This is a genomic window from Reyranella sp. (assembly GCF_004296935.1).
Lineage (GTDB): Bacteria > Pseudomonadota > Alphaproteobacteria > Reyranellales > Reyranellaceae > Reyranella.
The window spans coordinates 1-91,814 of record NZ_SCVH01000106.1 but is presented as its reverse complement, the minus strand read 5'-3'; the positions used below and the strand labels follow the sequence as shown (position 1 = coordinate 91,814).

The window sequence follows — 91,814 nt, the reverse complement described above, 5'->3', positions numbered from 1 at the left end:
GGCAGACCATTCGTGGACCATGAAAAACGCCCGGCGGATTTCTCCGCCGGGCGCTGATCAGGACTTTCCCAACCTAGCAAGAATAATGGCATAATCCTGCTGAACTTGCAACTCTCTGGAAGGGCGCCCTTCAGACGCCCGTCGTCGGCTGCAGCCGTTCGCGGATGGCGCGATCGCACTGGGCCAGGCTTTCAAACGGACCAAGCACGACCTTGCCGCCGTCGTCGACGGCGTACCAGCCGGTTTGGGTGAGATTGTAGTCACCCAGATCCTCGGTCGGAACGTGGACGGCGATCAGGTCCTCGGGAATGTGCATGGAAAGCACGATAGGGGCCCCTCGCGACTTTTCAACCGTGCGGGCCCGGAAACTACGTAACGTGGGGCCGTGTGGCTGATGAAGCGGGCGGTGCCACGAGGGCGGTCCGGTCGTGGATGGCCCGGTCGCATTCGCCGAGGCTCTCGAACGGACCCAGGACGGCTTTGTCCTCGTGATCGATGGCGTACCAGCCGCCTTCGGTGACGTTGTACAGGTCGACCTCGTCGTCCGGGATGCGAACGGCGACTAAGCCGGGCGAGTTGTCGATGGACTTGTCCATTGTTCGCCTCCTTCCTTGAGTACGCACGGATAACGCACGCAACATCGGAAGGTTTCGAAGGTCTGGCCAACTAAGGACGGCGCGTCCAGCGATCGAGATTGGCGGCACCCGGCGGCACCTCGCCCTTCACCAGCGCCTCGACCTGGCGGACAGTGTCCATTGCCTGGCTTTCGCTGGCGGGCGGCGTCAGGCCGCCGACATGCGGCGTGGCGATGACGTTGGGCAGCCGCGCCAGTTCGGGCGACGGCATCTGGTCCGGCGCACGGCCGACATCCATCGCGGCGCCGGCAATGCGGCCTTCCGTCAACACCTTGGCCAACGCCGCTTCGTCGACAAGGTTGCCGCGCGACATGTTGATGAAGAAGGCGTCCGGCTTCATACGGGCAAAGGCCGCCTCATCCAGCAGGTTCTCGGTCTCCTCGTTGGCGATGGCGAGGCAGATCACGTAATCGGCACGCGCCAGCAGGTCGTCCATCGGCAGCTTCGTGAAGCGGCGATCATCGATCTGGGCATAGGGATCCGACACCAGCACCGACATGCCGAGGCCGGCCAGCAGCGGCGCCAACGTCCGCGAGATGCGGCCATAGCCAATGATACCGACCGTGCTGCCGCCAAGTTGCCGGCCGACCCGGATTTCGGGCATCCGGCCGGCATGATAGTCGGCCGAGGCGCGCGAGACGCCGCGCGAAAGATCGACCAGGAGGCCCAGGGTCAATTCCACCACCGACTGCACGAAGCCTGCTTCGGCATGTGTTACCAGAACCCCTGCCGTCGACGCCGCCTCGACGTCGATGTTGCGGATGTCGATGGCGCTGCGCATCACCACCTTGAGCTTCGGCAATCCGGCAAAAATCTCACCCGGCACGGCGGTGGAGCGGTCGGCGATGATGAAATCGACGTCGCGCGCCGCTGCGACCACGCCTGCCGGATCGAGCGGCGCATCGCCCTCGTGCAGCGTGACCTCGACCAGCTCCTGCAGGCGGGCAAGCGCCCGCGCGCCATAGTACTGCCGCCTGGCCCGCGGCACGTGAGTGAGAAGTAACTTCAATTGGTCTCCTCCGACGCGGTGGAGACTACAGCATAGACCTCATCCTGGGGAGCGCGACGAAGGCGGACGTCTCGAAGGATGGGAAGCAACGATGCGTTGCCCACCCTTCGAGACGCATCGCTACGCGATGCTCCTCAGGGTGAGGTGATACTGTATTATGACGTCTTCATGGGCGTCGCCTCGCCGAGAAGCGAGACGTGGGCAGCAACGATGCGCCAGCCGTCGGCCGTGCGCATCCAGGTGTGACTCTGCCGGCCGGTCCTGGTCGCGCCATGGCGGCGGAACTCGCAATTGGCGGTGCCGAAGTCACGACCGTAGGTGACGATCCAGAGCTTGAGGAGATCCCGGTTCAGCACGAAGCCCGGATCGCGGCCGGCGCGGAAGGCGGCGATCTGGTCGTGGCCGTAAAGCTGCTCGCCGATGCCGTAGCGCAGCGTATGCGGGCTCTTCCAGAACAAGCCGTCGAGCGTGACGACATCGTTGGTGTTGAGCGCTTTTTCGTAGCGGTTGAAGGCAGCGGTGACCTCGCCCACGACCTCGGGGATGTTGATTTCCATTTTTGCTCCTTACGCGGGCGGTGCAGCGGCGATGCCCTGCTTCTCCAGGAAGGCGGCCACGCGCAGCGCGGCCTGTTCGTTGTAGGGCTTGGCGATCAGCTGGACGCCGATCGGCAGGCCGCCAGGCCGCTGCAGCGGCGCCACCACCACGGGCAGGCCGATGAACGAGATCGGCTGGGTGAAGAGGCCGAGATTGGCGCGCACCGGCAGATCGACGCCGCCCAGCTTCATCATGACCTGGCCGAGTTTTGGCGCGGTGCAGGGTGTGGCCGGCGCCAGCACGATGTCGGCCTCGTCGAAGATCTTCAGCACATTGGCGCGATAGTGCCGGCGGAAGCGCTGGGCCTTCACGTACCAGGCGCCGGGCAGCAGTGCGCCCGCCATGAAGCGCTCGCGCGTATCGGGATCGAAATCCTGCGGCCGGGCCCTGAGTCGCGGCAAATGGAGCTGCCCGCCCTCGATGGCGGTGATGACATAGGCCGCCGCCCGCGCCGCCGCGGCCTGCGGCAGCACGACGGTCTTCGAGGCGCCCAGCGCCTTGGCGACGGTGGCCACGGCCTCGAACGCCTCGGGTTCGCCACCCCTGGCGAAGTAGTCGCCGGCAATGGCGATGCGCAGTCCGTCGATGCCCTCGATCAGGCGCGGCAGGGTCGGATCGGACGGGCGATCGGTGCAGACCGGATCGTCGGGATCCCAGCCCTGCATGGCATCGAACGACAGCGCCAGGTCCTCGGCCGAGCGTGCGATCGGCCCCAAGTGGTCGAAGGCATCGACGAAGGGAAACGAACCAGCGCGGCTCAGACGGCCATAGGTCGGTTTGAGGCCAAACAGACCACAGAGCGAGGACGGCACGCGGATCGAGCCGTTCGTGTCGGAGCCCAGCGCCAGCGGCACCTCGCCGGAGGCGACCGCGGCGCCCGACCCGCCCGACGAGCCGCCGGACATGCGTGTCGTGTCGCGCGGGTTGCGTGAGGGGCCGTAGTGCGCGTTCTCGCCGGTGAAATCGTAGGCGTACTCACCCATATTGAGGCCGCCCACCAGAATCGCACCGGCAGCCTCCAGCTTGCGCACCAGCGCGCCGTCGCGAGCTGCCTTGGGGCCATCGACATTGATCTTGGAGCCCGCACGCGTCGGCAGGCCGGCGATATCGAACAGGTTCTTCACCGCGAACGGCACGCCCATCAAGGGGCCACGATGATTGCCGGCGTCGATCTCGGCGGCGCGTTTGCGGGCGCGCTCGGCCACGATGTCGGTGAACGCGTTCACCGTGGGTTCAGCCGCCGCGATCCGCTTCAGCGTGGCGTCGATCACGGCAGAAGCCTTGACCTTCTTGCTCATCACTGCGCCCGCGATCTCGGTGGCGGTCGCAAATTTCGACAGTGGATCGGTCATGGCCGGAACACCGGCCCGGGAATCAGCTCGTCGTCGAGTTCGACCTCGAGCAACGGCCGCGCGATCATCAGGGACCGCTCATAGTTCAGAATCACGTTGGCGCGGTACTCGGGCGCGATCGGCAGGCCAAGAGCCTTCGCCGCCTCGTCGACCAGGCGCGCAACATCGGGCTTGTCGTCGGCCACGTCTTTCCTCCCCTCAAGCGAAGTGACAGGCAACCTGCCGCGCCGCACCCGCTGGATGCAAGAGCGGCATTTCCTCGGCACAGCGCGGCGTGCCCTTGGGGCAGCGGCCGTAGAAGCGGCAGACCCGCGGATCGGGATCGATCGGGCTGCGCGGCTCGCCATCGAGGCGCAGGCGGCCGGCGCGCTGTTCGGGCACGGCCTGCGGGATCGCCGAGATCAGCGCCCTGGTATAGGGGTGCCGGGGATCGGCGAAGACCTCGGCGGCCGGCCCCTGCTCCACGACCTTGCCGAGATACATCACCAGCACGCGGTCGCAGAGCAACCGCACGACGTTGAGATCGTGGCTCACGAACAGGTAGCTCATGCCGAGTTCGCGCTTGAGCTGTTGCAGGAGCTGCAGGATCACGACCTGCACCGAGACGTCGAGCGCTGCCGTCGGCTCGTCGAGGATCAGCAGCTCGGGCTCGACCGCGATCGCGCGTGCGATGCCGACGCGCGCCTTCTGGCCGCCGGAAAGTTGGTGCGGGAAACGCGAGAGGAGTTCACGCGGCAGGCCGGTCATGTCGGCCAGCGCCTCGACGCGGGCCGTGAGCTCGGCGCCCGACGTCTTCTTCAGGCGCCGCACCGGATCGGCGATGGCATCGGCCGCCGTGTAGCGCGGATTGAGCGAGTCGCCGGCATCCTGGAACACCATCTGGATGCGCGCGCGATGGGGATTGGCGGCGAAGTCCCGCGCCTTGAAGTCGGCCAGCTCGGTGCCGCCCAGGCGAATGCTGCCCGAGGTCGGATCGAGCAGGCGGTTGATCAGCCGCACCAGGGTGGACTTGCCGCAGCCCGATTCGCCCACGAGACCCACCGTCTCGCCGCGGCCGATGGTGAAGCTCACCTCGTCGACGGCATGGAGCTGCGGCAGCGGCGCCACCGGTTTGCGGAACGAAGTGGCGCGCGCCAGCAGGCCCTGCTTGGCGCCGACGGTGAAGCGCTTGGCCAGTTCGGCAACGTCGAGCAGCGGACCCGGTGGAACAGTGCTCACAGCGGATTCCAACAAGCGACGACGCGGCGCTCGCCCACGGTCCGCTGTGGCAGCGGCTGGGCGCATTGACCGAGGCGGCGCTCGCAGCGGTCGCTGTAGCGGCAGGCCGGCAGGTCGGACCGGCGCAGGTCGGGCAGACCGCCGGGGATCGAGGCCATGTTCTCGAGCGAGACGGTCTCGCCCGGCGTCGCGGCCAACAGCTTGGCCGAATAGGGATGGCGCGGGTGGGTAAAGAGATCTCGGCCGGGCGCGGCCTCGACGATGTGGCCCGCATGCATGACCACGATGCGGTCGCAATATTCGGCGGCCAGCGCCAGGTCATGGGTAATGAAGATGGTGGCCATCCCCGCCTCGCCCGCCAACTCGCCGATCAGGTCCATGATCACGGCCTGCGTGGTGACGTCGAGGCCGGTGGTCGGCTCGTCGGCGATCAGCAGCGCCGGCCGGCAGGCGAGCGCGATGGCGATCATGATGCGCTGGCACATGCCGCCCGAGAGCTCGAAGGGATAGGCCTCGGCGCGTCGCTCGGGATCGGGGATGCGCACCTTCTTCAGCATCTCGATCGCCGCCTGCGGGGCGTCGTTGCGGGTGGCGCCGCCATGGCGCACCAGCACGTCGGCGATCTGCAACCCGACACGGCGGATCGGGTTCAGCGCCGTACGCGGATTCTGGAAGATCATGGAGAGTTCGCGCCCGCGCTGCTCGGCAAGATCGCGTTCGCCGAGCGCCAGCAGGTCGGCGCCGCCGAACATGGCCCGGCCCGACGTCACCTTGCCGGCGGCATCGAGGATGCCCATGACGGCGAAGGCCGTCACCGACTTGCCCGAGCCGCTCTCGCCCACCAGCGCCACGGTCTCGCCCTTGTCGACGCTGAAGCCGACATGCTCCAGCACCTTGACGATGCCGGAGCGGGTGCGGAACTCGACCGACAGGTCTTCGACGGCAAGAGCTGGAACGGTGCTCACCCGATCACCTCACGCTGAGGAGCGAGCGCAGCGAGAGTCTCGAAGCATGGGCAGCAGATATGGTGCTCGCGCCCACCAAAGGGCGGGGAATACCCCGCCCGGATCGAGACGGCCCTGCGGGCCTCCTCAGGGTGAGGTTTGCACCTGTCGGACGGGCCAGAACTCATGTCCGCATCCTGGGATCGATGATGTCGCGCAGCCCGTCGCCCAGCAGATTGAAGCAGAAGACGGCCAGCATCAGCGTGGCGCCGGGAAAGAGCGCAATCCACCACTCTCCGGACTGGATGAAGTTGGCCCCCTCGGCGACCATAATGCCCCATTCCGCGTCCGGCGGGCGCACACCGAGGCCGATGAAGGAGAGGCCCGCCGCATTCAGGATGGCGTAGCCCATGGTGAGCGACATCTGCACCATCATGATCGGCATGATGTTGGGCAGGACATGGCCCAGCACCACCCGCGCCTCGCCGTTGCCCGAGAGGCGCGCCGCCTCGACGAAGCCTGCGTCACGCCGCACGTTGGCCTCGGCACGCGCCACGCGGGCATAGAGCGGGAAGTTGATGATGGCCGTGGCGATCACGATGTTGATCACCTCGTTGCCCAGCGCCGCCACGATGCCCATGGCCAACACGAACAGCGGGAAGGCCATGATGGTGTCGGCGAGGCGGCCCACGATGCGGTCGGTCCAGCCACCGAAATAGCCCGCCGCGACGCCCGACAGCGCGCCCAGCATGAAGGCCAGGATCACCGAGGCGAAGGCGATGGTGAGGTCGAGCCGCGTCGCCACCAGAACGCGGCTGAAGATGTCGCGGCCAAGCTGGTCGGTGCCGAACCAGTGCGCCGCCGAGGGCGGCTTCAGCGCCATGGCGGCGTTGCTCTGCAGCGGATTGTACGGGGCCAGCACCGGACCGAAGAGGGCCGCGATCAGGAACAGCGCGAACAGGCCAAACGCCAGCCCGGTGACCGGATTCTCCGACAGCACGTAGCGAGCGTGGCGCAGCAGCGGCAGCATCGTCAGGAATCCAGCCGGACGCGCGGGTCGACCAGGCCATAGACGAAGTCGATGGTGAGATTGAGCGCCACGTAGAGGATCGCCATGGTGAGCACGAAGCCCTGGACCGGCGCATAGTCCGAGGTGATCAGCGCGTTCACGGCGTAGAGGCCGATGCCCGGCCAGGCAAACACCGTCTCGACCAGCACGTTGGCGCCCAGCAGGAAGGAGAACACCATGCCCAGGGTCGTGATGACCGGCAGCACGGCATTGCGGAAGGCATAGGTGAAGATGACGGTACGCGGCGAAAGTCCGCTCGCCCGCGCGGTGCGGATGAAGTCGCTGCCCAGCACCGCCAGCATCGAGCCGCGTGTCATACGGGCGAGCGGCGCCAGCGAGAAGATCGCCATCGAGATGGCAGGCAGCGCCAGTTGGCGCAGGGCACCCCACAGCGTCTCGAGATTGCCGGTCAGCGCCGAGTCGATCAGGTAGAAGCCGGTGATGTGCGTCGGCGGCGAGAGGAAGACGTCGAGCCGCCCGGTAGGCGCCGGCGCCCACTGCAGCAGGTAATAGAAGACGTAGGCGAACAGCAGGCCGGTGAAGAACACCGGCAGTGATACGCCCGCCGTCGTCACGATCCGGCAGGTGTGGTCGATCCAGGTTCCCTGCTTCACCGCCGCCAGGACACCCAGCGGAATGGCGATGGCGACGGCCACGATCAAGGCAAACAGGGTGAGTTCGGCCGAGGCCGGCAGGCGGGTGGCGATCTCCACCACCACCGGCTGGCCGGTGCTGAGCGAATTGCCGAGATTGCCGTGCAGCAGATCGCCGATGTAGCCGACGAACTGCTCGGGCAACGACTTGTCGAGGCCGAGCTTTGCCCTGATCTCGGCAATCGCCTGCGGGCTCGCGGCCAGCCCGGCGAAATAGGCCGCCGGGTCGCCCGGCAGGAGGCGGGTCAGCATGAAGGTGACGACGACGACCCCCACGATGCTGGGGATCGCCGTCGCCAGCCGCGACAGCAGCAGGTTCAGCATCGCCGCCTCCGGCGTCCGCGCCTAGCCCTTCACGAGCTGGCGATAGTCGAGTTGGCGGTGGAACCAGTAGCGGTAGCCGGTGACGTTCTTCTGCATCGCCACGTTGAGCAGCGGCTGGAAGATCGGCACGCGCGGCACCTCCTCGAAGGCGATGTCGATGAAGCCCTTCACCGCCGCCTCGTACTCCGGGCCCGTCGTGAACCGCGCCTTGTCGATCAGCGCGTCCATGGTCGGGTTCTTGTAGCCCATCGTGTTGAAGACGGCGTTCTGGCCGTGATAGCACCAGTAGAAGAAATACTCCGGATAGTTCAGCCAGCCGCCGAAGGCGTTGGTGATCATCGGCATGTTTTTCTTGAGCAGCTCGCCGCGCCAGTTGGCGCCGGGGATCTTGTTGATCGAGGCCTTGATGCCGATCTGCCCCAGGCTCTCCTGGATCAGGATGGTGAGCGGCTCATTGGTGCTGGCAAGGCCGAGATCGAACGACAGCGTGGTCTCGAAGCCGGCAGGATAGCCAGCCTCCGCCATCAGTGCCTTGGCCTTGGCGATGTCGGTCTTGTAGCCGTCCTTCTGCGGCCAGTAGGCGCCCTTGAACTTGTTGTCGGCGCCGCCGAACAGCGGGAGCGCCTGGCCGAACATCACCGAGTCCATGATCTGCTGGTACGGAATGGCCCAGGCCACGGCCTGGCGCACCTTGACGTTGTCGAACGGCTTCTGGTTCACGTTCATGCCGAGATACATCATGGCATTTTCGATCGGCGTGCCGATCACCGTGAGCTTGGGTGAGGTTTTCAGCTCGGCGAAATCCTTGGACGGCAAGTCGAACGAGATGTCGGCGTCGCCGCGCTCGAGGAGCGCACGGCGGTTGCCGGCCGACGGAATGATGCGCTGGATGACGCGGCGAACCTTGGGCAGCGGCCCGTTCTTCCAGTCGTCGTTGCGCGCGAAGACCACTTCCTGGCCGGGCTGCCAGCGCTCGACCTTGTAGGCGCCGCCGGCAGCCAGGTTGTTTTTGCACCATTCCATCGCCCACGGATCGGTGGCGGTCGCGTTCTTCTTGCAGAGCCCGGAGTTCATGATCACCGGCACCGGCACGCCGATGTCAGGCATGGTGAGCTTGTCGGCGCGCACGAAGTCGACGCGGAAGGTGTTGTCGTCGACGGCGACGAACTGCTCCGGCTTCTCCAGCGAGCCCGCCTTCATCTGGAAGGTCGGGAAGCCACCCACCGTGACCGCGCGGTCGAACGACCACTTCACGTCCTTGGCGGTGATCGGCGTGCCATCGTGGAACTTGGCGTCCTTGCGCAACTTGAAGGTCACCGAGTTGGGCTTCAGATCCCACTCGGTCGCGAGCTCGGGCTGGAGCTTGGTGTAGTCGTAATGATCGTTGCCGTTGGCGTCCTTCTTGACACCGTAGGTGATCAGCCGGTCGTAGCAGTTCCACGATACCTCGTAGGCCGGCCGGTTGGTGCCGACGCCGTGGATATCCATCGAATTGGGCGGGCTCTCGGTGACCAGCAGAAGCGTCTCGTTGCGCGCCTGTGCCTTGGCCTCCGACCAGATGGCCGGAGCGGTCGTGGCCGCGGCGCCGGCGGCAGCCGTCGTCTTGATGAATGAGCGACGCTTCATTGTAGTCCCCCTGTTTTTTCGGACCCACACGATCCCGCCGCCTTGAATGCAAGGGTCGTGCCAATCTCCGCGCGAATCTGTCGGCTGCATTCGCGGTGGCCCTTGTCTACAACCGGGACATGACAGCCCCGCTCGATCTCGGCGTTCACGCGCTGCGCAATGCCTATCGGTCCGGCAAACTCGACGTCCGACAGGTGGTCGAGGAGGTCCTGAAGCGCATCGCCGCCGCAGGCGACGACAAGGTGTGGATTTCCCGCGCCTCCGATGCCGCCCTGCGCACCCAGGCCGACAGCCTCACGGCGCGGCGCGGCGAGATCGAGAAGCTGCCGCTCTATGGCGTCCCGTTCGCCGTGAAGGACAATATCGACGTCGCCGGCATGACGACGACGGCGGCCTGTCCCGGCTTCGCCTACGAGGCCAGGACTTCAGCCGAGATCGTGCTGCGCCTGGTGGCAGCGGGTGCCATCGTTGTGGGCAAGACCAATCTCGACCAGTTCGCGACCGGCCTGGTGGGCGTGCGCTCGCCCTACGGCGTGCCGCGCAATCCGTTCAATGCCGACTACATTCCCGGCGGCTCGAGCTCGGGCTCGGCCGTCGCTGTTTCATCGGGCCTGGTGAGTTTCTCGCTCGGCACAGACACGGCGGGCTCGGGGCGCGTGCCCGCCGGCTTCAACAACATCGTCGGCCTGAAGCCGACGCCGGGCCTTTTCAGCAACGAAGGCGTCGTGCCGGCCTGCCGCTCGCTCGATTGCGTGTCGGTGTTTGCGCTCTGCTGCGCCGATGCCGATGCCGTGCTGGGCGTCGCCTGCACGCCTCGCGCGACGCCGGCCATCGGCGAGACGTTCCGCTTCGGCGTGCCGAGACCGCTCGAGTTCTTCGGCGACGATGCCTATGCCGCCCTTTACGCCGAGGCCGTCGGGAAGCTGAAGGCGCTGGGCGGCACGGCGGTCGACTTCGACTACGCGCCCTTTCGCGACGCCGCCCAGCTTCTCTACAGCGGGCCGTGGGTGGCGGAACGAACGGCGGCGGTCGGCGCCTTCATCGAAGGCGCCGCTGACAACGCCGGCGTCTGGCCGACGACGCAGCAGATCGTGCTGGGCGGACGCAAGTACAGCGCCGTCGACGCCTTCGAGGGCCAGTACAAGCTCGCCGAGTTGAAGGCGCGCGCGGCGGCCGAGATGCACGGCCTCGATTTCCTCGCCCTGCCGACGGCGGGCACGATCTATCGTCTGGCCGATCTCGAGCGTGAGCCGGTGCTCTACAATTCGCATCTCGGCCACTACACCAACTTCGTGAATTTCTTCGGCCTCGCCGGCCTCGCCCTCCCCTTCGGCTTCCGTCCCGATGGCCTGCCCTTCGGCATCACCCTGATCGCCCGTGCTTACGCCGAACGCACCCTGCTGGCCTTTGGCGCGCGCTGGCAGCGCGCCGTGCCACTGTCGCTCGGCAAGACCGCGAGCCGGCTGCCGGCGCCGGCGCACGATCCCGTGGTCGTCGAGGATCGCGTTTCCATCGCCGTGGTCGGCGCCCATATGAGCGGCCTGCCGCTGAACGGCCAACTCACCGAGCTGGGCGGTCGCCTGGAAAGCGCCGGCAAGACCGCGCCGGTCTATCGCTTCTATGCCTTGCCCGGCGGTCCACCGCAGCGGCCCGGCATGGTGCGCATGGCCGAAGGCGGCGGCGCCATCGAGTTGGAGGTTTGGAGCTTACCGGCCGACAAGGTCGGCGCCTTCGTCACCAGGATCCCCGCGCCGCTCGGCCTCGGCACTGTCGCGCTCGCCGACGGCTCCGGTGTGCTGGGCTTCCTCTGCGAGAGCCACGCCATCGCCGGGGCGCGCGACATCACTTCGCTCGGCGGCTGGCGGGCCTATATCAAGAGCCTTGCCGTCTGATAGGGTCCGCTCCCGAGGAGGAACGAACCCATGGCGAAAATCGCAATCATCACCGGCTCCGGCAGCGGCATCGGCCGCGCCGCCGCGCTGGCGCTGCTCAAGAACGGCTACAAGGTGGTGCTGGCCGGCCGGCGCAAGGAAGCGCTCGAGGAGACCGCGAGCATGGCCGGCAACAACGCCCCCAATGCGCTGGCGGTGCCGACCGACGTTACCAAGAGGGAATCGATCCAGGCGCTGTTCGCCCGGACCAAGGAGGCCTTCGGCCGCCTCGACCTGGTGTTCAACAATGCCGGCGGCGGCGCGCCGCCCGTGCCGCTCGAGGACCTGCCGTTCGAGACCTGGCAAAGCGTGGTCGCGGCCAACCTGACCGGGCCGTTCCTGTGCACCCAGGAAGCCATCAAGATCATGAAGGCGCAGAAGCCGATGGGCGGGCGCATCATCAACAACGGCTCGATCTCGGCGCATGCGCCCCGGCCGTTCTCGGTCGCCTATACTTCGACCAAGCACGCCATCACCGGCCTCACCAAGTCGACTTCGCTCGACGGCCGCGCCTACGACATCGCCTGCGGCCAGATCGACATCGGCAATGCCGTGACACCGATGACCGAGCGCATGACCAAGGGCGTGCTGCAACCCAACGGCACGACCATCCCCGAGCCACGCATGGACGTCGAGGCGGTGGCGCAGGCCATCGTCTACATGGACAGCCTGCCGCTCGACGCCAATGTCCAGTTCATGACGGTGATGGCGACCAAGATGCCGTTCGTCGGACGAGGGTGAGGGGCCGTGGCTAGGCCTTCAGCCCGGCACGCCTAAGCTCGGCGAGCATGTTGGTGAGCATCCCATGGGCCTGCACGGTCCCGTCGGCCAGCTTGCGGTGCTCGCTGGCCGGCACGATCACGCCCTGTCGACCGACGCGATGGCAGACGCCGGCCTTCTCAAGCTCGATGGCATGTCGGCGCACCGTCTCATAGGGCAGTCGCAGTGAGTTGGAGATCGCCAGGATGCTGACCGGCCGGCGCTGATCGTCGGGCAGCACGGCCTGGTTGGCGGCGACCGCGGTGTTGATGACGTGCTTGACGTTGGCCGTCCAGATCGCGCTGAACACCAAGCCTCTCAACAGATCCCCGTTCCAGAGATCGCCGAGCATCCGGATGCCGGCGAGGAGCTGGCGGGTGGACGCGGTCGCGATCACCATCTGCTCCCGCGTGAGCTTGCCCTGCCGCACGATGGATCTGGACGGCGCTTCGTATTTCGCCAGCCGCGCTCGGGTGAGGTCGATCAGCATGCGCTCGGCATTGAGATAGATCTTGCGCATCCAGTCGACGGTCGATCGGCTTTTCAGGGCGGCCGGCACGACGGCGATCCCCTCGCGCGTGGCCGTGCACTGGCCCGCGCGCACGAGCCCCGCGGCATGGCGGCGTACCGTCTCGTAGGGCAGGTTGAGACGGCGCGCGAGTTCGCGCACGCCGACCCTCCCGCCATCGGGGTCGCGCATGTGATTGTGCCAGACCGCCATGAAGACGAGGCCCGAGATCAGCCTGTCGCCCTGGAGCTGCGTGAGCAGATCGACACTGCGCAGAAAGAACTCCGACGAAATACGCACCATCGGATAGGCATTGCGTGGAACTTCCAGCGGCTCATTTTGGGGAACAACTTGGCTCATTCTGGGGACCCTACGACTTCGGGAATTGGCCCGGAAGCGCATAGTTCCCGGCACTAGGGAGGGCATGCCGAAGTCCGGCGTTGGTCATTCCGCCGTGTGGGCGGAAGGGCGATTGCGCTGGCCTGCTGCACGGCTCTTGCCAATCGGGCCTTCTCCCAGGTCGGTGACCCACCGCCGGACTGGAAAGGCGGTCCATATGATCGGCACGTTCGCGCCGGCCGTCGGTGAATTTTCTGAATTTTCCATCAATCACCGCGGCCGGCGTGAATGCCTGCCGGCCTGACCAAACACCCGTCAGCGGCCCCCGTCCCAGTAGCTCTCGCCTCAGTAACCCTCGTCCGCGAGGTTGAGCAACGGGAAGGCGCTGTGCACGCCGGGCATGTTGGTCGGCATGCTGCGGCTGATGTAGCTCTTGTCGAGCTCGGCGAGGCTGGTGACGCCCAATAGGCCCATCACCTCCTTCATTTCCTCTTCAAGCAGTTCGATCACGCGCTCGATGCCGGCAGCGCCTGCTGCTGCGAGGCCGTAGCAATAGAGCCGGCCAAGGCCGACCCAGTCGGCGCCCAAGCAGATAGCCTTGACGATGTCGCTGCCGCGGCTGAACGAGCCGTCGACCGCGATCTTCGCTCGGCCCGCAACGGTATCGATGATTTCCGGCAGCACCTCGGCCGAGCCGCGGCCGTGGTCGAGCTGGCGGCCGCCATGATTGGAGCAGTAGACTGCCCAGACCCCATGCTGGCAGGCGATCTCGGCGTCCTCACCCGTGCCGATGCCCTTCAGCATGAACTTCACATCGGGGAACTTGTCCTTCACGCGCTTGAAATTCTCCCACGAGAAGGCGGCCTGGTGATCCTGCCCGACGGCTGCCGTGCGCCACGACTTCACGAAGCGCTTGGCAATGTCGCGTTCGCGCCTCGAGTAGACCTGGGTGTCGACGGTGATGCAGAAGGCGTCGTAACCTGCGTCCATCGCCTGCTTCACGCGGTCGGCCACCCACTTGTCGTCACCGCGCACATAGAGTTGGTAGATCTTGGGTGCCGCGCCACCCTTGACGATGTCCTCGAGCCTGAGCGTCGTCACCGAGCTGATCAGCATCGCCACATTGCCCGCCCCCGCGCCCCTGGCCACGGTGATGCCGCCACCCGGCTCGAAGGACTCGAGCGAGCCGACTGGAGCCAGCATCACCGGCAGGCGGATCCTGCGGCCGAAAATCTCCGACGACGGATCGATCTTCGACACGTCGCGCAACACGCGCGGCTTGAAGGCGATCGAATCGAGCGCCAGCCGGTTACGCCGAAGCGTGGTTTCGGTCTCGGTGCCGCCGATCAGATAGTCCCAGATGTTGGGACTGAGCCGGATCTTCGCCGCCTTGACGATCTCGTGAAGGGTCGCAAATTCACTCTCGAGGCCGCTCGCCATTCTTCCCCCGGCAATTCCAGTCGTTGGCCGTTTCTTGCGCGTCCGTCGACGCACGTCAACGCGCCGACACAATTTCGCCATATCGCCAAGTGTCATAGAGGAGCCTAAGTCGCCCGCCGGCATTGACGGTGGACGTATTCGGCGATTTGATCGCCAGCAGGGACGATCGCCCGGCGGAACCGGCGGTGACGACTGTGCCGGCGTGCGGGCAAACGGTGAGGCTATTCATGAAAAGACGTGTTCTGACCCAGGCGCTCATGGTCGGGCTGATGTGGACGCCGGCATTCGCCGCCGATCCCCTGCCGACGCTGCAGGAAACGCCCATGCTCGCCGACAAGGTCAAGTCAGGCGCGCTGCCACCGGTCGCCCAGCGCATTCCCGAGCAGCCCTGGATCGTCAAGCGATTCGCGGGCGGCGAAGGCCCGGGCAAGCAAGGCGGCCAACTCAACATACTGGTCGCCGGCGTGCGCGATTCACGCCTGATGACGGTCTACAGCTACACTCGCCTGATCGTGTATGACGACAAGTTCAAGCTGCATCCCGACATTCTGGAAAGCTACGAGATCAAGGAAGGCCGCGAATTCACGCTGAAGCTGCGGGCCGGGCACAAATGGTCGGACGGCCATCCCTTCACCACCGACGATTTCCGCTTCTTCTGGGAAGACATTGCCAACAACCCCGAGCTGTCGCCTTCCGGCCCGTCGGTCGAACTTATCGTCGACGGCAAGCCGCCCAAGGTCGAGATCATCGACAAGCTGACGATCAAGTACACTTGGGACAAGCCCAACCCCTACTTCATCGAGAGCCAGGCGCGCGCCGCGCCGCTCTTCCTCTTCCGGCCGGCGCACTACCTCAAAAAGCTCCATGGCAAGTACACCCCCGAAGAGGAGATCCTGAAGCTTTACAAAGGTAGCCGCTGGGTCAACATCTACCGGCGCCAGGACGTCATGTACGGCAACAGCAATATCGACATGCCGACGCTGAACCCGTGGGTCCTCGCGACACCGTACCCCGCCCAGCGCTACGTCTTCACTCGCAACCCCTACTATCACCGCATCGACGAGAAGGGACAGCAACTGCCCTATATCGACGACGTGATCATGACCGTGGCGGCGACCAACCTGATACCGGCCAAGGCGGGCCTCGGCGAGGCCGACCTGCAACCGCGCTATCTCAACATGCGCGACTACACCTTCCTGCAGAAGAGCGCCAAGACGTCGGGTGTCAATGTTCGCTTGTGGGAGTCCGGCTCGGGTTCGCAGATCGCACTCTATCCCAACCTGACGGCGACCGATGAGGAGTGGCGCAAGCTGATGCGCGACGTCCGCTTCCGCCGCGCCCTGTCGGTGGCCATCGACCGCGATGAGCTGAACCAGGTCGTCTATCTCGGCCTCGCCAAGCCCTCCAACAACACGGTCATGGAGCGTTCCGAACTGTTCAAGCCGGAATATGCGACCAAGTGGGCGAAGTTCGATCCCAAGCTCGCCAACAAGCTCCTCGACGAGGTCGGCCTCGCCAAGCGCGGTCCCGACGGCATCCGCCTGCTGCCCAGCGGCAAGCCGGCGACGATCGTGATCGAGCATGCGAGCGAGGAGACCGAAGACGCCGATGCCTTGCAGCTGATCTCCGAATTCTGGAAGAAGGTCGGCATCAAGATGCTGACCAAGCCTCAGACACGCGAGAATTTCCGGCTCAGGGCCTTCTCGGGCGAGGCGATCATGACTGCCTTCGCCGGCAATGTGACCGCCGTGCCGACGGTCAACACCAGTCCAAAGGAATTTGCGCCGACCATGCAGGGCGGGCTTCAGTGGTCGCGCTGGGGCATGTTCATCGAATCCAAGGGCACCAAGGGTGAGAAATGCGACCTCGACTCGGCCTGTAAGCTGCTCGACTACCTGAAGGAATGGGAGACGTCGGGCGACACAGCGGGACGCCGCAAGGCCTGGGACAAGATGCTCGAGGCCAGTGCCGACGAGGTGTTCTCGATCGGGACGGTGAACGGCATCCGCCAACCCATCGTGGTCGGCCCCAAGGTTCGCAACGTGCCCAAGGAAGGCTATTCCGCCTGGGATCCGGGCGGGTACATCGGGCTCTACCAGCCCGACACGTTCTGGATCGCCCAGTAATCCTCGCAATGAGAAAAGATCCCTCGCTCCCCTCGGGATGACAAGGACCCCGTCATCCCGAGGGGAGCGAGGGATCTTTCATTTCATCACCATGTGTCGATGTTCGACCGCTTCTTGTGCGCGTTACGCGGCCTTGGCGCAGCATCGAGCAGCGCGGTCGCGATCCAGCGTCGCGAATCGGCGGGGTCGATGACCTCGTCGACCTCGAAGTAGGTAGCGGTGCTGAGCGCCCTGCCGCGCGCGTAGGCCGCCGCCACCATCCTGTCGAACAGCTGGCGCCGCTCCGCCGGATCGGTGATTGCTTCGAGTTCCTTGCGATACCCGAGCTTGACCGCGCCCTCCAGCCCCATGCCGCCGAATTCGCCGGTCGGCCAGCTCAGCGCGAAGGTGGGGGCGTGGAACGAACCGCCGGCCATCGCCTGGGCCCCCAGCCCATAGGCCTTGCGCAGCACGATGGTGCCGAACGGGACGGTGAGGTTGGCGCCGGTCACGAACAACCTGGAGCAATGGCGGACCAGGGCGGTCTTCTCGACCTCCGGTCCCACCATCATGCCGGGTGTGTCGCACAGAAACAGGATCGGGATGTCGAAGGCGTCGCAGAGCTGCAGGAAGCGCGCCGCCTTGTCCGAGCCGTCCGAGTCGATGGCGCCCGCGAGGTGCGTCGGGTTGTTGGCGACGATGCCCAGCGGTCTGCCCTCGATGCGGCCGAACGCCGTCACCATGCCCGGCCCGAAGGCGCGGCGCAGCTCGAGCACCGAGTCGTGGTCGCAGAGTGTCGTGATCACATCGCGGACGTCATAGACGCGCAGCCGGTTCTCGGGGATCACGCGGCGCAACAGCCGCTGGTCGGCGGCCCGCCATTCCGGCAGCGTGCCCTGGAAGAAGGAGAGATACTTCTTGGCGACCGCGACCGCTTCGGCCTCGTCCTCGACGGCGATATCGACGACACCGTTGGGCACCTGCACGCTCATCGGGCCCACTTCCTCGGGCGAGAACACGCCGAGATTGCCGCCCTCGATCATCGCCGGACCGCCCATGCCGATCGACGAATTCTTCGTGGCGATCACCACGTCGCAGCAGCCGAGGATCGCGGCATTGCCGGCAAAGCAGCGGCCGGAATTGATGCCGACCAGCGGCGCCACGCCACTCAGCCGCCCGAAGATATGGAAGGCCATGGTGTTGAGACCGGCCACCGACTGCACGTCGATGTCGCCCGGCCGGCCGCCGCCGCCCTCGGTGAAGAACACCAGCGGGATTCTCTGCTTCTCCACGATCTCGAACAGCCGGTCCTTCTTGTGATGGTTGTTCTTGCCCTGGGTGCCCGCCAGCACGGTGTAGTCGTAGTGTGCCACCGCCACGCGGCTGTGTTCCGGCCCGAACAGCGAGCCATTGACCCGGCCGATGCCGGTGATCAGCCCGTCGGCAGGCGTCCTCTCGATCAGGTCGTCAATGGTGCGGCGGGTGCGCTGGCTGGCGATGGCGAAGGCGCCGTACTCGACGAAGCTGCCGGGGTCGACCAGGTCGTCGAGATTCTCCCGCGCGGTGCGCTGGTTGGTCTTGCGCCGGCGCGCCACCGAGTCCGGCCGCTTCTCGTCGAGTGTCATCGCGCGGCGTTCGAAGTACTCCGCGAGATCAGGCCGGACATGATCGAGGTCGATCTTGTCCTCGGCCACTGCCCCCTTCACCTCGACGTCGGCCTCCTCGACGAATAGCAGCGCATGTCCCTCGTAGATCGTCTCGCCGGCCTCGACCGCGATCCGCCGCACATAGCCGCGTGCCGGACTCTTGATCTCGTGTTGCATCTTCATCGCGTCCATGACCAGCAGCGCCTGACCCGCCGCGACGGCGTCGCCCTCGGCCACGGCGATGCTGACGATCGTGCCCTGCATCGGCGCCTGTACCGGCACGGTGCCCTCGGGCGCGTCGACCGCGGCTTCCGGCGCGGCCTGCTGCGCAGCCTTGCCGAAGCTCAATACCGCCAGCGGATCCACGGCATCGACGCGTGCACCGGCCTGTCGTCCGCCCGGCTGGGCCGCGGCCACCGTCTGGAAATACAGTCCCGACTGCAGCCTCGCCGCCGTCTCGACCAGCTCCCTGGCCTGGTCGTCGACGAAGCGCGTATGCACGCGGTCGGCACGGAAATCGGGATGGGCAAGCAAGGCGCGCAGGAAGGCGATGTTCGAGGGCGCGCCCTCCAGCCGGAACGCCGCCAGCGCCCGCTCGGTGCGCGCCAGCGCGTCGCCGAAATCCGGCGACGGAGCATGCACGATCACCTTGGCCAGCAGCGAATCGAAATTGGGATTGGTGCGATAGCCGGCGTAACCGTAAGTATCGACGCGCACACCGGGTCCCGACGGTGGCTCGAATACGGTGAGCGTGCCGCCGCCCGGTTTCGCCGAGCCGTCAGCCGTCATCGTCTCCATGTTGATGCGAAGCTGGATGGCATGGCCACGTGGCGTAAGCCCCTTGATCCCGACGTCGTCGAGCGACTCGCCGCCCGCCATGCGCAACTGCGCCTTGACCAGATCGACACCCCACACCTCCTCGGTGACGGTGTGCTCGACCTGCAGGCGCGGATTGGCTTCGATGAAGCAGAAGAAATCCTTTACGACATCGTCGATCAGGAACTCGAAAGTACCGAGACTGCGGTAGTTCACCGCCTTGGCCATGGTCACCGCCGACTCGACGATCTTCCGGCGCATGTCCTCAGCGAGGTTGGGACTGGGCGCCAGTTCGACGATCTTCTGGCTGCGGCGCTGGATCGTGCATTCGCGCTCGCCGAGCGCCACGATTCCACCGGCGCCGTCGCCCACGATCTGCACCTCGATGTGGCGGGCCCGCGCGATCAGCCGCTCGGCATAAAGATCGCCGTTGCCGAATGCGGCCTTGGCCTCGGCCGAGGCGCGCGCGAAGGCGTCGGGTATCTCGCTCTCCGCCGTCACGATGCGCATGCCGCGCCCGCCGCCGCCTGCGATGGCCTTGATGACGATGCCCGACTTGCCATGCTTGGCAAAGAACGCCTTCACGCCCGCGACGTCAGTCGCACCGTCGGTACCCGACAGCACGGGTGCCTTGTTCTTGCCCGCATGCGCCCGCGCCCGGGCCTTGTCGCCGAAGAGGTCGAGCTGCTCTGGCGTCGGGCCGACGAAGACCAGGCCGGCCTCGGCACAGGCGCGCGCGAATGCCGCGTTCTCGGACAGGAAGCCATAGCCGGGGTGGATGCCGTCGCAGCCTGTCGCGCGCGCCACGTCGATCACGCCCGCAATGTCGAGATAGGCCGCGGCACCGCGACCCTTCAGAGGCTGCACCTTGTCGACGCGCTTGATGTGCAGCGCGTTGGCGTCGTCCTCGGAATGCACACCGACCGTGGCGATGCCGAGTTCGGCGGCGGCCTGGGCGATGCGGATGGCGATTTCGCCGCGATTGGCAATCAAGAGTTTCTTAAGCATGGCACCGAGTATCGAGGTAAAAACTGCATATGTCGAAACGACTGCTGATTGTGGCCCACGCCCCCTCGGAGAACACCCTCTCGCTGCGCACCGCTGTGGAACGCGGCGCGCGGAGCGAAACGGGTCTCGATGTCCGGGTCGTGGCACCGCTGCAGGCCGGGCCTGAAGACGTGCTGGCCGCCCAGGCGATCATCCTGGGGACGACCGAGAACCTGGGCTACATGAGCGGCGCCCTGAAGGACTTCTTCGACCGCAGCTACAACCCCTGCCTGGAGAAGACCCAGGGCCTGCCCTACGCCCTCTACATCCGTGCCGGCAGCGACGGCACCGGCACGCGACGCGGCGTCGAGACGATCGCCACCGGCCTACGCTGGCGCGCCGTGCAGGAGCCGCTGATCTGCAAGGGCGCGTGGCAGCCCGGCTTCGTCGGGCAATGCGAGGAGCTTGGCGCCGCCATGGCCGCGGGCCTCGCCGCCGGCATCTTCTGACTAGTGAGCGGTCCAGCCGCCGTCGACCACCAGGCCGGCGCCGGTCATGAAACCCGCATCGTCCGACGCCAGAAACACGATCCCCTTGGCAATGTCCTGAGCGACGCCGAGCCGGCCGATCGGATGGAGGCCGAGCGTGGTCTTGCGCGCCTGCTCGGTGTCGTTGGTGCCGGTCTGGGCGGCGCGCATGACGAAGGTCTTCTCGCCCATGTCCGTCTCGATCAGGCCGGGATGGATCGAGTTGACGCGGATGCCGTAGCCCTTGCGACCGAATTCCAGGGCCGTCGACTTGGTGAAGAGCGTTACGCCGCCCTTGGTCAGTGAATAGAGCGGGTCGAGCTGCGAACCCACCAGACCGGCGATAGAAGCCAGGTTGACGATGTTGCCCTTGGACTTCTTGAGGTGCGGCAGCGCTGCGCGCGTGCCCAGCACCACGCCGGTCAGGTTGACGGCCACGAGCCTGTGCCAGTCATCGAGGCTTGCCTCCTCGACGCCCTTGCCGTTGAAGATGCCGGCATTGTTCACCAGCACGTCGAGCTTGCCGAACTTTGCGATCGTGGCGTCCATCGCCTCGGCCCAACTCGCCTCGCTGGTGACGTCGAGGTGCGCGTAGATCGCCGCGTCCCCGAGCTCCTTTACGGTCTGTCGGCCGCGCTCGTCGAGCACGTCGCCGATCGCCACCTTGGCGCCCGCCTCGACCATGAGCTTCGCCGTCGCCGCGCCGATGCCGCGCGCGGCACCCGACAGAAATGCGATCTTACCATCCAGCCTGTTCATCCGCTTCCTCCCGATATTCTCTCGATTTGCGCCCGTCCTGTTTGCAGCTATGCTCCGGGCAGAACAAGAAAAGATAAAAGGGAGGCCGCCAGGCATGCGCCAGGGTCGGTTGATCGCGACGGGTGTGATGCTGGCGTTCTGCCTGTTCGCACTCTGGCAGGCTTTGCTACTGTCGTTGACGGATCGCCTGGGCCCCGGCCCGGGCTTCTTTCCGTTCTGGCTAGCGCTGATCGGAGCGGTGCTCGCGGTCGCACTCCTCTTCACGACGTTTCGCGAGCCGGTCGATCCCGCTGACGCCGAGGTTCGCATACTGCCGCACGGGCCTGGCGCCAAGCGCTGGCTCGCCATCGTCGTGCTGCTGGCCGCCACTGCCGCGGCGATGGAGATCGTGGGCTTCCGCCTCGCCATGCTCGTCTTCAACGCCGCCCTGGTGATCGCACTGGGCGAGCGGCGCTGGTGGTTGATCGCCGTGTTTGCCGTGCTCGGCAGCTTCGGCGTGCACTACATCTTCACCACCTGGCTGGACGTGCTCCTGCCGGCCGGCTGGATCTGGAGCTAGGCGATGGAGGCCTTTCACCATCTGCTCGCAGGGTTCGCCGCTGCCCTCACAGTCAAGTATCTGCTGTTCGCGCTCGCAGGTTGCGTACTCGGCACGCTGATCGGCGTGCTGCCGGGCCTCGGCCCGGCAGCCGGCACGGCTATCCTGATTCCGCTGACCTTCAGCCTCGATCCCACGGGCGCCATCATCATGCTGAGCGCCATCTACTATGGCGCGATGTATGGCGGGACCATCACCTCGGTGCTGATCAACGTGCCCGGTGAAGCGGCCTCGGTCGTGACCTGCATCGACGGCTACCAGATGGCGTTGCAGGGGCGCGCAGGCTCGGCGCTTGCCATCGCTGCCATCGGCTCCTTCGTCGGCGGCACGCTCGCCACCGTGGCGCTGGTCCTGGTCGCCACGCCGCTCGCCACGCTGGCGCTCAAATTCGGACCCGTCGAGTTCTTCGCCCTGATGGTGGCGGGCCTCTGCCTCGTCGTCGGGCTGGCCGGCAAGAACATGCTGGCGGCACTGCTCATGACGGTGATCGGCCTGCTGTTCGCCATGATCGGCCTCGATCCGGTGCGTGGCGCACCGCGCTTCACCTTCGGCATCGAGGAACTCTACGACGGTATCGGCTTCGTGCCGGTGGTCATGGGTCTGTTCGGTGTCGCGGAACTGCTGATCGCGGCCGAAAAGCGGCAGGCTCGCATGATCCAGGCCGACCTCAAGAACTGGATGCCGACCAAGGAGGAGCGCCGCGCCTCGGCGGGCGCCATCGGCCGCGGCACGGTGATCGGCTTCATCCTCGGCCTGATCCCCGGCGTCGGCGCCATCGTGCCGACCTTCATGGCCTACGTGATCGAAAAGCGGGTCTCCAAGACGCCGGAGCGTTTCGGCAAGGGCGCCATCGAGGGCGTCGCCTCGGCCGAGACCGCCAACAATGCCTATGCAAATGCCGCCATGGTGCCGCTGCTGGCGCTCGGCATTCCGAGTTCACCCACCATCGCCGTCCTGATGGGCGCCTTCATCATCAACGGCCTGACGCCTGGCCCGTTCCTGTTCCAGGAACGGCCCGAACTCGTATGGACGGTGATCGCCAGCTTCTTCGTCGGCAACGCGCTTCTGCTGATTCTCAACCTGCCGCTGGTCGGATTGTGGGCCAAGTTGCTCAAGATTCCGTTCAGTTACCTGTGTACCGGCGTGCTGATCTTCTGTGTGATCGGCGCCTATGGGCTGAAGCAGAGCCTGTTCGACGTCTGGGTGATGCTGGGCTTCGGCATCATCGGCTATTTGCTGCGCAAGCTCGATTTCCCCATCGCGCCGGCCATCCTGGCTTTGATTCTGGGGCCGATGATGGAGCGCTCGCTGCGCACGACTCTGGAGATGTCCGGCGGGAGTTACGCGATCTTCCTCGACCGGCCGGTGGCGCTCGTCCTGCTCACCGTGCCGGTGATCGTGCTGGGCGCCCTCTTGCTCCGCCCCGGCACGTTCTCCAAGCTCAGGGAAACCGATACGGATTAACCAAAAAACACGCCGTTACAGGAGGAAACCATGATTCTTCGTCGTCGTACCCTGCTCGCCGCCTCGGCGGCTACCGCCACCACCATCGCAAGCCCCGCTATTGCCCAAAACTATCCGCGCCGCCCCGTGCAGCTCATCGTCGCCTTCGCGGCCGGCGGCAGCACCGACGTCGGCGCGCGCATCCTCGCGGCAGCGGCCGAGAAGGACCTCGGTCAGACGATCACCGTGGTCAACAAGGGTGGCGCCGGCGGCCAGATCGGCTTCACCGAAATCGCCCGCGCCCGGCCCGACGGCTACACGCTGGGCTTCCTCAACCTGCCGGCGGTCAACACCATCATCCTCGATCCCGAGCGCAAGGCGGCGTTCAACGTCGACAGCTTCATCCCCATCGTGAACCAGGTGCTCGACCCCGGTCTGATCTGGGTCAAGGGCGACAGCCCCTACAAGTCGGTGGCCGATCTGATCGACGCGGCCAAGAAGGAGCCGGGCAAGATTCGCGCCTGCACTACCGGTATCCTGAGCGACGACCATCTCGCCATCCTGATGATGCAGGAAGCCGCCAAGTGTGAGTTCCGCATCGTCCATTTCGACAGCGGCACGCAACAGCTCGCCGGCGTCATGGGCGGCCATGTCGACGTGGCATTCGACAACGTCGGCAGTATCGTGAAGCGTATCGAATCGGGCGAAGCGCGCGGGCTTGCGGTCACCGATGTCGTACGGTCGAAGTTCCTGCCCAACGTGCCCTGCACCAAGGAACTGGGCTACACGACGGTGATCTCCTCCTCGACCCGCGGTGTCGGCGCGCCCAAGGGCACGCCGGCCGACATCGTGAAGGTGATCGAGACCGCCTTCCTGAAGGCGATCAACAGCGCGGACATGAAGCAGAAGATGGACGTCGCCGGCCTCGCGCTGAAGCCAATGGTCGGCGCGGAGTATGCGAAGTACTACGCCGACACGCAGGCGCAGGCGAAGAAGTATACCGAATGGGCATTGAAGATGCGGTAAGCGCTTTCGCAGAAAGCGCCGGCGGGCGGCAGCGCTTGTAATCAAGCGCGAGAGCCCGCGCCGCGCAGAACGGATGAGGCTCGCCGTTCTTGCCTCTTCTGAACCGAGCGGGCTTCCGCGCTTGATTACAAGCGCTGCCGCCCGCCCAAGCTGACGCGCTAGGTGCGCGTCAGCTTGTTAAACGGCACGTCCTTGTCGACACGGATGTCGGCGGGGAGCCCGAGCACACGCTCGGCCACGATGTTGCGCAGGATCTCGTCGGTGCCGCCGGCGATGCGGAAGCCGGCGCCGCCGATCCATTGAGCCTGGAAGCCGGCGGCGTGCGGCACGTCTTCCTTCATGATGCCAGCGTGGCCCATCAGCTCCATGGCGAAGGCGCCCATGTCCTGCATCTTGGGAGCGGCCACGATCTTGATGATCGAGGATTCCGGCCCCGGCGTCTGGCCCTTGGAGAGCGCCGTCAGCGTGCGGTAACGGGTGAGCTTCAGGCCCTGCTGCTGGACATACCATTCGGCGATCCTGCCGCGGACCTGCTGGTTGCGGATCGCCGGGCCATCCTCGAGATCGGTATCGCGGGCGAGTTCCATCAGCTCGTCGATGTCGAGGCCGCCCGACGGCAGGCCGACGGCGAGGCGTTCGTTCATCAGCGTGGTCAGCGCCGCCTTCCAGCCCTCACCGACCTTGCCCAGCCGCTGGCTGTCGGGGATGCGCACGTCGGTGAAGAACACCTCGTTGAAATTGGCGCCGCCCGAGATCTGCTTGATCGGCCGCACTTCCACCCCAGGCGTCTTCATGTCGAGGAAGAACATGGTGAGGCCCGCGTGCTTCGGGACATTGGGATCGGTGCGGGTGATGACGATGCCGTAGTCGCAATAGTGCGCGCCCGAGGTCCAGACCTTCTGGCCGTTGATGACCCAGCTATCACCGACTCGCTCGGCCTTGGTGCGGATGCCCGCCACGTCCGATCCGGCGGCGGGTTCGGAGAAAAGCTGGCACCAGACTTCCTGACCGTGCAGCGCGGGCTTTACGTAGCGGGCGAGCTGCTCCGGCTTGGCATAGGCCATCATGGTGGGGATACACATGCCCAGGCCGATGTCGAAGAAGCCCAGGGGCACCAGATAATTGGCCTCCTCCTGCTGGTAGATCACCTGCAGGATCGGCGAGGCGCCGCGGCCGCCGAACTCCTTGGGCCAGGTGATGCGGGCGTAACCCGCCTTGGCCTTCTTGTCCTGCCACTCCTTGGCCTTCTTCAGGAGCTCGGGGTCGTCGTTGCGCGCGCGAAAGCTCTGCTTGTCGTCGCTCTTGCGCGTGGCATTGGCCTCGAGCCAGGTCCGGACTTCCTTGCGGAAAGCGGCTTCTTCTGCGGTGTCGTTGAAATCCATCGTGGTTTCCTCCTACGCCGCGTTCTTCTGTTCGAGACGCGTCACCAGCTTGTCCTTCCACGCCATCGGCCCGCCGATCGACAACGCCATCAGGCGCGAGCGGCGATAGTGGAACTGCGTGTCGGCCTCCCAGGTGAAGCCGATGCCGCCGTGGGTTTGGATGTTCTCCTTGGCGGCGAAATCGTAGGCCTCGGTGGCGGCAATCCGCGCCGCCGCCGCCGCGACCGCGAGATCGGCACCGCCCTCGGTCAACATCATGGCGCCGTAGTAGGCGTTGGAGCGGGCGAGCTCGAGCTTGACGTAGCAATCCGCAAGCTTGTGCTTGATCGCCTGGTAGGAGCCGATTGCGCGGCCGAAGGCCTGACGCTGCAGCGCGTAGTCGCGCGCCATCCACATCGCGGCCTCGGCGCCGCCCACCTGGGCAAAGGCGAAATAGACCGCCGCCGCATCGTAGAGCCGTTCGAGCAGCCGCCAGCCCTCGCCTTCGCCGCCCAGCAGTTCGGCCGAGGTGTCCTTGAAGGTGAGTTCGGCGTGCTTGCGCGCCGGATCGATGGTCTCGACGCGCTTTTTCGCGACCGCCGTCTGCTTGAGGTCGACCAGCACCAGCGAGAGCGCGCGATCGCCCGCACCGCCGGTGTTGGCAAGAACGATTGCGAAGGTCGCGGCTTCGCCATCGGTCACCGGAACCTTTTTGCCGTTGAGGCGTCCGCCGCCGAACAAAGTGCGGATATTGCGCGGCTTGGGCGGCTGCGGCCCCTCGGCGATGGCGAGCGTGCCGATCGCCTGGCCCGACGCGAGGTCGGTCAGAAATTTCTTCTTCTGTGCGTCCGAGCCCGCAAGCTTCAGCGCCTCGGTCGCCAGCACCACGGAAGTATCGAACGGTACCGGCGCGGCGGCGCGGCCGATCTCCTCGGCCACGACGCAGACTTCAAGCGGTGACAAGCCCGAACCGCCGTATTCCTCGGGGATGCCGATGCCCGGTACGCCGAGATCGACCAGGCCCTTCCAGACGTCGTCGGCATGGGTTTCGTTGCCGTCGAGCACGCGCCGCACGACCTTGGTCGGGCACTTGTCGGCGAGGAATTTGCGAACCTGCTCCTTGAGCAGCTTCTGGTCGTCGGAAAAATCGAAGTTCATGATGACCCGACCCTAGCAAGGCCGGCCGGTTCGGGGAACGGTTCTAGGTTCCGTCAGGCGGGTCGTCGGATGTGCTAGGCTGGAGGCCATGAACACACCCCAAATCACCGACTGGCATGCCCACGTCTACTTTGACACTGCCTCGCGCGACGCCGCCTGGGCGCTGCGCGAGCGCATCGAAAAAGCCTTCCCCATCGAGATGGGACGCTTCCACGAAAAACCCGTCGGTCCGCATCCGCGCTTCAGTTATCAGGTGGCATTCAGGAACGAGCAGTTCGCGCCGCTGCTGTCCTGGCTGACGCTCAACCGCGGTGACCTCACGGTGTTCATCCATCCCAACACCGGGCATGATCTCGAGGACCATCGCGACCGCGCAATCTGGATGGGCCTGCAGGTACCGCTGGTCCTGGATATCTTCACGAAGAAGGGCTGACCGAATGGACTCGCTGCTTCCCCTCGCCAAAAAAGTCGGCGAGAAACTCAAGACCCGAAAGGAAACCGTCGGCGTCTCGGAATCCTCGGCTGGCGGACTCGTTTCCGCCCTGCTGCTCTCGGTCCCCGGCGCCTCGGCCTATTTCATAGGCGGCGCCGTGGTCTATACGCGCCCGGCGGGTGACGCCTTCCTCGCGGTGCCGCGTGAGAAACGCGCCGGCGTGCGCTCGTCGAGCGAGCCGTGGGCGCTGTTGGCGGCCGAGCATGTGCGCGAGCGGCTGAAGACGACCTGGGGCCTGGCAGAGACCGGTGCCTCGGGCCCAACCGGCAATTCCTACGGCGATCCGGCGGGTCATACCTGCGTGGCGGTGATCGGCCCCAAGGGCAGCATTGCGCGCACCTTGCGCACCGGCTCGGCCGACCGTGTCGCCAACATGCGCGCTTTCGCCGCCGAAGCGCTCAAGCTGATGGACGAGCAGCTTTCTTAAGGCCTCTGCGACCGGCCGCCGGCAGTCATGCCGCCGTCGATGACCAACTCCTGGCCGGTCATGTAGTTGGCCGCCTCGGTGCAGAGGAACAGCACGCCGTTGGCGATGTCCTGCGCCTCGCCGACGCGCGGCAGCGGCACGGACTGTGCGGCGCGTTCGTGCGGATCGATCGGCGCGTTGCGGCGATTGCCTTCGGCGCCGGTCGGGATCTTGCCCCAGATCGGCGTGGCGATGATGCCGGGGTGGACGGAATTGCAACGGATATTGTCGGCGGCATGTTCCAGCGCCACTGACTTGGCCAAGAGCCGCACACCGCCCTTGGTCGCCGAATAGGCGGCAAGGCCCGGCGCCCCGCGCAGGCCCGCGATCGACGACATCAGCACCAGCGAGCCGCCGCCGGCGCGCTTCAGCGCCGGGATGGCATGCTTGATGGAGAGGAACACGCCGTCGAGGTTGATCGCCTGCTGGCGCTGCCAGTCGGCCAGGGTCATCTCGGCGATCGGCGCCATCACGCCGATGCCGGCATTGGCCACCATGATGTCGAGCCGGCCGAAGCGCTTCTCCGCCTCGGCGATCACACCGGACCAGCCTGCCTCGTCGCGCACATCATGGTGCAGATAGTGCGCCTTGCCGCCGGCCTTCGCGATGCGCAGGACGACTTCCTTGCCGAGCGCATCGTCGATGTCGGTGATGAGGACTGCAGCGCCCTCGCGGGCCAGCGTCTCGGAGCAGGCCTCGCCGATTCCCGAGGCACCGCCGGTAACGACGGCGACCTTGCCCGAAACCTGACCCATCTGGCTCAGCGACCCTTCCAGTTGCCCGGCCGCTTCTCGGCATAGGACTTGATGCCTTCCTTGAAGTCCTCGGTCTTGCGCGTCCAGTCCTGCTCGGTGAGCTCGCGTTCGGTCGCGATTTCGGCGGCGTCGGCGAAGCCGCGGCGCATGGTCTCGCGCGTCGACTGCACGGCGAGTGGTGCGCCTTCGGCGATCTCGGTGGCGAGCGCGATGGCGGCCTTGCGTACGTCGGCGAGCGGCACCAGCACGTCGGCCAGGCCCATGGCGACGGCTTCCTCACCGCCGACCCGGCGGCCGGTATAGAATAGCAAGTTTGCCTTCTGCTGACCGATCAGGCGCGGCAGCGTGTAGGTCAGCGAAAAGCCGGGATGGAACCCGAGGCGCGTGAAGTTGGCGGCGAAGCGGCCCTCGGCGCAGGTAACTCGGAAGTCGGGCATCACGGCGAGGCCAAGGCCACCGCCGATTGCCGGGCCCTGTACTGCGGCCACACTCGGCTTCTTGGCGCGGAACAGGCGGGTCGCCTCCTTGTAGAGATGCTTTCCGCTCTCGGCCGCACCGGTCTGCGGCCGGTTGGCGAAATCAGCGCCGGCGCAGAACGACTTGCCCTGCGCGCACAGCACATAGGCGCGGATGTTCATGTCCTTGTCGAAGGCCTCGAATGCGTCGGCGATCTGGTTGATCAGCGAATTGTCGAAGAAATTGTGCGGCGGCCGCTGGATCTCGACGATGCCGACATGGCCTTCGGTGCTGATGCCGATGTCTTTGTAGGTGGCGCTCATGCGTTTCCCCCGGGTTGAAGCCGATGAATTGGTCGCGGATATTGCCCCGCCCCCGGGGGCTCGTCGATATGGGAGGACAAAGAATGTCGCAAAGCGAACAACGCGCGCTCGTGCTGGGCGGCGGCACCATGGGCGTGGGCATCATCGCCATGTTCCTGGGCGGCGGCTGGAGGGTCGACGTGGTGTCGCGCTCGGCTTCCACACGCGACGGCCTGGCCGTTGCAGCTGGCAAAGCGCTGACGTCGATGGGCAAGCCCGCCGACACCTCGGGCCTCGCCACCTACGCGACCCTGGCCGAGGCGCCGTGGCCCAAGATCAACATGGTGGTCGAGACGGTGACCGAGGACCTGGTGCTGAAGCAGCAGATCTTCGCCGACATGGAGAAGCTGGCCCGGCCCGACTGCGCCCTCACCTCGAATTCATCGAGCTTCCCCATCAGCGAGATCGCCAAGGGCCTGAAGACGCAGGCGCGCATGATGGGGCTGCATTTCTTCATGCCCGCCCATCTGATCCCGCTGGTCGAGGTAGTCCGCTCCGTCCACACCGACATCCCGACTGCCGAGAAGGTCGGCGCAATCATGAGTTCGCTGGGCAAACGGCCGGTGCAGGTGAAGAAGGACGTGATCGGCTTTCTTGGCAACCGCATCCAGGGCGCCCTGATGCGCGAGGCGCTATGGCTGATCGAGCAGGGTGTCGCCTCGCCTGAAGATGTCGACGCCACGGTGCGTCTCTCCTTCGGTTTCCGCTACGCCGCTGCCGGCCCGATCATGCAGAAGGAGCATTCGGGTTGGGACACGACTTGCGCAGTCGCGAAGATCATCTGGCCCGACCTCACCAATGCCGACGGCCCGCCGCCCGTGCTCCAGCGCAACGTTGACGAGGGCCGCATCGGCTTCAAGACCAAGGCCGGGTTCTTTCCGTGGAACGATGAGTCCATAGCGAAAGAGCGCGCCCGATATGAGCGCGCTCTTCGCAAGTGTCTCGAAATCTTCCGTGAGGAAGGAATTGTCTAACCGTCGCTTGGGTACAAGCGACTAGGCTGCGCGACCCCGGCCACCGAAGCGGCGGGCGCCGCCGTTCGAACGCGGACGGTCGCCATGCGGGCGGTCGCCTTGCGGACGATCGCCACGCGGCGGGCCATTCGGACGATCGCCGAAAGAGCGCGGGCGGTCGCCTTGCGGACGATCACCGTGGGGACGGTCACCTTGGGGGCGGTCGCCTTGCGGGCGATCGAAGCGGGGACGATCGTCGTGCGGGCGATCACCATGAGAACGGTCGCCGCGCGGCGGGCCATTCGGACGATCGCCGAAGGAACGCGGACGGTCGCCTTGAGGGCGATCACCCTGCGGACGATCACGGAAATCACCCCGCGACCACTGGCGCTCACCTTGCGGGCGATCACCCTGAGGACGATCACCATGCGGTCGATCGCCCTGCGGGCGTGGTCCACGCGGCGGACCGTTGGGACGATCGCCACCATGGCCGCCGCCGAACGACCGCGGACGGTCGCCGAAGGAACGTGAACGGCCGGGACCACCCGGACCGCGACCGCGCGGACGCTCATCGCGACCGCGCTCGTCACGGGGGTCGCGCTCCTCGCGGGTGCGTGCCACCACCGGCATTACCGGCATGTCCTCGTTGGCCGGCGTCGCCACGACGGCGATCGGCTGACGGGTGAGCTTCTCGATGCTGCGTAGCTGGCCGCGCTCGCTCGAATCACAGAACGACACGGCAATGCCCGAGGCACCGGCGCGCGCGGTGCGGCCGATGCGATGGACGTAACTCTCGGCGTCGGCCGGCAGCTCGTAATTGATGACGTGGGTCACGCCCTGCACATCGATGCCGCGCGAGGCGAGATCGGTGGCGACCAGCACGCGGGCCTTGCCGCGGCTGAAGTTGTCGAGCGCCTTCTGACGGGCGTTCTGGCTCTTGTTGCCGTGGATCGCCTCGGAACGCACGCCGCGGTCCTCGAGCGCCTCGGCAACCCGGTTGGCGCCGCGCTTGGTGCGGGTGAACACGATCACGCGCTCGAGCGCCGCGTCGGACAGCAGATGGCTCAGCAACTGGCGCTTGCTGGAGGCGTTCACGTAATAGACGCGCTGCTCGATCTTCTCGATCGGCTTGCCCTGGGCCGCGATCTCGACCTTCTCCGGGTTCTTAAGGATCTCCGAGGAGAGCTTGGCGATGTCGCTCGGCATGGTGGCCGAGAACAGCAGCGTCTGGCGGTTCTTCGAGACAGAGCCGGCGATGCGGCGGACGTCACGGATGAAGCCCATGTCGAACATGCGATCGGCTTCGTCGAGCACGAAGAAGGTGACGTTGCCGAGCTTCACGTTGCCGCGCTCGACGAGGTCGAGCAGACGGCCGGGTGTGGCGATCAGGATGTCGACGCCGCGCGCCAGCGTTTCGATCTGACGACCGTAGCCGAGACCACCGACGACGGTGCACAGGCGCAGGCCGAGGCCGCGGCCGTAGGTGTCGAAGCTGCGCGCGATCTGCACGGCAAGCTCACGGGTCGGCGCCAGCACGAGCGCCCGCGGGCTCTTCGGCTGGGCGCGTTCGCCGGAAGCGGCAAGCAGCTGCAGGACGGGCAGCGCGAAAGCCGCCGTCTTGCCGGTGCCGGTCTGGGCGATGCCCAGCACGTCGCGGCCCTTGAGCAGCGCCGGAATGGTACGCGCCTGGATCGGCGTGGGGGTGGTGTACTTCGCTCCGTGCAGGGCACGCAGCAGCGGCTCGGACAGGCCGAGATCCGCAAACGAAACTTCACTCACTTGAAAATAGTCCTTCTCGCCGCCCACCGTGCCTTTCGGGCACGCGTATGTAGGGCGGCTTTTGGCCCGTTCCCGCGCGCGGCTGGGACGGCTCTTGCTTTGGGGATTGTCTCGGGATGAAGCGCCGTCACAAGAAATGGGGCGCGTCGCGCGATCGCGAGAAACCTTGATCAGCCCACGAAGCAGCGGGCTGGCGGGGTTATGATGGTGCGGCGCAGCGAAGTCAAGTGGCGAAACTGTGGCATGGCCAGCACCCAGAGGCAGCCATAGGATCGGTTCGACCAAGACGCAGAGGAAAGTGGCCAGATGGAATTCGGCGTTCTTTTCACCTCGCATCCCAACCCGACGGAAGAGCCTTACCCGCATCGCGACGTGCATGCCCGCACGACCGACGAGATCCTCGAAGCCGAACGGCTGGGCTACGATACCGCTTGGATCGCCGAACATCATTTCGCGACCGGCTACGGCATCATGCCGGACTGCTTCGCCTACATGGCTTATCTGTCGGCCAAAACCAACCGCATTAACATCGGCGCCGCGGTCATCACGCTCCCCCTCTACGACCCGATCCGTGTCGTCGAGAACACGTCCTTCGTCGACATCCTGTCCAATGGTCGGGTTCGGCTCGGCCTGGGTTCCGGCTATCGGCCCTACGAGTTCGAAGGGCTGGGCAAGGATTTCGAGGGACGCCGCGACATGGTCGAGGAAGCGATCGGGTTGATGTTCGACGCTTGGCACCGCCGTCGCTGGGATCACAAGGGCAAGTATTTCAGCGGCACTGTCGCGGAGCCCTACGAGATGCTGCCGCATCCCATCCAGATGCCGCATCCGCCGCTCTACATGGCGGGCGGCACCGATCGTTCCATCGGCTACAGCGGCCGCAACGGATTCGGCCTGATGCTGTCGACCTTGCCCGGCATCGAGACGCTGGCAGCGCAAACCGCGCTCTACAAGCGTGAGCTCAGCCTTGCCTCGGTCGAGCGCGCCAAGAATCCGGCGGCCGGCAACATCGACATCGCGCGCTGGGTCTATATCGCCGATACCGATGCCCAGGCGCGCGCCGACACCGAAGAAGCGATCGTGCGCCACATCGCCCATTTCGGCGGCACCGGCACCAGCGGCTATCTCGGCTCGGTGTCGGAGAAGGGCAACCAGCTCAGCTACGACGACCTGCGGGCCACCACGCTGTTGCATGGCTCGGCCGAGACGGTGATTGCCCGTTTGCGTGAGATGCAGTCACGCACCGGCATGACCTCGCTGCTGCTGCACTATCCGCCCTACTATGGGCGCGAGAAGACGATGAAGAGCCTAAAACTCTTCGCCGAACGCGTGATCCCCGCCTTCCGTCCCCCGACGCGCCGCGTCGCCGCCGCGGAATGAGATCGGCAGCGGCGCGCAGCAATACTTCGCTCGGCGCCCTCTACACCATGCTCGCCATGCTAGGTTTCGCCAGCATGGACGCCATCTCCAAGTGGCTGGTGGCCGACTATGCCATCGGCCAGATGATGTGGATTCGCTACGCCGTCTTCTGCGTCTTTGCTTGGCTTGTCGTCCGCCGCCGCGGCCTGCTGACGGCGGCGCGCACGCAACGTCCCTGGCTGCAGGCGGGCCGGGCGCTGCTGGCGGTGGTGGAAAGCGCCGTCTTCGTGCTGGCCTTCAACTACCTGCCGCTGGCCGACACCCATGCCGTTGCGGCCACTTCGCCGCTGATCGTGATCGCGCTGGGAGCACTCTTCCTCGGCGAGCGCGCCGGCCTCGCGCGCTGGCTGGCCGTGGCCGTCGCCTTCGTCGGCATGCTGATGATCGTGCGCCCTGGCCTCAGGGCGCTCGACTGGTCGCTGCTGCTGCCGCTGCTCGGCGCCCTTCTATGGGCAGGCTATCAAGTCCTGGTCCGGCTCTGCTCGCGCACCGATTCGCCCGACACGACGCTCGTGTGGTCGGCCTTCGTGGCCTTCGGTGCCACCACCCTGGTCGGCCCGTGGCAGTGGCGCTGGCCGGATGCGACGGCCTGGGGCCTGTTGATCGCCATCGCTCTGCTGGGCGCGCTCGCCCACTACGCACTGATCAAGGCGCTCGACCATGCCGACGCCGGCGCCGTGCAGCCCTACAGCTACACCTTGCTGGTCTGGGCCGCGGTGCTGGGCGCGCTGGTGTTCGGCGACATTCCCGATCATTGGACCCTGGCGGGTGCAGCCATCATTGTGGCGAGCGGCCTTTATACTTGGCACCACGACCGCCGCGCGGCGGAGCGCGCGAAGGCGATTTCCGATTAACCTCAGTAGGTTATGGGAGACGACTCGAACCACACTGACGGTAGGGCTATTCCGCATTGGCGATGCGATTAGCATATTGACATGGTTGCTCCCGAGTACCATTTGCTCGGGACGCCCTACAAAGGGTGCTCGAGATTGCCGCCGCACCCTGTTTTCGCCGGCTTGAATAGCTGATCGCCAACACCGGTACGTCTTCACCTGCGCCAGCTTCGCCTGAGCGCGACACGTCGATTGGACCGGTAAGTTTATGGACGGCGACCTCAGCGCACTACGCGGCAGCCAGCCCACGCTGGCGCCGACGCCGACGCGCAATTCCAGCCTGCCGTTCCGTCGTGGCGGCTTCGCCAGCCTGTGCGAAGCGCTCGACTATGCGGCCGGAGGCGATACGGGCCTCAATTTTTTCGACGCGCGCGGCGGACTGCTCGGCAGCCTGCCCTACCGCGATCTCCGCACCCAGGCCCAGACCTTCGCGCGCCGCCTGATCGGCGCCGGCATCGCACGCGGCGAGCGCCTGCTGATCGTCGCCGACACCTGGCCGGGGTTCTGCGTCGCCTTCTTCGGGGCGCAGTATGCTGGCGTGCTGCCCGTGCCGGTATCCGTCCCGGTCGGCCTCGGCGCCAAGGCGAGCTACATCGAACAGCTCGGCCGGCAGATCGCCGCGGCGGGCGCCGTCGGCGTCGTCGCTCCCGACGAACTCGCCTCCTATGCGGTGACCGCAGCGCAGGGAACCACCGCCCGTCTCGCCGGATCGATGGCGACGTTCGAGGCCCTGCCCGACGGCGCGGTCGAATTGCAGCCACTGTCGGCCGCCGAACAGTGCTACGTCCAGTTCTCGTCGGGCAGCACACGCGCCCCGATGGGGATCGACATCCGCCAGGATCGGCTGATGGCCAACATCGACGGCTCGATCGCCCGTCAGGAGCTGAAAGAGGGCGATTCCGGCGTGAGCTGGCTGCCGCTCTATCACGACATGGGGCTGATCGGCTTCATCCTGGCGCCGATGTGTGCGCAACGCAGCGTCGATCTCCTGGCGCCGCGCGACTTCGCCCGCCGGCCGACGCAGTGGCTGTCGCTGATCTCACGCCGGCGCGCCACCATCACTTACAGCCCGAGCTTCGGCTACGACCTCGTCGCGCGGCGTGCGGCAACACAAATGCCAACCGGCCTCGACCTGTCGTGCCTGAAGCTGGCCGGAATCGGCGCCGACCTGATCCAGGCGCCGGTGCTGCAGCGCTTCGCCGACACGTTCGCCGCGGCGGGCTTCGACGCTCGCGCCTTCCTGCCGAGCTACGGCATGGCCGAGCTTTGTGTTGGCCTGAGTTTCAGCCGCCGTTTCGGCGGCTACAAAATCGACAAGCTCGGCAAGCGCGATTTCGTGGTGTGCGGACGACCCATGGCCGGCCATCACGTCGAGATCCGCGACGAGACCGGCGCGGTGGTGTCGGAGCGACAGGTCGGCCGGCTCTTCGTCCAGGGACCGAGCGTCATGCCGGGCTATTTCGGCGAGCCTGAAGCGACCGCCCGTGTCCTCAAGAACGGCTGGCTCGATACCGGTGATCTCGGCTACTGGAGCGACGGCGAGATCGTGGTGACCGGTCGCGCCAAGGACCTGATCATCGTCAACGGCCGCAACATCTGGCCGCAGGACATCGAATGGGCGATCGAGGCCCTGCCGCGGCTGCGCCAGGGCGATGCCTGCGCCTTCTCCGTCGAGTCGGGGGCGGGCGAGGAAGTGGTCGTCCTCGTGCAGAGCTACGTGGGCGACGCCGAGGAACTCGAGGCGCTGACCGGCAGCATCCGCCAGACGGTCAAGGAAACCGCCGGTGTCGACTGCCGGATCGAACTGATCTCGCGCAAGTTCGGACTTCCGCTCACCTCGTCAGGCAAGCTCTCCCGCACCCACGCCAAGGCGAAGTTCATCGCCGGCGACTATACGATGCCGGCGGCGGCCGAATGAGCTAGCGCGGCCACTGCCGGAGCGCCACCAAGCCGCCGTCGATCGGCAGCAGGACGCCGGTCACCCAACGCGATTCATCCGAGGCGAGATAGACGGCGCCATGGGCGATGTCCCAGGCCGTGCCTTCGGTCTTCATCGGCACCAGATTCCTGCGCCGCTCGCGTGCCTCGGCACCGAGATGCGCCACCATCGGCGTATGCACCGAGCCCACGACGATACAGTTGGCGCGAATGTTCTCTGTCGCATAGTCGGCCGCGACCGAGAGCGTGAAACCATGCAGGCCGGCCTTGGCCGTGGCATAGGCCACTGCACCCGGACTGCCCATCAGGCCGAGGGCGCCCGCGATCGACGACACCATGATGATCGAGCCGCCACCACCTTCCTTCATCTTCGGAAGGCAATACTTGCTGCACAGCATGGTGGTGGTGAGATTGGCCTCCAGGACCTTGTTCCAGGTTTCCAGCGTCACCGTCTCGGGCGTGCCCGGCCCGCCGATGCCGACATTGTTGTGCAGGATGTCGAGGCGGCCGTATTTTTTGGCAGTGAACTCGGCCATTGCCTCGGCGACATCGGCCTGGGCGACGTCGCCCGCGAACACGGAAGCCTCGCCGCCCTCGTCCTTGATCTGCCTGGCAAGCTTCTCGGCGCGCTCGGCGCTACGATTGACCAGCACGACCTTGGCGCCTTCCCGCGCAAACAAAATCGCCGTCGCCATGCCGTTGCCCACACCCTCGCCGCGCGGCGCCGCGCCGGTCACCACCGCTACCTTGTCTTTTAGACGTCCGGCCATGACTTCTCTCCCGCCCCAATGCTATTTCAGGGGCGGACCTTAGCCGGGAGACTCGCGCCATGGCCAGCAAGACGGAAACTCATGAGGGTGGCTGCACCTGCCGCCGGGTACGCTATCGCCTGACATCGAAGCCGATGTTCGTGCACTGCTGCCACTGCCGCTGGTGCCAGCGCGAGACGGGCACTGCATTCGCGCTCAACGCCATGATCGAGGCCGACCGGGTCGAGCTCCTGAACGGCGAGCCGGAGCTGGTGGTGACGCCGTCGGAAAGCGGCAAGGGCCAGAAGATCTGGCGCTGCCCCAGCTGCCGCATCGCGGTGTGGAGCAACTATCCGGGCGCGGGCGATGCCGTGCGTTTCGTGCGCGTCGGCACGCTCGACAACCCCGACGCCATGCCGCCCGACATCCACATCTTCACCATGTCCAAGCAGCCCTGGGTCGAGCTGCCCGAAGGCACACCTTCGGTGCGTGAGTTCTACGACATCAAGAAGATGTGGCCGAAGGAAAGCCTGGAGCGGCGCGCCGCCTTGCGCACCGCCAAAGGCTAGAGGCTGCTGAGATCGGCCACGGCACCCGCGATCAGACGTGTGCCAATCGCCATCATCAGGATGTCATTGGCGACCCGCACATACTGATAGCCAGCGGGCGCGGGTGAGAGCTGCGCAAGCAGAACGCCCGGTAGCGGATAAAAGACGATGCCGGCCGCCAGAGGCTGGCCGATCACCCAGAGTTTCTTGGCTTGGCCCGGCGGCAGGCAGCCGTTGTTCTTCTTGGCGAGACCCGGCGGGCAGTGACCGGCAGCGTACTGCGTGCGGTAGTAAGAGTAGACCGAGTTGCGGTCGCGGTCGTTGATGACGACGTTGACCTGCGGTGCGGCGGCCTGTGGTCCGCCCTGGCCCTGACCTTGTGCCTGCCCCTGGCCTTGACCCTTGCCGGGTGCCGTCGTGGCCTTGTCGGGCGGGCCGCCGCGGCCGGGCCTGTCGTCCTTGTCCTTCTGGGCGAAGGCAGGTGAGGCGAGCGCAGCGCAAAGAAGGACGAAGAAGGCAATCGGGGCTGTTCGCATGGGAGATCCTCCTGGAAGGCTCACCAGCAAGCTCCCGCTTTATGGCCGGGCGATGGCTGGGCGAAGGCAACAACGCGGAGCCCCGGCCGAGGTTCCCAGCGCCTGCTAAATCTTCCAGTAGTCCGGCAGCTTGGCCGCCAGCCATTTTGCCAGCGCCGCATTCACCGCGACGGGCTGCTCCTGCGCCATCCAGTGCCCAGAGTTCACCACGACTTCGGTGAGATCGGCGCAATCGCGACGCATCGGGTCGGCGAGTCGGGAATGCATCGTCTCGCAGGTTGTGTCGTAGGCTCCGTGCAGGAAAAGCACCGGCATCGCAAGCTTGCCGCCGTTCTTCGATGTCGCCGAATAGGTGCCGTTGGCCTTGTGGTTCATGTACCAAGAATCCGGCCCGAAGAAGCCGTTGCGCGTCAGCGCAGCGGTATAGGCTTCCATGTCGGCTTCGGTGATGACGTCGCCATCGCGCGGCACGTCAGGGCAGGCGCCGCCGCCGAACCAGCCGCCGGTCTTGCGGATCGAGGCCGTGCGGCCGGGCTTGCCGATTGCCTTGGGATCGCCCTTGCGGAACAGCGCCTTCACGACATTGCGGATGTTGCCTTCGAAGCCCTTGCACGCCTTGTCGAAGCTCTCCTCGTAGAAGCACTGGTAGTCCCACTGGCCGACAGGATACTCCGCCTCGGGATAGACCTTGCGGTCAACCAGCGGCACGACCGTGTCGAGCGTGAAGCCCGACGCGAGATAGGGCACGCAGAGGCTCGCCACGCCGACAGTCTTCTCCGGGTGGTGGCTGGCGATATTCCACACTACGGGGCTGCCCCAGTCGTGGCCGATCCAAACCGCCTTGTCGCGACCGAGCGCCGCCAGCAGTTCCAGCATGTCGGCGACGATGAGTTCCTGGGCGAAATCCTCATGGCGCGTGTAGGTGCTCGAACGACCATAGCCGCGCATGTCGGGCGCGATGCAGCGGAAGCCGAGCGCTGCGAAAGCCGGCAACTGGTGCCGCCACGACAGCGACAGCTCCGGCCAGCCGTGAACGAAAATCAGGAGCGGGGCATCTTCCGCTCCGCAGGCGAGATAGCCCGTGGTGTGACGGGCGGTCTTGACGGTGTGTTCGGTGACCGGGAATGTCATGCGCAACCTCGAGAATTGGCGGAGCGTCCCATGGATATCGATACAGGCACAACCGAACTCTTGTGCAACGTGCAGGGCGGCGTCGCCCTGATCACGCTCAATCGCCCCGAAGCGCGCAACGCCATGTCGCCCGCCCTCACCGAGGCGCTGCGCAACCAGATCAAGGCGCGCGGCGACGATCCCGATGTCGGCGCCCTGCTGATCACGGGCGCCGGCACCGCCTTCTGCAGCGGCGGCGACGTGAAGGGCATGGGCGGCCGCGGGCCGCGCGGCCAGATGAGCTACGAGGAACGCCTCGCCGACTTGCGCTGGCGGCAGACCCATCTCACCGGCGCGCTGGCTGCCGTACGCAAGCCCACCATCGCCGCCCTGCCCGGTGCGGCGGCGGGCGCGGGCCTCGCCATCGCGCTCGCCTGCGACATCCGCATCGCCGCCAAGTCGGCCTTCGGCACCACCGGTTACGCCAGGATCGGCCTGTCGGGCGACTACGGCATCGCCTGGCTGCTGACGCGTACGGTCGGCCCGATGCGGGCGCGCGAGCTGATGCTGACCTCGGAGAAGGTTGACGCCGAACGCGGAGAGCGCATCGGACTCTTCAATCGCGTGGTCGACGACGCCAGGCTCCCGGAAGAAGCCTTTGCTTTCGCCAAATCGCTGGCCGACGGTCCGCGGGTCGCGCTGCGCCTCATCAAGGACAATCTCGACGACGCGTTGCATATCGACTACGCGACCGCCCACTATCGCGAAGCCGAGCGTCTGGTATCGGCCTCGCGTACCGCCGACCACAAGGAAGCGGTGCAGGCCTTCGTGGAGAAACGGAAGCCGAAGTTTGCCGGCTGCTAGTCCCTGTCGGGTGCGCCGGGCGGGAAGAACGAGCGATAGGGCCGTGCTTCCTCGACAGCGCGCGCGAAGGACGGCCGCTTGAGCAGCCGCGCGCGATAAGCACGAAGGCTGCCGAACCGTTCGCCGATCGGGTGCACCCAATCGGCATAGAAGAGCGACGGCGCCGCCGCGCAGTCGGCCAGTGTAAAAGCCTCACCCGCGGCCCAGGTCCGCCCCTTCAATTCGCCATCGAGCCATTCGTATGACTGGTCGAGCCGCGCCTTGGCGTCGGCCACGCTCTTGGGATCGCGCTCGCCGGCGTCACGCAGCGCGTCGCCGACCACCCTCTGCATCGGACCCATGACGTAGTTGTCGAAGACGCGATCGAGGAAGCGCACTTTTAGCGCCGCCGCGGGATCCTGCGGGATCAGACGCGCCGGCCCAGGATGACGCAGCATCAGATGTTCTATGATGATACTGGCCTCGCGCACGACTTCGTCGCCATCGGTGAGCACCGGCATCAGCCGCAACGGCCAGAGCTTCGCCAGTTCCGCAAAGGAGTCGGCGTCGGTCAGCAGGCGCAACGTGAAAGGCGTGTCGTTCTCATAGAGTGCGATCAGCACCTTCTGGCAGTACGACGAGAAGGGATGGGCATGGAGAACCAGCGCCATGGTCAGATCACCCTCACTGCCATCTTGCCGCGGTTCCTGCCTTCGAACAGGCCGATCAGCGCCTCCGGCGCCTTGTCGAGACCGTCGACGATATCGACGATGGCCTTGATCTTGCCCTCGGCAACCCAGCGCGCCAGCCGCTGCTCGGCTTCGGTGCGGCGATCATAAAAATCCATGACGATGAAGCCTTCCATGCGCAGCCGCTTGGTCACGACCAGCCCCGGCACCGCCATCGGGCCGGGCGCGGGCTTGTCGACGTCGTATTGCGAGACGTTGCCACAACAGGCGATGCGGCCGCGCAAGTTCATCAACGAAAGGGCTGCGTCCAGCACCGCGCCGCCGGTGTTGTCAAAATAGACGTCGATGCCGGCGGGACACGCCGCCGCCAGCGCCCGTCGCACGCCGCCCGCCTTGTAGTCGACCGCCGCATCGAAGCCGAGCTCGCGCACCAGCCAGTCGCATTTGTCCTGCCCGCCCGCGGTGCCGACGACGCGGCAGCCCGCGAGCTTGGCGATCTGGCCCACCATGGTGCCGACCGCGCCGGCCGCCGCCGAGACCAGCACCGTGTCGCCGGGCTTGGGCTGGCCCACTTCCAGCAGGCCGAAATAGGCCGTGAGACCGGTGACGCTGAGCGGCCCGATCAGGAGTTCGAGCGGCACCTGCGTCGTGCGCTTGGTGAGACGCCGCGACGGCAGCGCCGCGTAATCCTGCCAGCCCCAGTCGCCTTCGACGATGTCGCCCTTCGCCAGGCCCGGCGCCTTCGAGTCGACCACCTCGCCGATCGTGAAGCCGCTCATCACCTGACCGGGTTCGAGCGCATCACGATAGGTCTTGCCCATCATCCAGGCGCGGTTGGCAGGATCGAGCGAGAGCATGCGCGTGCGCACCAGCGCCTCACCCTCGTTCGGCACCGGGATCGCCGTCTCCGTCCACTGGAAGGTGTCGGCGGCAATTTTGCCCTGGGGCTGCTTGGCGTAGAGCCATTGGCGGTTCATGGCGTCAGTCCTTGTAGTTGGCGGCGCGCTTCTGCAGGTTCGACATGATGGCTTCGAGCTGGTTGGGCGAGCCGATCAGCTTCTGCTGTTCGACCGACTCCATCATCAGGCCCGACGCCGCGTCGGTCGCGACCGCGGCGTTCAGCAGCCGCTTGTTCGCCCGCATCGCGTCAGGGCTCTTGGAGGCGATTTCCCGGGCCGTTTCGAGCGCCGAGGCGCGCGGATCGTCGACCACACGGGTGACGAAGCCCATCTGCTGCGCCTCGATGCCATTGAAGATGCGGCCGGTATAGGTGAGCTCGCGCACCACGTCCTCGCGCGCGAGATGGCGCATGAGCTGCGTGCCGGCGAGATCGGGCACCAAGCCCCACTTGATCTCCATCACCGAGAAGCGCGTGTCGGCGGTGGCGTATCGGATGTCCGGTCCCAGCGCGATCTGGAAGCCGCCGCCGAAGGCCACGCCATGGACGGCGGCGATCACCGGCACCGGCAGCTCGCGCCACAGCCAGGCGCACTGCTGCGGCCGATTGGCGATGCCGTGGGTGCGCTTGGTGAGGTCGCGCACGCCCGGCACCGCGTCACCGTCCTGTTTCATCGCCGCAAAACTTCCCATGTCGAGGCCGGCGCAGAAGGCCTTGCCCTCGCCCGACAGCACGACGCAGCGCAGCCCCTTCATGTCGGCGAGCCTGGCGCCCGCCTCGATGATGCCCTCGAACATCGCGGGATCGAGCGCGTTCATCTTGTCGGCGCGGATCAGGCGGACGTCGGCCACGCCGTCCTTGAGGTCGATCGAGACGCGGTCCTTCATTTGTCCTTCTCCGATTTCATCCATTCGCGCAGGCGGCGCTTCACTTCTTCCGGATCCACGCGCTCTGGCGGCGCGAGGCTGCCGTCGCGGCGTTTGGGCCACATCAGCATGGCAATGCCGCGCTGCACGTCGGTGTAGGAGCAATCCTCGGGCAGGCGGTCGAGCAGCGCCCGTACTTCTGCCTTAACATCCGTCATGCGTGCACCATCCGCCAAATCCCCTGCGCGATATAGACCGCGCCCAACGCCAGGATGACCCGCCGCGTCCAGTGGTAGAATTGCTTGTCCGACATGCGGTCGAGGAAACGGCGCGAGAGCGTGGTGCCGAACACGGCGAAGGCAGCAGCATAGGCCATCACCAGCCACTGTTCGAGGTCGCGCCCGGCCGGGTCGTCGATCAGGACGGCGAAATAAACGACTTTGGTGAGATGTCCCAGCACCTGGGCGGCGGCCTTGGTGGCGACATTGACCTGCCGGGTCATGCCGGTGCGGACATAGAAGATGTCGAGCAGCGGTCCGGTGACGCCCGACACCAGCTGGATGGCCCCGCCGATGGCGCCGGCCAGGAACGCCTGGCCCGGCGCCTCGATGTTGGGGGCGATGCGCTTCGGCACCGCCAGCGCAATGAACGGCGTCACCCCGACCGCCACCAGCACCAGCGCCTTGTCAGGCACGAAATCGAAGAAGGAGAACACTAGCAGCGAGGCCGCGGCGCCGGCGCCGAACTGCAGCACGACGCTCCATTTTACATGGTGGCGCCACAGCCAGGCACGCCAGCCGTTGGCCGCGATCTGGATGACGCCATGGAACACCATGGCGACCGGCACCGGCAGCAGGACCAGCAGGAAGCCGATCAGCAGCATCCCGCCCGCCATGCCGAAGATGCCGGAAATGAACGAGGTCACGGCAGCCACGACCGCGAGTGCGGCCAGGATAGGCAGGGAGAACATTTCGCACGCTGGGTAGCGCGCATGGCAGAATGTGTCGAGGATCGATAGGGTGCAGACCATGAGCGACACCGATCTTCTTTTCACCCCGGCCGTTAAGGCCGCCGCCCTCATCCGCGCCAGGAAGCTTTCGCCTGTCGAGTATGTCGACACCGTGCTGAAGGCGATCGAGCGCGCAAATCCCAAGCTCAACTGCTTCCGCGAGGTCACGGCCGACGCCGCCCGGCGCGACGCGAAGAAGGCCGAGGAGGCGGTGTCCCGGGGCGAGAAGCTCGGGCCGCTGCACGGCGTGCCGATCAGCATCAAGGACCTGCTCGACGTCGAGGGCGTGCCGACCCGGCATGGCTCGGCGATCTTCGCCGACAATCCGCCGGCCGCGTCCGACGACATCACCGTGGCGCGCCTCAAGGCGGCCGGCGCCATCATCGTCGGCAAGGCAAACAGCCCGGAGTTCGGCGTCAAGGGACTGACCGACGGGCCGTCGTTTGGCGCCACACGCAATCCCTGGAACCTCGACCGCACGCCGGGCGGCTCCAGCGGCGGCGGCGCATCCGCCGTGGCGGCCGGTCTCGGCCCGCTGTCGCTCGCCACCGACGGCGCGGGCTCGACGCGCGGTCCTGCCTCCTGCTCGGGCCTGGTCGGGCTCAAGGCCACACTCGGCATCGTGCCCTACGACACTTCGCGCGATGCCTTCGGCAACAACATCTTCGCGGGGCCCCTCGCCCGCACCGTCACCGACGCCGCCGTCATGCACGGCGTCCTCGCGGGGCCGTCATCCAAGGACCCCTGGAGCCTCGGCGCGACGCCGCAACCGATGTCGCCCGAGCTCGCGGGCGAGGATCTCTCGGGCGTGCGCATCGGCTACATCGAGCTGATGGCCAATCCGCGCCTCGCCGCCGACGTGTGCTCGAACACCCTGCAGGCGCTCGACGCCTGGCGCGACATGGGCGCCGAGGTCGAGCAAGTCACCGACAGGATCGACTGGATCGAGTACGAGGGCCGCGTGCTCTATCAGGCCGGCTTCGCGGTGACCTGCGCCCAATACCTGCCCAAGTGGCAGAACCAGATGGACCCGGTGACGCTCGCCTTCATGGACCGCGGCGCCAAGTTCACCCTCGCCGACTTCCGTAACGCCCAGTTCGCGCGCACGGTCCTGTTCCGCAAGATCCAGTCGCTGTTCGAGCGCTACGACTTCCTGGTGAGCCCGACCAATGCGCGCACCGCGCTCGACGTGACGCACGACGCCGCCAACGACGAGGTCATGATCGACGGCGTGAAGTGCGGCATCACGCGGCAGGGTTGGACGTCATACCAATACCCGTTCAACCTCACCGGCCATCCGGCGATGGCCGTGCCGTCGGGCTTCGGCGCGGACGGGCTGCCGACCTCGGTGCAGATCATCGGCAAGTGGGCGAGCGAGACCGACGTACTGCGGCTCGGCGCGCTGCTCGAGCAGGCGCGCCCCTGGGCACAGCACCGTCCGCCGGCGCTCTGATCAATTGATGCCTTCGCCGACGACGACTTCCCCGGAACCCGGTGGAATGCTAGCGTCCGCGCTCTCAAAAAGGATCGCGCCTGGGAGAGTTGTTCGAAAACAACCCAGCGCCACGGGGAAAGTATAAAGGGAGGCACTTATGAAATTCACGGCAATTCTCGGAGTGGCGACAGCGTTGGTTGTCGGCGGTAGCGGCATTGCAGCGGCCCAGGCACCGGCCAACCTCGACACCAAGAAATTCAACGTGATCGGCACGTGGAACTTCCTCAACATTTTCAAGAAGGTCGAGGCGCCTTTCTGGAACGAGCAGCTCGGTGCGGCTTCGGGCGGCAAGCTGACCGGCAACATCAAATCGATCACCGAACTCAACCTCAAAGGCACCGAGGTTTTGCGGCTGCTGAAGACCGGCGTCTATGACGTGGCGCACGCGCTTCCGATCTATGTCGACGATGGCGCCGCCATTTTCGAGGCGTCGGATCTGTCGGGTGTGGCGACCAGTGTCGCGCAGCAGCGCGAGATCCTGAACGCCTGGCTGCCCGAGATGCAGAAGACCATGCGGGACAAGTTCGGCGCGCAGATCATGTCGACGTTCGCCTTCCCTCAGCAGGTCTTCTTCTGCCGCGACGAAATCTCCAGCCTGGCTGATCTCAAGGGCAAGAAGGTGCGCGTGCAGGGCGTTTCCCAGTCCGACCTGGTCAAGGCGCTGGGTGGCTCTGCGGTGACCATTCCGTTCGGCGAAGTGGTGCCGGCGCTCGAAAAGGGCGTGGTCGACTGTGGCATCACCGGCACGCTGCCGGGATACCAGGCGAAGTGGCCCGAGGTGGTGAAGTCCGTCGTCGATGTGTCACTGGGCTATACGGCCGGCTTCGTGGCCGTGAACCTCAACAGCTGGAACAAGCTCTCCAAGCCAACCCAGGATTTCATGATCGGCCAGTTCAAGAAGCTCGAAGAAGCATCCTGGGCAAGCGTCGAGGCGGACACAAAGGAAGGCATCGCCTGCGACACCGGCAACGGCCCGTGCTCCCTCGGTCCCGCGGCGAAGCTGAAGCTCGTGACCCCCTCGGACGCCGATCGCGCCGCCGTCAAGAAGGCCCTCAACGAGGTCGTCTTGCCCGAGTGGGCCAAGCGGTGTGGCGCGGAATGCGCCGCCAAGTGGACCGAGATTGTTGGCAAGCGCTACGGCCTTACGGCCAAGGCAAACTGAACGGCACAGGGGTCTCCGTCCCTCGGAAAGCAAGCATGGAACGTCTATGGCGCGGCGCATCGGTCGCCGCCCTCTGGGGAGCGTGGGCCGGCGGCGCCATGATCCTGCTGGCTGCCGTCGTCGTGACCGTGGAAGTGATCAGCCGCAAGCTGCTGGCCTTTGCGTTCTCGGGCTCCGACGAGATCGCGGCATATCTTTTTGCCATCGGCACGTCATGGTCGCTGGCTCACGTGATGGTGACGCGCGGGCACGTTCGTATCGACGTCCTTTACGGCAATCTCGGCGCGCGGGGAAAGGCGGTGCTCGACCTCATCGCGATCGCCGGCCTCGCGATCCTGGTCCTGGCCATCGTTGACCGCGCCGGGGAGATATTCCTCGACAATCTGGCCGGCGCGAACCGGTCGAACACGCCGTTGCGGATCCTGCTGGCCTGGCCCCAGGCGTTCTGGTTCGCGGGCTTCGTTCTTTTCCTGGTCGTCACCGTGCTGGCTTTCCTGCGCAGCGTCCAGGCGCTGGTGCGCGGCGACCTCGCCACTATCTCAAAAACCATCGGGGTGCCGTCGCAGGACGAGGAAGTGCAGGGTGAACTGGGTTCCCTGGGCATCGGGACTCCGAACGCCGGGGAGAAACACTAGACATGCTCGGCACCGCCCTGATCCTTCTCGTCGCGCTCCTTGCCGTCAGCATTCCGGTGGCCGCCGTCATGGGCGTCCTCGGCCTGGCGCTCAACCAGTTCTTCTCGTCCATTCCGCTCTACCTGGCGATGGGCGATATCGTCTGGAACGCGAGCTCGGAATATATCCTGATCGCCATCCCGATGTTCGTGATGCTGGGCGAGATCCTGCTGCGGTCGGGGATCGCCCATCGCGTCTATGCCGCGATCGCGACTTGGCTCTCCTGGCTACCGGGCGGGCTGATGCATGCCAATATCGGCACCTGCGCGATGTTCGCGGCAACCTCGGGATCGAGCGTGGCCACGGCGGCGACGGTCGGCGTCGTCGCCCTGCCGCAGGTGAAGATCCGCGGCTATGACGAGCCGCTCTTCCTGGGAACGCTGGCGGCCGGCGGCACGCTCGGCATCCTGATCCCGCCATCCATCAACTTCATCCTCTACGGACTACTGACCCAGACCTCTGTCCCTCGCCTCTATTTGGCCGGGATGATCCCCGGCCTGCTGCTCACCGCCTTCTTCATGGCCATCGTCCTGGGCTACTGCCTGCTGACGCCTTCGAAGGGCGGAACGCCGATCACAAGCAGCTGGGGCGAGCGGCTGCGGTCCCTGAAAGACCTCGTGGCGCCCCTGTTCATCTTTGCCGTTGTCGTCGGCTCCATCTACGCCGGCTGGGCCACACCGACGGAAGCGGCGTCCATGGGCGTCTTCGCGGCGCTCCTGCTGGCGGCATGGGAGCGCGCGCTCTCCTGGTCGATGCTCAAGGCGGTTTTCGAAGGAACGATGCGGACCACGGCGATGATCATGCTGATCATCATCGCCGCACAGTTCCTGAACTTCGTCCTGGCCAACATCGGCGTCACCGACGGTGTGGCGAAAGCCATCAGCGCACTCGGGCTCGGCAAGGTCGGCACCATGCTGCTGTTGATCGTGTTCTACCTGATCTTGGGCTGCTTCATGGAAACCATCTCGATGATGATCCTCACGACCCCGTTCGTGTTCCCGATCGTGGTGGGCCTGGGCTGGGATCCCATCTGGTGGGGCATCGTGCTGACCATCCTCGTCGAGGCAGCCCTGGTGACGCCGCCGGTCGGCCTCAACCTCTACGTCGTGCAAAGCCTGCGCGCGACGGGCGCCATCGCAGACGTCATCAAGGGCGCATTGCCCTTCGTGGGCGCCATGCTCGTGCTGATTCTGCTGCTCATGGCCTTCCCCGATATCGCCCTGGGGTTGCCGACCTGGGTGATGGGCCGCGGATAGATCGGATCCCGGCGGCGCGAAAGGATATTCGCGGGAATAGCCCGGAAGGTCGGTGATTGGGTCCCTTGTGATCGCCTGTTGCGGCCACTCGCAGATCGCGTTCTTCTAGGCTCGCGACAAGGAAATCAGGAGGAAACCCTTCCCATGCGTGTCATTGCAATTCTCGCCGGCCTTTTCGGCCTCGTCGTCGGCCCGGGGCCGGCGCTTGCGGAATTCCCCGACAAGCCGATCAGGATCATGGCGCCCTACGCCCCGGGCGGGAATATCGACGTCACCTCCCGCATCATCGCCGACAAGCTGAAGGATGTGCTGGGAGTCACCGTGCTGGTCGAGAACAAGGCCGGCGCCAGCGGCATGATCGGCAGCGACGTCGTCGCCCGCGCCGCGCCCGACGGATACACGCTGCTGGTGTCGGCCAACTCGCTGGTGGCGGTGCCCGCCATCTACGGCAACGCGCCCTACGACTGGCGCACCGCCTTCACGCCGATCAGCCACATACAGCGCGTGCCGGCCGTCCTGCTCGTGACGCCGAGCTCGCCGATCAAGACCATGGCCGACTTCATCGCGCTCGGCCGCGACGGCAAGTTTCCGGTGGCCGATTCCGGCATCGGGACCACCAACCACCTGGCGCTCGAGCTGATCGGCGATGCGACCGGCACGAAATACACGCTGATCCACTACAAGGGGTCGGGCGCCGCCAGCATCGACGTGATCGCGGGCCAGGTGACGGCCCAGGTCGACCAGGTCAACGCCGCCATCGGCCACATCAGGAGTGGCAAGATGCGCGCCATCGCCGTCTCCTCGGACAAGCGCATCCCGGAGCTGCCCGACGTGCCGACGATGAAGGAGTCGGGCGTGAAGGGCCTTGAGAACTTCACCTTCAGCACCTTCACCGGTCTGTTCGGCCCGGCCAAAATGCCGCCCGAGGTGGTGGCCAAGCTCAACGCGGCGATGGTCAAGGTCCTGAAGGACCCGGCCGTCGTGAAGCGCTTCGCTGATCTCACGGCTGAGGCCTATCCGACCACGCCGCAGGAGACGGCGGCGATGTTCGACACCGAGGACAAGGCCGTGGTGCCGCTGATCAAGAAGCTCGGAATCAAACCGGAGTAGACCTGCCGATGACCTGGCTGCCACCCGCCATCACGCCCATCGTCCTGCTGTTGATCTCAAATATCTTCATGACGTTCGCCTGGTACGGGCATCTGAAGTTCACCGACAGGCCCTTGTGGCTGGTGGTAGTGGCAAGCTGGGGCATCGCCTTCATCGAATACTGCTTCGCCGTGCCCGCCAACCGCTGGGGCCATACGGTTTATTCCGCCGCCGAGCTCAAGACCATGCAGGAGGTGATCACGCTCACCGTGTTCGCCGCCTTCTCGGTCCTCTATCTTGGCGAGCGCATCACGCTCAATCACCTGGTGGGCTTCACCCTGATCTGCGCTGGCGCCTTCTTCGTCTTCAAGGGGCCGATTCCAGCCTAGGCGAACGCCGACGCGATCTGGTAGGTGGCGAAGGCTGCCACATAGGCCAGCGCCAGCATGTAGAAGAACGTCACCCACATCCATGTCCAGCTGCCGGTCTCGCGCCGGATGACGGCGAGCGTCGAGGCGCATTGCGGCGCGAACACGTACCAAGCGAGGAACGCCAGCGCCGTGGCGAGGCTCCATTGCGCGCTGAGTGCCTGGCCGATCTTGTCGACGGCTTCCTCGCCGCCGCTGATGGCGTAGATGGTGCCGAGCGAGCCGACCGCCACCTCGCGTGCCGCCATGCCGGGGATCAGCGCGACATTGATCTGCCAGTTGAAGCCGAGCGGCGCTGTCAGCGGCTGGATCGCCGATCCGATCATGGCAGCCAGGCTGTAGTTGATGGCGGGCTCGGTGGCGCCCTCCGGTGGCTGCGGGAACGTCGCCAGCAGCCAGATCAACACCATCATGGCGAGGATGATGGTGCCGGCGCGCCTGACGAAGATCGCAGCGCGCGTCCACAGGCCGATGGCAAGGCTCTTCAGCCGCGGGATCTTGTAGTCCGGCAACTCGAGCATGAAGGGCTCGCCCGCCGACCCTCGCCAGATCAGGCGCTTCAGCACGAACGACACGGCGAGCGCGCCCGCGATGCCCGTAGCGTACAGTCCGAACATCACCAGGCCCTGAAGGCCGACGAAGCCCCACACGTCGCGATCGGGGATGAAGGCTCCGATGATCAGCGTGTAGACCGGGATACGCGCCGAGCAGGTCATGAGCGGCGCCACCAGAATGGTGGTGAGACGATCGCGACGATCGTCGATCACACGCGTGGCCATGATCCCCGGGATGGCGCAGGCGAAACTCGACAGCAGCGGGATGAAGGCGCGCCCATGCAGGCCGGCGCCCCCCATGATGCGATCCATCAGGAACGCCGCGCGTGCCATGTAACCCAGGTCCTCGAGCACCAGGATGAAGAAGAACAGGATCACGATCTGGGGCAGGAACACGAGCACGCTGCCGACACCGCCGATCAGCCCGTCCTTGAGGAAGCTCTTGAGCAGGTCGGGTAGCGGCGCCATCTCGACGAAGTCGCCCAGCCAATGGAAGCCCGCCTCGATCGCATCCATGCCCGGCGTTGCCCAGGCAAACACCGCCTGGAACATGACGAAAAGGATGGCGAGCAGGATGGCGAGGCCCGCCACGGGATGCAGCAGCACGGCATCGACCCGCGCCGTGCCGGCATCGCGCTCGCCGGTCCGGCGCACCGCCGCGCACAGCAACCGGTCGGCCTCGTGCTGTCCGCCGCGCAATTCGCCGGCGTCGGGCGCGCACCACGAGGAGGCGCCGGCCGCCGGCAGGCTGGCCAGCGCACCGTCGAGTTCGCGCAGCAGCTCGTCGGTGCCGCCGCGGCGCACCGCGACCGAGCTCACGACCGGCACGCCGAGGTCGCGCGACAGGCGAGCCGCGTCGATCTCAATGCCACGCTTGCGGGCGATGTCCATCATGTTGAGCGACAGCATCACCGGCCGGCCGACGCGCTTCAGTTCCAGCGCAAGGCGGAGTGCCAGCCGCAGGTTGGAGGCATCGGCGACGCAGACGATGAGGTCGGGCGCGACCTCGCCCGCCAGGCGCCCGAGCACGGCATCGCGCGTGATCTCCTCGTCGGGCGAGCGCGCGCGCAAGGAATAGGTGCCGGGCAGGTCGACGATCTGCACGACGCGGCCGGCCGGCGTGGTCAGGCGACCGACCTTCTTTTCGACTGTGACGCCGGGATAGTTGGCGACCTTCTGGCGGCTGCCGGTGAGCGCGTTGAACAACGCCGTCTTGCCGCAGTTGGGGTTGCCGACCAACGCGACAGTGGGAGCGGCAAGGGAAGCGACGGTGTTCACGTCGGGATCTCGGCGCTCACAAGGATCGCCATGGCCTCACGCCGGCGGAGCGCGATGGTCGCGTGTGCCACGCGCACCGCAATCGGGTCGCTGCCGAACAGGCCCTGGTGCAGCAGCTCGACATCGGCGCCCTCGACGAAGCCCAGTTCGATCAACCGGCGTTCCAGCTCGGGACCCGGCAGGCCGCCCCCGACGTGCTCGGCGGAGAGCGCCTCGATGCGGCCGCGAAAGCCCACGCGCGCATCACCTAATGCTATGGTTGGTCTGGCAGACATTGCGACTAATTCGTAATAGCACTGGGAAAGAGGCTTTTCCAGCAGGGAGGTAGAGGCGATGGGAACGATCGTTCTGGCGCATGGCGCCTGGTCCGCAGCCTGGGCCTGGAAAAAGATGCGACCTCTGTTCAGGGCCGCCGGCCACGAGTTTTTCTCGCCGAGCTACACAGGACTCGGCGAGCGCGCTCATCTCGCCCGCCCCGAGATCGACCTGTCGACGCACATCCAGGACGTGCTGGCGGTGCTCGAGATCGAGAACCTGACCGACGTCACCCTGCTCGGCCATTCCTATGGCGGCATGGTCGCGACCGGCGTCGTCGACAAGGCACGCGAGCGCATTGCGCGCGTGGTCTACATCGACGCCTTCGCCCCCAAAGACGGCCAGAGCCTGTTCGATCTGGTAGGCCCCAAGGCCGAGGCCAACATGCGCGCCGGGGCCGTCAAGGACGGCGACGGCTGGCGGCTTCCCATCAATCCGATGCCGCCCGACACCGCGCCCGAGGATGTCGCCTGGGCCAGCCCGCGCCGCCGGCCACAGCCCATCCGGACCTTCGAGCAGAAGCTGAAACTCGAGTCGAACGAGCCGCCGCCACCGCGCCACTATATTTATGCAACGCGCAACGGACCGGGCGACGTCTTCCGCCAGTTCAGCGAACGCGCCAAGAGCGAGGCCGGCTGGAAATCCTACGAGCTCGACGCCAGCCACAATCCCCACATCACCTGCCCCGATGCGCTGATGGCGCTCTTGACCCGGATCATGCCGAATACGTGGGAGGACAAGTGAGCCAGGATCTCGCCCACGACGTCCTTGGCCAGCTCGGCCGCACCCGACGCGCCGACGATTCCCTGGCGATCAGCGGCGGCGACGATCCCGTGTTCGTGACGCCGTGGCGCATCGGCCGCGCCGGATCGGCAGCCCTGGGCGCGGTGGGCCTCGCCGTCTCGGATCTCTGGCGTTTGCGGACCGGCAAGCCGCAGTCCGTGAGCATCGATCTGCGCGCCGCCGCGGCCTCGCTGCGCTCCAACACCTACGTGCGGCAGAACGGCGAGAAGCCTGTATCGTGGGATCCGCTGGCCGGCCACTACCCGACGCGCGACGGCCGGACCATGTTCCTGCACACCAACCATCCGCACCACCGCGCCGGCGCGCTACGTATCTCGGGCGCCAAGGCCGAGACGCGCGAGGCGCTGGCGGAGGCCGTCGCCAAGTGGGACGGCCTCGCCATCGAGGAGGCGATCGCTTCGGGCGGCTGCGTCGGTGGCCTCGTGCGCAGCCGTGACGAATGGAACGCCCATCCGCACGGCATCGCCGTCGCCAGGCTGCCGTTGATCGACATCGTCAAGATCGGCGAGGCGCCGCCGCGGCCGCTGCCGAGAGGCGACCGGCCGCTCAGCGGCATACGGGCGCTCGATCTGACGCGCGTGCTGGCGGGCCCCACCAGTGGCCGCGTGCTGGCGGAGAACGGTGCCGAGGTCCTTCACATCGCGGCACAGCACCTGCCCTACCAGACCGAGATCCTCATGGACACCGGCCACGGCAAGCGCTGCGCCTGGCTCGACCTGCGCGAACCGGCCGGCATCGAGACGCTGGCCGGCCTGGTGCGCGAGGCCGATGTCTTCACCCAGGGCTACCGGCCGGGCACGCTCGCCGCGCGCGGCTTTTCGCCGGAGCGGCTGGCCGAGCTGCGACCGGGCATCGTCTGCGTCAGCATCTGCGCCTACAGCCACGAAGGCCCCTGGTCCTCGCGGCGCGGCTTCGACTCGATCGTGCAGAACGTCACCGGCCTTTCCGCGACACAGGGAACGCTGGAGAAGCCGCACAACATGCCGGTGCAGGCCAATGACTATATCGCCGGCTACCTCGCCGCCCTGGGCGCCATGGTCGGCCTCGCTCGCCGCGTCGAGCAGGGCGGGTCGTGGCTCGTGCGCGTCTCGCTGGTCCAGGTCGCGCACTGGATCGCGAGCCTCGGCACCATCGATGGCAGCAAAGGCGCGGCCGAATTGACCGACGACGAGCTTGCGAGCCTGATCACCGAGAGCGTCGGCCCGTTCGGCCGGCTGAACCATCTGCGGCCGATCGTGCAGTTGAGCGAGACGCCCGCCTTCTATGCCCGCCCCGCGGAGCCGCTCGGCAGTTCGCCGGCGCGGTGGGCCTGACCGCGCCGATCGTGCGGCCATGCGCATCGCCCTCATGGCCGACATCCATGCCAACCGCGAGGCATTCCAGGCTTGCCTCACCCATGCGGGCCGCCACGGCGCCGAGCGCCACGTCTTCCTCGGCGATCATGTCGGCTACAACGCCGACCCGGCCTGGACCCTCGCCACGATCATGGATCTGGTCGGCAAGGGCGCCGTGGCGCTGCAAGGCAACCATGATCGTGCCATCGCCGAACCATCCGAACGCATGAACCCCGACGCCACCGTCGCCATCGCCTAGACGCGCGGTCAGCTCGGCGACGCCGCCCGCCGCTTCCTCGAAGATCTGCCGTTGCAGATCGAGGACGAGGACCGGCTCTACGTCCATGCCGAAGTGCCGGCGGGTACGCGCTGGCGCTACGTTCTCGGGGCCGACGACGCCGAGCGTTGTCTGAAAGCTACGTCGGCCAAATATGCCTTCTGCGGCCACGTCCATCTGCCGGCACTCTACGGCGTGGCGCCGCTCGGACGCACGGCAACCTTCCGGCCGACGGACGGCGTCGCCGTGGCGCTGACCGCCCGACGGCGCTGGTTCGCCGTGCTGGGCTCGGTCGGCCAGCCGCGCGACGGCAATCCGGCAGCAGCCTATTCGATGTTCGACACCGCGCGCCGCGAACTCACCTGCCATCGGGTGCCCTACGACATCGATGCCACGGCCGAAAAGATCCGACGCGCCGGCCTGCCTGAGGGGCTGGCCAGGCGACTGTTCGCGGGACGCTGAGGCATGACAGGAGTCCGCCTGCAGTCCGGCGAGACGATCGACGGCTTCACGGTCGGCCAGCGCCTGCACGTCGGCAGTATGGCGACGCTCTGGGAGGTGACCGACCCCGACCATTCAATTCCCCTGGTGATGAAGGCGCCACTGCTCAACGAGGGCGAAGATCCCGCCGCGATCGTTAGCTTCGAGATGGAGCAGATGATCCTGCCGCGGCTCTCGGGTCCGCATGTGCCGAAGGTCATCGCCGCCGGAGATTTCGAGGTCCGGCCCTACATCGTCATGGAGCGCATATCGGGTAAGTCCCTGGTCTCGCGCCTTGCCGATCTGCCGCTGGCGCCCGCCGAAGTTGCCGAGCTTGGCGCCCGCATCGCTCTGGCGCTCGACGATCTGCACCGCCAGCACGTCGTCCATCTCGACGTAAAGCCCTCGAACATCATGTTCCGTCCCGACGGCAGGGCCGTGCTGATCGATTTCGGCTTGTCGCGCCATGGCCGGCTGCCCGACCTGATGGAGGAGGAGTTCCGCGTACCCTATGGCACGGCACCCTACATGGCGCCGGAGCAGGTGATGGGCAATCGCCGCGAGCCACGCTCCGACCTCTTCGCGCTGGGCGTCTTGATGTATTTCTTCGCCACCGATGTGCTGCCGTTCGGCGACCCAGTGGGCATGCGGCCACTCAAGCGGCGGATCTGGCGCGATCCCGTCCCGCCGCGCCGCCTGCGGCCCGATCTGCCGCCTTGGTTGCAGGAGACGATCCTGCGCTGCCTCGAGGTCGACCCGGCGCGGCGGCACCCGACGGCGACGCAACTCGCCCTCGACCTGCAGCATCCCGACCAGATCGCCTTGACGGCACGCGCCGAGCGCATGGAACGTCACTCGTACCTCGCCGCCCTGAAGCGACGCTTCGACCTCGGCACGGTGTCCGTCGACCTGTTCGGCAGCCCAACCGCCAGACAGGCAGCGGACGCCCCGATCGTCGTGGTCGCCATCGACTTCGACCGCACGCCGCCCGACCTCGCGGAGGCACTGCGCACGGCGGCCAGACAGGTCCTGGCGACCTTGCCCGGCGCGCGTCTCGCCTGCCTCAACGTGCTCGAACCAAGCCGGATGTCGCTCGACAGTTCGCTCGATACCGAAGGGCGCAACAAGCATGTCACGCGGCTGATCGACCTCAAACACTGGGCAGCCCCGCTCGGCCTCGCCGAAGGCCGCATCACCTTCCACGTGCTGGAAGGACGCCGCGCCGCCGAGGCGATCCTCGACCATGTCCGCGCCAACCGGGTCGACCACGTCATCCTGGGCGCACGGGCCGACTCGGCGTTGCGCAGCCTTCTGGGCAGTGTCTCGGCCGAGGTCGCGGGACACGCACCTTGCAGCGTCACGGTGATCCGGCCGCGGCACCGCGTGGCTTGATTCTGGCGGCCGGTTTCGACAGCGTGCGCGCTCCCTTTCGCGAGGATGCCATGCCCGACCCGCTCAGCCCGCACACCCTCACCACCATCGCCGACCTGGAAGCGCTCTATGGCCAGCCCGGCGAGACTTCCACGGTCAAGGAAGTGGCGCGGATCACGCCGCAGTATCGCGCCTACATCGAGGCCTCGCCCTTCGCCTCGCTCGCGACCGCGGGACCGGAGGGGCTCGACTGCTCGCCGCGCGGCGACAAGCCGGGCTTCGTGCGCGTGCACGACGAGAAGACCCTGATGCTGCCCGACCGGCGCGGCAACAACCGCATCGATTCGCTGCGCAACATCGTGAGCGATCCCCGGGTCGCGTTGCTGTTCCTGATCCCGGGCGTCGGCAACACGCTCAGGGTCAACGGCCGCGCCCGGATCAGCGTCGAGCCTGAACTGCTCGACTCTTTTGCCGTCGAGGACAAGGCGCCACGTTCGGTCATGGTGATGACGGTCGACGCCGTCTATTTCCAGTGCGCCCGCGCGCTGGTGCGCTCCGAGTTATGGAACCCGGCGCGCCATATCGACCCGAAGAGCCTGCCCAGCGCCGGCCAGATCCTGGCGGCGCTGAGCCACGACCGCGTCGGCGGCGAGACCTACGATCGCGAATGGTCGGGCCGCGCCGCCAAGACCATGTGGTAAGCTGCTAGGCTGCCGCCTGCACAAGGGAGCGCGCGGCCAGTGCGTCGAGGAAGCGCCGGCAATAGACCTGGGCCGTGGTCAGGAACACCTTTGCCTTCAGCGCGGCGTGCCGCTCCTTGCGTTCGCCGGCCGGCATCGTCAACGCCAGGTGCATGGCATCGGCGATGGCGTCGGGGTCGAAGGGATTGACGACCAGGGCCTCGGTGAGCTCGTGCGCCGCGCCGGCGAACCGCGACAGGACAAGAACGCCGGGATCCTCGTCGGGTTGAGCGGCGATGAACTCCTTGGCAACCAGGTTCATGCCGTCGCGCAGCGGCGTCACCACGCCGATCCGCCCGAGGCGGTAGAGGCCCGCCAGCGTCATGCGCGGCGCCGCCCGCGCGCTGTAGCGCAGGGGTGTCCAGTCGAACTCGGAGAACTTGCCGTTGATCCGGCCCGCCAGCCGGTCGAGATCGATGCGCAGCTTGCGGTATTCGTCGACCTCCTCGCGCGACCGCGGGCAGATCTGCAGGAAGTGGATCCTGCGGCGGTGCTCGGGATGCTTCTCGAGCAGGCGCCCGAAGGCCTCGAAGCGCTGCGGCAGACCCTTGGAATAGTCCATGCGATCGACACCGACGATGAGCGCGCGTCCGGCCAGGCTGCCAGCCACCCTCTGCACCAGCTTGTCGTTGGCCGCCCGACCGGCGTCCCGCGCGAAACCCTCCGCGTCGATGCCGATCGGATCGGCAAAGACGCGCATGCGACGGCCATTGAGGCGGATCCATTCGCCATCGACCGTGGCCCCCAGCATGCGCTGCGCGCAATCGCGGAAGTCACGGGCGTGCTCCTCGGTCTGGAAGCCCACGACGTCGTAGGCGCAGAGATCGGCCACCAGGTCGCGCGCGACCGGCATGGCCTCCAGCACTGACGGCGGTACGAACGGCACGTGCAGAAAGAAGCCCAGCGGCCCGGCGAAGCCCTGCTCGCGCAGCATCCGGCCGAACGGAATGACGTGGTAGTCGTGCACCCAGACGGTGTCGTCGGACTTGACGACCTGGCCGAGCGATGCCGCGAAGCTCTCATTGACCGCGAGATACCCGGCATAGTCCTCGCGGCGGAAATGCATCAGCCCGAGCCGGAAGTGCAGCAGCGGCCACAACGCACCGTTGGCAAAGCCGATATAGAAGCTGCGATGCGCCTCGGCCGTGAGATCGACCGTGGCGTAGGTGACGCCGCGCGCCTCGACGAGCGACGGTTGCGAGGCGGGCTCGGCGGCGAGGCGGCCACTCCAGCCGAACCACATCGAGCCCGGTATCAGGAGATCGCGCAGCGCAACGGCCAGTCCACCCGCGGTCGCACCTCGCGATTTGGGGATCGGCACCCGATTCGAGACGATCACGAGGCGCGCCACAGCCCCTCCTCCCAGCTTCTCGACAGGCGCATCGCCGACAGGATCAACCCGACCTGCGAATAGGTTTGCGGAAAGTTGCCCCACAGTTCGCCGGTGCGGGGATCGATGTCCTCCGAAAGCAGCCCGACGTGGTTGCGCCGGCCGAGCAGATTGTTGAACAGCTCCAGCGCCTCGTCTCGGCGGCCGACGCTTGCCAGCGCATCGATGTACCAGAAGGTGCAGAGCAGGAAGGCATTGGACGGCTTGCCGAAGTCATCGGCCTCGGCGTAGCGCATCACGAAGCCGTTCCTCGTCAGCCGCTTGCCGACTGCGTCGAGCGTGGCATGAAAGCGCGGATCGTCGGAGCGCAACAGGCCGATCTCGGGGAGCACCAGGCTCGAGGCGTCGAGCATGTCGCGGTCGAGCACGCCCGACAGCCAACCTTCCGATGTCGTGCCGCGCTTCAACACCTCCTGACGCAGGACGCCGGCGCGCGCCAGCCACTCGCGTGATTCGGCGTCGACACCGACCCGCTTGGCGATCAAGCCGAGGCGATGTTGCGCCGCCCAGCACATCGCTGCCGAGAAGGTGTGCACCTCTTCGCGGTCGCGGTACTCCCACAGGCCGGCATCGGGTGTCAGCGCCGCGCGATGTGCTTCGCTGCCGACGACGCAGAGCTGACGATAGAGCTCGAGATCGCCCTGGCGTGGCAGACGCTCGTCCCAGAACATCTGCGCCGCCGTCAGCACCATCGAGCCGTAGGTGTCGTTCTGGCGCTGACCGACGGCGGCGTTGCCGACGCGCACCGGTCCGAAGCCGCGATAGCCCGGCAGCGAATTGACCAGGCGTTCGGTCGTGTCGGTGCCGGGTGCAATGGGAAACAGCGGTGCGATCGCATGGACCTCGCCACGCGTACTGCCGGCTTCGACGATGTCGATGATGAAGCGCACGTAGCTTTCCATGGTAAGCGTCGCTGACAGGCGGTTGAGCGCCGTCACCGTGAAGAAGGCATCGCGCAGCCAGGTGAACCGGTAGTCCCAGGTGCGTGGCGTGCCCGGCGCCTCGGGTATCGACGTGGTGAGGGCGGCCAGCACCGCACCGGTGTCCTCGAAGCTGCAGAGCTTCAGGGTGATCGCGGCGCGGATCACCGCGGCCTGCCAGTCGAATGGAATGTTGAGATCACGCACCCAGGTCTGCCAGTAGGCCTCGGTCTCGGCGAGGAAGGAGCGTGCGATCGTGTCGGGATTGTCGGTGATGCTTTCGTCGGCGCCGACCAGCAGCGTGACCGGCTGGTCGAGCGAAAACTCGGTTTCGTGCAGCAGGTAGTTGATCGACGCGTCTGTTGTGAGCCGCAGCACCGAGGAATCGCCAAAGAAGCGCACATGGTTGCTGCCGGCCGTAAACTGCGCACGGTGCGCGCCGTAGCCGAAGGTCGGCCGCAGGCGCAACGCGAGTCGCGGCCGGCCGGCCACCGGCTCCAGCCGGCGCACCAGCATGGGCGGGCGGAACATGCGGCCGAAGCGGCGGAAGCGCGGCGCGAAGTCGATGATGCGCACGGTGCCGCCGGCGCCGTCGATCGTGGTTTCGAGGATGGCGGAGTTGTGCAGGTAGCGCTGGTGGCCGTTCTTGGCACCCGCCACGACGGCGTCCATGAACCCGCTTTGCGGATCATCGCCACCCAGCAGCGCATTGAATACCGGATCGCCGTCGAGCCGGCCGAGCCCATGCCACACATGGCGCCCGTTGCGATCGATCAGGCTGGCGATCGCGCAGTTGCCGACGACGCCGAGATCGAGGCTGCTCATGGCCTGACCCCAGTGGGCACCGTGCTCACGACAGGCCGGCCATCAAGCAGGTCCGCCCCGCGCTTCAGCCAGGCGCGAACGGCGGCGGGGTCGCCATCGAAGAACTCGGCAACGCGCAGCCCCTGTCCGCCGAAGCCACGCGCTGCATTCATGCCGGCCTCGTCGGTGAAATCGTCGCCGACGAAGATCGGATTGCGGCCGGCGAAGGGCGCAGACGCCATCAGGCGTTCGACCGCATGCCCCTTGGAGGCGGCGCGCGGCCCGATCTCGACCGCCTCGCGCGCCGGGATCAGCCGAAACCACGGATGATCGTCAGCCACCAGTGCGCGCACCAGGCGCCACACATCGTCGCCATGCTCGGGCGCCAGCCGATAGTGGACGGCGCAGCCATGCGGCTTGGCCTCGATCAACACGCCGGGCCATCGCTCGGCGGCGACGGCCAGCGACTCACGCCAGACCTCGGGCATGGCAAGGCCCGCCGGCATTTCTTCCAAAGTGCCATCTTCGTAGCGCAGCACGACGCCGTGTTCGCCCGCGGCGCTGGCCGAGAATGGCGCGAGCAGACGATCGACGATGGCAAGCGGCCGACCGGTCACGATGGCGAGCGCACCGGCCAGCAGACGATGAAGACGAAACAGCAAGTCCGGCAGGACGGGCGGCACGATGACCAACTCCGGTGTCGCCGCGATCTCGAGCAGCGTCCCGTCGAGATCGAGAAACAGCGCCGACATCGGGTCGAGTTCAGGTGGTGTCATCCTGGCCGTACCCCCTTTGCGCCAATGATCAACTTCATCTCGGGCGCGAGGGGACCTATGACCACAACACGCCGCTTGCGGGGCGTTCCGGCGAGCAGCCCCGTCTTGCGCGTGAGGACTTAACGCCTGTCGTCGATCCGGGTTCCGCAAAAAGCCGCGTGGCGATACCGTGGCGAACGCAGCTAGCGCAGCCCGCCCAGCTTCTGCCAGAACGGCCGGCCCGATTCGAAGGCGGCCGCCGCGGGCGAGATGCCGGCGTCACGCAGGCTGCGGGCGTCCATCTGCGCCAGGCAGCGCCTGGCCACCGTGCGCTCGCGCCATACGGCGACGGTGACGGCGAGGCGCTTGCGGAATGACGGTGGCGTCACGGCGCCGGCCGGCGTCACGAACAGATCCGGCTCGATGGTGAGACGATCGCGGGACTGGAAGCTCATCGATCCCTCCTTGGGTTGATGGGCTCAACTTGGGCGCGGTCCGCCAGCCTCTCAATGACATGGCAGGTAATCAGACGCGCGCGTGGTCCTCGCGTGGGCATTGAGTAGGGTCTGCCTATAGGTTTTCTGGTGCCGGTATGGGTGCCGGGACAGGCTAGGCTGCCGTCACACCGATCGATGGAGAATTGAGAGATGCTCCCCTCCCAACGCGCGTTGTTCGACATTCCGCGCGACGTCTGTTTCATGAATGCTGCCGCCTGGAGCCCCCTGCCGCTCGCGGTGCAGGAGGCCGGCCGCGCCGGCGTCGGCCGAAAAGGCCAGCCGTGGAAGCTCGATGGCCAGTTCATGGCCGGCCAGCACGAGCGGGCGCGCAAGGCGGCGGCGGCTCTGATCGGCGCCGATCCCGTCGACGTGGCGCTGATCCCCTCCGTCGGCTACGGCGTGTCGACCGCCGGCAAGGTGCTGGCGATCCCGCGCGGCAGCCGTGTGCTGGTGCTGCAGGACGACCATACCTCGCCGGTGCTGGAGTGGATGAGCCGTGCCGAGGCCGGCGGTTTTACCGTCGAGCCCGTGCCGCAGCCGACGGACGGCGACTGGACCTCGGCCGTGCTGGAGGCGATCGAACGCAACGGTGCGGCGCCCCTCGGCCTGGTCTCGATTTCCTCGGTCCACTGGTCGGACGGCGGCGCGCTCGACATGCCGCGCGTCGCGGCGGCGGCCAAGGCCAAGGGTGCTGCCCTGCTGATCGACGCCACGCACGATGCCGGCGTGCGCCGCATCGACGTGAAGACGCTCGATCCCGATTTCCTGATCTTCCCGACCTATAAATGGGTCCTCGGCCCCTACGGCCGGGCCTTCATGTATGTCGCCAAGCGCCACCAGAACGGCGTGCCGCTCGAGCAGACCGCTCCGGCGCGCAAGGGCGTGGCGGCCGAGCAGAAGGTCTATTTCCGCGATCTCTCCTATGCCGACGGCGCGCGCCGTTACGACATGGGCGAACGCGACCACTTCATCACGCTCGAAATGGCCGCGGTCGGCATGGAGATGATGGCGGGCTGGGGCAATGGGCCGATCGTGGAGCGACTCGGCATGCTCACCGACCGGCTGGCCGAGGGCCTCGGAAATTCGGGCGTGCGCGTGCTCGACCGCAAGCTCCGCGCACCGCATCTGCTCTGCCTGCACTTCCCCAAGGGCATGGCCGACGACCTGCCGCAGAGGCTCGCGGCGGAGAACGTCCATGCCGCACCGCGACTCGGTCGGCTGCGCATCAGCCCGCACGTCTACAACGACGAGGAAGACGTCGACCGCTTCGTCGAGACGTTCAAGCGCGTCGCCCGCTGAGCTGTGATACGTTCGCGCGGGGATAACGGGGAAGGGATTGCCATGCGTACCAGTCGTCGCGCGTTGCTGATCGGAGCCACGATGCTGCCCGCCGCGGCGGCTCTGCGTCAGGCCTGGGCGCAGGACAAGTTTCCCAGCCGGCCGATCAAGATCATCGTGCCCTTCCCGCCCGGCGGCGGCGTCGACCTCACCGCGCGCCTGCTGATGGAGCCGCTGTCCAGGGAACTCGGCCAGCCGATCGTGATCGAGAACAAGAGCGGCGCCGGCGGCATCATCGGCGTCGAAGCGATGTCGCACGCCCCGCCAGACGGCTACACGCTCTCCCTCACCGGCGTCGGCACGCTCACCGCCGGACCGCATCTGCGCAAGATGCCCTACGATCCGATGGCGCTGTCACACATCACGCGGCTGGTGCGCATGCCCTTCATCGTGGCGGTGCGCAACGACCTGCCGGCCAAGACTTTGCCTGAGTTCATGGAGCTGGCGAAACGCCAGGAGCTGCGCTGGGCCTCGGGTGGCATCGGCACCAGCCAGCATCTCGCGGGCGAGCTGTTCACGCAGATGTCGGGCCTGAAGATGATCCACGTGCCCTATCGTGGCACCGGACCGGCCCTGAACGATCTCGCCGCCGGCATCGTCGACGCCTATTTCGGCGACCCCGCCACCCTGGGCCTGATCCGCGGCGGTAAGGCCCGCGCCATGGCCGTGACCTCGCCCGAGCGCTGGCCCGTCCTGCCCGAGACTCCGGCGATCGCCGAAGTGGTGCCGGGCTATCAGGCCGAGAACTGGTACGCGATCGCCGCTCCGCCCAAGACGCCGGAGCCGGTCATGGCCGTGCTGACGGCCGCGATCCTGAAGGTCATGGCCGACCCGGCCGTGAAGGCCAAGTACGACGAGAACGGGCTCCATCCCGCGACCCTGTCGCGCGCCGACTACATCGCCTACCTGCAGCGCGACCTGAAAACCTGGGGCGACGTCGTCGCCAAGGGCAACATCAAGATCGACGCCAACTGATGTCCGCTCGCCTGGCCGTCGATATCGGCGGCACGTTCACCGACGTGGTGCTGGAAACCGGCACAGCGGCCCATTCCATCAAGCTGCTGACGACGCCCGACGCGCCCGAGCGCGCGGTGCTGGACGGCGTGCGCGCCATCCTGTCCGAAGCCAAGGTCGCGGCATCCGACGTGACGCTGGTGGTGCATGGCACGACGCTCGCCACCAACGCCCTGATCGAGCGCAAGGGCGCACGCACCGCCCTGCTCACGACCGACGGCTTCCGCGATTCGGTCGAGATGGCCTGGGAGCACCGCTTCGAGCAGTACGACATCTACATGGAGCGGCCCGAACCGCTGGTACCGCGCGACCTGCGCTTCGGCATCCCGGAGCGCGTGGCGGCCGACGGCGCCGTGCTGCTGGCGCTCGACGAGAAGGCCGTGCGCGCCGTCGCCATCGAATTGCGTCAGCGCAAGATCGAGGCGGTGGCCGTCTGCTTCCTGCACAGCTTCACCCACGAGGCGCACGAACGCCGCGCCGGCGCGATCCTGGCCGAGGAGTTGCCGGATGTGGCGATCTCGCTCTCCTGCGAGGTCTGCCCCGAGATCCGCGAGTACGAGCGTACCTCGACCACCATCGCCAACGCCTACGTGCTGCCACGCATGGCGGGCTATCTCGGCCAGCTCGAGCGCGACCTCAAGAAAGAGGGCATCGCCGGCCCCCTGCTGCTGATGATGTCGTCGGGCGGCATCACCACGGTCGACACGGCGCGACGCTACCCCGTGCGGCTGGTCGAATCGGGCCCGGCCGGCGGCGCCATCCTGGCGCTCACGGTCGCAGCCGAGAACGCGGTGGCCAGGGCCGTCGCCTTCGACATGGGCGGCACCACGGCCAAGCTCACCCTGCTCGACGATCTGGAACTGCAGCGCTCGCGCCAGTTCGAGGTCGCGCGCGCCTATCGCTTCGTACAGGGCAGCGGGCTCCCCGTTCGCATCCCGGTGATCGAACTGGTCGAGATCGGCGCCGGCGGCGGCTCGATCGCCCGGCTCGATGCGCTGGGCCGCATCCAGGTCGGCCCCGATTCGGCCGGCAGCGTTCCCGGCCCCGCCTGCTACGGCAATGGCGGCACCGAACCCACGGTAACCGACGCCGACACGGCGCTGGGCCGACTCGATCCCGCCCGTTTCGCCGGCGGCGCCCTCCCGCTCTATCCCGACAAGGCCAAAGCCTCGCTGCAGGCGCTGGCCGTCGCACTCAAGACCGATGCCCAGGGCGCGGCGGCGGGTGTGGCCGAGATCGTCGACGAAACCATGGCGAGTGCGGCCCGCGTGCACGCCGTCGAGAACGGCAAGGACACTGCCGACCGCACCCTCATCGCTTTTGGTGGTGCCGCACCGCTCCACGCCGCGCGGCTGGCCCGCAAGCTCGGCATGAAGCGCGTCGTGGTGCCGGTCGGCGCCGGCGTGGGCTCCGCTTTCGGCTTCCTCCGCGCGCCGATCGCCTACGAGGTGGTGCGCACGCGCCATATCCGGCTCGACATGTTCGACGCCAAGATGCTGAACGAGCTGTTCGCCACCATGCGCGCCGAAGCCGAGGCCGTCGTGCGGCCGGCGGCGCCCGGCGAGGAACTGGTCGAGACGCGCCACGCCTTCATGCGCTACCGCGGCCAGGGCCACGAGATCGCGGTGCCCCTGCCCAACGCCGCCTTCGCCGCCGATGCCGCGCCCGACCTGCGCCGCCGCTTCGAGGCGACCTATGAAACGGTGTTCGGCCGCGCCATCCCCAAGCTCGAGGTCGAGGCGCTGACCTGGACGCTGTCGATCGCCACCGCGCGGCCGCTGCCCAAGCCGGTGAAGGATCTGGCGAAGAGCGCCGCCCCCGCACCGGTCGGCCATCGCGAGGTTCTGGATCCGGCGAGCGGCCGGCGCGAGAACGCTGCTATCCACGAACGGACGGCGCTCAGGCCCGGCATGTCCCTCGACGGGCCGGCGCTGATCGTCGAGGATGGCACCACGACGGTGGTGCCGCAGGGCTTTGCCGCCCGCATCAATGCCGTCGGCCAGATCGTCCTGGAGGACATCGCATGAGCACGGCCCCCAACTCCTCATTGGGCGACATCCGCCTGCAAGTGATGTGGAACCGGCTGCTGTCGGTGGTCGAGGAGCAGGCCCGCGCCCTGGTGCGCACCGCCTTCTCGACCAGCGCCCGCGAGGCCGGCGACATCTCGGCCGGCGTGTTCGACCTCAAGGGCCAGATGCTGGCGCAGGCCGTCACCGGCACGCCGGGCCATGTGAATTCGATGGCGCGGAGCGTCATTCACTTTATCCGCGAGTTCCCGGTCGAGACCATGAAGCCGGGCGACGCCTATGTGACCAACGATCCGTGGAAGGGCACCGGCCATCTCTACGACATCGTCGTCACCTCGCCCGCGTTCCACAACGGCAAGCTGGTGGCGCTGTTCTCCTGCACCACCCACGTGGTCGATATCGGCGGACTGGGGCAGTCGCCCGACGGGCGGCAGGTGTTCCACGAAGGCCTGTTCCTGCCGCTGCTGCCGCTGATGCGCGAAGGCGTGATCGACGAGAGCGTGATGCGCATCGTGCGCGCCAATGTGCGCGAGCCCGTACAGGTCGAGGGTGACCTTCATGCCCTGATCGGCTGCAACGGCATCGGCGAAAAGCGGCTCTCCGGCATGATGGCCGAGCACGGCATCGACAATCTCGACGAGCTCGGCAACCACATCATCGAGAAGAGCCGCGCCGGCATGGTGGCGGCCATCTCCAAGCTGCCGCGTGGCACCTGGAAGGGCCATATGCGGATCGACGGCTACGATGCGCCGATCGACCTGCATGCCGCGGTCTCGATTCACGCCGACCACATCGCCGTCGACTATGCCGGCACCTCGGGTTCGTCGATCTACGGCATCAATTCGCCGATGTGCTACACTGAGGCTTATACGGCCTTCGGCATCAAATGCGTCGTGGCGCCGACCATTCCCAACAATGCCGGCACGCTCGATTCGATCCTGGTGACGGCGCCCGAGAACACCATCGTCAATGCGCTGTTTCCGGCTGCGGTGAACGCCCGCAGCACGATCGGCCACATGCTGCCCGACGTCTGCTTCGATGCGCTGCACCAGGTGATCCCCGGCCGCGTGCCGGCCGAGGGCACCTCCAACCTCTGGAACCTGAAGCTCGGCGCCGGCCATGGCATGACCGGCACCATCGGCAACAGCCGGCCCTTCATGGTGACGACTTTCCATTCCGGCGGCACCGGTGCCCGGCCGACGCTGGATGGGCTCTCGGCCACGCCCTTCCCGTCGGGCGTGCGCAACGTGCCGGTCGAGATCACCGAGACCATCGCGCCCGTCGTGGTGTGGAAGAAGGAATACCGCCAGGACTCCGGCGGCGCCGGCCAGTATCGCGGCGGGCTGGGCCAGGTGATGGAGGTCGAGCACCGCGAGGGCGCGCCCTTCGGCATCTTCGCCACCTTCGAGCGCGTAAAGCATCCGGCGCGTGGCCGCGATGGCGGCAAGCCGGGCGCCAACGGCCGGCTGTCGCTGGCCTCGGGCGAGGTGATGAAGGCCAAGGGCTTCCAGACCATCCCGGCCGGCGAGCGGCTGGTGGTCGAGATGCCGGGCGGTGGCGGCTTCGGCGATCCCGCCAAGCGCGACCGCGCCCAGGTCGAACGCGACGTGCGGCTGGGGCTGGTCAGCAAGGAAAAGGCGAAAGCCGACTACGGGGTCGAGGGGGATTGAGCGGCCGGCCCGACCGACGGTCGCAGCAGCTATTCCAAGAACGACGAGCGCGGACGGCCCGCCGGCTGTAGCATCCGCGCCAAGAAATGAACGAGGAAACGACGATGTGGCAACCGAATGAACGCTACCCCGATCCGGCGGTGCGCGTGCTCGACCCGTCTTTTGGCCAATACCGGCTGGCGCTGGCGTCGGTCGAACGGCTCTACACCGGCTGCCGCTGGGCCGAGGGGCCAGTCTGGTTCGGCGACGGCCGCTATCTCCTGTGGAGCGACATCCCCAACAACCGCGTGCTGCGCTGGGACGAGGAGACCGGTGCGGTCTCGGTGTTCCGCAAGCCTTCGAACAATGCCAACGGCCACACCCGCGACCGCCGCGGCCGGCTGATCGCCTGCGAGCACGATGCGCGGCGCATCGTGCGTTTCGAGTATGACGGCGCCATCACGGTGCTGGCCGATTCCTACAACGGCAAGCCGCTGAACTCGCCCAACGACGTCGTGGTGAAGTCCGACGGCTCGGTGTGGTTCAGCGATCCGGTGTTCGGCATCCTGGGCTACTACGAGGGCCACAAGGCCGCGAGCGAGAACAAGCCCGCCGTCTATCGCCTCGATCCGGCGACCGGCAAGCTCACGATGATGGCCGACGACATTCCCGGCCCCAACGGCCTTGCCTTCTCGCCCGACGAGAAGAAGCTCTATGTCGTGGCCTCGCGCGCCGAGCCGCATCGCACGATCGTCGCCTACGACGTTTCCGCCGACGGCCTGAAGATGAGCGGCGGCAAGGTGCTGATCGATGCCGGTCCGGGCGGCTCGCCCGACGGCTTCCGTGTCGATGTCGACGGCAACCTGTGGTGCGGCTGGGGCATGGGCAATGCCGAGCTCGACGGCGTGCGCATCTTCAACAAGGACGGCAAGCCGATCGGCCATATCGACCTGCCGGAGCGCTGCGCCAACCTCTGTTTCGGCGGCCGCCATCGCAACCGCCTGTTCATGACGGCGAGCCATTCGCTCTATGCGCTCTACGTCAACACCCAGGGCGCGCCCGGCGGCTGATCGGTTCATGTCCGGCGTCGATTCGAGTTATTCGTGGTGGCGTCTGGCCGCCAGCGTGACGCTGAGCACGGTGGGCGGCATCGGCATGTGGTGCCTGGTCGTCGCCCTGCCGATCGTGCAGATCGACCTCGGCGTCAGCCGCGCCGACATCTCCTTCGCCTACACCATGAACACGATGGGCTTTTTCGTCGGCGGCGTCGCCCTGGGATGGCTGGTCGATCGCCGCGGCATCGTCGTCACCGCGATCATGAGCGCGATCGGCCTCGCGGCGGGCTTCGCCGGCGCTGCGATGGCGCCCTCGCTTGTCCTGTTCGCCGCGGCCCAGGCCCTGATCGGCTTCAGCGCAGCCGCCACCTTCGCGCCGCTGGTCGCCGACGTCTCGCACTGGTTCCTGAAGCGCCGCGGCATGGCCGTCGCCATCGCAGCGTCTGGCAACTATCTCGCCGGCACGGTGTGGCCGCCGATCGTCGAGCGGCTGATGCGCGATCACGGCTGGCGCGACACCTTCCTGGCCGCATCCGTCCTCTGTCTCGTGGCCATGGTGCCGCTCGCCTTCGCACTCCGCCGCAAGCCGCCCCACCACGCCGAGCAGGCCGGCGGCATCGCCGGGTCGGCGGGCGTGGCCGCCCATTCGGCGCGTTCGCTCGGACTTTCGCCCAATGCCCTGCAGGCCGTCATGGTCGTCGCCGGCATTGCCTGCTGTGTCGCCATGTCGATGCCGCAGGTCCATGTCGTCGCCTACTGCGCCGACCTCGGATACGGCGTCGCCAGGGGCGCGGAGATGCTGTCACTGATGCTGGGCTTCGGCATCGTCAGCCGGATCGCCTCGGGGTGGATCGCCGACCGGGTCGGCGGCATCAAGACGCTGATCCTGGGCTCGACGCTGCAATGCCTGGCACTGGTCTTCTACCTGATCGATGACTCCCTGAACTCGCTCTACATCGCTTCGGCGCTGTTCGGCCTGTTCCAGGGCGGCATCGTGCCGTCCTACGCCATCATCGTGCGTGAATACTTCCCGCCCAAGGAAGCGGGCTTCCGGGTCGGCATCGCCGTGTCGTCGACCTTGATCGGCATGGCCCTGGGCGGCTGGATGGGCGGCGTGCTGTTCGATATGACAGGCTCGTATCGCGCCGCCTTCATCAACGGCATCGCCTGGAACGTGCTGAACTTCGCGGTGGCGTTTTGGCTGCTGATGCGCCAGAGCCGCCGCAACGTCTACGCCTGAGGGAATCCCGCCATGCGCATCACGGCCATCCGCGACATCGTCTCGCCGATCCGCTCCAACATCGCCAACGCCTACATCGACTTCAGCCAGATGACGGCGAGCGTGGTGGCGATCGAGACCGACCTGAAAGTCGATGGCAAGCCGGTGGTGGGCTACGGCTTCAACTCCAACGGCCGCTATGCCCAGCACGGGCTGTTAGGCGAGCGGTTCATCCCGCGCCTGAAGGCCGCCAAGTCCGATTCTCTCCTCGACGGCGAGGGCCTGATCGATCCGGCGAAGTGCTGGGCCGCGATGATGGCCAACGAGAAGCCGGGCGGTCACGGCGAGCGTTCGGTGGCCGTGGGCGTGCTCGACATGGCGCTGTGGGATGCCCTGGCCAAGGCCAAGCGCGTGCCGTTGTGGAAGCTGCTGGCCGACCGCTACAACGGCGGCGCGCACGACGACAAGGCCTGGGTCTATGCCGCCGGCGGCTACTACTATCCCGGCAAGGATATCGAGGCGCTGCAGGACGAGATGAAGGGCTATCTCGAGCTCGGCTATTCCTGCGTGAAGATGAAGGTGGGGGGCGTGCCGCTCGCCGAGGACATCAAGCGCATCGAGGCGGTGCTGAAGATCGTAGGGACCGGCGAGCGCCTCGCGGTCGACGTCAACGGCAAGTTCGATCTCACCACCGCCATCGACTTCGGCAAGGCGATCGAAGGCTATGGCCTGCGCTGGTACGAGGAGCCGCTCGATCCGCTCGACTACCTGGCGCACGCGGCACTCGCCACCCAGTACGCCCCGCCGCTCGCCACCGGCGAGAACCTCTTCTCCATGCAGGACGCCCGCAACCTGGTGCGCCACGGCGGGCTCCGGCCCGACCGCGACATCCTGCAGTACGACCCGGCGCTCAGCTACGGCCTGGTCGAGTACCTGCGCACGCTGGAGATGCTGAAGGCGCACGGCTGGTCGCCAAGGCGCTGCGTGCCGCACGGCGGCCACCAGTTTGCGCTGAACATCGCGGTCGGCCTGCAGTGCGGCGGCAACGAATCCTACCCGCAGGTGTTCGCGCCCTTCGGCGGCTTCGCCGACGATTGTCCGGTCGTCGACGGCCGTGTGGCGCTGCCGGACGCGCCCGGGATCGGCTTCGAGCGCAAGGCCGATCTCTGGGCGGTCATGAAGACCGCCTGAGGCGGCGACCCGACCTCAGGCGCGGAAGTTGTCCCAGCCGCCGCCGTGGGTCTGGTATCGGCCGTCCTGGGGCGTACCCGTCTGGCACGCCGCCAGCGCGACGCCGGCAAGGAGGGCCACGATCATCGCGAGGATTGTCGATCGATGCGTCATCATGGGATCGATATTGGTCGGATTACTCGGGCTTCAACAGGCCTAACCTCAACAGTTCAGACACATTCTCTTGATCGGCCTTGAGGGCCGCCGCGAACTGCTCGGGTGTCGAGGGCCGGACGATGGCGCCCAGTTCCCGCAGCCGCTTGCCCGCCGCCTCGTCCCTGAGGCCGGCCACGACGCCCTGGTTCAAGCGGGCAATCACGGCCTTGGGCGTGTCGACATGGGCGAACACACCGGCCGTCGTGTTGCCGTCGAACGGCTTGCTGCCGAGATCGCCCAGGGTCGGCACGTCGGGAAGCTGCGGAATGCGCTCGAGGCCGAAGGTCGCGAGCGGCCGGAGCTTGCCGGACTGGATGTGCGGCATCGAGCTGGTGAGCTGATCGACGTAGCAGTCGATGTTGCCCGCCAGCAGGTCGGCGATGCCCGGGCCCGAGCCGCGGTAGGGGATGACGTTGAACTTGATGTTCTCGTTCAGCTGCAGGCGCAGGATGGCGACATGGTTGGTGGTGCCGTTGCCGGGCTGGCCGACGCTGACCGTGCCGGGCTTGGCCTTGGCTTCCGCCAACACGCTCTTCATGTCGGGGAAACGGCTGTCGGCCCGCGTCACCATCAGGGTCGGCACGGTGGTGAGGATGCTGACCGGCGCGAACTGCGACAGCATCTCCTTCTTGCCGGCGAAGAGCGGCGCCACGTAACCCACGGTGAAGCTCGCCATGACGATGGTGTAACCGTCGGCCGGCGCGTTGTAGGCGAGTTCGAGGCCGACCACGCCGCCCGCACCCGGCTTGTTGTCGATCAGGATGCCCTGGCCGAGCTGACGCCCCATCGGCTCGGCCACGATGCGCGAGGTGACGTCGTAGTTGCCGCCGGGCGCGAAAGGGATGATCCAGCGGATCTGCTTGGCGGGAAAAGCCTGTGCCTTTGCCGAACCGCCGGCTGTCACCGCCGCGACAACGCCAGCACCAACGAAGCCTCGTCGTCCAAGTCTCGCCATTTCTACCCTCCCTGGGGAACAGCAGGATATCGAACTCGAGGCTGATGCCTAACGGAGAATGGCGATGCTCTCGACCAGCGAACGTCGCCCCCCGGCCCGGGCTTCAGCGGAAGACGAGGACCGACGTCGTGCTGTGGGTCAGCACTTTCGTGGTCTCGCTGCCGAGCACGAGAGCGGAGATGCCGCGTCGGCCGTGCGACGCCATGGCGATCAAGTCGCAGCCCTTGCTCGTCGCCGTCTCGATGATCGCCTCGTAAGGATGGTCATGCTCGACCTGGACGGTCTCGCAGGGCACTCCGGCCGCCTTGGCCTTGGCCAGGGCTGCCTCGAGATGCCGGGCCGCCTGCTCCGCGGCATGCTGGTGATACCGGGTCTGCGACTGGGCGAGCTGGACGTATGCCGCCACCATCATGGGGGCGGGCTCAATGGTCGTGATCACGGTGACCCTGGCGCCGATCTCGCGCGCGAACGCGAGGCCCTTGTCGAGCGCAGCCTCCGACAACGCCGTGCCATCGGTGGGGATGAGAATGTGCTTGTACATCTGATTTCTCCTGAAAGGCCCAATGCGAGGGCCGTCGCCCGTTCCCTAGAGATGAACGGCCTTCATATGGGCTTCGGGATAGCGTGTGCCCGCCGCCGCACCGGGCGGCAAGGCCGCCGAGAGCTCTGCCACCTCGCCGGCCGAAAGGGCAACGTCCAGCGCCGCCAGATTCTCGTCGACGCGCTCGGCATGCTTGGTGCCCGGGATCGGCACGATGTCGCCACCTTGCGCCAGCAGCCAGGCGAGCGCCACCTGGCCCGGTTTGCAGCCCTTGGCCCGCGCCACGGCCTCGATCGCGGCGACCTTCACCAGGTTGCGCGCAAGATTGTCCGCCGCGAAGCGCGGGTGCCGGCCGCGGCCGTCGCCTTCGGGGATGTCGGCGGCCTGGCGCACCGCGCCGGTCAGCAGACTGCGGCCGAGCGGCGAATAGGCAACGAAGGAGATGCCGAGCGCCCGCGTGGTCTTGAGCGTCTCCTCGGCATCGACGCGGAAGAGCAGGGAATATTCGCTCTGCACCGCGGCGATCGGATGGACGGCATGCGCCCGGCGAATCGTTTCGGGTCCCGCCTCGCTCAGCCCCAGCGCCCTCACCTTGCCCGCCTTTGCCAGATCGGCCATGGCGCCCACCGTGTCCTCGATCGGCACCGAGGGGTCGACGCGATGCTGGTAGTAGAGGTCGATCACCTCGACGCCCAGCCGCTTGAGGCTGGCCTCACAGGCGGCTTTCACGTGTTCAGGTCGACCGTCGACGCCGTTCTGCGTCTGACCGAACTTGGTCGCGAGAACTGCCTTGGCGCGCCGGCCACCGGCGAGCGCCTTGCCCAGCAGGGTCTCGTTGTGGCCCCAACCATACATGTCGGAACTGTCGAGCAGGGTGACGCCGCGGTCGAGCGCGTGATGGATGACTCGGATTCCCTCGGCGTCGTCGCTCTTGCCATAGGCGCCGGAGAGCGACATCAGGCCGAGTCCGATCGGAAATACCGTGAGATCGCTGCTGCCGAGTTTACGGGATTTGGCGCTGACTGCTGTCATGGTGTCCTCCTCGCGGTGGACACTAGGGTCTTTCCGACGTCGATTGAATAGAGTCTCTCCTCCCCTTGCGTGCAAGGGGAGGTGCCCGCGTCTTCGCGGGCGGAGGGGTCCCGCGCCTGTGAAGGCGCGTAGGCCACCTGTGAGACTCATGACCCCTCCGGCCCGTATGACGGGCCACCTCCCCAGCTTCGCTGGGGAGGAGAAGAAGCGATTCTGATTCAGTCGGAAAGACCCTAGCATGCGCCGGGCTTAGCCGTAGACGAACACCCGATCGTCGAGGTCGATCCCCGGCCACTGGTCCTTCTCGGTCCAGTAATCCTGGGTATGCTGCCATTCGGGCTTGTCGCCCCGCTTGGGCAGCAGGTGCATGCCGCGCATGAGGTAGCCCGGATTGAAATTGGTCGGATCGATCCAGGGCAGCAGGGGCATGTCCTTGTCCTCGGGCCGGAGCGCCACGGCGACCTTCTTCGCCTGCTTCTCCTTCATGTGCCCGAGCAGGCGGCACACGAAGTCGGCGACCAGATCGGCACGGAGCGTCCAGCTCGCCCGGAAGTAGCCGAACACCCACACCATGTTGGGCACGCCGGTGAACATCATGCCGCGGTAGGTGACCGTGTCGGCGAAGTCGAGCGGCTTGCCGTCGACGGCGAACTCGATGTCACCCAGGACATTCAAATTGAAGCCCGTGGCGGTGACGATGATGTCGGCCTCGAGGTCCTTGCCCGACTTCAGGTGAATGCCGGTCTCGGTGAAGCGCTCGATCTCGTCGGTGACCACCGAGGCGTGACCGGCACGGATGCCCCTGAAGAGGTCACCATCGGGAACGTAGGCGATGCGCTGCCGCCACGGCCGGTAGGTCGGCGTGAAATGCGTCGCCACGTCGTAGTCGGGGCCGAGGTAGGCGCGCACGCCGCCCAGCAGCTCCTTGGTCACGACCTCCGGCTCCTCGAAGGCGCGGCGCGTGAACACCGCCTGATCGTGCAGGATCTTGCGGCGCACGATCTCGTGGATCCAGCTTTCGTCGATCTGCAGCTGGCGTAGCGTGTCGGCGAGGTCGTTCGCGTTGCGGGCGGGAATGAAATAGGTCGGCGAGCGCTGCAGCAGGGTGACGTGGCCGCACTTGTTCGCGATCGCCGGCACGAGCGTCGCCGCGGTCGCTCCCGAGCCGATCACGACCACCTTCTTGCCGGCATAGTCGAGATCCTCCGGCCAGGTCTGCGGATGGACGATCCGGCCCTTGAAGCTCGACATGCCTTCCCACTCGGGCGTGTAGCCCTCGGAGTGCCGGTAGTAGCCCTGGCACATCCAGAGGAAATTCGCCGTGAAGCGGACGGTCTCGCCGGTATCGGTGCGCGTGGCTTCGATCGTCCAGCGATTGTCCTGGCTCGACCAGCGGGCCGAGGAAATCCTGTGGCCGTAGCGGATGTGCCGGCCGAGGTCGTTCTCGTCGATCACTTCACCCATGTAGGCCAGGATCTCGGCCGCCGTCGCGATCGGCGCGCTGGTCCACGGCTTGAAGCGGTAGCCGAAAGTGTAGAGATCGCTGTCGGACCGGATGCCCGGGTAACGATGGGTGAGCCACGTGCCGCCGAAGCTTTCCTGCGACTCGAGAACCACGAAGCTCGTGCCGGGGCACTGCTGGGTGAGGTGATAGGCGCCGCCGACGCCAGAGATGCCGGCGCCGACGATCAGGACGTCGAAATGCTCGGTCTTCTGGGCGGCGGCCGCAGGCAGGGTTGCTGTATCGGGCATGGGGTCGTGGTTTCTTTCTCGGACGCTTGGAGTAAGGCTATTGTGATCCTGCATTTCCTCCGGACCAATCGCCAATGTCGCTTCAATGGAAAGTGTCGCATCTCGATCGCATGGTGATCTGCGTTTCCGACGGCGTCGTCACGCTTAAGGACTTCCAGGAATATCTGGCCGCCCTCAAGAGGGAAAAGGCCCTGCGTTTTCCAAAGATATTCGTGGCGACGCAGGGCAAATCCGGCATGAGCGACGCGGAAAGAGTGAAACTCGCGGGGCTCCTGACCAACTTCCTCGAGATCGACGGCCTCGGTCCTTTCGCCGTGGTCGCGGGCTCGAAGAGGAACGACGGGCTGGCCGCGGTCTTCAAGTCGCTCGCCAGCATCCGGCGGCCGATGCGGCTGTTCCCGGACATCCACGCCGCTCGGAAGTGGCTGAGTACCAGGTCGGCGACGTGAGGTTGGGGCAAAGTCGGCAATATCAGATCATCGCATCGTAGTCGGCGTGCGAACCGATCCAGAACCACAAAAGACCTTCATCAACCCCAAGAGCCAGCGCGCGATAGCGCGCACCAACGCGAACCGACCAGAAACGGCCCACCTTCTTCAACTGAAGGGACGGATGTCGTGGATTTTCTTTGAGGAGAGCGTAATTCTTATCGGCCAGAGCCCGGACGTCTTCCGGAAGTCTCGCGTAGGATTGCCAGAATGCCGGACTGGCGAAATGCCTCACAGTTCGCGCGCGCGACCGCCCCGGAGATCCGAAAGCGCCTGCTCGGCCAGCCGATCGAGCCTACCCGTCGAAGCGTCACGCTCGATCTTCTTATCGAAACGGGTCGCCTCGAATTCCTCGAACCAGGCCCTGAAGCGGGCGAGCTGATCGATCGGCAATTCGGCTACGGCTTTTTCGATGTCTTCCAAGTTGGCCATGATGGTTCCGAGGGTAGCATCCGAAGGGGCGTCTGCCCACACTTGCGGAGAGTCGTCAGGAGGGTGGGATTGGCTCGGCTTCGCCTCGCCGGCCTTCGCTACGCTCAGGCTCGAACCCTGGGTTCGTCCACCGTGCCCGCTGCACCATTCAACATCAGGGCCCGAACGGGCCCTGATGTTGAATGGCGGAGAGGGTGGGATTCGAACCCACGGTACGCTTGCACGCACAACGGTTTTCGAGACCGTCCCGATCGACCACTCTGGCACCTCTCCGGGCGCCGGGTTATAGGCGGGAGAAATTGCCGGGGCAACTACCTCGGCGAGGCGGGGAAGCGACATGAAGTTGCCGGAAAAGGGGCTCGCCTGGCCCGAGATCGAGGCCCGGCTGCAGGCCGCCAAGAAGGACGACTTCTCGTGGCGGGACGGCCGGATGGCCGTCTACTACTACTATCTGGATGACGAGCTGGCCGAGGTGCAGAAGCGCGCCTACGCCGCTTTCTGGACCGAGAACAGCCTCGGCAAGCGCGCCTTCCCCTCCCTCGCCAAGCTCGAGAACGACGTCGTCGATTTCGGCCTCTCGCTCATGAACGCCCCCGAGGATGCGGCCGGCACCTTCACCTCGGGTGGCTCCGAAAGCATCTTCCTCGCCGTCCAGACGGCGCGCGACTGGGCGCGCGCCACCAAGGGCATCGACAAGCCCAATTTCGTCGTGCCGCGGACCGCCCATCCCGCCTTCAGCCGCGCCGGCCACGCACTCGGCATCGACGTGCGCCGCGTGCCCACCACGCGGAACGACTTCAAGGCCGACGTCGGCGCCATCGCCTCGAAAATCGACGACAACACCATCGGCCTCGTGGGCTCGGCCCCCTGCTATCCGTTCGGCGTGTTCGATCCGATCCGCGAACTGGGCGCGCTGGCGCAATCGCGCGGCCTGTGGCTGCACGTCGATGCCTGCGTCGGCGGCTTCCTCTCGCCCTACGTGAAGCGCCTCGGCCATCCCGTGCCGGACTGGGATTTCGCGGTGCCGGGCGTCACCAGCCTCTCGACCGACCTGCACAAGCACGGCATGGCGGCCAAGGGCGCGTCGCTGCTGCTGCTGCGCGCGAAGGAACTGAAGGAGAAGCACCAGACCTTCGACTTCCGCGAATGGGAGCGCGGGCCCTACGTCGCCTGGACGATGCAGGGCACGCGGCCGGGCGGCGCGATCGCCGCCGCCTGGGCGACGCTGAACTACCTGGGGGACGAGGGTTATCTGCGCTGTGCCCGCCTGATCATGGACAACAAGAAGGCGCTGATCGACGGCATCGGCCGCATCCCGGGCCTGGCCGTGCTGGAGCCCAGCGAACTCTCGATCTTCGTCACCCGCTCGGCCGATCCGGCCCTCGACATCGGCGCGGTATCGGACGCCATGGGCAGCCGCGGCTGGCTGATCGGCCGCCAGGTCGAGCCGCCGGGCATCCACATGCACCTGAACCCCAGCCACGAGCGCATGGTGGGCGATTATCTGGGCGATCTCGCCTGGGCGGTCGGACAGGCCCGGCAATCCGGCGCCAGGTCCCACGAGGCCGGCTCGACCTACTGAAAAGAGAAAGTTGCAACTTCAGCAGGAATATGCCTATATTTCCTATAGGCTGGCGCTTGGACTGCGCCGGCCTCTGTCATGTCCGGCAAGACCTCCCGTGGCCGCCCACGGGTTTGCGCAATGCGCTCAGGTGCAGCCGCCGCGGGTCCTGACCCGTGGACAGTCCCAAGAACGACCCCGTCCCAACTCGGCGCCAGATAACGACGCCAGAACAGACACTTAACGACACCCTGGGCACAGGGTGCACCGGGGCAGTGCGATCAAAGATTTCGCGAAACGCGAGAAAAGCCCGTGGAATAAGGCTTATCCCGGAGTCGGGCCCAACTTCGGGCCCAACACTCCCTCAATTCAGGTGGGCCGGCCGGGCCCTCTGAAAGATTGAATTTGCTGGCTCTTCGGCGGGCGGAGAGCCGGATTTCGGTCGGCTGAGTTGGGCCCTTTTTGCAAAGTTGGGCCGGGCTGTTCGGCCGCTCGCCGGGCGGCCGCGGGGCACAGGGAAAGCCGCCCGGGCGGCCCTCTCACCGACGTTGACTCGGAAGGCTTCCTGCGTATATTCCGCCCTCTTCCGGCGGGTCACTCAGGCCCGCCGCGTTCTTTCGTGCTTTCCCGCATTTGGGCCCGGATCCGGCCGCTTCCCCCAAGGGGTGGTGGAGGGTGCCCCCGGACCGGGAGGCTTCAGTCAGGTGTCATCATGATCGCCGTTATCCGCACGGGTGGAAAGCAATACACAGTCGCCGCCGACGACACGCTCACGGTCGAAAAGATCGAGGGTGAGGCGGGCGCCAAGATCGAGTTCACCGACGTGCTGATGGTGGGCGAGAAGATCGGCGCGCCGACCGTGGCCGGCGCCAAGGTGCTGGGCTCGATCGTGAAGCAGGCCCGCGGGCCGCACCTGATCGTCTTCAAGAAGCGCCGCCGCCAGAATTCGCGGCGCAAGAACGGTCATCGTCAGGACCTGACGGTGGTCAAGATCGAACAGATCGTCGCCTAACCTCATCATCCTTTAGGGCGACCGGAGTAGAACGATGGCACATAAGAAAGCAGGCGGCTCCTCGCGCAACGGCCGCGACTCGGCCGGCAAGCGGCTGGGCGTGAAGCGCTTCGGCGGACAGACGGTCCTGTCGGGCAACATCCTGGTCCGCCAGCGCGGCACCAAGATGGACGCCGGCGAGAACGTCGGGGTCGGCCGCGACCACACGCTGTTCGCCACCGCCCCTGGCATCGTCTCGTTCCGCAAGCGGACGGGCGGCAAGGTCGAGGTGAACGTGCTCCCGGCGCCGGCCCAGAACCCGGCGAAGATGGCTGCCGAATAGCCGTTCCCACCCAATCGGAATTCGAAGGGGGAGCGGTCAACCGTTCCCCCTTTTCATTTCTGGACCCAACCCATGAAGTTCCTCGACCAGGCCAAGATCTACGTCCGCTCCGGCAACGGCGGCGCGGGGTCGGGAAGCTTTCGCCGCGAGAAGTTCATCGAGTACGGCGGCCCCGACGGCGGCGACGGCGGGCGCGGCGGTGACGTCGTCCTGGAATGCGTCGACGGCCTCAACACACTGATCGACTACCGCTATGCCCAGCATTTCAAGGGCGAGACCGGCCATCACGGCATGGGTGCCCAGAGGACCGGCGGCAAGGGCAAGGATGTCGTGTTGCGCCTGCCGCGCGGCACGCAGGTCTTCGCCGAGGACAACGAAACCCTGCTGGTCGACCTCACCACGATCGGCCAGCGCGTCATCCTGGCCAAGGGCGGCGACGGCGGCTACGGCAACCTGCACTACAAGAGCTCGACCAACCGCGCGCCACGCCGTGCCGACAAGGGCTGGCCGGGCGAGGAGCGCTGGGTGTGGCTCAGGCTGAAGCTGATCGCCGATATCGGCCTGGTGGGCCTGCCCAACGCCGGCAAGTCGACCTTCCTGTCGTCCAACTCGAACGCACGCCCCAAGATCGCCGACTATCCCTTCACCACGCTCCATCCCGGCCTCGGCGTGGTGAAGGTGGGCGAGCGCGAGTTCGTCATGGCCGACATTCCCGGCCTGATCGAGGGCGCCCATGAAGGCGCCGGTCTCGGCACGCGCTTTCTGGGCCACGTCGAGCGCTGCCGCGCACTGCTGCATCTGGTCGACGGTACGCAGGACGATGTCGCCGATGCCTACCGTACGGTGCGTGCCGAGTTGCGCGCCTACGGCGGCAACCTCGCGCGCAAGAAGGAGATCGTGGCGCTCAACAAGACCGACGCCATGACGCCTTCGGACATCGAAGCCAAGCGCGCCAGGCTCGCCAAGGTGAGCCGCAAGACGGTGCACGTCATCTCGGCCGTCGCCGGCCATGGCGTGCAACCCCTGCTCCACGAGTTGATGAAGCTGGTCGAGAAGCAGCGCGACACCGGCGCCAATTCGGGGAAGGAAGCGGCATGAGCCCGCTGGCCAGCTCGAAACGGCTGGTCGTCAAGATCGGCTCGTCGATCCTGGTCGATGAGGCCAAGGGCGAAATCCGCCACGACTGGCTGAAGGCCCTGACCGACGACGTCGCGCGCCTGCACAAAGGCGGCTGCGAGGTTGTGCTGGTCTCCTCCGGTGCCATCCGGCTCGGCCGCACGCACCTGAAGCTCGCCGCCGGCCCGCTGAAACTCGAGGAAAGCCAGGCCGCCGCTGCCACCGGCCAGATCCAGCTCGCCCACGCCTACCAGGCAGCGCTCGCGCGCCACGGCATCACGGTGGCGCAGGTCCTGCTGACGCTCGATGATTCCGAGGAGCGCCGCCGCTACCTCAACGCGCGCCAGACCATGGCCACGTTGCTCGGCCTCAAGGCCGTGCCGGTGATCAACGAGAACGACACGGTGGCGACCGACGAGATCCGCTTCGGCGACAACGACCGCCTGGGGGCCCGCGTCGCCGAGATGATCTCGGCCGACACGCTGGTGCTGCTGTCCGACATCGACGGGCTCTACACCGGCGATCCCCGCACCGACTCCGCCGCGAAATTCATTCCCGAGATTCGCGAGATCACGCCGGAGATCGAGGCGATGGGCGGCAGCGCCGCTTCCGAAATGTCGAACGGCGGCATGGTGACCAAGCTGATGGCCGGGCGCATCGCCATGGCCGCGGGCTGCCGCATGGCGATTGCCGACGGCCGGCCGGTCGGCGCGCTGGGCGCCCTGATCGACGCCAAGGCGCGTTGCAGCTGGTTCCTGCCCGAGGCCTCGCCGCTGTCGGCCCGAAAGAAGTGGATCAAGGGCTCGCTCAAGACCGCCGGCGCACTCACCGTCGACGATGGTGCCGTGAAGGCGCTGTCGTCCGGCAAGAGCCTGCTGCCGGCCGGCGTTACAGGAATAGACGGCGACTTCAAGCGCGGCGACGTGGTCGACGTAAAGGATCGCGCCGGCCGCGTGCTGGCGCGCGGGCTGGTGGCGTACGCCGCCGAGGATGCCCGCCGCATCGCCGGCCGCAAGAGCGCCGAGATCGAGCGCCTGCTGGGTTTCCGCGGCCGCGACGAGATCGTCCATCGCGACGACCTCGTGGTCGAGTGAGCGCCGGCAAGGCATACTGGAGCGGCCGATGAACATTCAGACCAAGCCCGCCGAGGATGCCGTCGCGATCGTGGCCGAGCTCGGCCGGCGCGCGAAAAGCGCCGCCACGGCGCTGCGCAATGCCGGCACCATGGCCAAAAACCGCGCGCTCACCGAGGCGGCCCGCCTGATCCGCGGCGAAAAGGCGGCGATCCTGGCCGCCAACGCCAAGGACATCGCCGCCGCCCAGGCCGCCGGCATGACGTCGGCCCTTCAGGACCGGCTGCTGTTGGACGACGCCCGCGTCGAGGCCATGGCCAGGGGCCTGGACGATATCGTGGCGCTGCCCGACCCGGTCGGCGCCAAGATCGAGGAATGGACCCGGCCGAACGGGCTCGTCATCAGCCGCGTGCGCGTGCCGATCGGCGTCATCGGCGTGATCTACGAGGCTCGCCCCAACGTCACCGCCGATGCCGGCGCGCTTTGCATCAAGTCGGGCAACGTCGTGGTGTTGCGCGGCGGTTCCGACAGCTTCCATTCCTCGCGCGCCATCGTCGAGTTGCTGCGCCGCGCACTGGCCACTGCCGGCCTGCCCGAGGATTGCGTCCAGCTCGTTCCCACCACCGACCGCGCCGCCGTCGGCGAGATGCTGCGGGCCATGGACTGGCTCGACCTCATCGTGCCGCGCGGCGGGCGCTCGCTGATCGACCGGGTCACCGAGGAAAGCCGGGTGCCTGTGCTGCGCCACTACGACGGCATCTGCCACGTCTATGTCGACCGCGATGCCGATATCGCCATGGCCCGCGATCTCGTGGCCAACGCCAAGATGCGCCGCGTGAGCGTCTGCGGCGCGGCCGAGACGCTGCTGATCGACCGCGCCGCGCTCGACACCCATCTGATGCCGGTGCTCGCCCGGCTGCACGAGCTCGACTGCGAAGTGCGCGGCGACGGCGAGGTGCAGAAGCGCGACGCCAGGGCCCTGCCCGCCACCGAGAAGGACTGGCGCACGGAATACCTGGCGCCGGTCATCTCGGTCGCCACGGTCGACGGCGTCGACGGCGCCATCCGGCATATCGCCGATTTCGGCAGCCAGCACACCGAGACCATCGTGACGGACAACGAGGCCACGGCCGCGCGCTTCCTGGGCGAAGTCGACAGCGCCATCGTCATGCACAATGCCAGCACCCAGTTCGCCGACGGCGCCGAGTTCGGCCTGGGGGCGGAGATCGGGATTTCGACCAACCGCATGCATGCGCGCGGACCGGTCGGGTTGGTCGAGCTCACCACCTACAAGAACATCGTGCGCGGCAAGGGCACCTTGCGCCCGTGATGGCGGCACACCATCCGATGCCCGGCGTGCCACGCGACACGACGCGCCGCATCGGCCTCCTGGGCGGTTCCTTCAATCCCGCCCATGAAGGCCATCGCCATGTCAGTCTGGAAGCCCTGAAGCGGCTCGACCTCGACGAAGTGTGGTGGCTGGTCTCGCCGCAGAACCCGCTGAAGAGCGACGACGGCATGGAGCCGCTGTCGACCCGCGTGGCGCGCGCGCGTCAGCTTGCCCGTCATCCCAGGATCCGGGTCGATGCGCCGGAACTGCAGCTCGGCACGCGCTACACGCTCGACACCGTGCGGGCGCTCAACCGACTCTACCCGCGTGCCCAGTTCGTCTGGCTGATGGGGGCCGACATCCTGCCCCAGCTGGTGCATTGGCTGGGCTGGCGCGACCTGTTCGCGGCGATCCCGATCGCCGCCTTCGCGCGGCCGGGCTGGGGCTATCCGGCGCTGGCCGCCGCAGCCCCGCGCGCCTTTGCGCGTTATCGGCTGGCGGCCGGCCAGGAGCGCCGCCTCGCCTCTTGCGAACCGCCGGCCTGGTGCTTTATCCCGAGCCGGCTGGACAGCCATTCCGCCACGGCGATCCGCGCCGTCCGGCCACGACGAACCAGAACGAAAGGAACGACCATCTCCGACCAAAATCCGTCTACAGGGGCGCGCCAGCTTCCCGACCGGAGCAAAGCCTCCAACGCGCTGCTCGCCCTCGCCCGCCACTCGCTGGAAGAAGACAAGGCCGAGGACGTCGTCGTCATCGACCTCAAGGGCAAATCCGCCTTCGCCGACTACATGGTGATCGCCTCGGGCCGCTCGAACCGCCAGGTCGTGGCCATCGCCGAACATCTGGCCGACAGGCTGAAGCAGGCCGGCCACGGCTACATCCCGGTCGAGGGCAAGCAGACCGGCGACTGGGTGCTGGTCGATGGCGGCGACGTCGTCGTCCATATCTTCCGCCCCGAGCCCCGCGCCTTCTATGCCCTCGAAAAGATGTGGGCACTCGAGGAAGAGGCGGCCGGGTCCAAGCCGGCGAAGCCCAAAGCCACCCGGGCCGCCCGCCCGCGACGACCCAAGAAGCCGGCGTGAAACTCCTGATCGCCGCCATCGGCCGCGCCACCCGCGGGCCGGAGCGCGATCTCTACGAGCACTACGCCGCCCGCATTCGCTGGCCGCTGGCGCTGCGCGAACTCGAGGAGAAGCGCAAGCTGCCGCCGGCCCAGCTGATCCTGCGCGAAAGCGAGTTGTTGCTGGACGCGGCGCCGGCCAAAGCCGTCCTGGTGGCACTCGACCGCCGCGGCAAGGTTCTGGACAGCGAGGCCTTCGCCGGCCGCCTTGGGCGCTGGCGCGACGAGTCCGTGCCCGATGTCGCCTTCCTGATCGGCGGCGCCGATGGGCACCCCGAATCGTTGCTGAAGCGAGCCGCCCTGGTGCTGTCCTTTGGCGCCATGACCTGGCCCCACCTGCTCGCCCGGGCGATGCTGGCCGAGCAGATCTACCGCGCCCAGCAGCTCCTCGCCGGACACCCCTATCACCGGGTGTGAATTGAGGGCTGGAATGGCGTCGATTTTGCCTCTGTTCTGACGAAAAACCGAGGCTACATTGGCCCCCATGCACACCCGTTCCCGGTGGCCCGCCGCCGCCATCGCCGCTGTCGCCCTGGCCGTCGTTTCCGCCGCCGCCCTGGCTCAGACCACGCCGTCTGCGAAGCCGGCGTTCAAGCCGGTGCGCAATGTTCCCTACGTGTCGATCTCGGGCGAGGACGGCAAGCAGCGCCACTACGAGACCAACGCCATCCCGCTGCTGTTCAACCGCGCCTGCTTCGGCTGGCGGATGTACCTCGGTGGGCCGAACCGCATCGTGTCGCTGACCGAGGTGCTGACGACCTCGCAGCCGGCCGAGCAGGTGATCGCCGGCCCCGAGACAGAGGTGAGCGCCGACAAGACCCGGGCGACGACGCGCATGCTGGAGACCGTCCAGGATGGCGTGCTGCAGCGCTCGTGGTGCATCATTCCAGGCGATCCGCCGGGAACCTACACCTACGACATCAGCATCGACGGCGAACCCCGCGGCGAGTTCGTGTTCTGCGCCATCGAGGTACCGGACCAAAATCCCAACACCGATCCGCGCGACCTCAACTGCCCCAACAAGTTCAACGCGGTCGAGCGCGAGCGCCCGCGCGCCGGCAAGCCCTCCTGATGGCTGCTTCCTCGCGTCCGCGACCCGCCGTCCTCTGCATCCTCGACGGCTGGGGCCATCGCACCGATCCCAGGGACAACGCCATCCTCGATGCGCGCACGCCCAACTACGACCGGTTGATCGCCACCTGCCCGCAGGGCCTGATCGACGCGTCGGAGACCTTCGTCGGACTGCCCAAGGGCCAGATGGGCAACTCCGAGGTCGGCCACATGAATCTCGGCGCCGGTCGCGTCGCCGTGCCGGACCTGCCGCGAATCGACAACGCCATCGAGGATGGATCGCTCGCCGGGAACCCGGCGCTCGCCGACCTCATGGCCACGTTGAAGAAGACCGGCGGTACCTGCCATCTGATGGGTCTCGCCTCGCCGGGTGGCGTGCATGCGCATCAGGATCACCTGATCGTCCTCGCCAACCTGATCGCCGGCAGCGGCGTGCCGGTGGCGATCCATGCTTTCCTCGACGGCCGCGACATGCCCCCGCGCAGCGCGCTCGAGTGCGTGGCGCATATCGAAGCGGGCCTCAAGCCCGGCCTGCCGATCCGCTTTGCGACCGTCTCCGGGCGCTTCTATCCCATGGATCGCGACAAGCGCTGGGATCGTGTGGCGTTGGCTTACGATGCCATGGTGAACGGCAAGGGAGAGTCGGCCAGGAAGTCCGGGGAAGCGATCGACAAGGGCTACGCGGCCGGCCTCGACGATGAATTCGTCAAGCCGACGGTGATCGAAGGTTACGCCGGCATGAAGGACGGCGACGGCATCCTGATGTTCAACTACCGCTCCGACCGCGCCCGCGAGATCCTGACGGCATTGCTCGATCCGATGTTCGACGGCTTCAAGCGCTCCAGATTCGTGAAGTTCGCGACGGCGGCCGGCATGGTCGAGTACTCGGCCGCACTCAACCCCTTTCTCAAGACGCTGTTTCCGCCTGTTGTGATCAAGATGGGCTTGGGCGAGACGATCTCGAAAGCCGGCCTGAAGCAGTTGCGGATCGCCGAGACCGAGAAGTACGCGCACGTCACGTTCTTCTTCAACGGCGGCGAGGAGCGCGTGTTCGACGGCGAGGAGCGGATCCTCGTGCCCTCGCCCAAGGTCCAGACCTACGACCTGAAGCCCGAGATGAGCGCCCCCGAGGTGACGGACAAGCTCGTCGAGGCGATCGGCTCGGGCAAATTCGACCTGATCGTGGTGAACTACGCCAACACCGACATGGTCGGTCACTCGGGTATTCTTCCCGCCGCCATAAAAGCGGTGGAGGCGGTCGATGCCTGTCTCGGCAGGCTGATGACCGCGGTCAAGAAGGCAGGCGGCGTGCTGTTCGTCACGGCCGACCACGGCAACGCCGAACAGATGTTCGACGAGAATTCGCACCAGAAGCACACACAGCACACTTTGAATCGGGTGCCGGCGTTGCTGTTCAATGCCCCCGCGACCATCCATTCGCTCGCCGACGGCAAGCTGGCCGATGTCGCCCCCACGCTGCTCTCCCTGATGGGCGTGCCTCAACCCGCGGAAATGACCGGAAAATCGCTCCTTTCCGAGGCTTCGCGCCCGGCCGTCCTGGCGACGCCCCGTCCCGCGGTCGCGGCCTCGGCCTGATTTGTGAAGCGTCGTGACCCGTCTGCGCCTTGATCCTGCCAAATACCGACCTGTATCTTGGTCCCAACACCCGAACCCCCGAGTCGCCTGTCCGATGCCGGCCAGCGACATTCCCTGAAAGCAGTCCAATGACCCGTTTGCGCTTCGCTTCCGCCGCCGCGATCCTGGCTTTCCTGGCCGTTCCCATCGCCCTGCCGGCATGGTCCCAGGACAAGGCTGCCCCCAAGCCCGCCGGCGGCGACAAGAGCGAGCTCTACCAGCAGCTCAACCTTTTCGGCGACGTGCTGGAGCGCGTCCGCCGCGACTATGTCGAACCGGCCGATGAAAAGACGCTGATCGAAAACGCCATCAACGGGATGCTGTCGGCACTCGATCCGCACTCGAGCTACATGAACCCCAAGACCTACAAGGACATGCAGGTCCAGACCAAGGGTGAGTTCGGCGGGCTGGGCATCGAGGTCACGATGGAGAACGGGGTCATCAAGGTGGTCTCGCCGATCGACGATACGCCTGCGTCCCGGGCCGGCATTCTGCCGGGCGACCTGATCTTCGCCCTCAATGGCGAGCCGGTGCAGGGGCTGACGCTGCAGGAAGCGGTCGAGAAGATGCGCGGCAAGGTCGGTACGCCGATCAAGATTTCGATCCGTCGCGCCGGCAAGGATCCGTTCGACGTCTCGCTCACCCGCGAGACCATCAAGGTGAAGTCGGTCCGCTATCGCCTCGAAGGCGGCGACATCGGCTATATCCGCGTCACCTCCTTCACCGAGCAGAGCACGTCGGGCGTGCTCGACGCCGTCGAGAAGCTCAAGAAGGAGGCCGGCGGCAAGCTCAAGGGCTTCATCCTCGACCTGCGCAACAATCCTGGTGGGTTGCTCGACCAGGCGATCGCCATGTCCGACGCCTTCCTCGACAAGGGCGAGATCGTCTCGGTCAAGGCGCGCAAGAGCGAGGACGTGCAGCGTTGGAACGCCAAGCCAGGCGACGTCGCGGGCGGCCTGCCCATCGTCGTGCTGGTGAATGGCGGCTCGGCGTCTGCCTCGGAAATCGTGGCCGGTGCCCTGCAGGACCACAAGCGCGCGATCATTCTCGGCACCCGCACCTTCGGCAAGGGCTCGGTGCAGACGATCATGCAGGTAACAGGCGGGGGCGCCATCCGCCTCACGACCGCGCTCTATTTCACGCCGTCGGGACGGTCGATCCAGAAGGAAGGCATCAAGCCCGACATCGACGTCGAACAGGCCAAGATCGAGGCGATCCAACAGCGCAGCAGCTTCCGCGAGGAGAACCTGCGCCGCTCGATCACCAATCCGAACGACAAGCCGGGCGACGCGAAGCCTGAAGCCGCCAAACCCGCGGACAAGCCTGCCGACACCAAGCCGGCGGACAAGAAGGACGAAAAGCCGGCTGCCAGCACCACGCCGGCGCCGTCGGGCGATCCCGACGAGCCGCCGAAGGAAGCCGTGGCCGACTATCAGCTGCTGCGTGCGGCCGACCTGATCCGTGGCATCTCGCTCTACAGCAACCGCGGCAACTGAGCGGCCGGCGGCGGAATGACGCCGTGTCGACCGCCAGGCTGAGGAGTGGAAAACAGCGGGCGCGCGGCGGCCTGATTGCCGCCTACGCGCTCGTTCTCGGGCTGGTCGTCGTTTCCGCCCTGCTGGCTTTCGGTGTCGGCAGCGGCGCGCCGAAAGCCGCCGAGACCGCGACGCCGCGCAAGGTCGTTTCGCTCAAGCTGCCGCCCAAGCCGCCATCGGGCTTTCGAACCCTGGCGCCGGCCGAAGCTGCCGAGATGATCGAAGTGACCGGCGACGGACTGCGCTTGCCGCGGATTTCGTCCGGTGGCTGGATGCCCTGGATCGCCAACTCACGGCGCTTCGATCCCGCCGGTCCACCCGCCCGCATTGGACTGCTTGTGATCAATGTCGGCGCCAGCGAACCGCTGATGCTGCGCGCCATCGACGAGTTGCCGGGCGAGGTGAGCCTTGCCTTCCTGCCCGGCACCCCGGACCTCCCGCGCTGGCTTGCACGGGCGCGGGAACGCGGCCACGAAACCTATCTCATGCTGCCGGCCGAGGACCCCGGCGGTATCGCCGAACGCGGCCTCAAGCCGATCGAGACCTCGGCCGACGTGGCAGAAAACCTGCGCCGCCTGCGCATCGCGATGTCGCGTGGCGAAGGTTATGTCGGCTTCGTCGTCCGCTCTCCGGGCCCCGTTCCGCGGTCGGAGTCGACCGTACGGCCGCTTATCAGGGAGATCGCCGATCGCGGCCTTGCCTTGGTTGAGATCAATCCGACCCCGGATACGGCGATCCTCCACCGCCTGGCCGTAGAATTCGGCGTGGGGTACGCGCGCAGCACCAACATCCTCGACTACAGGCTGGCAAGCGACGGCGTCGCCGGCTCCCTCGACCGTCTCGTCGGCTGGATCGGGGAAAGCGGACCTGATCGCTCGCCGCGGCATGCCTTCGGCGTGATGCAACCGGACAACGAGGCGATCGATGCCATCGTGGCCTGGCGCCGGCAACAGTTGGCGCCGACGACCGTTTCGCTGGTCCCGATCATCGGCCATTTCGAATGCCGGGAGGCCTGCATGACACGCCTGGGCGCCCAGCCGGCGCAGTTGCGCCCATGATGCGCCACCGCCCCGAGTTCTACCGCCCCAACGTCGGGCTGATGCTGATCGCCTCGGACCGCCGCGTGTTCGTCGGCCGCCGCGCAAAGCAGCCCGACGCCTGGCAAATGCCTCAAGGTGGCGTCGATGACGGCGAATCAGCGGTCGAAGCCGCCTGCCGCGAGCTCAAGGAGGAAGTCGGCACGACCAAGGCACTGCTGCTGCGCGAAAGCGCCAAGTGGCTTGCCTACGACGTGCCGGAGGACCAACGGCCGGCCCATTGGAAGGGCCGCTGGCATGGCCAGGCGCAGAAATGGTTTGCCCTCGCCTTCACCGGGACCGACGCCGACATCGACATCGACGCGCACGACCGGGAATTCGAGGCGTGGCAGTGGGTCCCGGCGCGCGACCTGCCGGCGCTGATCGTGCCCTTCAAGCGGCCGGTGTACGAGGCCGTGCTGAAGGAGTTCGCCGATCTGGTGGCGTAGAAGCCTAGGCGCCCGAGGCGGCGAGACGGCTTGCGTTGCGGCGCAGGAACCACAGGCCGACCCGGGTCAGCAGGGCGTTCAGCCAGCCCTGCGGCTGCAGCCCGACGGCTTTCAGGATCATCGCCATGGCGCGTTGGATATGGGTTTGGCGATAGAGCGGATAGGCGCGTCGGGCGTAGGCGCGCATGTAGCGCTTGCGGTCGTAGACAGCCTCGATGGATTCGTTGGCCGCAAAATAGGCATAGGCGAGTTCGTCGTCCTCGCTTTCCTTGAGGCGGCCCCAGCCGATGCGGAGCCGGCCCCAACGGCTCAGGCGATCGCGCTGCAGGCAGCGCCGCAGGTGACCGTAGAAGAGCTTGTAGTGGCGGAACTCATCGGCGGCGATCTTGGCACAGACCTGCTTCAGCACCGGTTCGGCGGTCGCGTCCTTGAGGGCGCTGTAATACGAGCTGGTGCCGGTCTCGACGATGCAGCGCGCCATCATCTCGCCGGCCTGGCTGCCGCGTACCGAGTCGTTGGCATCGAGCGGAAGCTTGTAGCCGTCGCGGAAGCGCTGGAAGGCGGCGTCGAAATCCCAGGCCGGGTCGGCGAGCCTGGCCCAGCGGCCGAGTGCCATGCCGTGCTGGACCTCTTCCACGACCCAGGTGTCGACAGCTTCGATGAACTGCGGGTCGTCGGCGAAGACACGGGCGAGATAGACGCCGTAATCGCTGCCGTTCCGCTCCACCAGGGCCGCGGCCTTGATGTTGCGCAGGATCTCCGGATCGACCTTCGACGCGTCGAACCGATCCCAAGCGATCGTTTCGAGTGTCCAGTTACCCATGATCGAGAACCCTCGGCATTCTGACGCTCAAGCGTAATAAAGCGGCCTCCGGCCCGGCCTTCAAGGGCCGGTCGGTGCACATCTCGACAGAAAATTGCGCGGATGGCCCTCAGAAGACCCGGAGGTCAGCGGCTGGCGTAGTAGGCTTGGGCGCGCCGCAAGTCCTTGGCAACGGCCAGGTTTTTCTGGGCCGTGGCCTTTTCGGCGTCGGTCGAGGCGTCGGTCAGCTCCCGCTCGGCGGCGCGCTCGCGCTCGGCCAGCTGCTCGGGCGTGACCGTCTCGAACGGCAGCGCCTCATCGGCCAGTACCGTGCAGCGCTCCGGCGTTACTTCGGCGAAACCGCCGACCACGAGGAAGCGCTGTTCGGCCTTGCTGCCCTGGAAAACTTCCAGCACGCCGGGACGGACGGTCGAGATCAGGGGCGCGTGGCCGTGAAGGACGCCGAAGTCACCTTCGCTGCCCGGCACCACGACCATGTCGGCCTCGGTCGCGAGCAGTTCGCGCTCGGGCATGACCAGGCGGAAGTTGACCTTGGCCATCGGCTTAGGCCGCCTCGGCCGCGAGCTTCTTGGCCTTGGCAACGGCCTCGTCGATGGTGCCGACCATGTAGAAGGCCGACTCCGGCAGGTCGTCGTACTCGCCCGCGACGATCGCCTTGAAAGCCTTGATCGTGTCCTCGAGCTTCACGAACACGCCCGGGGTGCCGGTGAAGACCTCGGCGACGTGGAACGGCTGGCTGAGGAAGCGCTGCATCTTGCGGGCGCGGGTCACGACCAGCTTGTCCTCTTCGGAAAGCTCGTCCATGCCCAGGATGGCGATGATGTCCTGCAGCGACTTGTACTGCTGCAGCACGCGCTGCACCGAGCGCGCGACGTCGTAGTGCTCCTGGCCGACGATGCGCGGATCGAGCATGCGCGAGGTCGAATCGAGCGGATCGACCGCCGGGAAGATCGCCTGCTCGGCGATCGAGCGGCTGAGCACCGTGGTCGCGTCCAGATGGGCGAACGACGTGGCCGGCGCCGGGTCGGTCAAGTCGTCGGCGGGCACATAGATGGCCTGCACCGAGGTGATCGAGCCCTTCTTGGTCGAGGTGATGCGCTCCTGCAGCGCGCCCATGTCGGTCGACAGAGTCGGCTGATAGCCCACCGCCGACGGGATGCGGCCGAGCAGCGCCGATACCTCGGAGCCCGCCTGGGTGAAGCGGAAGATGTTGTCGACGAAGAACAGCACGTCCTGGCCTTCGACATCGCGGAAATATTCGGCGACGGTGAGGCCCGACAGGCCGACGCGGGCGCGGGCGCCCGGCGGCTCGTTCATCTGGCCGTACACCAGCGCCACTTTGGAACCCGGACCGTCGAGCTTGATGACGCCGCCCTCGATCATCTCGTGATAGAGGTCGTTGCCTTCGCGGGTACGCTCGCCCACTCCGGCGAACACCGACACGCCGCCGTGCGCCTTGGCGACATTGTTGATCAGCTCCATGATCGTCACGGTCTTGCCGACGCCGGCGCCGCCGAACAGGCCGATCTTGCCGCCCTTGGCGTAGGGCGCGAGCAGGTCGATGACCTTGATGCCGGTGACCAGG

Annotated in this window: 88 protein-coding genes, 1 tRNA gene and 2 pseudogenes; 47 read left to right on the top strand and 44 right to left on the bottom strand. The window is 66.7% G+C overall.

Annotation, left to right across the window (positions count from 1 at the left end):
* Positions 1-130 precede the first annotated feature (130 nt).
* From EPO55_RS15720 to EPO55_RS15670, 11 genes are all read right to left on the bottom strand, one after another.
* A complete protein-coding gene (locus EPO55_RS15720; RefSeq protein ID WP_296337907.1) occupies positions 131-325 on the bottom strand; it encodes a hypothetical protein in 195 nt (64 codons plus the stop codon).
* Positions 326-368: 43 nt separating this feature from the next.
* Positions 369-596, bottom strand: a complete 228-nt coding sequence (locus EPO55_RS15715) for a hypothetical protein (protein WP_296337906.1) — start codon at positions 594-596, stop codon at positions 369-371.
* A gap of 70 nt (positions 597-666) precedes the next feature.
* Entirely contained in the window at positions 667-1,644 is a 978-nt protein-coding gene (locus tag EPO55_RS15710) for a hydroxyacid dehydrogenase (RefSeq protein ID WP_296337905.1), read from the bottom strand.
* Positions 1,645-1,799: 155 nt separating this feature from the next.
* Positions 1,800-2,201, bottom strand: coding sequence for an oxalurate catabolism protein HpxZ (hpxZ, locus tag EPO55_RS15705; RefSeq protein WP_296337904.1), 402 nt, complete (start codon positions 2,199-2,201; stop codon positions 1,800-1,802).
* Positions 2,202-2,210: 9 nt separating this feature from the next.
* Entirely contained in the window at positions 2,211-3,593 is a 1,383-nt protein-coding gene (locus tag EPO55_RS15700) for an AtzE family amidohydrolase (protein ID WP_296337903.1), read from the bottom strand.
* Positions 3,590-3,778 carry a DUF4089 domain-containing protein gene (locus EPO55_RS15695; RefSeq protein WP_296337902.1) on the bottom strand — a complete coding sequence of 63 codons (189 nt, stop codon included), beginning with the start codon at positions 3,776-3,778 and terminating at the stop codon, positions 3,590-3,592. Before EPO55_RS15695 ends, EPO55_RS15700 begins: the two co-directional genes overlap by 4 nt.
* 13 nt (positions 3,779-3,791) lie before the next feature.
* Positions 3,792-4,811: an ABC transporter ATP-binding protein gene (locus EPO55_RS15690; protein ID WP_363719200.1), complete on the bottom strand. Its 1,020-nt coding sequence runs from the start codon at positions 4,809-4,811 to the stop codon at positions 3,792-3,794.
* A complete protein-coding gene (locus EPO55_RS15685; protein ID WP_296337901.1) occupies positions 4,808-5,776 on the bottom strand; it encodes an ABC transporter ATP-binding protein in 969 nt (322 codons plus the stop codon). The genes EPO55_RS15690 and EPO55_RS15685 overlap by 4 nt, the downstream gene beginning before the upstream one ends.
* Before the next feature lie 163 nt (positions 5,777-5,939).
* Positions 5,940-6,785, bottom strand: a complete 846-nt coding sequence (locus tag EPO55_RS15680) for an ABC transporter permease (protein ID WP_296337900.1) — start codon at positions 6,783-6,785, stop codon at positions 5,940-5,942.
* 2 nt (positions 6,786-6,787) lie between these two features.
* Positions 6,788-7,801: an ABC transporter permease gene (locus EPO55_RS15675; RefSeq protein ID WP_296337899.1), complete on the bottom strand. Its 1,014-nt coding sequence runs from the start codon at positions 7,799-7,801 to the stop codon at positions 6,788-6,790.
* Positions 7,802-7,822: 21 nt separating this feature from the next.
* The gene (locus EPO55_RS15670; RefSeq protein ID WP_296337898.1) at positions 7,823-9,427 is read right to left on the bottom strand and encodes an ABC transporter substrate-binding protein; all 1,605 of its coding nucleotides are present in this window, start codon (positions 9,425-9,427) and stop codon (positions 7,823-7,825) included.
* A gap of 119 nt (positions 9,428-9,546) precedes the next feature.
* On the opposite strand from EPO55_RS15670, the gene atzF reads away from it, so the two are divergent.
* Positions 9,547-11,319 carry an allophanate hydrolase gene (gene atzF / locus EPO55_RS15665; RefSeq protein WP_296337897.1) on the top strand — a complete coding sequence of 591 codons (1,773 nt, stop codon included), beginning with the start codon at positions 9,547-9,549 and terminating at the stop codon, positions 11,317-11,319.
* A gap of 30 nt (positions 11,320-11,349) precedes the next feature.
* Positions 11,350-12,099, top strand: a complete 750-nt coding sequence (locus EPO55_RS15660; RefSeq protein ID WP_296337896.1) for an SDR family oxidoreductase — start codon at positions 11,350-11,352, stop codon at positions 12,097-12,099.
* A 10-nt stretch (positions 12,100-12,109) separates the two neighbouring features.
* Here the strand turns inward: EPO55_RS15660 and EPO55_RS15655 are convergent, their stop codons facing one another.
* Both EPO55_RS15655 and EPO55_RS15650 read right to left on the bottom strand, forming a co-directional pair.
* Complete coding sequence (locus EPO55_RS15655) at positions 12,110-12,985, bottom strand: hypothetical protein (RefSeq protein WP_296337895.1); 876 nt, start codon at positions 12,983-12,985, stop codon at positions 12,110-12,112.
* A 324-nt stretch (positions 12,986-13,309) separates the two neighbouring features.
* Positions 13,310-14,404: an alpha-hydroxy acid oxidase gene (locus EPO55_RS15650; protein WP_296337894.1), complete on the bottom strand. Its 1,095-nt coding sequence runs from the start codon at positions 14,402-14,404 to the stop codon at positions 13,310-13,312.
* Positions 14,405-14,631: 227 nt separating this feature from the next.
* On the opposite strand from EPO55_RS15650, the gene EPO55_RS15645 reads away from it, so the two are divergent.
* Positions 14,632-16,530: an ABC transporter substrate-binding protein gene (locus EPO55_RS15645; RefSeq protein WP_296337893.1), complete on the top strand. Its 1,899-nt coding sequence runs from the start codon at positions 14,632-14,634 to the stop codon at positions 16,528-16,530.
* 86 nt (positions 16,531-16,616) lie between these two features.
* Here the strand turns inward: EPO55_RS15645 and EPO55_RS15640 are convergent, their stop codons facing one another.
* Entirely contained in the window at positions 16,617-19,979 is a 3,363-nt protein-coding gene (locus EPO55_RS15640) for a carboxyl transferase domain-containing protein (RefSeq protein WP_296337892.1), read from the bottom strand.
* A 29-nt stretch (positions 19,980-20,008) separates the two neighbouring features.
* On the opposite strand from EPO55_RS15640, the gene EPO55_RS15635 reads away from it, so the two are divergent.
* Complete coding sequence (locus EPO55_RS15635) at positions 20,009-20,467, top strand: flavodoxin family protein (RefSeq protein ID WP_296337891.1); 459 nt, start codon at positions 20,009-20,011, stop codon at positions 20,465-20,467.
* On the opposite strand, the gene EPO55_RS15630 is transcribed toward EPO55_RS15635, so the two are convergent.
* Positions 20,468-21,244, bottom strand: coding sequence for a glucose 1-dehydrogenase (locus tag EPO55_RS15630; protein ID WP_296337890.1), 777 nt, complete (start codon positions 21,242-21,244; stop codon positions 20,468-20,470). It lies immediately after the preceding gene.
* 94 nt (positions 21,245-21,338) lie between these two features.
* Between EPO55_RS15630 and EPO55_RS15625 the strand changes: the two genes are divergently transcribed.
* Genes EPO55_RS15625 through EPO55_RS15615 form a run of 3 tightly spaced genes read left to right on the top strand, consistent with a single transcriptional unit; the run spans position 21,339 to position 24,311 of the window.
* Positions 21,339-21,803: a tripartite tricarboxylate transporter TctB family protein gene (locus tag EPO55_RS15625; RefSeq protein ID WP_296337889.1), complete on the top strand. Its 465-nt coding sequence runs from the start codon at positions 21,339-21,341 to the stop codon at positions 21,801-21,803.
* A gap of 3 nt (positions 21,804-21,806) precedes the next feature.
* Positions 21,807-23,306: a tripartite tricarboxylate transporter permease gene (locus tag EPO55_RS15620; protein ID WP_296337888.1), complete on the top strand. Its 1,500-nt coding sequence runs from the start codon at positions 21,807-21,809 to the stop codon at positions 23,304-23,306.
* Positions 23,307-23,336: 30 nt separating this feature from the next.
* Positions 23,337-24,311, top strand: coding sequence for a tripartite tricarboxylate transporter substrate binding protein (locus tag EPO55_RS15615; protein WP_296337887.1), 975 nt, complete (start codon positions 23,337-23,339; stop codon positions 24,309-24,311).
* Positions 24,312-24,469: 158 nt separating this feature from the next.
* On the opposite strand, the gene EPO55_RS15610 is transcribed toward EPO55_RS15615, so the two are convergent.
* Together EPO55_RS15610 and EPO55_RS15605 are read right to left on the bottom strand one after the other, a co-directional pair.
* A complete protein-coding gene (locus tag EPO55_RS15610) occupies positions 24,470-25,693 on the bottom strand; it encodes an acyl-CoA dehydrogenase family protein (RefSeq protein WP_296337886.1) in 1,224 nt (407 codons plus the stop codon).
* A gap of 12 nt (positions 25,694-25,705) precedes the next feature.
* Positions 25,706-26,830, bottom strand: a complete 1,125-nt coding sequence (locus EPO55_RS15605; protein ID WP_296337885.1) for an acyl-CoA dehydrogenase family protein — start codon at positions 26,828-26,830, stop codon at positions 25,706-25,708.
* Between the two features lie 88 nt (positions 26,831-26,918).
* Between EPO55_RS15605 and EPO55_RS15600 the strand changes: the two genes are divergently transcribed.
* Together EPO55_RS15600 and EPO55_RS15595 are read left to right on the top strand one after the other, a co-directional pair.
* Positions 26,919-27,263: a DOPA 4,5-dioxygenase family protein gene (locus tag EPO55_RS15600; RefSeq protein WP_296337884.1), complete on the top strand. Its 345-nt coding sequence runs from the start codon at positions 26,919-26,921 to the stop codon at positions 27,261-27,263.
* 4 nt (positions 27,264-27,267) lie between these two features.
* Positions 27,268-27,750, top strand: a complete 483-nt coding sequence (locus EPO55_RS15595; protein ID WP_296337883.1) for a CinA family protein — start codon at positions 27,268-27,270, stop codon at positions 27,748-27,750.
* Here EPO55_RS15595 and EPO55_RS15590 read toward each other — a convergent pair.
* Both EPO55_RS15590 and EPO55_RS15585 read right to left on the bottom strand, forming a co-directional pair.
* On the bottom strand, positions 27,747-28,544 hold the full coding sequence (locus tag EPO55_RS15590; protein ID WP_296337882.1) for a glucose 1-dehydrogenase: 798 nt from the start codon (positions 28,542-28,544) through the stop codon (positions 27,747-27,749). The genes EPO55_RS15595 and EPO55_RS15590 overlap by 4 nt on opposite strands.
* A gap of 5 nt (positions 28,545-28,549) precedes the next feature.
* Positions 28,550-29,323: an enoyl-CoA hydratase-related protein gene (locus tag EPO55_RS15585; protein ID WP_296337881.1), complete on the bottom strand. Its 774-nt coding sequence runs from the start codon at positions 29,321-29,323 to the stop codon at positions 28,550-28,552.
* An 83-nt stretch (positions 29,324-29,406) separates the two neighbouring features.
* Here EPO55_RS15585 and EPO55_RS15580 point away from each other — a divergent pair, with 83 nt between their 5' ends.
* Positions 29,407-30,336 carry a 3-hydroxyacyl-CoA dehydrogenase NAD-binding domain-containing protein gene (locus tag EPO55_RS15580; RefSeq protein ID WP_296337880.1) on the top strand — a complete coding sequence of 310 codons (930 nt, stop codon included), beginning with the start codon at positions 29,407-29,409 and terminating at the stop codon, positions 30,334-30,336.
* A 21-nt stretch (positions 30,337-30,357) separates the two neighbouring features.
* On the opposite strand, the gene EPO55_RS15575 is transcribed toward EPO55_RS15580, so the two are convergent.
* Positions 30,358-32,094 (bottom strand): DEAD/DEAH box helicase, encoded by a 1,737-nt coding sequence (locus EPO55_RS15575; protein ID WP_296337879.1) that lies wholly within the window; start codon positions 32,092-32,094, stop codon positions 30,358-30,360.
* Positions 32,095-32,400: 306 nt separating this feature from the next.
* Here EPO55_RS15575 and EPO55_RS15570 point away from each other — a divergent pair, with 306 nt between their 5' ends.
* From EPO55_RS15570 to EPO55_RS15560, 3 genes are all read left to right on the top strand, one after another.
* On the top strand, positions 32,401-33,474 hold the full coding sequence (locus tag EPO55_RS15570; RefSeq protein ID WP_296337878.1) for an LLM class flavin-dependent oxidoreductase: 1,074 nt from the start codon (positions 32,401-32,403) through the stop codon (positions 33,472-33,474).
* On the top strand, positions 33,471-34,367 hold the full coding sequence (locus EPO55_RS15565) for a DMT family transporter (RefSeq protein WP_296337877.1): 897 nt from the start codon (positions 33,471-33,473) through the stop codon (positions 34,365-34,367). The genes EPO55_RS15570 and EPO55_RS15565 overlap by 4 nt, the downstream gene beginning before the upstream one ends.
* A gap of 247 nt (positions 34,368-34,614) precedes the next feature.
* A complete protein-coding gene (locus EPO55_RS15560; protein ID WP_296337876.1) occupies positions 34,615-36,324 on the top strand; it encodes an AMP-binding protein in 1,710 nt (569 codons plus the stop codon).
* Between the two features lies 1 nt (position 36,325).
* On the opposite strand, the gene EPO55_RS15555 is transcribed toward EPO55_RS15560, so the two are convergent.
* Positions 36,326-37,114 (bottom strand): SDR family NAD(P)-dependent oxidoreductase, encoded by a 789-nt coding sequence (locus EPO55_RS15555; RefSeq protein WP_296337874.1) that lies wholly within the window; start codon positions 37,112-37,114, stop codon positions 36,326-36,328.
* A gap of 59 nt (positions 37,115-37,173) precedes the next feature.
* Between EPO55_RS15555 and EPO55_RS15550 the strand changes: the two genes are divergently transcribed.
* Positions 37,174-37,662, top strand: coding sequence for a GFA family protein (locus EPO55_RS15550; protein ID WP_296337873.1), 489 nt, complete (start codon positions 37,174-37,176; stop codon positions 37,660-37,662).
* Here EPO55_RS15550 and EPO55_RS15545 read toward each other — a convergent pair.
* Together EPO55_RS15545 and EPO55_RS15540 are read right to left on the bottom strand one after the other, a co-directional pair.
* A complete protein-coding gene (locus EPO55_RS15545) occupies positions 37,659-38,177 on the bottom strand; it encodes a hypothetical protein (protein WP_296337872.1) in 519 nt (172 codons plus the stop codon). The genes EPO55_RS15550 and EPO55_RS15545 overlap by 4 nt on opposite strands.
* A 105-nt stretch (positions 38,178-38,282) precedes the next feature.
* Entirely contained in the window at positions 38,283-39,308 is a 1,026-nt protein-coding gene (locus tag EPO55_RS15540; RefSeq protein WP_296337871.1) for an alpha/beta hydrolase, read from the bottom strand.
* A gap of 30 nt (positions 39,309-39,338) precedes the next feature.
* Between EPO55_RS15540 and EPO55_RS15535 the strand changes: the two genes are divergently transcribed.
* Complete coding sequence (locus EPO55_RS15535; RefSeq protein WP_296337870.1) at positions 39,339-40,151, top strand: enoyl-CoA hydratase-related protein; 813 nt, start codon at positions 39,339-39,341, stop codon at positions 40,149-40,151.
* On the opposite strand, the gene EPO55_RS15530 is transcribed toward EPO55_RS15535, so the two are convergent.
* From EPO55_RS15530 to EPO55_RS15510, 5 genes are read right to left on the bottom strand one after another with little or no spacing between them, the layout of a single operon-like run.
* Positions 40,148-40,801 carry a glutathione S-transferase family protein gene (locus EPO55_RS15530; RefSeq protein ID WP_296337869.1) on the bottom strand — a complete coding sequence of 218 codons (654 nt, stop codon included), beginning with the start codon at positions 40,799-40,801 and terminating at the stop codon, positions 40,148-40,150. The two genes, EPO55_RS15535 and EPO55_RS15530, sit on opposite strands and share 4 nt — an antisense overlap.
* 2 nt (positions 40,802-40,803) lie before the next feature.
* Positions 40,804-41,796 (bottom strand): NADP-dependent oxidoreductase, encoded by a 993-nt coding sequence (locus EPO55_RS15525; RefSeq protein ID WP_296337868.1) that lies wholly within the window; start codon positions 41,794-41,796, stop codon positions 40,804-40,806.
* A 4-nt stretch (positions 41,797-41,800) separates the two neighbouring features.
* A complete protein-coding gene (locus EPO55_RS15520; RefSeq protein ID WP_296337867.1) occupies positions 41,801-42,604 on the bottom strand; it encodes a crotonase/enoyl-CoA hydratase family protein in 804 nt (267 codons plus the stop codon).
* Entirely contained in the window at positions 42,601-42,801 is a 201-nt protein-coding gene (locus tag EPO55_RS15515) for a hypothetical protein (RefSeq protein ID WP_296337865.1), read from the bottom strand. The genes EPO55_RS15520 and EPO55_RS15515 overlap by 4 nt, the downstream gene beginning before the upstream one ends.
* Entirely contained in the window at positions 42,798-43,553 is a 756-nt protein-coding gene (locus EPO55_RS15510; RefSeq protein ID WP_296337863.1) for a TSUP family transporter, read from the bottom strand. Before EPO55_RS15510 ends, EPO55_RS15515 begins: the two co-directional genes overlap by 4 nt.
* 58 nt (positions 43,554-43,611) lie before the next feature.
* On the opposite strand from EPO55_RS15510, the gene EPO55_RS15505 reads away from it, so the two are divergent.
* From EPO55_RS15505 to EPO55_RS15480, 6 genes are all read left to right on the top strand, one after another.
* Complete coding sequence (locus EPO55_RS15505) at positions 43,612-45,045, top strand: amidase (protein WP_296337862.1); 1,434 nt, start codon at positions 43,612-43,614, stop codon at positions 45,043-45,045.
* 139 nt (positions 45,046-45,184) lie between these two features.
* A complete protein-coding gene (locus EPO55_RS15500) occupies positions 45,185-46,249 on the top strand; it encodes a TRAP transporter substrate-binding protein (protein WP_296337860.1) in 1,065 nt (354 codons plus the stop codon).
* Between the two features lie 98 nt (positions 46,250-46,347).
* A complete protein-coding gene (locus EPO55_RS15495) occupies positions 46,348-46,884 on the top strand; it encodes a TRAP transporter small permease (protein ID WP_296337859.1) in 537 nt (178 codons plus the stop codon).
* Positions 46,885-46,886: 2 nt separating this feature from the next.
* Positions 46,887-48,179, top strand: a complete 1,293-nt coding sequence (locus EPO55_RS15490) for a TRAP transporter large permease (RefSeq protein ID WP_296337858.1) — start codon at positions 46,887-46,889, stop codon at positions 48,177-48,179.
* 144 nt (positions 48,180-48,323) lie between these two features.
* The gene (locus EPO55_RS15485; protein WP_296337856.1) at positions 48,324-49,289 is read left to right on the top strand and encodes a tripartite tricarboxylate transporter substrate binding protein; all 966 of its coding nucleotides are present in this window, start codon (positions 48,324-48,326) and stop codon (positions 49,287-49,289) included.
* Positions 49,290-49,297: 8 nt separating this feature from the next.
* Positions 49,298-49,657, top strand: a complete 360-nt coding sequence (locus tag EPO55_RS15480; RefSeq protein WP_296337855.1) for a DMT family protein — start codon at positions 49,298-49,300, stop codon at positions 49,655-49,657.
* Here the strand turns inward: EPO55_RS15480 and feoB are convergent.
* Both feoB and EPO55_RS15470 read right to left on the bottom strand, forming a co-directional pair.
* Positions 49,654-51,528, bottom strand: a complete 1,875-nt coding sequence (gene feoB / locus EPO55_RS15475) for a ferrous iron transport protein B (RefSeq protein ID WP_296337854.1) — start codon at positions 51,526-51,528, stop codon at positions 49,654-49,656. The genes EPO55_RS15480 and feoB overlap by 4 nt on opposite strands.
* On the bottom strand, positions 51,525-51,803 hold the full coding sequence (locus tag EPO55_RS15470) for a FeoA family protein (protein WP_296337853.1): 279 nt from the start codon (positions 51,801-51,803) through the stop codon (positions 51,525-51,527). The genes feoB and EPO55_RS15470 overlap by 4 nt, the downstream gene beginning before the upstream one ends.
* Before the next feature lie 58 nt (positions 51,804-51,861).
* Between EPO55_RS15470 and EPO55_RS15465 the strand changes: the two genes are divergently transcribed.
* The 5 genes and pseudogenes from EPO55_RS15465 (at position 51,862) to EPO55_RS15445 (ending at position 56,810) form a co-directional block, all read left to right on the top strand.
* The gene (locus tag EPO55_RS15465) at positions 51,862-52,587 is read left to right on the top strand and encodes an alpha/beta hydrolase (RefSeq protein ID WP_296337852.1); all 726 of its coding nucleotides are present in this window, start codon (positions 51,862-51,864) and stop codon (positions 52,585-52,587) included.
* The gene (locus EPO55_RS15460; protein ID WP_296337850.1) at positions 52,584-53,960 is read left to right on the top strand and encodes a CoA transferase; all 1,377 of its coding nucleotides are present in this window, start codon (positions 52,584-52,586) and stop codon (positions 53,958-53,960) included. Before EPO55_RS15465 ends, EPO55_RS15460 begins: the two co-directional genes overlap by 4 nt.
* A 19-nt stretch (positions 53,961-53,979) precedes the next feature.
* Positions 53,980-54,720: pseudogene (locus tag EPO55_RS15455) on the top strand (metallophosphoesterase family protein).
* A 3-nt stretch (positions 54,721-54,723) separates the two neighbouring features.
* The gene (locus EPO55_RS15450) at positions 54,724-56,130 is read left to right on the top strand and encodes a bifunctional serine/threonine-protein kinase/universal stress protein (protein WP_296337849.1); all 1,407 of its coding nucleotides are present in this window, start codon (positions 54,724-54,726) and stop codon (positions 56,128-56,130) included.
* Positions 56,131-56,180: 50 nt separating this feature from the next.
* Positions 56,181-56,810: a pyridoxamine 5'-phosphate oxidase family protein gene (locus tag EPO55_RS15445; protein WP_296337848.1), complete on the top strand. Its 630-nt coding sequence runs from the start codon at positions 56,181-56,183 to the stop codon at positions 56,808-56,810.
* Positions 56,811-56,814: 4 nt separating this feature from the next.
* Here EPO55_RS15445 and EPO55_RS15440 read toward each other — a convergent pair whose 3' ends face one another.
* From EPO55_RS15440 to EPO55_RS15425, 4 genes are all read right to left on the bottom strand, one after another.
* On the bottom strand, positions 56,815-58,200 hold the full coding sequence (locus tag EPO55_RS15440; protein ID WP_296337847.1) for a trehalose-6-phosphate synthase: 1,386 nt from the start codon (positions 58,198-58,200) through the stop codon (positions 56,815-56,817).
* A complete protein-coding gene (locus EPO55_RS15435; protein WP_296337845.1) occupies positions 58,185-59,984 on the bottom strand; it encodes a glycoside hydrolase family 15 protein in 1,800 nt (599 codons plus the stop codon). Before EPO55_RS15435 ends, EPO55_RS15440 begins: the two co-directional genes overlap by 16 nt.
* Positions 59,981-60,739: a trehalose-phosphatase gene (gene otsB / locus EPO55_RS15430; protein WP_296337844.1), complete on the bottom strand. Its 759-nt coding sequence runs from the start codon at positions 60,737-60,739 to the stop codon at positions 59,981-59,983. Before otsB ends, EPO55_RS15435 begins: the two co-directional genes overlap by 4 nt.
* 182 nt (positions 60,740-60,921) lie before the next feature.
* Positions 60,922-61,173, bottom strand: a complete 252-nt coding sequence (locus EPO55_RS15425; protein ID WP_296337843.1) for a DUF1127 domain-containing protein — start codon at positions 61,171-61,173, stop codon at positions 60,922-60,924.
* Between the two features lie 192 nt (positions 61,174-61,365).
* On the opposite strand from EPO55_RS15425, the gene EPO55_RS15420 reads away from it, so the two are divergent.
* The 7 genes from EPO55_RS15420 (at position 61,366) to EPO55_RS15390 (ending at position 70,708) form a co-directional block, all read left to right on the top strand.
* A complete protein-coding gene (locus EPO55_RS15420; protein ID WP_296337841.1) occupies positions 61,366-62,514 on the top strand; it encodes an aminotransferase class V-fold PLP-dependent enzyme in 1,149 nt (382 codons plus the stop codon).
* 42 nt (positions 62,515-62,556) lie between these two features.
* Positions 62,557-63,528: a tripartite tricarboxylate transporter substrate binding protein gene (locus EPO55_RS15415; protein WP_296337840.1), complete on the top strand. Its 972-nt coding sequence runs from the start codon at positions 62,557-62,559 to the stop codon at positions 63,526-63,528.
* Positions 63,528-65,594 carry a hydantoinase/oxoprolinase family protein gene (locus tag EPO55_RS15410; protein WP_296337839.1) on the top strand — a complete coding sequence of 689 codons (2,067 nt, stop codon included), beginning with the start codon at positions 63,528-63,530 and terminating at the stop codon, positions 65,592-65,594. Before EPO55_RS15415 ends, EPO55_RS15410 begins: the two co-directional genes overlap by 1 nt.
* Entirely contained in the window at positions 65,591-67,264 is a 1,674-nt protein-coding gene (locus EPO55_RS15405; protein WP_296337838.1) for a hydantoinase B/oxoprolinase family protein, read from the top strand. The genes EPO55_RS15410 and EPO55_RS15405 overlap by 4 nt, the downstream gene beginning before the upstream one ends.
* Positions 67,265-67,368: 104 nt before the next feature.
* A complete protein-coding gene (locus tag EPO55_RS15400; RefSeq protein WP_296337837.1) occupies positions 67,369-68,313 on the top strand; it encodes an SMP-30/gluconolactonase/LRE family protein in 945 nt (314 codons plus the stop codon).
* 7 nt (positions 68,314-68,320) lie between these two features.
* Positions 68,321-69,538, top strand: coding sequence for an MFS transporter (locus EPO55_RS15395; RefSeq protein ID WP_296337836.1), 1,218 nt, complete (start codon positions 68,321-68,323; stop codon positions 69,536-69,538).
* A gap of 12 nt (positions 69,539-69,550) precedes the next feature.
* The gene (locus EPO55_RS15390) at positions 69,551-70,708 is read left to right on the top strand and encodes a mandelate racemase/muconate lactonizing enzyme family protein (RefSeq protein ID WP_296337835.1); all 1,158 of its coding nucleotides are present in this window, start codon (positions 69,551-69,553) and stop codon (positions 70,706-70,708) included.
* 15 nt (positions 70,709-70,723) lie between these two features.
* Here EPO55_RS15390 and EPO55_RS15385 read toward each other — a convergent pair whose 3' ends face one another.
* The 5 genes from EPO55_RS15385 to EPO55_RS15365 all read right to left on the bottom strand — a co-directional run bounded on the left by EPO55_RS15385 (position 70,724) and on the right by EPO55_RS15365 (position 75,183).
* Positions 70,724-70,864 carry a hypothetical protein gene (locus EPO55_RS15385; RefSeq protein WP_296337834.1) on the bottom strand — a complete coding sequence of 47 codons (141 nt, stop codon included), beginning with the start codon at positions 70,862-70,864 and terminating at the stop codon, positions 70,724-70,726.
* A gap of 19 nt (positions 70,865-70,883) precedes the next feature.
* Positions 70,884-71,858, bottom strand: coding sequence for a tripartite tricarboxylate transporter substrate binding protein (locus tag EPO55_RS15380; protein WP_296337833.1), 975 nt, complete (start codon positions 71,856-71,858; stop codon positions 70,884-70,886).
* Positions 71,859-71,961: 103 nt separating this feature from the next.
* Positions 71,962-72,399, bottom strand: a complete 438-nt coding sequence (locus EPO55_RS15375; RefSeq protein ID WP_296337831.1) for a universal stress protein — start codon at positions 72,397-72,399, stop codon at positions 71,962-71,964.
* Between the two features lie 45 nt (positions 72,400-72,444).
* Positions 72,445-73,431: an aldo/keto reductase gene (locus EPO55_RS15370; RefSeq protein ID WP_296337830.1), complete on the bottom strand. Its 987-nt coding sequence runs from the start codon at positions 73,429-73,431 to the stop codon at positions 72,445-72,447.
* Positions 73,432-73,680: 249 nt separating this feature from the next.
* On the bottom strand, positions 73,681-75,183 hold the full coding sequence (locus tag EPO55_RS15365) for an NAD(P)/FAD-dependent oxidoreductase (protein WP_296337828.1): 1,503 nt from the start codon (positions 75,181-75,183) through the stop codon (positions 73,681-73,683).
* 74 nt (positions 75,184-75,257) lie between these two features.
* Here EPO55_RS15365 and EPO55_RS15360 point away from each other — a divergent pair, with 74 nt between their 5' ends.
* Positions 75,258-75,632: a hypothetical protein gene (locus EPO55_RS15360; RefSeq protein ID WP_296337827.1), complete on the top strand. Its 375-nt coding sequence runs from the start codon at positions 75,258-75,260 to the stop codon at positions 75,630-75,632.
* Positions 75,633-75,902: 270 nt separating this feature from the next.
* On the opposite strand, the gene EPO55_RS15350 is transcribed toward EPO55_RS15360, so the two are convergent.
* Together EPO55_RS15350 and EPO55_RS15345 are read right to left on the bottom strand one after the other, a co-directional pair.
* Positions 75,903-76,103, bottom strand: coding sequence for a hypothetical protein (locus EPO55_RS15350; protein WP_296337825.1), 201 nt, complete (start codon positions 76,101-76,103; stop codon positions 75,903-75,905).
* 183 nt (positions 76,104-76,286) lie between these two features.
* A tRNA-Ser gene (locus tag EPO55_RS15345) sits at positions 76,287-76,376 on the bottom strand.
* A 64-nt stretch (positions 76,377-76,440) separates the two neighbouring features.
* Here EPO55_RS15345 and EPO55_RS15340 point away from each other — a divergent pair.
* The 13 genes and pseudogenes from EPO55_RS15340 (at position 76,441) to EPO55_RS15280 (ending at position 89,406) form a co-directional block, all read left to right on the top strand.
* A complete protein-coding gene (locus tag EPO55_RS15340; RefSeq protein ID WP_296337824.1) occupies positions 76,441-77,685 on the top strand; it encodes an aspartate aminotransferase family protein in 1,245 nt (414 codons plus the stop codon).
* A 691-nt stretch (positions 77,686-78,376) separates the two neighbouring features.
* Positions 78,377-78,670 (top strand): annotated as a pseudogene (gene rplU, locus EPO55_RS15335) (50S ribosomal protein L21); the annotation flags it as partial.
* Positions 78,671-78,710: 40 nt separating this feature from the next.
* Positions 78,711-78,998, top strand: coding sequence for a 50S ribosomal protein L27 (gene rpmA, locus EPO55_RS15330; protein WP_296337823.1), 288 nt, complete (start codon positions 78,711-78,713; stop codon positions 78,996-78,998).
* Positions 78,999-79,070: 72 nt separating this feature from the next.
* Positions 79,071-80,096: a GTPase ObgE gene (gene obgE, locus EPO55_RS15325; protein WP_296337822.1), complete on the top strand. Its 1,026-nt coding sequence runs from the start codon at positions 79,071-79,073 to the stop codon at positions 80,094-80,096.
* Complete coding sequence (gene proB, locus EPO55_RS15320) at positions 80,093-81,208, top strand: glutamate 5-kinase (protein WP_296337820.1); 1,116 nt, start codon at positions 80,093-80,095, stop codon at positions 81,206-81,208. The genes obgE and proB overlap by 4 nt, the downstream gene beginning before the upstream one ends.
* Before the next feature lie 28 nt (positions 81,209-81,236).
* Positions 81,237-82,517 carry a glutamate-5-semialdehyde dehydrogenase gene (locus EPO55_RS15315; protein WP_296337819.1) on the top strand — a complete coding sequence of 427 codons (1,281 nt, stop codon included), beginning with the start codon at positions 81,237-81,239 and terminating at the stop codon, positions 82,515-82,517.
* Positions 82,517-83,602 carry a nicotinate-nucleotide adenylyltransferase gene (locus EPO55_RS15310; RefSeq protein ID WP_296337818.1) on the top strand — a complete coding sequence of 362 codons (1,086 nt, stop codon included), beginning with the start codon at positions 82,517-82,519 and terminating at the stop codon, positions 83,600-83,602. The genes EPO55_RS15315 and EPO55_RS15310 overlap by 1 nt, the downstream gene beginning before the upstream one ends.
* Positions 83,599-84,057, top strand: coding sequence for a 23S rRNA (pseudouridine(1915)-N(3))-methyltransferase RlmH (gene rlmH, locus EPO55_RS15305; protein ID WP_296337817.1), 459 nt, complete (start codon positions 83,599-83,601; stop codon positions 84,055-84,057). The genes EPO55_RS15310 and rlmH overlap by 4 nt, the downstream gene beginning before the upstream one ends.
* A 67-nt stretch (positions 84,058-84,124) precedes the next feature.
* Positions 84,125-84,712: a hypothetical protein gene (locus EPO55_RS15300; RefSeq protein ID WP_296337816.1), complete on the top strand. Its 588-nt coding sequence runs from the start codon at positions 84,125-84,127 to the stop codon at positions 84,710-84,712.
* Positions 84,712-86,307 (top strand): 2,3-bisphosphoglycerate-independent phosphoglycerate mutase, encoded by a 1,596-nt coding sequence (gene gpmI, locus EPO55_RS15295; RefSeq protein ID WP_296337815.1) that lies wholly within the window; start codon positions 84,712-84,714, stop codon positions 86,305-86,307. The genes EPO55_RS15300 and gpmI overlap by 1 nt, the downstream gene beginning before the upstream one ends.
* 128 nt (positions 86,308-86,435) lie before the next feature.
* A complete protein-coding gene (locus EPO55_RS15290) occupies positions 86,436-87,842 on the top strand; it encodes a S41 family peptidase (protein ID WP_296337814.1) in 1,407 nt (468 codons plus the stop codon).
* A gap of 23 nt (positions 87,843-87,865) precedes the next feature.
* Positions 87,866-88,939: a divergent polysaccharide deacetylase family protein gene (locus EPO55_RS15285; RefSeq protein ID WP_296337812.1), complete on the top strand. Its 1,074-nt coding sequence runs from the start codon at positions 87,866-87,868 to the stop codon at positions 88,937-88,939.
* On the top strand, positions 88,936-89,406 hold the full coding sequence (locus EPO55_RS15280; protein ID WP_296337811.1) for an RNA pyrophosphohydrolase: 471 nt from the start codon (positions 88,936-88,938) through the stop codon (positions 89,404-89,406). Before EPO55_RS15285 ends, EPO55_RS15280 begins: the two co-directional genes overlap by 4 nt.
* Positions 89,407-89,410: 4 nt before the next feature.
* On the opposite strand, the gene EPO55_RS15275 is transcribed toward EPO55_RS15280, so the two are convergent.
* From EPO55_RS15275 to atpD, 3 genes are all read right to left on the bottom strand, one after another.
* Entirely contained in the window at positions 89,411-90,229 is an 819-nt protein-coding gene (locus EPO55_RS15275; protein WP_296337810.1) for a ferritin-like domain-containing protein, read from the bottom strand.
* Between the two features lie 125 nt (positions 90,230-90,354).
* Positions 90,355-90,768, bottom strand: coding sequence for a F0F1 ATP synthase subunit epsilon (locus EPO55_RS15270; protein ID WP_296337809.1), 414 nt, complete (start codon positions 90,766-90,768; stop codon positions 90,355-90,357).
* A gap of 4 nt (positions 90,769-90,772) precedes the next feature.
* Positions 90,773-91,814 (bottom strand): F0F1 ATP synthase subunit beta (gene atpD / locus EPO55_RS15265; RefSeq protein WP_296337808.1); only part of this gene is annotated, 1,042 nt, incomplete at its 5' end.

Excerpts from the sequence above, each read along its gene's own strand:
- EPO55_RS15715 (WP_296337906.1), bottom strand. The coding sequence starts at position 596 with ATGGACAAGTCCATCGACAACTCGCCCGGCTTAGTCGCCGTTCGCATC.
- hpxZ (WP_296337904.1), bottom strand. The coding sequence starts at position 2,201 with ATGGAAATCAACATCCCCGAGGTCGTGGGCGAGGTCACCGCTGCCTTC.
- EPO55_RS15700 (WP_296337903.1), bottom strand. The coding sequence starts at position 3,593 with ATGACCGATCCACTGTCGAAATTTGCGACCGCCACCGAGATCGCGGGC.
- EPO55_RS15680 (WP_296337900.1), bottom strand. The coding sequence starts at position 6,785 with ATGCTGCCGCTGCTGCGCCACGCTCGCTACGTGCTGTCGGAGAATCCG.
- EPO55_RS15675 (WP_296337899.1), bottom strand. The coding sequence starts at position 7,801 with ATGCTGAACCTGCTGCTGTCGCGGCTGGCGACGGCGATCCCCAGCATC.
- EPO55_RS15670 (WP_296337898.1), bottom strand. The coding sequence starts at position 9,427 with ATGAAGCGTCGCTCATTCATCAAGACGACGGCTGCCGCCGGCGCCGCG.
- atzF (WP_296337897.1), top strand. The coding sequence starts at position 9,547 with ATGACAGCCCCGCTCGATCTCGGCGTTCACGCGCTGCGCAATGCCTAT.
- EPO55_RS15660 (WP_296337896.1), top strand. The coding sequence starts at position 11,350 with ATGGCGAAAATCGCAATCATCACCGGCTCCGGCAGCGGCATCGGCCGC.
- EPO55_RS15655 (WP_296337895.1), bottom strand. The coding sequence starts at position 12,985 with ATGAGCCAAGTTGTTCCCCAAAATGAGCCGCTGGAAGTTCCACGCAAT.
- EPO55_RS15650 (WP_296337894.1), bottom strand. The coding sequence starts at position 14,404 with ATGGCGAGCGGCCTCGAGAGTGAATTTGCGACCCTTCACGAGATCGTC.
- EPO55_RS15645 (WP_296337893.1), top strand. The coding sequence starts at position 14,632 with ATGAAAAGACGTGTTCTGACCCAGGCGCTCATGGTCGGGCTGATGTGG.
- EPO55_RS15640 (WP_296337892.1), bottom strand. The coding sequence starts at position 19,979 with ATGCTTAAGAAACTCTTGATTGCCAATCGCGGCGAAATCGCCATCCGC.
- EPO55_RS15635 (WP_296337891.1), top strand. The coding sequence starts at position 20,009 with ATGTCGAAACGACTGCTGATTGTGGCCCACGCCCCCTCGGAGAACACC.
- EPO55_RS15630 (WP_296337890.1), bottom strand. The coding sequence starts at position 21,244 with ATGAACAGGCTGGATGGTAAGATCGCATTTCTGTCGGGTGCCGCGCGC.
- EPO55_RS15625 (WP_296337889.1), top strand. The coding sequence starts at position 21,339 with ATGCGCCAGGGTCGGTTGATCGCGACGGGTGTGATGCTGGCGTTCTGC.
- EPO55_RS15620 (WP_296337888.1), top strand. The coding sequence starts at position 21,807 with ATGGAGGCCTTTCACCATCTGCTCGCAGGGTTCGCCGCTGCCCTCACA.
- EPO55_RS15615 (WP_296337887.1), top strand. The coding sequence starts at position 23,337 with ATGATTCTTCGTCGTCGTACCCTGCTCGCCGCCTCGGCGGCTACCGCC.
- EPO55_RS15610 (WP_296337886.1), bottom strand. The coding sequence starts at position 25,693 with ATGGATTTCAACGACACCGCAGAAGAAGCCGCTTTCCGCAAGGAAGTC.
- EPO55_RS15605 (WP_296337885.1), bottom strand. The coding sequence starts at position 26,830 with ATGAACTTCGATTTTTCCGACGACCAGAAGCTGCTCAAGGAGCAGGTT.
- EPO55_RS15600 (WP_296337884.1), top strand. The coding sequence starts at position 26,919 with ATGAACACACCCCAAATCACCGACTGGCATGCCCACGTCTACTTTGAC.
- EPO55_RS15595 (WP_296337883.1), top strand. The coding sequence starts at position 27,268 with ATGGACTCGCTGCTTCCCCTCGCCAAAAAAGTCGGCGAGAAACTCAAG.
- EPO55_RS15590 (WP_296337882.1), bottom strand. The coding sequence starts at position 28,544 with ATGGGTCAGGTTTCGGGCAAGGTCGCCGTCGTTACCGGCGGTGCCTCG.
- EPO55_RS15585 (WP_296337881.1), bottom strand. The coding sequence starts at position 29,323 with ATGAGCGCCACCTACAAAGACATCGGCATCAGCACCGAAGGCCATGTC.
- EPO55_RS15580 (WP_296337880.1), top strand. The coding sequence starts at position 29,407 with ATGTCGCAAAGCGAACAACGCGCGCTCGTGCTGGGCGGCGGCACCATG.
- EPO55_RS15570 (WP_296337878.1), top strand. The coding sequence starts at position 32,401 with ATGGAATTCGGCGTTCTTTTCACCTCGCATCCCAACCCGACGGAAGAG.
- EPO55_RS15565 (WP_296337877.1), top strand. The coding sequence starts at position 33,471 with ATGAGATCGGCAGCGGCGCGCAGCAATACTTCGCTCGGCGCCCTCTAC.
- EPO55_RS15560 (WP_296337876.1), top strand. The coding sequence starts at position 34,615 with ATGGACGGCGACCTCAGCGCACTACGCGGCAGCCAGCCCACGCTGGCG.
- EPO55_RS15555 (WP_296337874.1), bottom strand. The coding sequence starts at position 37,114 with ATGGCCGGACGTCTAAAAGACAAGGTAGCGGTGGTGACCGGCGCGGCG.
- EPO55_RS15550 (WP_296337873.1), top strand. The coding sequence starts at position 37,174 with ATGGCCAGCAAGACGGAAACTCATGAGGGTGGCTGCACCTGCCGCCGG.
- EPO55_RS15545 (WP_296337872.1), bottom strand. The coding sequence starts at position 38,177 with ATGCGAACAGCCCCGATTGCCTTCTTCGTCCTTCTTTGCGCTGCGCTC.
- EPO55_RS15540 (WP_296337871.1), bottom strand. The coding sequence starts at position 39,308 with ATGACATTCCCGGTCACCGAACACACCGTCAAGACCGCCCGTCACACC.
- EPO55_RS15535 (WP_296337870.1), top strand. The coding sequence starts at position 39,339 with ATGGATATCGATACAGGCACAACCGAACTCTTGTGCAACGTGCAGGGC.
- EPO55_RS15530 (WP_296337869.1), bottom strand. The coding sequence starts at position 40,801 with ATGGCGCTGGTTCTCCATGCCCATCCCTTCTCGTCGTACTGCCAGAAG.
- EPO55_RS15525 (WP_296337868.1), bottom strand. The coding sequence starts at position 41,796 with ATGAACCGCCAATGGCTCTACGCCAAGCAGCCCCAGGGCAAAATTGCC.
- EPO55_RS15520 (WP_296337867.1), bottom strand. The coding sequence starts at position 42,604 with ATGAAGGACCGCGTCTCGATCGACCTCAAGGACGGCGTGGCCGACGTC.
- EPO55_RS15515 (WP_296337865.1), bottom strand. The coding sequence starts at position 42,801 with ATGACGGATGTTAAGGCAGAAGTACGGGCGCTGCTCGACCGCCTGCCC.
- EPO55_RS15510 (WP_296337863.1), bottom strand. The coding sequence starts at position 43,553 with ATGTTCTCCCTGCCTATCCTGGCCGCACTCGCGGTCGTGGCTGCCGTG.
- EPO55_RS15505 (WP_296337862.1), top strand. The coding sequence starts at position 43,612 with ATGAGCGACACCGATCTTCTTTTCACCCCGGCCGTTAAGGCCGCCGCC.
- EPO55_RS15500 (WP_296337860.1), top strand. The coding sequence starts at position 45,185 with ATGAAATTCACGGCAATTCTCGGAGTGGCGACAGCGTTGGTTGTCGGC.
- EPO55_RS15495 (WP_296337859.1), top strand. The coding sequence starts at position 46,348 with ATGATCCTGCTGGCTGCCGTCGTCGTGACCGTGGAAGTGATCAGCCGC.
- EPO55_RS15490 (WP_296337858.1), top strand. The coding sequence starts at position 46,887 with ATGCTCGGCACCGCCCTGATCCTTCTCGTCGCGCTCCTTGCCGTCAGC.
- EPO55_RS15485 (WP_296337856.1), top strand. The coding sequence starts at position 48,324 with ATGCGTGTCATTGCAATTCTCGCCGGCCTTTTCGGCCTCGTCGTCGGC.
- EPO55_RS15480 (WP_296337855.1), top strand. The coding sequence starts at position 49,298 with ATGACCTGGCTGCCACCCGCCATCACGCCCATCGTCCTGCTGTTGATC.
- EPO55_RS15470 (WP_296337853.1), bottom strand. The coding sequence starts at position 51,803 with ATGTCTGCCAGACCAACCATAGCATTAGGTGATGCGCGCGTGGGCTTT.
- EPO55_RS15465 (WP_296337852.1), top strand. The coding sequence starts at position 51,862 with ATGGGAACGATCGTTCTGGCGCATGGCGCCTGGTCCGCAGCCTGGGCC.
- EPO55_RS15450 (WP_296337849.1), top strand. The coding sequence starts at position 54,724 with ATGACAGGAGTCCGCCTGCAGTCCGGCGAGACGATCGACGGCTTCACG.
- EPO55_RS15445 (WP_296337848.1), top strand. The coding sequence starts at position 56,181 with ATGCCCGACCCGCTCAGCCCGCACACCCTCACCACCATCGCCGACCTG.
- EPO55_RS15435 (WP_296337845.1), bottom strand. The coding sequence starts at position 59,984 with ATGAGCAGCCTCGATCTCGGCGTCGTCGGCAACTGCGCGATCGCCAGC.
- otsB (WP_296337844.1), bottom strand. The coding sequence starts at position 60,739 with ATGACACCACCTGAACTCGACCCGATGTCGGCGCTGTTTCTCGATCTC.
- EPO55_RS15425 (WP_296337843.1), bottom strand. The coding sequence starts at position 61,173 with ATGAGCTTCCAGTCCCGCGATCGTCTCACCATCGAGCCGGATCTGTTC.
- EPO55_RS15420 (WP_296337841.1), top strand. The coding sequence starts at position 61,366 with ATGCTCCCCTCCCAACGCGCGTTGTTCGACATTCCGCGCGACGTCTGT.
- EPO55_RS15415 (WP_296337840.1), top strand. The coding sequence starts at position 62,557 with ATGCGTACCAGTCGTCGCGCGTTGCTGATCGGAGCCACGATGCTGCCC.
- EPO55_RS15410 (WP_296337839.1), top strand. The coding sequence starts at position 63,528 with ATGTCCGCTCGCCTGGCCGTCGATATCGGCGGCACGTTCACCGACGTG.
- EPO55_RS15405 (WP_296337838.1), top strand. The coding sequence starts at position 65,591 with ATGAGCACGGCCCCCAACTCCTCATTGGGCGACATCCGCCTGCAAGTG.
- EPO55_RS15400 (WP_296337837.1), top strand. The coding sequence starts at position 67,369 with ATGTGGCAACCGAATGAACGCTACCCCGATCCGGCGGTGCGCGTGCTC.
- EPO55_RS15395 (WP_296337836.1), top strand. The coding sequence starts at position 68,321 with ATGTCCGGCGTCGATTCGAGTTATTCGTGGTGGCGTCTGGCCGCCAGC.
- EPO55_RS15390 (WP_296337835.1), top strand. The coding sequence starts at position 69,551 with ATGCGCATCACGGCCATCCGCGACATCGTCTCGCCGATCCGCTCCAAC.
- EPO55_RS15385 (WP_296337834.1), bottom strand. The coding sequence starts at position 70,864 with ATGATGACGCATCGATCGACAATCCTCGCGATGATCGTGGCCCTCCTT.
- EPO55_RS15380 (WP_296337833.1), bottom strand. The coding sequence starts at position 71,858 with ATGGCGAGACTTGGACGACGAGGCTTCGTTGGTGCTGGCGTTGTCGCG.
- EPO55_RS15375 (WP_296337831.1), bottom strand. The coding sequence starts at position 72,399 with ATGTACAAGCACATTCTCATCCCCACCGATGGCACGGCGTTGTCGGAG.
- EPO55_RS15370 (WP_296337830.1), bottom strand. The coding sequence starts at position 73,431 with ATGACAGCAGTCAGCGCCAAATCCCGTAAACTCGGCAGCAGCGATCTC.
- EPO55_RS15365 (WP_296337828.1), bottom strand. The coding sequence starts at position 75,183 with ATGCCCGATACAGCAACCCTGCCTGCGGCCGCCGCCCAGAAGACCGAG.
- EPO55_RS15360 (WP_296337827.1), top strand. The coding sequence starts at position 75,258 with ATGTCGCTTCAATGGAAAGTGTCGCATCTCGATCGCATGGTGATCTGC.
- EPO55_RS15350 (WP_296337825.1), bottom strand. The coding sequence starts at position 76,103 with ATGGCCAACTTGGAAGACATCGAAAAAGCCGTAGCCGAATTGCCGATC.
- EPO55_RS15340 (WP_296337824.1), top strand. The coding sequence starts at position 76,441 with ATGAAGTTGCCGGAAAAGGGGCTCGCCTGGCCCGAGATCGAGGCCCGG.
- rpmA (WP_296337823.1), top strand. The coding sequence starts at position 78,711 with ATGGCACATAAGAAAGCAGGCGGCTCCTCGCGCAACGGCCGCGACTCG.
- obgE (WP_296337822.1), top strand. The coding sequence starts at position 79,071 with ATGAAGTTCCTCGACCAGGCCAAGATCTACGTCCGCTCCGGCAACGGC.
- proB (WP_296337820.1), top strand. The coding sequence starts at position 80,093 with ATGAGCCCGCTGGCCAGCTCGAAACGGCTGGTCGTCAAGATCGGCTCG.
- EPO55_RS15315 (WP_296337819.1), top strand. The coding sequence starts at position 81,237 with ATGAACATTCAGACCAAGCCCGCCGAGGATGCCGTCGCGATCGTGGCC.
- EPO55_RS15310 (WP_296337818.1), top strand. The coding sequence starts at position 82,517 with ATGGCGGCACACCATCCGATGCCCGGCGTGCCACGCGACACGACGCGC.
- EPO55_RS15300 (WP_296337816.1), top strand. The coding sequence starts at position 84,125 with ATGCACACCCGTTCCCGGTGGCCCGCCGCCGCCATCGCCGCTGTCGCC.
- gpmI (WP_296337815.1), top strand. The coding sequence starts at position 84,712 with ATGGCTGCTTCCTCGCGTCCGCGACCCGCCGTCCTCTGCATCCTCGAC.
- EPO55_RS15290 (WP_296337814.1), top strand. The coding sequence starts at position 86,436 with ATGACCCGTTTGCGCTTCGCTTCCGCCGCCGCGATCCTGGCTTTCCTG.
- EPO55_RS15280 (WP_296337811.1), top strand. The coding sequence starts at position 88,936 with ATGATGCGCCACCGCCCCGAGTTCTACCGCCCCAACGTCGGGCTGATG.
- EPO55_RS15275 (WP_296337810.1), bottom strand. The coding sequence starts at position 90,229 with ATGGGTAACTGGACACTCGAAACGATCGCTTGGGATCGGTTCGACGCG.
- EPO55_RS15270 (WP_296337809.1), bottom strand. The coding sequence starts at position 90,768 with ATGGCCAAGGTCAACTTCCGCCTGGTCATGCCCGAGCGCGAACTGCTC.